At 41.0% G+C, this 115,343-nt stretch carries 112 protein-coding genes and 2 pseudogenes (1 of these 114 running past the window's edge); 59 read left to right on the top strand and 55 right to left on the bottom strand.

Translation table 11 applies throughout. The features are described 5' to 3' along the window. Together Xinn_RS01345 and Xinn_RS01340 are read left to right on the top strand one after the other, a co-directional pair. Positions 1-1,073, top strand: the 3' portion of a protein-coding gene (locus Xinn_RS01345; protein WP_086954936.1) for a terminase large subunit domain-containing protein. The gene continues 643 nt to the left of window position 1, outside the view; the window shows 1,073 of its 1,716 coding nt (coding positions 644-1,716); the start codon falls outside the window, past its left edge; it ends in the stop codon at positions 1,071-1,073. Positions 1,074-1,114: 41 nt separating this feature from the next. After that, positions 1,115-2,134 (top strand): phage portal protein, encoded by a 1,020-nt coding sequence (locus Xinn_RS01340; protein ID WP_244590111.1) that lies wholly within the window; start codon positions 1,115-1,117, stop codon positions 2,132-2,134. A 211-nt stretch (positions 2,135-2,345) separates the two neighbouring features. On the opposite strand, the gene Xinn_RS01335 is transcribed toward Xinn_RS01340, so the two are convergent. Both Xinn_RS01335 and tnpA (Xinn_RS01330) read right to left on the bottom strand, forming a co-directional pair. Beyond that, positions 2,346-3,449: a DUF4917 family protein gene (locus Xinn_RS01335; RefSeq protein WP_086954935.1), complete on the bottom strand. Its 1,104-nt coding sequence runs from the start codon at positions 3,447-3,449 to the stop codon at positions 2,346-2,348. A gap of 445 nt (positions 3,450-3,894) precedes the next feature. Next, a complete protein-coding gene (gene tnpA / locus Xinn_RS01330) occupies positions 3,895-4,323 on the bottom strand; it encodes an IS200/IS605 family transposase (RefSeq protein WP_086956872.1) in 429 nt (142 codons plus the stop codon). Positions 4,324-5,253: 930 nt separating this feature from the next. On the opposite strand from tnpA (Xinn_RS01330), the gene Xinn_RS01325 reads away from it, so the two are divergent. Beyond that, complete coding sequence (locus tag Xinn_RS01325; RefSeq protein WP_086954934.1) at positions 5,254-6,090, top strand: phage antirepressor N-terminal domain-containing protein; 837 nt, start codon at positions 5,254-5,256, stop codon at positions 6,088-6,090. 38 nt (positions 6,091-6,128) lie between these two features. On the opposite strand, the gene Xinn_RS01320 is transcribed toward Xinn_RS01325, so the two are convergent. The 9 genes from Xinn_RS01320 to Xinn_RS01280 form a co-directional block, all read right to left on the bottom strand. Beyond that, on the bottom strand, positions 6,129-8,822 hold the full coding sequence (locus Xinn_RS01320; RefSeq protein WP_086954933.1) for a toprim domain-containing protein: 2,694 nt from the start codon (positions 8,820-8,822) through the stop codon (positions 6,129-6,131). A gap of 80 nt (positions 8,823-8,902) precedes the next feature. Further along, positions 8,903-9,718, bottom strand: coding sequence for a DNA adenine methylase (locus Xinn_RS01315; RefSeq protein ID WP_086954932.1), 816 nt, complete (start codon positions 9,716-9,718; stop codon positions 8,903-8,905). A 104-nt stretch (positions 9,719-9,822) separates the two neighbouring features. Continuing rightward, a complete protein-coding gene (locus Xinn_RS01310; RefSeq protein WP_099137592.1) occupies positions 9,823-10,101 on the bottom strand; it encodes a DUF3850 domain-containing protein in 279 nt (92 codons plus the stop codon). A 7-nt stretch (positions 10,102-10,108) separates the two neighbouring features. Next, positions 10,109-10,330, bottom strand: coding sequence for a TraR/DksA family transcriptional regulator (locus Xinn_RS01305; protein ID WP_086954930.1), 222 nt, complete (start codon positions 10,328-10,330; stop codon positions 10,109-10,111). Continuing rightward, the gene (locus tag Xinn_RS01300; protein WP_086954929.1) at positions 10,323-10,517 is read right to left on the bottom strand and encodes a DUF2732 family protein; all 195 of its coding nucleotides are present in this window, start codon (positions 10,515-10,517) and stop codon (positions 10,323-10,325) included. Before Xinn_RS01300 ends, Xinn_RS01305 begins: the two co-directional genes overlap by 8 nt. Positions 10,518-10,589: 72 nt before the next feature. Next, the gene (locus Xinn_RS01295; RefSeq protein WP_086954928.1) at positions 10,590-10,931 is read right to left on the bottom strand and encodes a DUF5347 family protein; all 342 of its coding nucleotides are present in this window, start codon (positions 10,929-10,931) and stop codon (positions 10,590-10,592) included. Positions 10,932-11,074: 143 nt separating this feature from the next. Continuing rightward, positions 11,075-11,311, bottom strand: a complete 237-nt coding sequence (locus tag Xinn_RS01290) for a hypothetical protein (RefSeq protein WP_086954927.1) — start codon at positions 11,309-11,311, stop codon at positions 11,075-11,077. Between the two features lie 87 nt (positions 11,312-11,398). After that, complete coding sequence (locus tag Xinn_RS01285; protein ID WP_086954926.1) at positions 11,399-11,722, bottom strand: hypothetical protein; 324 nt, start codon at positions 11,720-11,722, stop codon at positions 11,399-11,401. A 27-nt stretch (positions 11,723-11,749) separates the two neighbouring features. After that, the gene (locus Xinn_RS01280) at positions 11,750-12,052 is read right to left on the bottom strand and encodes a Cox family DNA-binding protein (RefSeq protein ID WP_086954925.1); all 303 of its coding nucleotides are present in this window, start codon (positions 12,050-12,052) and stop codon (positions 11,750-11,752) included. Between the two features lie 192 nt (positions 12,053-12,244). Here Xinn_RS01280 and Xinn_RS01275 point away from each other — a divergent pair, with 192 nt between their 5' ends. Continuing rightward, the gene (locus tag Xinn_RS01275) at positions 12,245-12,538 is read left to right on the top strand and encodes a helix-turn-helix domain-containing protein (protein ID WP_086954924.1); all 294 of its coding nucleotides are present in this window, start codon (positions 12,245-12,247) and stop codon (positions 12,536-12,538) included. 66 nt (positions 12,539-12,604) lie between these two features. Continuing rightward, the gene (locus tag Xinn_RS01270; protein ID WP_086954923.1) at positions 12,605-13,573 is read left to right on the top strand and encodes a phage integrase; all 969 of its coding nucleotides are present in this window, start codon (positions 12,605-12,607) and stop codon (positions 13,571-13,573) included. 229 nt (positions 13,574-13,802) lie between these two features. On the opposite strand, the gene Xinn_RS01265 is transcribed toward Xinn_RS01270, so the two are convergent. Next, the gene (locus Xinn_RS01265; RefSeq protein WP_086954922.1) at positions 13,803-14,288 is read right to left on the bottom strand and encodes a Spy/CpxP family protein refolding chaperone; all 486 of its coding nucleotides are present in this window, start codon (positions 14,286-14,288) and stop codon (positions 13,803-13,805) included. 155 nt (positions 14,289-14,443) lie between these two features. On the opposite strand from Xinn_RS01265, the gene cpxR reads away from it, so the two are divergent. The 14 genes and pseudogenes from cpxR (at position 14,444) to trmL (ending at position 27,916) form a co-directional block, all read left to right on the top strand. Continuing rightward, the gene (gene cpxR, locus Xinn_RS01260; RefSeq protein WP_086954921.1) at positions 14,444-15,136 is read left to right on the top strand and encodes an envelope stress response regulator transcription factor CpxR; all 693 of its coding nucleotides are present in this window, start codon (positions 14,444-14,446) and stop codon (positions 15,134-15,136) included. Continuing rightward, positions 15,133-16,503 carry an envelope stress sensor histidine kinase CpxA gene (gene cpxA, locus Xinn_RS01255; RefSeq protein ID WP_086954920.1) on the top strand — a complete coding sequence of 457 codons (1,371 nt, stop codon included), beginning with the start codon at positions 15,133-15,135 and terminating at the stop codon, positions 16,501-16,503. Before cpxR ends, cpxA begins: the two co-directional genes overlap by 4 nt. Positions 16,504-16,813: 310 nt before the next feature. Beyond that, positions 16,814-16,943, top strand: a pseudogene (locus tag Xinn_RS01250) (NAD-dependent epimerase/dehydratase family protein); the annotation flags it as partial. Positions 16,944-17,195: 252 nt separating this feature from the next. Continuing rightward, positions 17,196-17,675 carry an FAD synthase family protein gene (locus Xinn_RS01245; RefSeq protein WP_211285993.1) on the top strand — a complete coding sequence of 160 codons (480 nt, stop codon included), beginning with the start codon at positions 17,196-17,198 and terminating at the stop codon, positions 17,673-17,675. After that, on the top strand, positions 17,675-18,280 hold the full coding sequence (locus Xinn_RS01240) for an SDR family oxidoreductase (RefSeq protein ID WP_211285992.1): 606 nt from the start codon (positions 17,675-17,677) through the stop codon (positions 18,278-18,280). The genes Xinn_RS01245 and Xinn_RS01240 overlap by 1 nt, the downstream gene beginning before the upstream one ends. Before the next feature lie 23 nt (positions 18,281-18,303). Further along, positions 18,304-19,539 carry an oligosaccharide flippase family protein gene (locus tag Xinn_RS01235; protein ID WP_086954917.1) on the top strand — a complete coding sequence of 412 codons (1,236 nt, stop codon included), beginning with the start codon at positions 18,304-18,306 and terminating at the stop codon, positions 19,537-19,539. Then, complete coding sequence (locus Xinn_RS01230; RefSeq protein ID WP_169923508.1) at positions 19,526-20,671, top strand: CDP-glycerol glycerophosphotransferase family protein; 1,146 nt, start codon at positions 19,526-19,528, stop codon at positions 20,669-20,671. Before Xinn_RS01235 ends, Xinn_RS01230 begins: the two co-directional genes overlap by 14 nt. Before the next feature lie 113 nt (positions 20,672-20,784). Next, positions 20,785-21,735, top strand: a complete 951-nt coding sequence (locus Xinn_RS01225) for a hypothetical protein (RefSeq protein ID WP_153043400.1) — start codon at positions 20,785-20,787, stop codon at positions 21,733-21,735. A gap of 230 nt (positions 21,736-21,965) precedes the next feature. Beyond that, the gene (locus Xinn_RS01220; protein ID WP_086954914.1) at positions 21,966-22,925 is read left to right on the top strand and encodes a hypothetical protein; all 960 of its coding nucleotides are present in this window, start codon (positions 21,966-21,968) and stop codon (positions 22,923-22,925) included. Beyond that, entirely contained in the window at positions 22,891-23,700 is an 810-nt protein-coding gene (locus Xinn_RS01215; protein WP_086954913.1) for a glycosyltransferase, read from the top strand. The genes Xinn_RS01220 and Xinn_RS01215 overlap by 35 nt, the downstream gene beginning before the upstream one ends. 17 nt (positions 23,701-23,717) lie before the next feature. Then, positions 23,718-24,875 carry a DegT/DnrJ/EryC1/StrS family aminotransferase gene (locus Xinn_RS01210; RefSeq protein WP_086954912.1) on the top strand — a complete coding sequence of 386 codons (1,158 nt, stop codon included), beginning with the start codon at positions 23,718-23,720 and terminating at the stop codon, positions 24,873-24,875. Then, positions 24,876-25,487 (top strand): sugar transferase, encoded by a 612-nt coding sequence (locus Xinn_RS01205; protein WP_280176124.1) that lies wholly within the window; start codon positions 24,876-24,878, stop codon positions 25,485-25,487. Between the two features lie 5 nt (positions 25,488-25,492). After that, complete coding sequence (locus Xinn_RS01200; protein ID WP_086954911.1) at positions 25,493-27,367, top strand: polysaccharide biosynthesis protein; 1,875 nt, start codon at positions 25,493-25,495, stop codon at positions 27,365-27,367. A 45-nt stretch (positions 27,368-27,412) separates the two neighbouring features. Beyond that, positions 27,413-27,916, top strand: coding sequence for a tRNA (uridine(34)/cytosine(34)/5-carboxymethylaminomethyluridine(34)-2'-O)-methyltransferase TrmL (gene trmL, locus Xinn_RS01195; protein WP_086954910.1), 504 nt, complete (start codon positions 27,413-27,415; stop codon positions 27,914-27,916). A gap of 69 nt (positions 27,917-27,985) precedes the next feature. Here the strand turns inward: trmL and cysE are convergent, their stop codons facing one another. The 4 genes from cysE to Xinn_RS01175 form a co-directional block, all read right to left on the bottom strand. Further along, on the bottom strand, positions 27,986-28,807 hold the full coding sequence (gene cysE, locus Xinn_RS01190; RefSeq protein WP_086954909.1) for a serine O-acetyltransferase: 822 nt from the start codon (positions 28,805-28,807) through the stop codon (positions 27,986-27,988). Between the two features lie 124 nt (positions 28,808-28,931). Beyond that, positions 28,932-29,951 (bottom strand): NAD(P)H-dependent glycerol-3-phosphate dehydrogenase, encoded by a 1,020-nt coding sequence (gene gpsA, locus Xinn_RS01185; RefSeq protein WP_086954908.1) that lies wholly within the window; start codon positions 29,949-29,951, stop codon positions 28,932-28,934. Then, positions 29,951-30,421: a protein-export chaperone SecB gene (gene secB / locus Xinn_RS01180; RefSeq protein ID WP_086954907.1), complete on the bottom strand. Its 471-nt coding sequence runs from the start codon at positions 30,419-30,421 to the stop codon at positions 29,951-29,953. Before secB ends, gpsA begins: the two co-directional genes overlap by 1 nt. A 70-nt stretch (positions 30,422-30,491) precedes the next feature. Continuing rightward, positions 30,492-30,929, bottom strand: coding sequence for a rhodanese-like domain-containing protein (locus Xinn_RS01175; RefSeq protein ID WP_086954906.1), 438 nt, complete (start codon positions 30,927-30,929; stop codon positions 30,492-30,494). A gap of 371 nt (positions 30,930-31,300) precedes the next feature. On the opposite strand from Xinn_RS01175, the gene envC reads away from it, so the two are divergent. Together envC and Xinn_RS01165 are read left to right on the top strand one after the other, a co-directional pair. After that, positions 31,301-32,608: a murein hydrolase activator EnvC gene (envC, locus tag Xinn_RS01170; protein ID WP_086954905.1), complete on the top strand. Its 1,308-nt coding sequence runs from the start codon at positions 31,301-31,303 to the stop codon at positions 32,606-32,608. Between the two features lie 13 nt (positions 32,609-32,621). After that, entirely contained in the window at positions 32,622-33,722 is a 1,101-nt protein-coding gene (locus tag Xinn_RS01165) for a divergent polysaccharide deacetylase family protein (protein WP_099137590.1), read from the top strand. Positions 33,723-33,758: 36 nt separating this feature from the next. On the opposite strand, the gene tdh is transcribed toward Xinn_RS01165, so the two are convergent. Further along, positions 33,759-34,784, bottom strand: coding sequence for an L-threonine 3-dehydrogenase (tdh, locus tag Xinn_RS01160; protein WP_086954904.1), 1,026 nt, complete (start codon positions 34,782-34,784; stop codon positions 33,759-33,761). Positions 34,785-34,793: 9 nt separating this feature from the next. Beyond that, complete coding sequence (gene kbl, locus Xinn_RS01155) at positions 34,794-35,990, bottom strand: glycine C-acetyltransferase (protein WP_086954903.1); 1,197 nt, start codon at positions 35,988-35,990, stop codon at positions 34,794-34,796. A 243-nt stretch (positions 35,991-36,233) separates the two neighbouring features. On the opposite strand from kbl, the gene rfaD reads away from it, so the two are divergent. The 5 genes from rfaD (at position 36,234) to Xinn_RS01130 (ending at position 41,215) form a co-directional block, all read left to right on the top strand. Continuing rightward, positions 36,234-37,172, top strand: a complete 939-nt coding sequence (gene rfaD, locus Xinn_RS01150) for an ADP-glyceromanno-heptose 6-epimerase (RefSeq protein ID WP_086954902.1) — start codon at positions 36,234-36,236, stop codon at positions 37,170-37,172. 9 nt (positions 37,173-37,181) lie between these two features. After that, a complete protein-coding gene (gene rfaF, locus Xinn_RS01145; RefSeq protein WP_086954901.1) occupies positions 37,182-38,234 on the top strand; it encodes an ADP-heptose--LPS heptosyltransferase RfaF in 1,053 nt (350 codons plus the stop codon). Then, a complete protein-coding gene (gene rfaC, locus Xinn_RS01140; protein WP_086954900.1) occupies positions 38,234-39,199 on the top strand; it encodes a lipopolysaccharide heptosyltransferase RfaC in 966 nt (321 codons plus the stop codon). The genes rfaF and rfaC overlap by 1 nt, the downstream gene beginning before the upstream one ends. 174 nt (positions 39,200-39,373) lie before the next feature. Then, on the top strand, positions 39,374-40,159 hold the full coding sequence (locus Xinn_RS01135; protein WP_086954899.1) for a glycosyltransferase family 2 protein: 786 nt from the start codon (positions 39,374-39,376) through the stop codon (positions 40,157-40,159). A gap of 102 nt (positions 40,160-40,261) precedes the next feature. Further along, the gene (locus tag Xinn_RS01130; protein WP_099137589.1) at positions 40,262-41,215 is read left to right on the top strand and encodes a glycosyltransferase family 2 protein; all 954 of its coding nucleotides are present in this window, start codon (positions 40,262-40,264) and stop codon (positions 41,213-41,215) included. 46 nt (positions 41,216-41,261) lie between these two features. Here the strand turns inward: Xinn_RS01130 and tnpA (Xinn_RS01125) are convergent, their stop codons facing one another. After that, on the bottom strand, positions 41,262-41,690 hold the full coding sequence (gene tnpA, locus Xinn_RS01125; RefSeq protein ID WP_086956872.1) for an IS200/IS605 family transposase: 429 nt from the start codon (positions 41,688-41,690) through the stop codon (positions 41,262-41,264). Between the two features lie 211 nt (positions 41,691-41,901). On the opposite strand from tnpA (Xinn_RS01125), the gene Xinn_RS01120 reads away from it, so the two are divergent. Then, the gene (locus Xinn_RS01120; protein WP_099137588.1) at positions 41,902-42,642 is read left to right on the top strand and encodes a glycosyltransferase family 25 protein; all 741 of its coding nucleotides are present in this window, start codon (positions 41,902-41,904) and stop codon (positions 42,640-42,642) included. Between the two features lie 135 nt (positions 42,643-42,777). Here the strand turns inward: Xinn_RS01120 and Xinn_RS01115 are convergent, their stop codons facing one another. The 4 genes from Xinn_RS01115 to rfaQ all read right to left on the bottom strand — a co-directional run bounded on the left by Xinn_RS01115 (position 42,778) and on the right by rfaQ (position 47,137). Beyond that, on the bottom strand, positions 42,778-43,743 hold the full coding sequence (locus tag Xinn_RS01115) for a polysaccharide deacetylase family protein (protein ID WP_086954896.1): 966 nt from the start codon (positions 43,741-43,743) through the stop codon (positions 42,778-42,780). Positions 43,744-43,845: 102 nt separating this feature from the next. Next, positions 43,846-44,949, bottom strand: a complete 1,104-nt coding sequence (locus tag Xinn_RS01110; RefSeq protein ID WP_086954895.1) for a glycosyltransferase — start codon at positions 44,947-44,949, stop codon at positions 43,846-43,848. Continuing rightward, positions 44,946-46,076: a glycosyltransferase family 4 protein gene (locus Xinn_RS01105; protein ID WP_086954894.1), complete on the bottom strand. Its 1,131-nt coding sequence runs from the start codon at positions 46,074-46,076 to the stop codon at positions 44,946-44,948. The genes Xinn_RS01110 and Xinn_RS01105 overlap by 4 nt, the downstream gene beginning before the upstream one ends. Then, entirely contained in the window at positions 46,073-47,137 is a 1,065-nt protein-coding gene (gene rfaQ, locus Xinn_RS01100) for a putative lipopolysaccharide heptosyltransferase III (RefSeq protein WP_086954893.1), read from the bottom strand. Before rfaQ ends, Xinn_RS01105 begins: the two co-directional genes overlap by 4 nt. 237 nt (positions 47,138-47,374) lie before the next feature. Here rfaQ and waaA point away from each other — a divergent pair, with 237 nt between their 5' ends. The 3 genes from waaA to coaD are packed head-to-tail and all read left to right on the top strand — an operon-like array spanning position 47,375 to position 49,907. Beyond that, complete coding sequence (waaA, locus tag Xinn_RS01095; RefSeq protein WP_086956548.1) at positions 47,375-48,652, top strand: lipid IV(A) 3-deoxy-D-manno-octulosonic acid transferase; 1,278 nt, start codon at positions 47,375-47,377, stop codon at positions 48,650-48,652. Continuing rightward, the gene (locus Xinn_RS01090; RefSeq protein ID WP_086954892.1) at positions 48,652-49,428 is read left to right on the top strand and encodes a glycosyltransferase family 2 protein; all 777 of its coding nucleotides are present in this window, start codon (positions 48,652-48,654) and stop codon (positions 49,426-49,428) included. The genes waaA and Xinn_RS01090 overlap by 1 nt, the downstream gene beginning before the upstream one ends. Beyond that, complete coding sequence (gene coaD / locus Xinn_RS01085; RefSeq protein WP_086954891.1) at positions 49,425-49,907, top strand: pantetheine-phosphate adenylyltransferase; 483 nt, start codon at positions 49,425-49,427, stop codon at positions 49,905-49,907. The genes Xinn_RS01090 and coaD overlap by 4 nt, the downstream gene beginning before the upstream one ends. Positions 49,908-49,956: 49 nt before the next feature. On the opposite strand, the gene mutM is transcribed toward coaD, so the two are convergent. The 7 genes from mutM to radC all read right to left on the bottom strand — a co-directional run bounded on the left by mutM (position 49,957) and on the right by radC (position 56,053). Continuing rightward, complete coding sequence (gene mutM / locus Xinn_RS01080; RefSeq protein WP_086954890.1) at positions 49,957-50,766, bottom strand: bifunctional DNA-formamidopyrimidine glycosylase/DNA-(apurinic or apyrimidinic site) lyase; 810 nt, start codon at positions 50,764-50,766, stop codon at positions 49,957-49,959. A gap of 110 nt (positions 50,767-50,876) precedes the next feature. Beyond that, positions 50,877-52,052, bottom strand: a complete 1,176-nt coding sequence (locus Xinn_RS01075; protein ID WP_086954889.1) for a glycosyltransferase — start codon at positions 52,050-52,052, stop codon at positions 50,877-50,879. After that, positions 52,052-53,155, bottom strand: a complete 1,104-nt coding sequence (locus Xinn_RS01070) for a glycosyltransferase family 4 protein (protein ID WP_086954888.1) — start codon at positions 53,153-53,155, stop codon at positions 52,052-52,054. Before Xinn_RS01070 ends, Xinn_RS01075 begins: the two co-directional genes overlap by 1 nt. Before the next feature lie 253 nt (positions 53,156-53,408). Then, the gene (locus tag Xinn_RS01065; protein ID WP_086954887.1) at positions 53,409-54,521 is read right to left on the bottom strand and encodes a glycosyltransferase family 4 protein; all 1,113 of its coding nucleotides are present in this window, start codon (positions 54,519-54,521) and stop codon (positions 53,409-53,411) included. A 161-nt stretch (positions 54,522-54,682) separates the two neighbouring features. Beyond that, a complete protein-coding gene (rpmG, locus tag Xinn_RS01060; protein ID WP_086954886.1) occupies positions 54,683-54,850 on the bottom strand; it encodes a 50S ribosomal protein L33 in 168 nt (55 codons plus the stop codon). Between the two features lie 11 nt (positions 54,851-54,861). Continuing rightward, positions 54,862-55,098: a 50S ribosomal protein L28 gene (gene rpmB, locus Xinn_RS01055; protein ID WP_038239873.1), complete on the bottom strand. Its 237-nt coding sequence runs from the start codon at positions 55,096-55,098 to the stop codon at positions 54,862-54,864. A 262-nt stretch (positions 55,099-55,360) separates the two neighbouring features. Further along, positions 55,361-56,053: a RadC family protein gene (radC, locus tag Xinn_RS01045; protein WP_086954885.1), complete on the bottom strand. Its 693-nt coding sequence runs from the start codon at positions 56,051-56,053 to the stop codon at positions 55,361-55,363. 256 nt (positions 56,054-56,309) lie between these two features. On the opposite strand from radC, the gene coaBC reads away from it, so the two are divergent. The 3 genes from coaBC to slmA all read left to right on the top strand — a co-directional run bounded on the left by coaBC (position 56,310) and on the right by slmA (position 58,705). Further along, on the top strand, positions 56,310-57,539 hold the full coding sequence (gene coaBC, locus Xinn_RS01040) for a bifunctional phosphopantothenoylcysteine decarboxylase/phosphopantothenate--cysteine ligase CoaBC (RefSeq protein WP_086954884.1): 1,230 nt from the start codon (positions 56,310-56,312) through the stop codon (positions 57,537-57,539). After that, the gene (gene dut, locus Xinn_RS01035) at positions 57,517-57,975 is read left to right on the top strand and encodes a dUTP diphosphatase (protein ID WP_086954883.1); all 459 of its coding nucleotides are present in this window, start codon (positions 57,517-57,519) and stop codon (positions 57,973-57,975) included. Before coaBC ends, dut begins: the two co-directional genes overlap by 23 nt. 130 nt (positions 57,976-58,105) lie before the next feature. Next, positions 58,106-58,705, top strand: coding sequence for a nucleoid occlusion factor SlmA (slmA, locus tag Xinn_RS01030; RefSeq protein ID WP_086954882.1), 600 nt, complete (start codon positions 58,106-58,108; stop codon positions 58,703-58,705). Between the two features lie 178 nt (positions 58,706-58,883). Here slmA and pyrE read toward each other — a convergent pair whose 3' ends face one another. Together pyrE and rph are read right to left on the bottom strand one after the other, a co-directional pair. Further along, positions 58,884-59,525, bottom strand: a complete 642-nt coding sequence (gene pyrE / locus Xinn_RS01025; protein WP_086954881.1) for an orotate phosphoribosyltransferase — start codon at positions 59,523-59,525, stop codon at positions 58,884-58,886. 117 nt (positions 59,526-59,642) lie between these two features. After that, positions 59,643-60,359: a ribonuclease PH gene (gene rph, locus Xinn_RS01020; RefSeq protein WP_086956547.1), complete on the bottom strand. Its 717-nt coding sequence runs from the start codon at positions 60,357-60,359 to the stop codon at positions 59,643-59,645. Between the two features lie 139 nt (positions 60,360-60,498). Here rph and Xinn_RS01015 point away from each other — a divergent pair, with 139 nt between their 5' ends. Further along, on the top strand, positions 60,499-61,362 hold the full coding sequence (locus Xinn_RS01015) for a YicC/YloC family endoribonuclease (protein ID WP_086954880.1): 864 nt from the start codon (positions 60,499-60,501) through the stop codon (positions 61,360-61,362). Between the two features lie 298 nt (positions 61,363-61,660). Beyond that, positions 61,661-62,020 carry a hypothetical protein gene (locus Xinn_RS01010; RefSeq protein ID WP_086954879.1) on the top strand — a complete coding sequence of 120 codons (360 nt, stop codon included), beginning with the start codon at positions 61,661-61,663 and terminating at the stop codon, positions 62,018-62,020. Between the two features lie 327 nt (positions 62,021-62,347). On the opposite strand, the gene Xinn_RS01005 is transcribed toward Xinn_RS01010, so the two are convergent. Further along, positions 62,348-62,791, bottom strand: coding sequence for a PACE efflux transporter (locus Xinn_RS01005; protein ID WP_086954878.1), 444 nt, complete (start codon positions 62,789-62,791; stop codon positions 62,348-62,350). A 107-nt stretch (positions 62,792-62,898) separates the two neighbouring features. Here Xinn_RS01005 and Xinn_RS01000 point away from each other — a divergent pair, with 107 nt between their 5' ends. From Xinn_RS01000 to Xinn_RS00990, 3 genes and pseudogenes are all read left to right on the top strand, one after another. Then, positions 62,899-63,777: a LysR family transcriptional regulator gene (locus tag Xinn_RS01000; protein ID WP_086954877.1), complete on the top strand. Its 879-nt coding sequence runs from the start codon at positions 62,899-62,901 to the stop codon at positions 63,775-63,777. A 422-nt stretch (positions 63,778-64,199) separates the two neighbouring features. Further along, positions 64,200-65,384: pseudogene (cml, locus tag Xinn_RS00995) on the top strand (CmlA/FloR family chloramphenicol efflux MFS transporter); the annotation flags it as partial. A gap of 111 nt (positions 65,385-65,495) precedes the next feature. Then, complete coding sequence (locus Xinn_RS00990) at positions 65,496-65,888, top strand: hypothetical protein (protein WP_086954875.1); 393 nt, start codon at positions 65,496-65,498, stop codon at positions 65,886-65,888. Positions 65,889-65,991: 103 nt separating this feature from the next. Here the strand turns inward: Xinn_RS00990 and Xinn_RS00985 are convergent, their stop codons facing one another. The 3 genes from Xinn_RS00985 to Xinn_RS00975 form a co-directional block, all read right to left on the bottom strand. Beyond that, on the bottom strand, positions 65,992-66,549 hold the full coding sequence (locus Xinn_RS00985; protein WP_143706531.1) for an Ail/Lom family outer membrane beta-barrel protein: 558 nt from the start codon (positions 66,547-66,549) through the stop codon (positions 65,992-65,994). 229 nt (positions 66,550-66,778) lie between these two features. Continuing rightward, a complete protein-coding gene (locus tag Xinn_RS00980) occupies positions 66,779-67,705 on the bottom strand; it encodes a TPM domain-containing protein (protein WP_186435654.1) in 927 nt (308 codons plus the stop codon). 331 nt (positions 67,706-68,036) lie between these two features. Continuing rightward, complete coding sequence (locus Xinn_RS00975) at positions 68,037-69,452, bottom strand: MFS transporter (RefSeq protein ID WP_086954872.1); 1,416 nt, start codon at positions 69,450-69,452, stop codon at positions 68,037-68,039. Between the two features lie 94 nt (positions 69,453-69,546). Here Xinn_RS00975 and Xinn_RS00970 point away from each other — a divergent pair, with 94 nt between their 5' ends. Beyond that, positions 69,547-70,203: a helix-turn-helix transcriptional regulator gene (locus Xinn_RS00970; RefSeq protein WP_086954871.1), complete on the top strand. Its 657-nt coding sequence runs from the start codon at positions 69,547-69,549 to the stop codon at positions 70,201-70,203. Between the two features lie 296 nt (positions 70,204-70,499). Here Xinn_RS00970 and Xinn_RS00965 read toward each other — a convergent pair whose 3' ends face one another. Next, the gene (locus Xinn_RS00965) at positions 70,500-72,149 is read right to left on the bottom strand and encodes an LTA synthase family protein (RefSeq protein ID WP_086954870.1); all 1,650 of its coding nucleotides are present in this window, start codon (positions 72,147-72,149) and stop codon (positions 70,500-70,502) included. A gap of 400 nt (positions 72,150-72,549) precedes the next feature. On the opposite strand from Xinn_RS00965, the gene Xinn_RS00960 reads away from it, so the two are divergent. Beyond that, a complete protein-coding gene (locus tag Xinn_RS00960) occupies positions 72,550-74,643 on the top strand; it encodes a plasmid pRiA4b ORF-3 family protein (RefSeq protein ID WP_244590109.1) in 2,094 nt (697 codons plus the stop codon). 54 nt (positions 74,644-74,697) lie between these two features. Here Xinn_RS00960 and Xinn_RS00955 read toward each other — a convergent pair whose 3' ends face one another. The 4 genes from Xinn_RS00955 to Xinn_RS00940 form a co-directional block, all read right to left on the bottom strand. Beyond that, on the bottom strand, positions 74,698-75,597 hold the full coding sequence (locus tag Xinn_RS00955) for an ATP-grasp domain-containing protein (protein WP_086954868.1): 900 nt from the start codon (positions 75,595-75,597) through the stop codon (positions 74,698-74,700). Positions 75,598-75,614: 17 nt separating this feature from the next. After that, the gene (gene cysK / locus Xinn_RS00950) at positions 75,615-76,592 is read right to left on the bottom strand and encodes a cysteine synthase A (protein ID WP_086954867.1); all 978 of its coding nucleotides are present in this window, start codon (positions 76,590-76,592) and stop codon (positions 75,615-75,617) included. A gap of 15 nt (positions 76,593-76,607) precedes the next feature. Beyond that, positions 76,608-77,429 (bottom strand): arginase family protein, encoded by an 822-nt coding sequence (locus Xinn_RS00945; RefSeq protein ID WP_086954866.1) that lies wholly within the window; start codon positions 77,427-77,429, stop codon positions 76,608-76,610. An 81-nt stretch (positions 77,430-77,510) separates the two neighbouring features. After that, the gene (locus Xinn_RS00940) at positions 77,511-78,269 is read right to left on the bottom strand and encodes a YqcI/YcgG family protein (RefSeq protein ID WP_211285991.1); all 759 of its coding nucleotides are present in this window, start codon (positions 78,267-78,269) and stop codon (positions 77,511-77,513) included. Between the two features lie 650 nt (positions 78,270-78,919). Here Xinn_RS00940 and fdhD point away from each other — a divergent pair. The 6 genes from fdhD to Xinn_RS00910 all read left to right on the top strand — a co-directional run bounded on the left by fdhD (position 78,920) and on the right by Xinn_RS00910 (position 87,212). Continuing rightward, the gene (gene fdhD / locus Xinn_RS00935) at positions 78,920-79,741 is read left to right on the top strand and encodes a formate dehydrogenase accessory sulfurtransferase FdhD (protein ID WP_086954865.1); all 822 of its coding nucleotides are present in this window, start codon (positions 78,920-78,922) and stop codon (positions 79,739-79,741) included. Positions 79,742-80,140: 399 nt separating this feature from the next. Beyond that, the gene (locus tag Xinn_RS00930) at positions 80,141-80,872 is read left to right on the top strand and encodes a Slam-dependent surface lipoprotein (RefSeq protein ID WP_086954864.1); all 732 of its coding nucleotides are present in this window, start codon (positions 80,141-80,143) and stop codon (positions 80,870-80,872) included. 91 nt (positions 80,873-80,963) lie between these two features. After that, positions 80,964-82,439, top strand: coding sequence for a surface lipoprotein assembly modifier (locus Xinn_RS00925; protein ID WP_086954863.1), 1,476 nt, complete (start codon positions 80,964-80,966; stop codon positions 82,437-82,439). A gap of 54 nt (positions 82,440-82,493) precedes the next feature. Beyond that, positions 82,494-85,472: a TonB-dependent receptor domain-containing protein gene (locus tag Xinn_RS00920; RefSeq protein WP_086954862.1), complete on the top strand. Its 2,979-nt coding sequence runs from the start codon at positions 82,494-82,496 to the stop codon at positions 85,470-85,472. Between the two features lie 8 nt (positions 85,473-85,480). Then, a complete protein-coding gene (locus tag Xinn_RS00915; protein ID WP_086954861.1) occupies positions 85,481-86,302 on the top strand; it encodes an energy transducer TonB in 822 nt (273 codons plus the stop codon). Between the two features lie 124 nt (positions 86,303-86,426). Further along, positions 86,427-87,212 carry an acetoin reductase gene (locus tag Xinn_RS00910; RefSeq protein WP_086954860.1) on the top strand — a complete coding sequence of 262 codons (786 nt, stop codon included), beginning with the start codon at positions 86,427-86,429 and terminating at the stop codon, positions 87,210-87,212. Between the two features lie 261 nt (positions 87,213-87,473). Here the strand turns inward: Xinn_RS00910 and mnmE are convergent, their stop codons facing one another. From mnmE to rpmH, 5 genes are all read right to left on the bottom strand, one after another. Beyond that, the gene (gene mnmE / locus Xinn_RS00905; protein ID WP_086954859.1) at positions 87,474-88,838 is read right to left on the bottom strand and encodes a tRNA uridine-5-carboxymethylaminomethyl(34) synthesis GTPase MnmE; all 1,365 of its coding nucleotides are present in this window, start codon (positions 88,836-88,838) and stop codon (positions 87,474-87,476) included. Between the two features lie 235 nt (positions 88,839-89,073). Continuing rightward, on the bottom strand, positions 89,074-90,714 hold the full coding sequence (yidC, locus tag Xinn_RS00900; protein WP_086954858.1) for a membrane protein insertase YidC: 1,641 nt from the start codon (positions 90,712-90,714) through the stop codon (positions 89,074-89,076). Positions 90,715-90,716: 2 nt separating this feature from the next. Further along, on the bottom strand, positions 90,717-90,977 hold the full coding sequence (gene yidD, locus Xinn_RS00895; RefSeq protein ID WP_086954857.1) for a membrane protein insertion efficiency factor YidD: 261 nt from the start codon (positions 90,975-90,977) through the stop codon (positions 90,717-90,719). Next, positions 90,941-91,300: a ribonuclease P protein component gene (gene rnpA, locus Xinn_RS00890; protein WP_086954856.1), complete on the bottom strand. Its 360-nt coding sequence runs from the start codon at positions 91,298-91,300 to the stop codon at positions 90,941-90,943. The genes yidD and rnpA overlap by 37 nt, the downstream gene beginning before the upstream one ends. An 18-nt stretch (positions 91,301-91,318) precedes the next feature. Beyond that, complete coding sequence (gene rpmH / locus Xinn_RS00885; protein WP_038267117.1) at positions 91,319-91,459, bottom strand: 50S ribosomal protein L34; 141 nt, start codon at positions 91,457-91,459, stop codon at positions 91,319-91,321. Between the two features lie 746 nt (positions 91,460-92,205). On the opposite strand from rpmH, the gene dnaA reads away from it, so the two are divergent. From dnaA to Xinn_RS00860, 5 genes are all read left to right on the top strand, one after another. Next, a complete protein-coding gene (gene dnaA, locus Xinn_RS00880) occupies positions 92,206-93,594 on the top strand; it encodes a chromosomal replication initiator protein DnaA (protein WP_086954855.1) in 1,389 nt (462 codons plus the stop codon). A 4-nt stretch (positions 93,595-93,598) separates the two neighbouring features. Further along, on the top strand, positions 93,599-94,699 hold the full coding sequence (gene dnaN, locus Xinn_RS00875) for a DNA polymerase III subunit beta (RefSeq protein ID WP_086954854.1): 1,101 nt from the start codon (positions 93,599-93,601) through the stop codon (positions 94,697-94,699). A 29-nt stretch (positions 94,700-94,728) separates the two neighbouring features. Beyond that, positions 94,729-95,844 (top strand): DNA replication/repair protein RecF, encoded by a 1,116-nt coding sequence (recF, locus tag Xinn_RS00870; protein ID WP_086954853.1) that lies wholly within the window; start codon positions 94,729-94,731, stop codon positions 95,842-95,844. Between the two features lie 39 nt (positions 95,845-95,883). Further along, entirely contained in the window at positions 95,884-98,298 is a 2,415-nt protein-coding gene (gene gyrB, locus Xinn_RS00865) for a DNA topoisomerase (ATP-hydrolyzing) subunit B (protein ID WP_086954852.1), read from the top strand. A 499-nt stretch (positions 98,299-98,797) separates the two neighbouring features. Then, a complete protein-coding gene (locus Xinn_RS00860; RefSeq protein WP_086954851.1) occupies positions 98,798-99,439 on the top strand; it encodes a hypothetical protein in 642 nt (213 codons plus the stop codon). 128 nt (positions 99,440-99,567) lie between these two features. Here Xinn_RS00860 and asd read toward each other — a convergent pair whose 3' ends face one another. After that, a complete protein-coding gene (gene asd, locus Xinn_RS00855) occupies positions 99,568-100,674 on the bottom strand; it encodes an aspartate-semialdehyde dehydrogenase (protein WP_086954850.1) in 1,107 nt (368 codons plus the stop codon). Between the two features lie 591 nt (positions 100,675-101,265). Here asd and Xinn_RS00850 point away from each other — a divergent pair. Genes Xinn_RS00850 through Xinn_RS00835 form a run of 4 tightly spaced genes read left to right on the top strand, consistent with a single transcriptional unit; the run spans position 101,266 to position 103,881 of the window. Then, a complete protein-coding gene (locus Xinn_RS00850; RefSeq protein ID WP_186435653.1) occupies positions 101,266-101,829 on the top strand; it encodes a LemA family protein in 564 nt (187 codons plus the stop codon). A 23-nt stretch (positions 101,830-101,852) separates the two neighbouring features. Beyond that, positions 101,853-102,938: a hypothetical protein gene (locus Xinn_RS00845; RefSeq protein ID WP_143706530.1), complete on the top strand. Its 1,086-nt coding sequence runs from the start codon at positions 101,853-101,855 to the stop codon at positions 102,936-102,938. 1 nt (position 102,939) lies between these two features. Beyond that, a complete protein-coding gene (locus Xinn_RS00840) occupies positions 102,940-103,479 on the top strand; it encodes a LemA family protein (RefSeq protein WP_086954848.1) in 540 nt (179 codons plus the stop codon). A gap of 9 nt (positions 103,480-103,488) precedes the next feature. Continuing rightward, positions 103,489-103,881 (top strand): hypothetical protein, encoded by a 393-nt coding sequence (locus tag Xinn_RS00835; protein ID WP_086954847.1) that lies wholly within the window; start codon positions 103,489-103,491, stop codon positions 103,879-103,881. 220 nt (positions 103,882-104,101) lie between these two features. On the opposite strand, the gene Xinn_RS00830 is transcribed toward Xinn_RS00835, so the two are convergent. From Xinn_RS00830 to Xinn_RS00810, 5 genes are all read right to left on the bottom strand, one after another. After that, on the bottom strand, positions 104,102-105,550 hold the full coding sequence (locus tag Xinn_RS00830; protein ID WP_086954846.1) for a flavin-containing monooxygenase: 1,449 nt from the start codon (positions 105,548-105,550) through the stop codon (positions 104,102-104,104). Between the two features lie 240 nt (positions 105,551-105,790). Continuing rightward, positions 105,791-106,756 carry a PDR/VanB family oxidoreductase gene (locus tag Xinn_RS00825; RefSeq protein ID WP_086954845.1) on the bottom strand — a complete coding sequence of 322 codons (966 nt, stop codon included), beginning with the start codon at positions 106,754-106,756 and terminating at the stop codon, positions 105,791-105,793. Between the two features lie 10 nt (positions 106,757-106,766). Next, positions 106,767-107,888, bottom strand: a complete 1,122-nt coding sequence (locus Xinn_RS00820; RefSeq protein WP_086954844.1) for an aromatic ring-hydroxylating oxygenase subunit alpha — start codon at positions 107,886-107,888, stop codon at positions 106,767-106,769. Between the two features lie 42 nt (positions 107,889-107,930). After that, complete coding sequence (locus Xinn_RS00815; RefSeq protein ID WP_086954843.1) at positions 107,931-109,544, bottom strand: BCCT family transporter; 1,614 nt, start codon at positions 109,542-109,544, stop codon at positions 107,931-107,933. A 351-nt stretch (positions 109,545-109,895) separates the two neighbouring features. Continuing rightward, on the bottom strand, positions 109,896-110,981 hold the full coding sequence (locus tag Xinn_RS00810) for a tartrate dehydrogenase (protein ID WP_099137587.1): 1,086 nt from the start codon (positions 110,979-110,981) through the stop codon (positions 109,896-109,898). Between the two features lie 104 nt (positions 110,982-111,085). Here Xinn_RS00810 and Xinn_RS00805 point away from each other — a divergent pair, with 104 nt between their 5' ends. The 4 genes from Xinn_RS00805 to Xinn_RS00795 all read left to right on the top strand — a co-directional run bounded on the left by Xinn_RS00805 (position 111,086) and on the right by Xinn_RS00795 (position 113,708). After that, positions 111,086-111,991 carry a LysR substrate-binding domain-containing protein gene (locus Xinn_RS00805; RefSeq protein ID WP_086954841.1) on the top strand — a complete coding sequence of 302 codons (906 nt, stop codon included), beginning with the start codon at positions 111,086-111,088 and terminating at the stop codon, positions 111,989-111,991. 76 nt (positions 111,992-112,067) lie between these two features. Next, positions 112,068-112,760 (top strand): LysR family transcriptional regulator, encoded by a 693-nt coding sequence (locus Xinn_RS00800; protein WP_211285990.1) that lies wholly within the window; start codon positions 112,068-112,070, stop codon positions 112,758-112,760. A 20-nt stretch (positions 112,761-112,780) separates the two neighbouring features. Then, positions 112,781-113,002: a type 2 periplasmic-binding domain-containing protein gene (locus Xinn_RS22380; protein WP_211285989.1), complete on the top strand. Its 222-nt coding sequence runs from the start codon at positions 112,781-112,783 to the stop codon at positions 113,000-113,002. Between the two features lie 73 nt (positions 113,003-113,075). Continuing rightward, entirely contained in the window at positions 113,076-113,708 is a 633-nt protein-coding gene (locus Xinn_RS00795) for a LysE family translocator (RefSeq protein WP_086954840.1), read from the top strand. 42 nt (positions 113,709-113,750) lie between these two features. On the opposite strand, the gene Xinn_RS00790 is transcribed toward Xinn_RS00795, so the two are convergent. The 3 genes from Xinn_RS00790 to Xinn_RS00780 form a co-directional block, all read right to left on the bottom strand. Further along, positions 113,751-113,960, bottom strand: coding sequence for a hypothetical protein (locus Xinn_RS00790; protein WP_086954839.1), 210 nt, complete (start codon positions 113,958-113,960; stop codon positions 113,751-113,753). 82 nt (positions 113,961-114,042) lie between these two features. After that, complete coding sequence (locus Xinn_RS00785) at positions 114,043-114,684, bottom strand: CPBP family intramembrane glutamic endopeptidase (protein WP_086954838.1); 642 nt, start codon at positions 114,682-114,684, stop codon at positions 114,043-114,045. Between the two features lie 146 nt (positions 114,685-114,830). Further along, the gene (locus Xinn_RS00780) at positions 114,831-115,181 is read right to left on the bottom strand and encodes an HTH domain-containing protein (RefSeq protein ID WP_244590108.1); all 351 of its coding nucleotides are present in this window, start codon (positions 115,179-115,181) and stop codon (positions 114,831-114,833) included. Positions 115,182-115,343 lie beyond the last annotated feature (162 nt).

Here is a 115,343-nt window from a genome sequence, read left to right as displayed (position 1 = left end):
TCGGCACATCAGCGGCATCCGCGCAATCCTATACCGGCGATCTCTATTTCGATGAGTTCTTCCATGTCATCAATTTTGTGAATCTACGTAGCGTGGCCGCCGGTATGGCAACCCATATGGGACTCAGACGAACGTATTTTTCCACCCCGTCCAGTGAAGAGCACGCTGCCTACCCCTTCTGGACCGGCGACTTCTTCAATAAATCCCGACCCCATAAGCAACAAATAACGATTGATACCCGTCATACCACTTTACAGCCCGGTGTGCTGTGCGGGGATAACATCTGGCGGCAGGTGGTCACCATCCATGATGCCATTGCACTGGGGCTGAACCGGGTTGACCTGGATGATATCGTGAGTGAAAACAGCCCTGCCGATTTTGATAACCTGTACCGCTGTATCTTCGTCAAAGCAGGCGAACGGGCCTTTGACTATAACGAGGTCATTAAATGCGGGGTTGACGGTTACAACGAGGATGTCTGGCCGGACTGGAAACCTTATGCCCCGCGACCGCTGGGATACAAAGGCGTGTATATCGGTGCCGACCCGACCGGCACGGGCGGTAACGGGGACGGGCTGGGGCTGGTTGTTCTGTCACCCTCCGCCGTCAGTGGTGGTAAATGGCGGGTGATTGAAGCACTGCAATTTCGCGGCATGGCGTTTGAACGACAGGCCGATGAAATCCGCAAGCTGACCGACCGTTATCAGGTGCTGGGGATTGCCATTGATGGCACCGGCGGCACGGGGGAAGCCGTGCATGAACTGGTGTGTAAGTTCTTCCCGGCGGCGACCTTACTGAAATATTCCGCGCCCCTGAAGCGAATGCTGGTGATGAAAGCCCAGATGCTGATCCGCTCTGGCCGGTTTGAATATGATGCGGGCATGAAACAGGTGGCAACCTCGTTTATGTCCATCAAGAAAATTATTACCCAGGGCGGCGTGGTGACGTATGACGCGGATCGGACACGCGGCATTGATCACGGTGACATTGCCTGGGCTGTCATGAATGTTCTGCATGGAGAGCCGATATCCAGCGACTCCGGCGGGTATACCTCTTTTGTCACGGAGTTTTAACCATGTACACCTCGTTACCGGCTGACAATCAGCCAGACACAATGCACAACCCCAACGCTAACCTGCCTGACGGTGCCACCCAATGCGCCGCGTTTACTTTCGATACCCCCACCCCGATGGCCTCCGGGGCGGATTTGCTCGACTGTATGGAGTGCGCCAAAAATGGCCGCTGGTATGAAACCCCGATTGACTTCTACGGGCTGGCGCGGGCGTTCTCGTCCGCGGTCTACCATCAGTCACCATTGTATTTTAAACGTAATGTGATCATGAGTTGCTTTCTCCCGCACCCCTGCCTGTCCCGGCAGGATATGGCCGCGTATGTGCTGGATTATCTGGTATTCGGCAATGCCTATCTGGAAAAGCGCACACACCGGCTGGGGGGCCTGTTAACGCTGAAACACGCCCCGGCCAAATACACGCGCCGGGGTGAAAAGGCCGGACAATACTGGTTTGTGGAAAGCTGGAATAAAGAATTTGAGTTTCGCCAAGATTGCCTGTTTCACCTGATGAACCCCGATATCCATCAGGAAATTTACGGCCTGCCGGAATATCTGGCCGGGCTGCTTTCCGCCAGCCTGAACCGCTCTGCCACCACGTTTCGTATGAACTATTACGAGAACGGCAGTCATGCCGGGGTGATTGTTTACCTGACCGATCCGTTGACCGACCCGAAAGGCGTCGATAATTTGCAGAACGCCCTGCAAAAATCCCGGCGGGACGGGGCTTTCAAGAACCTGTTTGTCTATGCGGCCAACGGCAAGAAAGACGGTTTGCAAATCCTGCCGTTCAGTCAGATTAGTGCCAAAGATGAGTTTACCAATATCAAGGAAGCGACCCGTGACGATTTGCTGGCCATGCACCGTGTTCCACCGCAACTGATGGGCTTCTCCCCCTCGAACGGCGGTAACTTTGGTGATGTGGAGAAAGCGGCGAAGGTGTTTGCCATCAATGAACTGACACCCATCATGGAGAGCCTGAAATCCATTAATGACTGGGCAGGACAAGAGGTGGTGCGCTTTGCGCCTTATGCGCTATTGGATGCCCTGAACAACCCGGTATAAGCCTGCCCTCAAAGAAAGTAGCCTCTCCGCCCCCGTTGCGCGCGCTTGCTCCCCCGCCTCGCCCGCACACAAAAGGGGCGTGTTTTTGTGCAATTGTGCATTGGCGGGGAGACCTTGCCCATACTGGCCTTGTTCGCGGTAGCCATGCCGGGGGAAATTGTGCAATTTTGTGAGAAATTGTGATGTTCTTTTCCCAATTGACTACACACCTTTAATTTTTCCAGCAACCTTGACTTTCGCAATCAAAAAATCTAACGGTTACAAGTTTCTTATTATGTCTTGTTCTATTATTCCTTCTAGGATGATTGATATATTTTTCAACGAAGTGTATTACATGGTTTCGATAGATAGCATTATCATCCTTTCCAAATACAGATACTGCCAGTTCTTCTATTTGTGATTCGCCAATTTGTTTTAATATGTGTATATCATGCTCTCCGAACGCCCAACCATAAATCGTCATGCATTTCCACAGGCTAGGGATAACATTTTGATAGACGGTATTTAAATAGTAACTATTTTCAATAGATTCTATTTTTTGCCTTGAGTTTCCTTCACTTACAAAAAGCGGTGAGTATTTACCTTCCTCCCAAGTATCTAATATTGTATCCAATAAATTATTTGAGTCCTCTCTGTTGCTTATCTTATATTCCTTCCCTGCTATATTTTTGATTAACATCAAATTACCATGTGGATAAAATACCAGCGTGCTTTTTTGTTGACTACCCCATGGATATGGGTTTCTGAATGTTTGCCAATCACGCCTAAACTCATGAAACTGATCAAAGCAATCTTTAAATTGGTGCTTAGACCTATCTATTTTATTTGAGTACATAGTTACCCAATACAAAATCAAGTCATAATTCAATGAAAAAATTGTCTGAAATGAGCATAGAAAAGTTGCTATTTTTTTAAAATGCCATTCTATGTTGGAGTGCTCTGAGTGAATCCCTTGAACAGCTTTAATCAAGCTAATACGTACCCCTTTATACGCTCTTATAAGTTTTCTGTTTTTACCCTTCACATCCAATATATAATTTACTTGAGCAGCCTGCCATACCAACCTAAGAATAAGCTCAAAATCATCGGTATTAAATTTTTCAAACAGAGATAAGAAATACTTTTTAAGTAATTCCCTTTCACCAATTATGTTATCAACAACATAATCCTTTAACGTCTCGTAATTAAAATTTTTATCTAAACTTATTGATGCCCCATTCCCAATCAAAAGATGCTCTACTTTAAAATAGTTCGGAATCTCTGACCATGAATATATATTATAATCATGCTCACTACTTTCTCTATGATTTACCATTAAAATAATTCCATTTTTTAATATTCACGGTTGTGTATAATAAGTACATTAATTTAATTTCACACAATTGTACATTGACCAGCACTATATGCTTTAGTTAAAAATATCAAAACGTGATTAAAGACACGTTGTTGCGGTTTTTCTCCACTCAGCCACTGTCAGCCGAAAACATGGCAGCCGAACGCGGTAAAAAATGATTGTCTCCTTCCTGTTCGATACAACTTAAGTGTCACAGAAGCTATAAAGAGTCCGCCTCAATACATAAATTTTCATTGCCCTTGCTTTATCTGAATCTGAACCAAATTATTAATCTGCGATCATCACCTATCGTGGCACGCCCCTTGCCGTTGTTCCGATTCCACCGGACTCAACAACCACCGACTAAAGTCGGTGGGTTAGTGATTAACGGACTGAAAGTCCGGATACGCATCGGCTGAACGATGCGTCAATTATCCAGCCTGAAGTTATCATTCGGGTTGGGTTCAAAATGATGTTCCAGATAGGCCTTTATCATCTCTTCCGTTAACTGGCCTACCGTTGCACAAAAATAGCCTCTACCCCAAAAATGCTGACCCCAGTAGCGCTTTTTCAGGTGAGCAAACTCTTCAAACAACTTGCTCGCTGTCCTTCCCTTTATTCGCCTCATGATTTCTGACGGCGCTAAGCTCGGAGGACAACTGACCAGTATGTGTACATGGTCTTTGCTCACGACACCTTCGACTATCCTGATTTCAAAAGCTTCACAGGTCTGACGAACTAGCTCTCGCACCCGTAGGCCAACTTCACCTATCAGTACTGGGTACCTGTATTTCGTTACCCACACGAAATGATACTCAATCTGAAATACCGTGTGGCTGCCATATCTGTAATCCATATTGCACCTCTCGTGCAACAGAGTATCGCAGCTAAAGCTGACCGACTAAAGTCGGTGGTTTTAACCTTTCACATGGAAAAATAAAACTGCCATTTGCCCAAATAATTTATTGCATCACCTACGTTATACCTGAGTTTTATTTCCAATTTATCTGCTCCCTTCGTAAAACGGTTACATGTAACCTCAAAGTAACCCATTTGTAACCTTTTTAGATTCCCTAATTAATATTAATAATCAATAAGATATAAGACTATTTTAATTTTGTAACCGTTTTCCGAACCCCTCCCATAAATTCTCAATATTTATAAAAGAGATCAAATAACAGTCAACTCAGGCTCTGTTATTGACAGGTTTACTGACTCTGCACTTATTTAGAATATTGGTGATGAGTTGATGAAAGATTATCAACAGGCAAAAGAAAGGTTGAATAAGGCAGCCGATTTCCCCCACCCCTTCGGAAAAGCGTTACAACCGTTACACCCCCCAAAAACACCCTATAACATGTTGATAATAAACAATTCTCATGTAACGTTTTAACCGTTACAAAGCATTACAAAACAGGGATCAAAACGTTACACCCTTATAAATCAATTGGTTATATTTTTGATTTGTAACCTTTCAGAAGCGTTACACGTAACGGCAAAGTAATGCTTTTGTAACGTTTTTGGGTTTCTATATTTTTATTAATAATCAATAAGATATAAGAATATTTTGATTTTGTAACGTTTGTAACGCTTTTCCGAACCCCCCCCATAAATTCTCATCATTTATAAAAGAGATTAAATAACACTCAATTCTTGCACTGTTATTTCTGTATATCTGTCTTCTCTGTCATCTTTTATGCCTGTGTTGCTATACGATGGCTGACGACGATATAGTCACAAATTAATGCTGTTTTTATCCCTGTCCCCATAGGCCGGAGCCTTAATAATGAATAAATGCAATATATTTCCTTTTGATTTTCATGAAGATAAGCTGTATCTCATTGAACATAAATGCGAACCCTATGTGGCTATGAAGTATATTGTTGAAGGCATGGGGCTGGACTGGAAAGCGCAATACAGAAGACTTAAACAGCGTTTTAATATCTGTATGGTCGAAATGACCATGCAGATCCCCGGAGATGATCAGCACCGCCTTGTTTCCTGTCTTGCCCTCCGAAAACTACCCGGCTGGCTCATGACCATCAACGCCAACAAAGTAAAACCGGAAGTCCGCGATAAGGTTATTCAGTACCAGCAGGAATGCGACGACGCACTGTACGACTACTGGACAAAAGGTGTGGCCATAAATATCAGGCTGAAGGGAAAAGACTGGCTGATGATTTTTGAGCAGTTTCACAAAGTGCTGACTGAAATCAGCCGTCAGCGTGAGTATGGTATTCGTAAGGTTCTCTATGAAGATCTCAAAAGCCTGGCGGATATTCTCGGGCGGGATGTTCCGGAGTTGGAAGATATCAGCGGCAAAGAACCGAAAATCGGCGATCCGTGTCTGGATAGTGATGCATTATTCGAGTTCTGGGATTTATTCGACATGCTTGAAACCTCCGGTACTCCGCGGTTAAATCACAGCCCCGATCCTGACATCATCGCTATTGAACCATTTGAGTTTCGCCAGTTCTGCAAAAACAAGGATCTGGAATTTCCCTGTATTAATGTTGTGCGCAGAGAGATGCATACCCGCTCACGTTACCCGTTTGAAGGGCATCGTGAGGTAAAAAGCGTTATAAACGGAAAATTGATTAAATGTTGGACATTCCGCAGGTAAGAAAAAACCGCCGGTATCGGCGGTTCTGATATTGTGTTTTATGGTTTCTTTGGCGGCGGGTTTGGCTGACTGACACTTTCACTGTTTTCCTGAAACACCCAGCACCTAACCACTTCCGGTTTCTTCAGGATACTCCCGGTCGCAATCGTACTATTATACTGAGCGTTCACAATACTTCGCACCGCCTTGATCCCCAAAAACTTACGCATTCTGCCTGTTTTAAGCAGGTTTTTAGTTTCAGTATTCAGCAATATTGACTGACGGTGTTCACTGGCAACCTGCGCAATATGGTTAAAACTCACGGCATAAACGCCCGGTTCGCTGCTGTGGTTCACGCCATACGGCTCATTATCCTGCAAGTAATCAAACATCTCCCAGAACTCCATAACGGGGGGCTGATCCAATTGGATTGCCTGAACACGTTGTCTGGCTAATTCAATAATAAAGTCCCTGCTCTGGCGTATATGCGTCGCTTTCACGGGTAAGACTAACGGCAGGGTTTCTAATAAAGCGATTAACTGTGCATGGTTTTTGGCAATACGTTCATGGTTAATGGTTTTATCCGCAAATAACTGCGCCTGTAAGGTATCCACTCTCTCCATGTATTGTTTGAGTATGGCTTCCTCTTTCATCAAGACCGTCGGTAAAAAACCTGACAGGCTTTCAATCGGGTAGCGTTCTAACGCAATGGCCGCATGGCGTGTTTCGACGCTTTGTTCAGCTTTGTCGGTGTAAAGGTGAATAATCCGTTCTAAAACCGCACGGGATGCGTTAATTTCCGCATTCTGCGCAATCACAATACTGCCTTTAAATAAGGGTTCATAAGTTTCGTTACCGCTGTTTTTCACCCCTAACGAACGTGTGGCCCGTCCGTTGTACAGTGATTTGAGTTCTTCCCAGTCAAACGCCTTCAGTTTGGCATTATCCTGAATGCGATCACTCTCAATTAAACACACCGGCAAATTACTTATCTGAGAAAAGTTTCGACCACGGGCAGCCGCACTGGATTTTGACGCATCAAATCCTTCATAGTCAGCACGGCCACACAAACGCCATAGAAACTCAATCAGGGTACTTTTACCGGAACCCGGCTCACCGCAAATTTCTAAGAAGGGGTAGCTTTTATGGGTCTTGCGGATCTGTTCAGCAAAAAATGACCCAATCCAGAAGGCCAGCACAACATACCCTTTCGCGCCGAACGCAGACCAGAGCGATTCCAGCCAACCCGTATCAAACTGGCTGAGATCGGTATTAATGGCTAATGAAGGGCTTAAACTCAACGTCTTGATATCTAACTTATTCAGTGAAAAGTAGTCTTCCTCATTCAGGGTAAAACATTTACCGCCCTGAACGGCCACATCATTAAACACATACACGCCGTATTCTTTGTTATAACCCACATAATTCTGGGTGATCACTTCCTTGATATCCGGCAAAGCCTGCTTACAAATCCGGTCTAATTGCAACGTTGTACCGGTATAAACCGCCCCTTTCGCCACATGCAATAACCTTTTCTTAAACTCACTGGCACTGGTTAACTGTGAGGCGGTAAAGGTCGCTTTAACCTGCGGCTGACGAGGAAAATCAACGCGCATGTAATACCATGATTCATCCGTTTCAACCGACTTCTGGAAATAGAGCGGAGTCGGATAACAGTTGGCGATTTCAACCACCGTTCCTGACTCTTTCACCGCTTTGTGTCGGGCATCATTTTCACTTAAATGGGGGTCAGATTCATTAATGCGCTCAATAGCTTTCATCATTTTATCGATATCCAACTTGAACCAGTACAACCGGTTATCATGCTGAAAATCGAACTCTGAACGTTCTGTCCAGTTAAACATTAAACTCGCTTTTTCAAACGCGGCGGAGGCTAACAATAACTTGCCATAATACCGATACCGCTGAATATCCCGCTCAGTTAACCGGCCTTTCATATGCAGGTCATTCCAGTCATTGCCGGTATCCGTTTCTGCCGGTCTGGCTGCCGTGGCTTTCCATCCATCCTGCTGACTACGGTCAACCCACTTTTTCATGGCCCTTTCACCAGCGGCACCATTATCCAGCGCCCAGACCAGTAGCGGCTTTTGATGATTGCCGAGGGTAGTTTTAAGCGCATTCAGGGCAATATCCGGGTAGTTATGGCAGGTCATCAGAGAAACCGCAGGAATGCCATTCTGAATAAGGCTTAAAGCATCGAATATACCTTCCGTCAGCCAGATTTCTTTGGCCTGCGTTAAATCCTGTTGCGGCAGTGACCACCAATGCCCTTTATAGGAGCCGAAAAAGTTGGCTTTGCGATCAAACCGTGACGGCCTGTCAATAATGCGTTCCCAATAAGCCCCTTCCGGTAACGCAAATTTAACGGTGGCGGCGCCCAGCCCGTTGGCATGATAACTGGACTCGGTATAAAGTCCTTTTAATGGTGCAATATCTAACCCTCTGGCATGTTGTAAATACGCATCCGCTGCCGCATGAGGGGTTTGGGGTGTTTTCGGGTAGTGAACTGACCAGTCATCAAAAATATCGGGGTAGAGTTCCTTGACAATCACCTCCGCCCCACATTTATTTTCACGGCCACAGCGCAGGACAAACGGCATTTCAATCGAGGTAAATAACTCTTTTTTCTTGCAGTCAGGACAGACGCCCTGACGCAAATAACCGTTTTTCTCTTTGAAGTGAAAATCATGGATAAGGCGCGGCAATACAGCCTGAATATGGTATGATTTCATGCGATAACCTTAGCGCACACAATAAGCCCATCGTCGCCTGTTGTGTGCTTTTTTATTTTGGATAAATGACAAACTGTCAGTCAGTTAAGAACTGCAATAATTTCACGCGCTTTTTTACGGCTGCCATTAGCGGCAATCGAGCGGTGCGCGTCGATTTCATGAATGGTGAAGCCCAGATCGGCATACAGTTCTTTGGCTTCAATCGAATTAGAAACAGTGACGGGTACACCGTTCTCATCACTGATGAGTTTCAGGGCGACGGCTAACAACTCATGATCAGCAGGGGTAAAATTCACCTCATGATATCGGGTGAAGCCTTTACCTTGGGTGAGATACGGCGGATCGCAATAAATTACATCACCGTGTTCAACCTGTATCAAGGTATCCTGCCAGTCAGCGTGGCGGATCGCCGCCTTCTGGGATTTATCCGCAAATGCCCAGATCTCGGATGCCGGAAAATACGGTTTTTTATAGTGACCAAACGCCACGTTAAATTCGCCTTTGGTGTTATAGCGGCACAGGCCATTAAAACAGTGGCGATTGAGGAATAAAAAGAGCGCAGGACGGCATAAATAATCATTAAACTGTCCGTGTTCATACCCTGAATTAAACGCATCCCTCAGTTCATAAAAATCACTTCTCTCATTACAGTAAGAGAACCAATTGATGGCTGATTGTGTAAACCGATCACAGTGAGTTTTGACGGTCTGATACAGGTCAATTAAATCTGCATTCACATCCGCCACCAAATACGCGGGGTAATCCGTATTCATCATCACCGCACAGGAACCCGCAAACGGCTCAACCAGTCGCTTACCCGCAGGTAGATGGGGCAGTAATTGATCCATAATGCGGACTTTCGAACCGGCCCATTTCAGGATGGTTTTATTTGCCATGTCACACACTCCGTTACTTTTTTTGTTTTAGTTCAAACGCTAATTAAAATTTGCTGTGTGGGCGGCGCAGTTTGGATTACGCGCCGCTACTTTTCCGACAAAACTCACGCAAAGACGCAATCCAAAGAAGACAATTCAAACGAAAGCAGGACAAATTCCCCGGCAATATTCGGATATAAATCGCAATTAATAGTGGTGACATCCGTCACTTTGACGATAATAGATTCAGACGTAAACAGTCCGTTATCATCAATTTCATATAAACCAATAAAATCTCCTTTTTTATATTCATGGTCATTCATTCTGAATTCAGCTTTTTTCTCACCGTTTCTTACCGCTGCAAAATAAATGCTTTTTATGTTTAGGTTATGTATTGTTTTCATCTTCAATTTACACACTCCGATAATGTTTTTGTTTCAGTTCGAACACTTCCTGACAGGGTGCACAACGGGTCACACCGACAATTATCTTGCGGCGCTGTTCAGGAATAGGCTGCTCACATTCTTCACAATAAAAAGCCGATACCCCGACCGGGCGGTTAACGTGTGCGGATATCTGGAATTCCAGCATTTCGTCAGCGTGTTGGCTGGCGCGGTCGATAACATCAAACATAATTCCACTCCTGCGCCTGACGCTCGATGTTGTCCGCTTCACCGGCTAACAGTTCACAAACCGCAACATAATCCAGTTGCTTTGCCCGTACATGAGATGAAAGTGAGCGAAGGCGTGAAGCGGAACGTTCGGCTAATGCCTTACGCTCATCTTCCCTGTTTATTTTTATCAGTTGTTCTATTTCCATTATGCTTTTCCTTTTTTTAGATAATAAGAAACCCTGCGCGTTGGCACATAAAAAATAATCTGGTTATTTTAATTATCTCGCTAATAACCCCGGCATAGCATCTGCCACAGTCTTATATTGAACCATCGCTTCAATAAGCGAGTTTTTTTCTTCCTTTGTGAGATCCTCATATTGCGCGTGATATTTTGATTCAGGAAATCCCGCCAAATTAAAAATAACATGCAATAACCTTTCATTATTACGCTTTTGATTATTGTCAGGATCGCGCATGTTTTTAATAAATTTCGCAATTCTTCTATCCGAGGAAGACTCGAAATGATGGGAACTACGCATCCGCCTGACATAATTAAACCGGAAATCAATTCGCCGATCCAGTGTATATACCAATGAACGATAAGACTCTGTATTCGCCATAACTTCACCTTTATAACAGGGATAATAATGGGGTTAATATTGTTGTTGCTAAACCGATTGAGACAAACGTCATCATCAATGGATTTTCTTTTTTATAACTTGCTTTTGTGACTTTGTTATTTAAAAAGTCTTCACTTCTGACTTTATATTTGTGCTGCACCCTCTTTAATTCGTTCATGAAGTTTTATCCTGTATAATTGCAGGCAATATCTTAAAGCCTGATCACGGGAATCAAATTTACCGTAGCAATATATTCCGTCTTCAACCTGATAACGTGAGAACTGAGAAACAACACTTTTACGTAACGGACGAACTAATAATGCACCGAATTTGATCCTGCCCTTATTTAATTCCACTGGTGTTGGAATAGTACTGCACATATTAATTACCTTTAATAGTTATTATATTACCGGCGCTTATCCATATCCGGATCATGGTATTGCAGTAATCTAAAATTAAAGAAAACGCTAATTACTACTGGTGCGATGAAAGTCGCACCATTCACAGGATAAATCTTCATTCACTGTTAACTTAAATATAAAAGCCTGCGGGTTTAGCTTTTCAATTGCATTAATCACATCAGTGAAAAATTGAACAAATATTTTATATGAAATAGAAGGTGATTGTTCACTCATGCCATCAATCATCAGTACCACAGTTTCCCCACTATTGCAGGCGTTATAAATTGCCCGTAAATCAGAAAGTGGAAAAATAATATTTTGCGCATAAGTATATTTATTTTCTATTTGAATAAATAAACCTGTACTGAGTGATCGACTATATTGCTTCATTTTATTACCCTCTGCTTACTGGTTAACTTACAGACCAACCCACAATAGCCAAGCATCACGCTGTTCTTTTGGGCGGTTCAGAAACGCGTCACGCATTCCTCTGTTAAATTCAGGTATATAAACCCAATTCTCACCACGTACTTTCGCAGGCATACCACCAATTTCTTTTACATCAGGATTCTGCCAAAAAACCGTTGGTAACTTACCTTTATCAACCATTCCTTTAACAGCACCATGAGTTTTACCAATTAAGTCAGCAAACTTCTGATAAGGAACTGCATCAACCGGATAGTAAACTTGCATGTAACCATCAGGATTCTTTTCTAACATTTTTCGGTTTCCTTTCTATACTTTAAACAGCGGTCGAACTTAGGAATCTCGCCTTTTTAAGGTTCGTTTGTTACTCTGCCTTACTCAAACGCTTAGAGTTGCTTATAGTGCCAGCTCTAGGCATTTTTGCGTCTCGCAAGGTTCTTATGTTGGAACTTGCGGTAATGTTAGTTCGTACATTGGAACTCGTCAATGAATATTTCTGAGAAATTGAAAGCTATTCGCATAACGGAGGGATTAACACAAATGCAACTGTGTGAAATTATGGATATATCAATAAGTACGTTTAAAAAAATTGAGGCGGGTTACAATGACCCCGCATTAGCAACCTTAATGAAAATCACAAACCATCCTAAGTTTGAAAAATATACCTTATGGCTATTAACGGACAAAATTGCACCAGAATCTGGTCAAATTAGCCCGACTCTCTCCCCTGATGGAGTAGAGACCAAAATGTCACGCCACTTAGGCCGGAAAACTGGCTAACACTACATAGGAATTTTCTTGACTGGTTAGAAACACAATCACTTTGCTACATCGGAGAGCTTAAATATGCCAATTAAGAAGCTCGATGATGGTCGATATATGGTGGACATCCGTCCTGTTGGTCGAACTGGAAATCGGATCAGGCGGAAATTTGATAAGAAAGCAGAAGCTGTTGCTTTTGAACGTTACACACTGGCTCATGCTCCAAAGCCGGGAAAATCATCTAACAGACAGAGTTTAAGCGATTTACTTAAATTATGGTGGCTGTATCACGGACAAACCGCAGAGAACGGTGCAATAGAAAATCGGCAACTGGCAAAAACAATCAAGTTGCTCAATGACCCATCTATAAACCGTCTCAACAAACATGTTTTATTGGAACACCGAAGTAATCGCCTCTCTGATGGTATCAAAGCATCAACGATAAACCGGGACATGTACCGTCTATCAGGAATGATCACAACATTGCAAAAGCTCGAAGTTTTTAGCGGTGATAATCCACTGAGTGGGTTACCGCCGCTAAAAGAGCAACAGCCTGAAATGACCTTCTTAACAAAAGAAGAGATAAGCAATCTGTTATCTGTACTTTCGGGAGATGAACGAAAAATTGCATTGTTATGTCTCAGTACCGGTGCCAGATGGGGTGAAGCCGAAACCCTGAAAAGTACTCAAGTAAAAAATGGACGGGTGACATTTTTGAAAACCAAAAATGGTAAACAAAGGACAATCCCGATCTCCAAAAAACTGGAAAAGGAAATCAAACAGAAATCAGGGGAGCTATTTGACGTTGATTACGCAAGTTTTCGCGTGAAATTGAGGTCAATAAAACCTGATTTACCAGATGGGCAAGCGACTCACGTTCTGCGTCATACATTCGCGAGTCACTTTGTGATGAAAGGTGGAAACATTGTCGCACTACAACAAATACTGGGACATGCCAACATACAACAGACGATGGCATATGCACATTTAGCACCCGATTATTTGCAGTTAGCCATTACATTGAATCCATTGAGTGAAGGTATAGAAATCTAGTAATCAGAGGCAACTGTAGATAACCAAAGTGTCCACGCGAGTGTCCACACTTGGAAAATTTCAGCTCATCTACAGTTGCTTAATGAAAAATTATCTCACTGATTTTAAAGGGGATGTAACTTTAGGCAGGGATAAAAAAAAGCCCCGAAACGGGGCTGAAAGACAGGGATGGTGTCTATGGCAAGGAAAATCGTTATTGATGCTGTTTCATATCATATTCATCACAACATCAGTTCAAACACCGGGTAGTTCGCGCCTGATAGCATCTCTGGAGCTGTTTTTCCTGTTCAGGTGTCAGCAATTGATACATCTGGTTGCGAATACGTGCGACTTCTACACCGGCATCAACATCATATTTGGCTATTTTCTCAAGCTGCGCTCTAATCGCAGCTTCATCAAAATTCTTTGCTATTAAAAGGCTGTACATCTTCTGGTGTTCTGCCTGCATATCCGCTATTGGTTGCTCATGCAAAGGCTGTTTTTTCACCAGATCCCACATCTGCTGCCTCTGCTCTTCAGTTAATGTGATTCCCCCAAAGACACAACTATAGTTATAGTTACGTTGATAATAGTCAGAATCACTGTTGTCATATGGCAGACAAAGCTGTAAAGAATCAGGCTTAGAGGCATTATACGTATCAGCAGTTTCAGCTAGCACCATTACCGTCCCAAGAACGGATATCGACACTAAAGCTAATATTGCGATTTTACGCATTTTTGGTAATTCCTCGCTTTATCGAATAGCACTATTCGATTCAGTGCGGGTAATATAGCCCCACGGCTGCAAACTAGCGTCAGAGCATGTAAAAGAACGTAAAGTCATGGAATAGCAAAATTTGTTATCGTATTTTGCTCTCGGAGGAAGAATGAATGCATAAGATATTATTAGTTGATGATGACCGCGAACTGACAGCTTTATTGAAAGAACTACTGGAGATGGAAGGGTTCAATGTGGTTATCGCCCATGATGGTGAACAGGCATTACAATTTATTGACTCTTCAATTGACCTTCTTCTACTGGATATCATGATGCCACGCAAAAACGGCATTGAGACCCTGAAAGAACTGCGTCAATATCATCAGACCCCCGTTATTATGCTAACAGCAAGAGGAAGCGACTTAGATCGCGTTCTGGGGCTGGAACTGGGTGCAGATGATTACTTACCCAAACCATTTAATGATCGTGAACTGGTGGCCCGCATACGCGCGATTTTGCGTCGTTCTAACTGGAGTGAACAACAAGCTGACAACAGCACACCTGTACTTGAAATCGATAAACTACAACTCAACCCAGGGCGTCAGGAGGCCAGTTTTGACGGTAATATTCTGGATTTAACCGGTACAGAGTTCACGCTTCTCTATTTGTTGGCTCAACATCTTGGACAAGTTGTTTCTCGTGAGCATTTAAGTCAAGAAGTATTAGGAAAACGGCTCACACCTTTTGACCGAGCTATTGATATGCATATTTCTAACCTTCGACGCAAGTTACCTAATCGGACTGATGAATTACCTTGGTTCAAAACATTACGTGGACGCGGATATTTAATGGTCTCAGAGAAATGATTAACAGCTTAACAGCTCGCATATTTGCAATTTTCTGGCTAACACTGGCACTTGTTCTGATGGTGGCACTTATGGTGCCAAAACTGGACTCCCGGCAATTAACCCCGCTGTTGGATAGTGAGTATCATCAGGGAAATCAGTTAGCCAGACATATTCAAGCTGAATTGACCCGCCATCCGCCCAGTGATCTGTTCTGGTGGCTAAGACTGGATCGAGCCATTGTCAAATGGGTTCCCCCAGATCAACGTTTATTTCTCGCTACCGGAGAAGGGCGGGTTATCAGCACAGAAAAACGCGATGCGCAGCTTGTACGTAATTTTATGGGGCAATCAGATAACTCCGACCACCCTAAAAAGAAAAAATATGGTCGTGTAGAAATCATGGGGCCATTCTCAATACGTGATGGTGAAGATTACTATCATCTTTACCTTCTCCGCCCCGCCAATAGCCCACAATCAGATTTTATCAATCTGATGTTTGATCGCCCGCTTCTGTTACCTGCCGCAACTATGCTAATCAGTGCTCCACTACTCTTATGGCTGGCATGGAGTCTGGCAAGACCCGCCCGTAAACTGAAAAATGCAGCAGATCAGGTAGCAAAGGGGAATTTAAAACAACATCCAGAACTGGAATCAGGCCCGCAGGAATTTCTGGCAGCCGGTAGCAGCTTTAACCAGATGATTAGTGCGTTAGAAAGAATGGTGACGGCCCAGCAACGTCTCATTTCCGACATTTCACATGAATTACGCACTCCCCTTACCCGTTTACAACTCGCCACAGCGCTATTACGTCGCCGTCATGGAGAAAGCAAAGAACTGGAGCGTATAGAAACAGAAGCACAGTTACTGGACAGCATGATTAACGACCTGCTGGTACTTTCCCGTAATCAGCATAAAAACGAGCTCCTGCGCGAAAACATCAAGGCTAACAAGATATGGAATGACATATTGGAGAATGCCAAATTTGAAGTCGAGCAGATGAACAAAACGCTGGATATCGTTTCACCTCCCGGCCCTTGGGTTATCTACTGTAATCCAGCAGTACTCGGCAGTGCACTGGAAAACATCGTCCGCAACGCTCTTCGCTATTCCAGAAGCCATATCGCTGTTGCGTTCAAAGCAGATAATCACGGAGTAACAATTACCGTTGATGACGATGGCCCCGGAGTCAGCCCTGAAGACCGTGAGCATATCTTCCGCCCGTTTTATAGAACAGACGAAGCACGGGATAGGGAATCAGGAGGGACAGGGTTAGGATTGGCAATAGTTGAAACGGCTGTAGAACAGCATCGGGGCTGGGTTAAGGCAGAGGATAGCCCTTTAGGTGGGCTGAGATTAGTGATTTGGTTACCATTGCATGGGAGGTGAATAGATCGTGCCCTGACTGAAATTTAATTAATAACAGACTGTAATAATTAAAGAAAAAAGGCTATTATACTTGACCTTGAAGGATTGAGGGTCTAATCTCGTCGCGGCTTAACACAAATTGTTTGTGTAATTATTTTTATTAAGAGATAAAATCATTTTATATCAATAACATATCAATATAACAATTCACACAGGCATTCTGGGAGCCGTAACCTAGTGCGGTAGCTTTAATCAAGTACAGGCGTGTATTTTCATAAAACTTCTTTCCTAATTCTAAACCAACCTAAAAAAATCAACTGAAAACTCAAAAATGAAAATTCTGGTTACTGGTGGAGCAGGTTTCATTGGCTCTGCATTAATTCGATATATTATCAACCACCAGTGATAATGCTGTTAACGTTGATAAACTCACTTATGCAGGCAATTTAGAATCACTCAAATAAATTGATAATAATCCGCGTTACTCTTTTGAAAAGACAGGTAGTTGCGATCGCAATGTTCTACATAATTAGACTAGCTTTTGATAGAGAACGTAAATAATACTGATAATTATATTTACGTTATTTACACAAACTAATAAAAATCAGTTCGTTACGAAAAATCATAACTCTTACTAATATAATTTATCAATAAAGTTAGTAAAATAAACTCGTAATAATGTGCACTGAGAGCCGTAATCTAGTGCGATATCTATGGTTGATATTTTTGGAGCCACAATGTCACGAATAATATATGTATCAGGTACTTTTGATTTATTCCATAGTAATCATTTAAAAGTTATTAATTATGGTCGAGGACTTGGTGATATACTTATTGTCGGTGTAAGTACCGATGAACTAGTTTGTTCATATAAAAAGAAACCATCAGTTCCTTTTGAAGAACGCATTGCTATTATTGAAGGATTAAAAGCACCGGATGTGGTAATACCACAACACACTCTAGATCATAGAGAAACCGTAAAGAAGCTAAATATTGATGCTTTTATTATTGGTGATGATTGGTATCCAAAATATGATTATCTGAAAGAATTTGGTGTTGAAGTATTTTATTTCCCTTATGGAAAAGGTGTCAGCTCAACTAATTTAAAACAAAAAATTTATGAGCAATATAAAAAGATGCTAGAAACTAGTGATAATCACCCAATTCCAGACCCAGTAGGTGATAAAAAATAATGAAAATATTAATAACGGCAAAGAATAGTGATCTGGCAAGATATTTGACTAATAATATAAACACAGAAGCTAATAATATAGAAACACCATCAAAAGAAGAGTTGAATGTTTCTGACATAGAAAGTGTCAAACACTACTTTTCAAAAAAAACATTTGATATTGTTATTAATTTTGCTGGATCTTTATATTCAAGCACAATAGTTGAGTCTGAGCCAGAAAAATGGATTAATGATATTAACACAAATCTTATAGGTACATATTTGGTAAATAAATTTGCATTAATTAAAAATGAAAATTGCCAAATAATTAATATATCCTCTACTGCAGCTTTCAATGCATACAGTGACTGGAGTTCATACTGTGCATCTAAAGCTGGTGTCCTTAAAGTTTCTCAAGCATTATATAAAGATGGCTATAATATAATAACACTTTGCCCCGGGGCTATACAAACGAAGCTACGAGATTCACTGTCTATAAAAAACCCGAATATAATGACTATTGAAGAAGGTTGCCAACCAATAATTAATGCGTTCAATGGCCATTATACCAATGGTTCGATTATTTTTTATCGGAAAAATGAATTTAAATTCATAGAAAAATATTAAATAGATCATGAATATTAATAGATATGTCTAGATTATCCATTAACATACTATCGCTAATAGCGGTTCAGCTAATTACTTACTTGTCACCAATTATAGCACTTCCTTATTTAAGCCGGATATTAAATATTGAATCGTTTGGATTAGTTATGTTACTGATGTCAGTAATAGTGATATCAAGTTTACTAACTGATTTTGGATTTAACTTATACTCTCCTGCATGGATAGCTAATAACAAAAATAATACCAATAAGATAAATATACATGTCAGTTCAATTTTCATCTTAAAAATAATTTTATTTTTATTAACATCAATTGGTCTAATCACATACTTTACTGTAACAAATACAATACATGAAAATAAAGTCATACTATGTAGTGTGACTTTATTAGCAATATTATCTCAAAATTTCCAGATAATGTGGTTCTTTCAAGGTATAGAAAAAATGTCAAATATTACATATTTGACACTACTTTCTAAATTAAGTTATGTAATATTTGTCATATTTTTTGTAAAAGATAGTAATGATGTATTACAAGCAATCTTAAGTTATGTTTTTAGTAACTTCATAGCAACTACCATAGGGCTATTACTGTATATTAAATTAGGTTATAGAATATTAACTCCTAAATTAATTGATATAATTAATATTATTAGATATTCTTTCCAATTTTTCTTGTCACGGGCAGCAGCATCAATTTATACTTCTGCCAGCACACTAATCATAGGTAGCCATGCTGGGCTAACTCAAGCAGCATTATATTCAAGTGCTGAAAAATTATATCAAGCAGGTCAAAGTATTTCATTTCCGATTAGCCAAGCACTATATCCTTATTTAGCCAGAACTAAAAACATATCAACATTTTACCGTTTTATACTAGTCCTCATACCCCCTTTAATAATTTCAATCAGCATTATTTATTATTTCTCATATGAAATTATCATTGTATTCTATGGACAAGATTATAGTTTAGCTATAGATATTTTCCGTATATTTTTGCTAACAACAATAATTAATTTTATTGCGGTAAACTTCGGCTATCCTGCATTCTCTATTATAGATCGGTTAGATATTGCTAATAACTCAGTTATTATTGCAGCAACTATCCAATTAGCAATGTTATTTATTTTATACTTCATGGATCATATAACTGCTATTAATATAGCTATATCTGTTTTGATAACTGAGGGTATAGTTATGGTAATCCGTGTTGTGACTTTTATATATATGTCAAAGAAGGTATTCCGTGAATTTAAATAAATTAAAAAAAGGATTGATTTTGCTAATATCATATCCAATTTATCCAATTAGTTTTTTATTTCCTTCTAGCAAAAAAAAATGGTTATTTGGTAGTTTTGGAGAATTTAATGATAATAGTCGTTATTTATTTGAATATTGTGTTAAAAATGAAAAAAAATTAAATTGCTATTGGCTTGCAAAAAATAGATCTGAATTTTCTCTTGTAAAAGAAATGGGGTATCCCGTTATATATAAATATAGCTTACTCGGATTATTTCATCTATTAACATCTAAGGTCTATATATACTCATCATATGTAAATAATTTAAGTTACTTCACATCAGGTAAGAAAACATTAGTAAATCTCTGGCATGGCATTCCTTTAAAAAAAATTGAATTTGATATTGCAACACCACCATTAAATAGTTATTTTAAAGATGCAAATCTATGTATGAAAATACTTTATCCTCATTATCATAAAAGAGAAAATTTATTACTATGCCCAGGAGAGTATCTATATAAAAATATTTTTTATTCTGCATTTAGGAAATCTAAAAATAAAATAATAGATGCAAACTATCCTCGTGTTTCCTTTTTAAAGGATAAAAAAAACAACTCAAAAAACAAAGTATTTACCATTACCTATACACCAACTTGGCGCGATGATAATCCTCACTTTATAAATGATAAAATAGATCTACTACATGAAATTGATAAATTAGCTGAATTAAAGAAATTTCAGTTCAATTTAAAATTGCATTCTAACTCTAAATTTAATCCTAAAACATTTAAGAATTTTAAAAATATCACTATTATCGATAACAAGATAGATCCAATGGACCTTTTATTAAGTACTGATTGTTTAATTACAGATTATTCTTCAATTTACTTAGATTTTTTAGTCTTAGATAGACCTATTGTATTCTTCCAATATGATAAAAATCATTATTTAAAAAATAGAGAGTTATATGAATATAAAATTAATGTATTACCTGGGTATGTATGTTTAAGTGATATAGATTTAATTAATGTATTATCTTCAAAAATATGTAAAACTACACATAAAAAAGAGAGAGCTGATTTACTTGAATTAATTAGCTCTAAAAATGACAATAGTTATATTATAAACAAAATAAAAGATAGTATCTCATGAGAATATATATTTTTAGTGAAGTATGCTATGACGACAACAAGCATATAAACCAATATCTTTTTGATTTTTTATCAAAAAAAAATATTGATTGCTATTTTGTTGAACGAGTTACAATGAATATTCCAACTGGAGGATATTTAACTAGAATTAAAAATAAATTAAAAAATATTATTTACACTAAAAAAGACAAAAACATTACTTATTGCAACACCAATACTAAAATTATAAAAACCTTTATTTTTCCACCTTTATTTATATTTGGTTTTATTAATAGAATTATTTTAAAAAAAAACAACCTAATACTAAATAAAGATGACGTAATAATTACATTTGTTCCACATAAACATATATTAAATATAAGTGGTAAGAGATCAAAATCAGTATATTACTGTGTTCATGATACCACTCAACAAAAATATCCAAATAAGAATAAAATAATAAGCTTTGAAAAAAATATCTTAGCAAAAAAATCTTTAGTATTTTGTGATAATAAAACTGTTACTGAAAAACTAGGTCTGAACACTATAGATTATATAAATAATAATGATATATACAAAAAAGGATGCAACGCATACTTAATGCCACCTCCAGTCCCCGATGAATTTTTCATAAAAAATAATAAGAAAAATATTATAAGCTATGATTTTGTTTATTATGGAAGCTTTCATAAAGATATTGATTTAGATGTTATCATTTCTATTTTAGACAATCAAAAAGTATTAATTATAAGCAATAATTGCCCTTCAGAGTTATATAGATATAATAATATTACTATAAAATCATCAATTTATTCGATGAAAGAGTTAGCTAATACTATACACTCAGCTCAATGTATTTTACTCCCTTATAAAAACAGTAAATTTATGGAAACTATTACCCCAGCGAAAATATTACAAGTAAAAGCATTTTCAATGCCTGTAGTGTGCACAAACCACTATTTAGCCGATAAATACTTATTGTCAAATAATATTAACAATCCTACAATACCTACGCCAATTAGTCCTATTTTCTCTGTAACGAATATTTGTACCTTTATTCTAAATAAAATAGATATATTACCATGATAATATCATTTCTTTTGTTTTTATCTATTTTTTTTGCATTTTTATACTCCTCAAAATCAGTTGGTATTAGTTATTTAATATCATCATATTTTTTATCTTTAACTCCTATCGGTGAGACTAACATTCATATTATAATCATATTAGTCTCTATTCTATTTTGCTTATATAAAAGAATATTTATTCTTAGTAAGAAGAGTTTTTTTATCTTATTTGCTATATTAATTACTAATATGGCACCTATATTCTTATCATTTGATTATAATATCTATAACACCATTGGCAAATTATTAAAAATATTTGTTTTTTTACTTCCATTTTCACTTATATATAATAAGTCATTTACCATTAATTTATATAAGCTGATGAGTACGTTTGCTATTATATCTATTTTATTCTCCCTTTTATGGCTATCTGTCCGTATATATGATGGCGGCTTTCTTTTTGATATCCGTATTTCAGGATTAGTATTAGATCCAAATTATTCTGTAATAGTAATCTGCTCTGTATTTTTATTAACCTATACTCTCAAAAAACCTTTAAGTAAAATAAAATTAACTACGATTTCTTTAGTTAGTATATTAATATTAACACAATCAATATCATCATTAGTCATATTCTTATTTATTATGCTATCTGTAGTAACTTTTAAAAGGCTACGACGTAATAATTTACTATACTTAACATTAACTTTTTTGGTTATAATATATATTATTGTTATTTTTTATATTGCTAATAATGTCCATTTAACCATGCTATCTGATTGGAATACAAACTATATATCTTTAAAAATAAATTCACTATTAGTACGACTATATTCTCAGATAGAAGGTATAAAAATAATTCTTCATGACCCAATTCATATTTTATATGGTTTTGGTTCACATGCTAGTGTTGAATTATTTGGAAAAGTTATGCATAGCGCCTATTTACAAACACTCTTTGATCACGGGATTTTTTTGCTTATATCAATATATTTATATATAAATATAATTAGTAAAAAACATATCTTTTATTTAGTTATTTTCTACTTACAAATTATGAATTTTTTATTTGATAATTACTTTATGGGGGTTGTTTCTATATTTTTTATTTTAGGCTTGATTTCAGAGAAAAAACCAGAAAAAAGAGTAATCTTAAATGAGATAACTAAAAACCATGAAAAACGTATCTGTCCTAATATCACTATATGATAAAGAGTCTGCTAACTATTTTAACTTATCCCTTCAAAGTTTATATGAACAAGAGTATAAACCTAAGGAAATAATATTAGTTTTAGACGGCCCTATAAATAATGAACTCAATAGCATTATAACTAAATGGTTAACACTTCTGCCAATAATTTTAGTTCCCTTAAAAGAAAATGTTGGGCTAGCAAAAGCTTTAAATGAAGGGCTGAAATATTGTCATTTTGATTATATTGCCAGAATGGATACAGATGATATATGTACTCCAGAGCGTTTTTTGGTACAAACTAATTTTTTAGAAAACAACCCTGATATTGACGTTGTCGGGACATGGATTTCTGAAATAAATGAAGATAGTATTGAAATAAAAAGTGTCGTTAAATATCCATTAACACATTGTGAATTATTTCAGTTCTTTAGCAAAAGAGATCCTTTAGCTCATCCCACAGTAATGTTTAGAAAGTGTTTCTTTGAAAAAGCAGGTAATTATCCAACTGACGTTCTATTAGGTGAAGATACTGCATTATGGTTTTCAGGCTTTAAAAATAATTGTAAATTTGCAAACGCCCCTCATGTTGGATTAAAATTCAGGCGTACATCTAATTTTTATTTACGCCGTTCAAATAAGAAAAAAACCATTTCTTTGTTAAAATATAGAATATTTAAAATAAATAAAGAATTAAGGTATGGTTTATCTGCAAATATATATGCAATCCTTTATACCTTTTTAGCTCTTTCTCCTACATTTATAAAAAAAGTAATGTATAAGTACTTACGATAAACAAATAAGGATTAAAAATGTCTTCTAAATTCCTCCCATTCTCTTTTCCTGAAATCGGTCAAGAAGAAATTCATGAAGTAGTAGATTCTCTGAAAAGTGGTTGGGTTACTACAGGACCTAAAGCAAAAAAATTTGAACAAGATTTTGCTAGTTATTTAGGTGGTGATGTTGAAGCTATTGCAGTCAATTCAGCTACTGCAGGCCTACATTTAGCTCTAGAGGCAATAGGCATTAAGCCTGAAGACGAAGTTATCGTTCCAACCTATACTTTTACAGCCACTGCGGAAGTGGTTCGCTATTTAGGAGCAAACCCTGTTTTTGTTGACTCCCTTCCTGATTCACTTAATATTGATCCTGAAGCAATTAGGAAAGCAATCACACCTAAAACTAAAGCAATTATCCCAGTACATTTTGCAGGTTTATCTTGTGATATGGATGAAATAATTTCTATCGCTAAAGAATTTAATCTTAAAATTGTTGAAGATGCCGCTCATGCATTTCCAACTATCTACAACGGAAAAAAAATAGGTACATTAGATACAGATGTTACTGTTTTTAGTTTCTATGCTAATAAAACAATGACTACCGCTGAGGGGGGGATGCTGGTTTCCCGTAATCCGGATATTATAAAAAGAGCAAAAATCATGCGCCTTCATGGAATTAGCAAAGATGCATTTGATCGATATCAATCAAAAACTCCTGCTTGGTATTATGAAGTTATAGAACCGGGTTTTAAATACAATATGCCAGATATTTGTGCGGCGATTGGAATTCATCAGTTAAAAAAAATAGATGCCTTCCAGAAAAAAAGAGCACAAATGGCAAAGCTCTATAATGAGGAACTAAAAGATTTGCCATTAATATTACCAGCGCTCCCTTCCAATCCTGATAATCAGCATGCATGGCATTTATACACCATTCGCTTGAAGAGTAATGTAAAAATCTCTAGAGATGATTTTATCATTAAAATGGCTGAAAAAAATATTGGTTGCTCTGTGCATTTTATCCCTCTTCATAAACATCCGATCTGGAGAGATACATATTCATTATGTTCTAATCAATTTCCTATCTCTGAAGAAAATTTCAATAAAATTATATCGATACCATTGTATACTAAAATGACTCATGATGACCAAATAAGAGTAATAAATGCGATAAGAGAGATTTTAGTATAAATGAAATCCATATATAAAATAACTAAAAAACTTTTTGATTTTGTTGCATCACTATTAGGATTGCTTTTTTTGTCTCCTATACTCGTTTTTATTGCTATATGGATTAAAATGGACTCGAAAGGGCCCATTTTTTTTCGTCAGCAACGAGTTGGACTATATGGAAAGCATTTCTATATTCATAAGTTTAGAAGTATGAAATTAAATTCCGAGCGATCAGGGCAACTCACGATAGGAGATGATTCACGTATTACTAATTCAGGAAAATTTATCCGAAAGTATAAATTGGATGAGTTAGCCCAACTTATTGACGTTTTCCTAGGTAAAATGAGCTTAGTTGGCCCCCGCCCTGAAGTACCTAAGTTTATAGATAAGTACCCACTAGATATAAGAAAGGAGATACTATCAGTAAAACCAGGAATAACAGATCTAGCATCTATAGAAATGATCGATGAGAATGACATTCTCTCCCAATATTCAGATCCTCATCAAGCTTATATTGATATAATCATGCCTATTAAAGCTAAATATTATTTAGACTATGTTAAAAACAAATCCTTTTTTCTTGACATTAAGATAATTTTCAAAACTATATATAAAATAATCTTCAGGTAACATTCATGAGAAAGAACTTTATTTTAAAAAGAGAAAGGTTACTAAAAACATTATTATTAATCACTGTTGATATTATCATGATAGCATCTTCATATTGGATCAGCATGTGGTTACGTTTAGATAGAGATGCACCTATTTATAGTTTGTTACATTGGTCTGTAATAAGCCTAACAATGCCTTGCACACTTTTCATATTTATTAGGTTAGGGTTTTATCGTGCTATATTAAGATATGTTAATATGGGCATTTTAAAATGGGCTATTATTGGTTCATTTTTATCAACTTTGATTTTGATCGCATTCTCTTTATATCAGCAAGCTTTCTTACCAAGGACAGTTCCAATTATATATTTTTCTTTTCTCGTTATTCTCTTATGCGGCACTAGATTTTTTTACAGAACTCTCCGTAATTATACTATGAGTAAAGGAATTCCTGTTATTATATATGGTGCAGGAGAATCAGGGCGCCAACTGTTACCTATTCTTCGGGAACATAAGGAATTTAATCCAATAGCGTTTATTGATGATAATACCAAACTACAAAATTTAGACATACATGGGGTTACAGTTTATCCATCTAGCCAAATTTCCAATTTAGTTCAAAAAAATGAGATAAAGAAAATATTACTTGCTATGCCAAGTGTGTCTGCCTATACAAGAAGAAGGATAATAGAAAATTTACAAGATACTCATTGTGAAATATTAACCATACCAAATTTCAACGAATTAGTGGATGGAACTTCCCAGATTAATACACTGAAAAGAGTATCAGTTGATGATCTTTTAGGAAGAGACCAAGTTACTCCATTATCAGACTTATTATCCAATAATATCTTGGGAAAAAATGTTCTTGTATCCGGTGCAGGTGGTTCTATTGGCTCTGAATTATGTCGCCAGATAATAAAACAAAAACCAAAAACATTAGTATTAGTGGAATTGACCGAATTTGCTCTTTATTCAATAGAAAAAGAACTTCAAATAGTTGATAAAGAGACATTTTTACATGTTAATATCGTTCCTATTCTTGGGGATATAAAAAACAAGAATAAAATGGAAAAAATATTAAACAAGTTTAATATTAATACTATTTATCATGCGGCTGCATATAAACATGTACCACTTGTAGAATTGAATATTATAGAAGGCATTCAAAATAATATATTTGGTACGTTATCTATCGCAGAAGCGGCTATATCTCAAAAAGTTGATAGGTTTGTTTTAATATCTACAGATAAAGCTGTTAGACCAACAAACATAATGGGAGCAACAAAAAGATTTGCAGAGTTAATATTGCAAGCATTAGCAACACAGAGCTATCATACTCAATTTTCGATGGTAAGGTTTGGAAATGTTCTTGGTTCTTCAGGCTCCGTTGTACCTTTGTTCGAAAAACAAATAGCTCATGGAGGCCCCATTACTCTGACTCATAAAGACATTACTCGTTATTTTATGACCATTCCAGAAGCAGCCCAATTAGTAATTCAAGCTGGTGCTATGGGAAAAAATGGTGATGTCTTTGTATTAGATATGGGTGAATCTGTCAAGATATACGACCTTGCAGTCAAAATGATAAACCTTTCAGGTCTAACAATAAAAAATGAAAAAAACCCAAATGGAGATATAGAAATAAAAGTAACAGGGCTTCGTCCTGGAGAAAAATTGTACGAAGAATTACTGGTAGGAAAAAATGTTTCTGGAACAAATCATCCTAGGATTATGACAGCGAATGAAACTTATTTAGAATGGGAAAAGCTCCATAAAGTAATTGAGCGTCTTCAATTCTCTTGTTATGAACGTGATGTAGCAACTATTCGTGAAATTTTAATGAGCTCTCCATTAGAATTTAAACCAAAAGATGAAATATGTGATTTATTAAATTAATATCAAATTTTTTCTATTGTATCCCTTAAACTGGGAAACACACCCATGCTAAATATCGTCCTATTCGAACCAGAAATTCCTCCTAACACGGGTAATATTATCCGCCTGTGTGCCAACACTGGCTGCCAGCTTCATCTCATTCAACCCTTAGGTTTCACATGGGATGATAAACGTCTGCGCCGTGCAGGGCTGGATTACCATGAGTTCGCAAATATCAAGCAACATCATGACTACCACGCATTTCTGGAAAGTGAGGGGTTAAGCCCAGTAAACTCACAATCCTCTTCTGGAGCGCGGCTGTTTGCTTTAACCACAAAAGGTACTCCTACACACAGTAATGTAAGCTACCGTGATGGTGATTATCTGATGTTTGGTCCTGAAACTCGTGGTCTGCCATCTTATGTGCTGGATAATATGCCCCCCGAACAAAAGATAAGAATCCCAATGCTACCGGAGAACCGGAGTATGAATCTTTCTAATACTGTCGCGGTGGTAGTGTTTGAAGCATGGAGGCAACTAGGTTATCAGGGCGCTTTATTGCGGGATTAATACTTAAACCTTCAGCGCCTAATCGCGCTGAAGGTTTTTAATTCTGTATGACCAAAAGGGAAAGGAATCTCAAATTCCATCTCCATTTTTAAAGCCATTATTCATTCCATTAAAGTGCTGATCCATATCCAGAGATGGTTTATCACTTTCCGGTTTACCAACAACCCGCGCGGGTACTCCTGCCACTGTTGTATGTGGTGGAACTGGTCTTAATACTACCGATCCTGCTCCAATTTTCGCCCCACGACCAATTTCGATATTGCCGAGGATCTTAGCACCGGCACCAATCATTACGCCTTCACGCACTTTAGGATGTCGATCTCCGCATGCTTTCCCTGTCCCTCCGAGCGTCACCGATTGCAGGATAGAAACATCATTCTCAACAATTGCTGTTTCACCAATGACAATACCTGTTGCATGGTCAAGCATAATGCCACAGCCAATTTTGGCGGCCGGATGAATATCTACACCAAAAGAAACGGATATCTGGTTTTGCATGTAAACAGCCAACGCCTTGCGGTCTTGCTTCCATAGCCAGTGTGCAATGCGAAACGCCTGTAACGCATGGAAACCTTTCAGGTAAAGTAATGGGGTGGAGTATTTATCTACAGCGGGGTCACGCAAGCGCACGGCTTTGATATCACGGGCTGCCGATTCGATCATTGTTGGCTCACTGCGATAAGCGTCTTCAACCACTTCTCTGACTGCAATCGCGGGCATGATTGGTGTCGCCAGTTTGTTTGCCAGCATGTAGCTTAAGGCACTACCAAGGTTTTCATGTTTAAGTAATGTTGCATGGAAAAAACTGGCTAGCATAGGTTCACAATCGGCCAGCTCTCTCGCTTCATTTTTTATATTTGCCCAAACTTCTCTCAGTTCTTCTCGAGACATGTCAATCATTCTCATGTGATTGTTTTATATCCGTCGTCTTTCAAGCCACCTCGTTGTTGGCTATACTCATTCACCACAATGCAACTAGAAATCTATTGGATATATTATGTGATTTTTGGGTAACTTAAATGTGGGAGTTTTCTCCTTCATCCCTTGTAGCTCTTCCTAATAAAGCCTGAGCTGCTTCAAGTACATTTTTATTGCGATATAAAATCTGATAAATTTGCTCTGTTATCGGCATTTCAACACCGACTCGTCTGGCTAATGCCCGAACTTCTTTGGTATTACGATAACCCTCAACAACCTGCCCTATTTCACTCTGTGCGGCGTCAACACTAACTCCCTGCCCCAGCATCATACCGAAACGGCGGTTACGGGATTGATTGTCAGTGCAGGTCAGTACTAAATCGCCCAATCCAGCCATGCCCATAAATGTGGATGGATCAGCACCTAATGCAACACCAAGGCGACTCATTTCCGCCAGGCCACGCGTTATCAACGCAGTACGGGCATTAGCGCCAAATCCCATACCATCAGAGATCCCGGCACCAATAGCGATCACGTTCTTGACTGCACCGCCAAGTTGCACACCGATAAAATCGGGATTTTTGTACACTCGGAAACTTTTGCCACAATGGAAAAGCTGCTGGAGTTCTTCGCCAAATTCAGGTGTCGTCGCAGATACTGCAATCGCGGTTGGTAAGCCCGCCGCCAGTTCTTTCGCAAATGTTGGACCAGACACCACAGCCAACGGGATTTCGTTGCCTAATATCTCACGCGCCACATCCTGTAATAAACGACCAGTTTCTGCTTCAAGGCCCTTCGTGGCCCAAACAATACGGGAATCTGGCTTTAGATGAGGTTTTATCTGCTGTAAAACATCGCCGAATACATGGCTGGGCACCACGATCAGGATATTCCGGCTGGCTGAAATAGCATTCTTCAGTTCAGCTTCAAGCTGTAAACTATCAGGGAAAGAAACATCCGGTAAAAATACCTGATTACAACGGGCTTGTTGCAAGGCATGAACATGTTCAGGGTTATGCCCCCAAAGCACAACCTCATGCCCGTTACGGGCCAGTGTAATGGCTAAAGCGGTGCCGTATGAACCGGCACCGATAACTGTCATAGAAGCAGTATTCATCAGGCTTCCTGTGTTGCCTCATCAGTCTGGGAATCAGACTGTTGCTGCAAATAGTTCATGAACAGAGCATCAAAGTTAACTGGCGCCAAGTTCAATTGTGGGAAAGTACCACGGCCTACCAGACTGGTGATGCATTCACGGGCATACGGGAACAAAATGTTCGGGCAATATGCACCTAAGCAATGCGCCAGTTGAGTTCCTTCAATGCCATCAACAGAGAAAATACCAGCCTGTTGAACTTCACACAAGAACGCAGTTTCTTCTCCCAATGTCGCCGTAACGGTGACACGCAGAACAACTTCATAAACTCCCTGAACCAGTTCACTGGAAGCAGTATCCAGATCCAGTTTAACTTCCGGTTGCCACTCTTCTTGGAAGATTTGAGGTGCTTTAGGGGCTTCGAAAGAAATGTCTTTCGTGTATACGCGTTGGATCTGGAAAGCCATTTCTGTGTTGTTTTGTTCTGACATAATAATTTTACCTTTTGTATGTCCTTATTAAGCTTTGATGATATAAGCATAGTGCTTACATTGACGTTCGTTACTTTTTGCCACGGGCTAATGGTAGGTTCTCACCTGTCCACCCGGCAATTCCCTCTTTCAGGGTATAAACTTGCTCAAAGCCTGCTTTCACCAAATTCTCTGCCGGTGTTTTGGATTCAAGCCCATTGGCTGAAACAATAATAACAGGCTGTTTTTTATGTTTTTCCAGCTCACCCAGATTGTGATCTTTAATCTCAGATGGCGTCAGGTTAACAGAACCAATGATATGCCCTCTGCGGAAATCGTCACGGGAACGTAAATCCACAACGATACCATCTTCCTTATTGATTAAATGGATAACCTGTGCACGAGTGATATCTTTACTCTTGGAGAACACACTTTTTACTGTCAGGACAATAACCGCCACTAACAGGGCAATCCAGGCAAGGCTTAGGATCGTGTTCCGGCTAATAAATTGCATGATTTCTTGCAGCATGGAGGGCAACAACTCCCATTAGTTAATAACAAAAATCTCAAGGTAACAGAGTATACCTGTGTGTTGTGTCAATTACAGCCAATTACCATCAACCGAGTGCAGTTTTTGCGGAGAGTTTCGAGAAAAAATAAAAAATTGCCATGAAATACTTGATTACCATATTCCCTTAAAATATTTCATGCCAAACTGGGCAGATAGAGGATTTTCGATAATAAATGAACTAAATTCACTAAAATTTAGATTATGATTCGGAAAGATAAAAATCGGCAGCTCTCTGGTCAGAGGCCATTTCGCATGAAATAATCGGGCACCACAGATATCTATAAGCATGTACTATAAATAATGTAACGCGTGGCAAGGTACTGAATCAAATGGCTGATAGTAAGGGTTTCAAGAGTTGTAGACTTCAAGAGAAGAAAAAACAGTGGCAACTGAGAAGCAGATCTTTATTGTTCTGTGCCCTACTGTTTGCTTTTTTCTGTTCAGGAACCTTTGCCAATCAAATTGCAGAAAATAAAAATCAGCTTAAAGATATTCAGCAGGATATTGCTGAGAAAGAAAAAAGTGTTAAGCAACAGCAAAAGCAACGCACAGAGCTCCTCAGCCAGCTCAAGGAACAAGAAAGTACGATTTCAGAAGTCGCTCGCTCGCTTCATGGCACACAGCGTCAACTGAACAAGCTGGGAAATGAAATCATATCTCTGACAAAAAGCATTAAGGATCTGCAAAGACAGCAAAAAGAACAGCGTAAACGGCTGGCCAGACAATTGGATGCAGCATTCCGGCAAGGAAATCATCAGGGGTTAGAATTGCTGCTGAATGGCCCGGAAACACAGCGAAAAGAACGCATACTGGCTTATTACAGTTATCTGAATCAGGCTCGTCAAGAGACTATCGTTGAGCTGCAAAAGACAACGGATAAACTGAATCAGCAAAAAAAGCTGCAACAAAGCAAACAAAATGAGCAGCAAACGCTACTAAGCAGTCAGAAGCAGCAAAAGCAAAAAATGGAAGTTGCTCGTACAGCCCGGCAAAAAACGCTCACAACCCTTGAATCTGCACTGAAAAAAGATCAACAGAGTCTGGCTGAACTCAAACAAAACGAAACCCGTCTGCGCAATAAAATTGCTAAAGCAGAACGGGAAGCTAAGGCCCGCGCTGAACGTGAAGCACGTGAAGCGGCTCGGGTTCGTGCGCAAGTTGCAGCTAAACAAAAGCAAGCCCAACAAAAAGGCTCCAGCTATAAGCCAACGGAAGATGAACGTGCATTAATGGCACGAACAGGTGGGCTTGGTCGTCCTGCCGGGCAGGCAATCTGGCCTGTTCGTGGTCGGGTTATCCATAGTTTCGGGGAAACCATACAGGGAGAGTTGCGCTGGAAAGGTATCGTTATATCCGCAGCGGAAGGAACTGAAGTCAAAGCAATTTCAGATGGACGGGTATTACTGGCAGACTGGCTACAGGGGTACGGTTTGGTTGTCGTAGTTGAACACGGCAAGGGAGATATGAGCATTTATGGCTACAATCAGAGTGCTCTGGTCAGTGTTGGTCAACAAGTCCGCGCCGGTCAGCCGATTGCTCTGGTAGGTAGCAGTGGTGGTCAACAACAACCCTCACTGTACTTTGAGATTCGCCGTCAGGGACGCGCTGTTAATCCATTACCGTGGTTAGGAAGATAAGAGGGAGATTATCATGCAGTATCTGTTAATAAAGTGTCTTCGTTCATTCACTCTATTATTGGGGATACTGCACTTTCGGGTAGCCGGGATTTGTTGGCTATTATTGGCCTGTATATTGCCGTTGAGCCTGAATGCCCATGCTGCACGTTTAGCGATTGTCATTGATGACGTTGGCTACCGTGTTCACAATGAAAAAAAAATATTACAAATGCCATCTGCAATTTCGATTGCAATACTGCCTAATTCTCCCTATGGCAGAGAAATGGCGCAAAAAGCTCACAAACAAGGCAGGGAAATTTTAATTCATCTGCCAATGGCACCTCTTAGCAAGCAACCGTTGGAAAAAAATACCCTGCATCCTGCTATGAATAAAGAGGAAATTGCAGCCATTATTTACGATGCCATACAGAAAGTGCCTTATGCGACAGGCATGAATAACCATATGGGCAGTGCAATGACATCCAGCCTTAATGGTATGGAAAAAGTAATGAGTATCCTCTCTCAATATCATCTCTATTTTCTGGATAGTGTCACCATCGGTAATACTCAGGTTGCGAAAGCATCAGCGGGAACAGCTGTACAGATACTCCGCCGGAATATCTTTCTGGATAATGTCCAGACAGAAGCAGAAACACTGAATCAGCTCAATCGTGCTATTGCTCTGGCTCGCAAGCAAGGCTCCGCTATCGCTATCGGACATCCTTACCCTACGACTATCCGAGCATTGCAGCAAGGATTAGCTACATTACCAGATGATATTGAACTGGTCGCTCCCAGCAGGCTGCTTAATCACACTCAGCCAGGTAAGCAAAGTAACCAACAGACTGAACAACAATGCAGAAATACTCAGAAGTCCAAAACTGAACCCGGAACAACATCAGAGCCGAAAATGGATTATCTCAAAATGGTAGGAGAAACATTAGTTCCCGGTGTCATCATCAATACCCTGAAACAGAGTTTTGAAAAATTACGGAATTCCTCACCAAAGACAGAAAAGTTACATAGTGCAGCTCAAATAAAGTCAAAAAAGGATAATGCTGAACGAGATAAAGCAAAGACCAAACAAAATAAAACAGGCGCCCATAAAGCAGTCAGCACCTGTTCTGATTCTTAACAGCTTATTTTACGAAGCTGTATGCAATTTAATCTGCTAATTCCAATTCAGAATAATCTTGCCAGATTGCCCTGAACACATGATATCAAAGCCTTTCTGGTAATCATCTATTGAGAACTGATGAGTGATAATCGGAGTCAGATCTAAGCCAGACTGAATCAATGCCGCCATTTTGTACCATGTTTCGAACATTTCCCGTCCGTAGATACCTTTAATGAACAGCCCCTTGAAAATAACCTGATTCCAGTCGATTGCCATATCTGAAGGAGGAATACCTAATAAGGCAATACGCCCACCATGATTCATAGCACTCAACAAAGTTCGAAAAGCCGGTGGTGCTCCCGACATTTCCAGACCGATATCAAAGCCTTCTGTCATGCCCAGTTCTGACATAACATCTGTTAGGTTTTCCTGACTGACATTTACAGCGCGAGTAACGCCCATTTTTCTCGCCAGATCAAGGCGATAATCATTCACATCCGTAATAACAACATGACGCGCACCAACATGTTTACACACAGCTGCTGCCATAATACCAATAGGGCCAGCACCTGATACCAGTACATCCTCTCCCACCAAATCAAAGGAAAGAGCAGTATGAACAGCGTTGCCAAAGGGATCAAAAATTGCAGCCAGTTCGTCAGAAATATTGTCGGGAATTTTGAAGGCATTGAATGCCGGAATAACCAAGTATTCCGCAAATGAACCGGGACGGTTTACCCCGACTCCCGTGGTATTGCGACAGAGATGAGTACGCCCGCCACGGCAGTTACGACAATAACCACACGTAATATGGCCTTCTCCTGATACGCGGTCACCGATCCTGAAGCCTTTGACTTCCTGACCAATCGCGACTACCTCACCGACATATTCGTGCCCGACGACCATTGGCACCGGAATAGTTTTCTGGGACCACTCGTCCCAATTATAGATATGCACATCCGTTCCACAAATCGCAGTCTTACGGATTTTAATCATCACATCATTGTGGCCCAATTCCGGTGTGGGCACTTCCGTCATCCAAATTCCTTCTTCTGGCTTTAATTTTGACAACGCTTTCATAGTGATACCTTATGCAATAATATTCAATTGCTTACCGATACGTGTAAATGCATCCACTACATGTTCAATTTGTTCTTCAGTATGAGCTGCGGAGATCTGAGTACGAATACGCGCCTGACCTTTCGGAACCACCGGATAGAAGAAGCCAATCACATAGATACCTTCTTTCAACAGTTCAGCAGCAAACTCCTGTGCCAGTTTTGCATCCCCCAACATAACAGGAATAATGGCGTGATCAGCGCCTGCCAGTGTAAAGCCAGCCGCAGTCATTTTTTCACGGAACAGATTAGCGTTTCTCCAGAGGCGCTCGCGTAGCTCGTCTCCATCTTTCAGCATATCCAGAACTTTGATAGATGCAGCAACAATCGAAGGAGCAAGGGAATTGGAGAACAAATAAGGGCGTGAACGCTGGCGCAACCACTCTACAACCTCTTTACGAGCTGCGGTATAACCACCGGATGCACCACCCAAAGCTTTACCCAGTGTACCGGTGATGATGTCAACGCGTCCCATGACATCACAGTATTCATGAGTACCACGGCCATGTTTGCCAACAAACCCTACTGCATGGGAATCATCAACCATGACCAGTGCACCAAATTCATCCGCCAAGTCACAGATGGATTTCAGATCAGCGATAACACCATCCATTGAGAACACACCGTCCGTTGCAATCAGGATATTCTCAGCACCTTCAGTTTTCGCTTTCTCAAGCTGCGCTCTCAGTTCCTGCATATCATTATTGGCATAGCGATAGCGTTTTGCTTTACACAAACGAATGCCATCAATGATGGAAGCATGGTTCAAAGCATCTGAAATAATCGCATCTTCTGGCCCGAATAATGTTTCGAACAGGCCACCGTTAGCATCAAAACATGAAGAGTAGAGAATGGCGTCTTCCATGCCTAAAAATTCGGCGATTTTGCTTTCTAACTCTTTATGCGAGTCCTGCGTACCACAAATAAAACGGACGGATGCCATACCAAAACCATGGCTGTCCATTCCTGCTTTTGCAGCCGCGATCAGGTCAGGGTGATTAGCCAACCCTAGGTAGTTATTGGCACAGAAATTAATGACATTATTACCATCAGCAACGGCAATATCTGCATCTTGGGCAGAAGTAATAATACGTTCACTTTTGAACAACCCTTCCGCATGGGCCTGTTCCAATTGCTCATTAATTTTCTGATAAAACGAAGCTGACATCTTTCTCTCCTGATTACCTGAATAAGTGAAGTAATAAAGCATGATGTATTCTACTTATAGATATCGCCAGTGACGACAGAGAGAAAAGAGATAATATCAAGTTTGTAAAGCGGATCACGGCCTGAAAACTGAGATGCTACAGGATTTCAGGATATTCCCCTATATCAGCAGCTGTCGTCAGTAGGGTTAAGTGATATGATACGCTCCAAAGTAAAGCGAACTGACTATTTAGAGGTGGGCCAAATGATTATTGTCACTGGCGGCGCAGGGTTTATTGGCAGCAATATTGTCAAAGCACTGAATGACGAGGGCTACAAGGATATTCTGGTTGTTGATAATCTGAAAGATGGCACAAAATTCGCCAATCTGGTTGATCTGGATATCGCCGACTATATGGATAAAGAAGATTTCATTGCCAGCATCGTGGCAGGTGATGATTTGGGCGATATTGATGCTGTTTTCCATGAAGGTGCCTGTTCTTCCACTACAGAGTGGGATGGAAAATATATGATGGACAATAATTATCAGTACTCTAAAGATGTACTGCATTACTGTCTTGATCGGCAGATCCCATTCCTGTATGCCTCTTCCGCCGCGACTTACGGTGGTCGCAGTGATAATTTCATTGAAGAGCGTCAGTACGAAAAGCCTCTCAATGTCTACGGTTACTCAAAATTTCTGTTTGATCAGTATGTCCGCGATATTCTGCCACATGCAGATTCTCAAATTTGTGGTTTCCGTTATTTCAATGTTTATGGACCACGGGAAGGGCATAAGGGCAGTATGGCCAGTGTCGCTTATCATCTAAATACTCAGATTAATCAGGGCCAGAATCCGAAATTATTTGCAGGCAGCGAGCATTTCCGCCGCGATTTTATTTACGTTGGTGATGTTGCTGCGGTAAATCTATGGTTCTGGAAGAACAGCGTTTCCGGCATTTTTAACTGTGGAACCGGACGTGCCGAGTCTTTCCAGGCTGTTGCTGACGCAGTTACCGAATTCCATAAAGAAAAATCTCCAGCCGTAGAATACATTGAATTTCCAGAAAAATTAAAAGGTCGTTATCAGAGTTTCACTCAGGCTGATCTGACAAAACTTCGGGCTGCGGGTTATGAAGCATCATTCAAAACCGTTGCTGAAGGTGTTACCGAATACATGCAATGGCTTAATCAGGATAATTAATCGACCTTTATGAAGATATTGGTGATAGGCCCATCCTGGGTCGGTGATATGATGATGTCACAAAGCCTCTACCGTACCTTGAAGGCTTTGTACCCCGATGCAGAAATTGATGTGATGGCACCGGAATGGTGTCGCCCATTATTGGCAAAAATGCCGGAAGTTAATCAGGCGCTGGCAATGCCGCTGGGGCATGGAGCACTTGCCCTTAGTGAGCGCCGCCGTCTTGGGCTGGCACTGCGTGAACGTCAATATGATCGCGCTTATGTCCTTCCCAATTCGTTTAAATCTGCTTTGGTGCCTTTCTTCGCCAATATCCCTCTGCGTACAGGCTGGCGTGGTGAAATGCGCTATGGTTTGCTGAATGATATCCGTACCTTGAATAAGAGCGCCTTTCCGCTCATGGTTCAGCGTTATGTGGCTCTTGCATATGACAAAAAAACTATACGCAGTGCTGAAGATCTTTCTTCTCCCCTGCTATGGCCTCAATTATCTGTTAGTGAGCAAGATATTGCAGAATCAACCGCCGCGTTTAATATCAACGATCATCGGCCGGTTATCGGTTTTTGTCCCGGCGCAGAATTTGGTCCGGCTAAACGCTGGCCGCATTATCATTACGCCGCACTTGCTGAGCAGTTGATCACGCAAAAAGGCTATCAGATATTGTTGTTTGGCTCTGCCAAGGATCATGAAGCCGGTGAAGATATTCGCACACTTCTGAGTGAAGTAGCCCGCAAACATTGCCTCAACCTTGCAGGGCAGACTTCTCTTGAACAAGCAGTAAATATTATCGCGGCCTGTGATGCTATTGTTACCAATGATTCAGGTTTAATGCATGTCGCAGCAGCACTGAACCGTCCACTAGTGGCCTTATATGGCCCGAGTAGCCCTGATTTCACCCCGCCTCTGTCAGATAAAGCTGAAGTGATCCGCCTGATTACGGGCTACCATAAAGTCAGAAAAGGCGACAGTGATGGTGGCTACCATCAGAGTCTTATTGATATTCAGCCAGAGCTGGTTTTAACCTCACTGGAGAAACTTTTACAGGCGGAGAACCAGCGTTAATGCGTGTTTTACTGGTAAAAACCTCTTCGATGGGCGATGTGTTGCATACCCTACCCGCATTAACAGATGCCGTACAGCACATACCGGATATTAAATTTGACTGGGTCGTTGAGGAGGGTTTCGCCCAAATACCCACTTGGCACAGTGCAGTTGAAAATGTCATTCCGGTTGCCATTCGTCGTTGGAGAAAAAACTGGTTCAAAAAAGATATCTGTGAAGAACGGGCACATTTCAGGAAACGATTACAACAACAGCAATATGATGTCATTATTGATGCTCAGGGTCTGTTAAAAAGTGCTTTTTGCGTGACACGATTGGCATACGGCCCAAAACATGGCTATGACAGAAAAAGCATTCGTGAGCCACTTGCCAGTTTTTTCTACGATCAGCGCCATTCAGTAAGCAAACAGCAACATGCGGTTGAACGCATCCGTGAATTATTTGCAGATAGTCTGGGGTATCAAAAACCAGTAAATTCGGGCGACTACGCTATTGCCTGTCACTTTTTGCAGCAGCAAACTGAAATCAAAGATGATTACCTTGTCTTTCTGCATGCTACCACCCGTGATGAGAAACACTGGCCGGAAGAACACTGGCGGCAACTTATTGCAGAAATTCAGCCTACGGGTATGAAAATCAAACTGCCTTGGGGAGCTGAACATGAACACCAGCGAGCACTGCGACTGGCAGATGGTTTTTCCCATGTTGAAGTGTTGCCAAAACTAACACTGGCAGAAGTCGCACAAGTTCTTGCTGATGCAAAAGCGGTGGTATCTGTTGACACCGGATTGAGCCATCTTACAGCTGCGCTTGACCGTCCGAATATCACACTGTTTGGCCCGACAGATCCCGGATTGATTGGTGGATACGGAAAAGAACAGCATTCTCTGAAGTCAGTGGATAATACGATGAAAAGTATTAAACCATCAGAGGTTATGCTGTTCTTGCAGGATGTGTTAAAATAACGAAAATGTCTCATACCAACAGTTTTTGTATTCAAATGTAAAATTCAATATTATGTCGAAATTTTAAATTGAGACGCTTTTATAAAAAAAATTAATTACTTTCTTATTCAAAATAATATGACAGTAAGTTTAATACACTAAAATCAATTTCTAAAAATAAAGTTAGGTATATATATGATTTTTTCAGATAAAAGTGATGTTACTATAGTAATCACAAGTTGTGGAAGATTTTCTCTCCTAACAAGAACTCTTCAATCATTAGATAAGCATAATACTTATCCAATTAGAAAAGTCATAATTACAGAAGATTCAGGAAATAAAAAAATTTTAGAGGTGATACCAAAACATTGGCAACCCTACTGTGAGATAATAATAAACAACCCAAAACTTGGGCAAATCAAATCTATAGATTTAGCTTATGAAAAAGTAGATACAAAATATATCTTTCACTGTGAAGACGATTGGGTTTTTTATAGAGATAACTTTATCGACGATTCACACATACTCCTTGAAAAAAGACATGATATTTTGCAAGTATGGTTACGTGATTTTGATAAAGATATAAAGATTAATTATCCTTTTCATTATCCTTCTAATCCTCAATCCATCTCTGGAGTCGATTTTTCTGTGTTAGAAAGCAATGATGAAATCTGGAAGGGATTTAGCTTTAATCCGGGATTACGCAGAAAAAGTGATTACTTAAGAATAGCTCCTTACTATGTTGGGAAAGACTTTGACGAAGCGGAAGCACATATTTCAAGACTATATTATGAAAAAGGAATGTATGCCGTTATATTAACGAATAGTGCTACAAAACATATTGGTTGGGATCAACATGTTATTAATAAAAACGATATTCTCCGTAATAGAAATAAAAAAATAAAGAAAATTAAATACTTTTCACTAGGCTTTATTTCAGGTTGCATATTAACTTTTATTACCATAACTCTTATGAAATAACCCCTCATTATAATAACCCAATCTCCTTTCAAAGGAGCTTGAGTTATTATATTATCCAAATTATAATATTATGTATATTTATCAATTGGACATTATAAATGCATGAAAAATAATATTTTGTCAATTATTATTACCGCACACAATATAGAGAAATTAATACCAAAATGCTTAGATAGCATTGAAGTACTTATTAATAATAATTATATAAAAAATATGGAAATATTATTGATTGATGATAAATCATCAGATCAAACAGGGGAATTAATGTCAGAATTTTCCAAAAAAAGCAATCACATAAATTATATACGGACTGAATTTAAAAATATAGGAAAAGTTAGAAATTACGCTATTAGTCTATGTACTGGTAAATATGTTACTTTCATAGATGGCGATGACACCATACCAAATTTTAATTTTAACTGTCTGATTAGTTTACTAAAAAATAATTCACCTGATATATTGTTGTCAAAAATACATGAAGTCCATAATAAAAATAATTTATTAGAGTCATCCAATTTTAATCCTCCGGTAAAATTAACAAAAAACAATGCAATTAAGCAATTTTTAATCCATAAGAAATTTCAAGCTCACTTATGGGGAAAGGTATTTAAAAAAAGTCTATTCAATGAGATAAAAATACCTGAAATATCATGTTATGAAGATTCTTATGTATTCCCTAAATTATTAGAGAGCAGTAATAACATATATTATACAAATTCCATCATATATAATTACATAAAAAGAGAAAACAGTTTATCTATGGTGATTGATTCAAAAAAATCTAATATAATGGCTGATGTAATCATAGAAATGGATAGTGTTTTTGGCAAAAAATATAGACATTTAGTTGCTACTCATGCTATAGACCATATATTAAAAAATGGAAATTTTATTTCTAATAAGAAAAAATTAACTTTATTTAATCTCATTAAAAAGGTAAACAAAATATCTTATTTATTAGATATAAATATCAGACTAAGCTACAAAAGAAAACTATTTAAACTTTTATTTTCAAGATCAAAACTCAACAACCACCGACTAAAGTCGGTGGGTTAGTGATTAACGGACTGAAAGTCCGGATACGCATCGGCTGAACGATGCGTCAATTATCCAGCCTGAAGTTATCATTCGGGTTGGGTTCAAAATGATGTTCCAGATAGGCCTTTATCATCTCTTCCGTTAACTGGCCTACCGTTGCACAAAAATAGCCTCTACCCCAAAAATGCTGACCCCAGTAGCGCTTTTTCAGGTGAGCAAACTCTTCAAACAACTTGCTCGCTGTCCTTCCCTTTATTCGCCTCATGATTTCTGACGGCGCTAAGCTCGGAGGACAACTGACCAGTATGTGTACATGGTCTTTGCTCACGACACCTTCGACTATCCTGATTTCAAAAGCTTCACAGGTCTGACGAACTAGCTCTCGCACCCGTAGGCCAACTTCACCTATCAGTACTGGGTACCTGTATTTCGTTACCCACACGAAATGATACTCAATCTGAAATACCGTGTGGCTGCCATATCTGTAATCCATATTGCACCTCTCGTGCAACAGAGTATCGCAGCTAAAGCTGACCGACTAAAGTCGGTGGTTTTAACCTTTCACATGGAAAAATAAAAATTACATAATGTAGCCAACAAGTTTTTTATTATTTTGAAAATTAGTTATACTAATATTTATTCTGGTGTAAAACCTAAATCATGATAATATATTTATCGTTAAAATTCACTTTATTAAGTTATTTATGAAAATATTCGTTATTAATTTAGCACAAGATGTAGAACGAAAAAAATCAATGCAAGAACAACTAAAAAAGTTAGAGCTAGATTTTGAGTTTATAAGTGCTGTTTATGGGAAAGACTTAACTGAAGAGCAAATTCAAGAAAATTGTCCCAATTTTTATGAAATGACACTGACTCTTGGTGAACTTGGATGCTCACTAAGTCATTTAAATACATACAAAAAAATAATAAAACATAAAATACCTATATCTCTCATTTTAGAAGACGATGCAAGCCTTGATGACAATTTAACAAATGTATTATCATGTCTAGAAAATCACCCTATGGCTATAAGTTCAAAGCCTTATGTGTTTTTATTAAGCCAAACCAATGAATATTTTGACTCATTTAAAAAAAATTTGGATAATACTCATCATATTGTTAGTGTAATTGATGCTGCATGCACTCATGGTTATGCCCTGAATCTAGCGGCAGCAAAAGTACTATATAACCACTTATTTCCTGTTAAATTCGTCGCTGATGAGTGGAAAATGTTACGAGAGCAAGGAATTGTTAAATTAAAAGGAATAGTTCCTCCTGTAATTACTATTTCATCTCATGGAGAATACTCCTCAATTGGGAAAAGAACATGTTTATTAACAAATCTAGATAAAATGAACAGAAAAAAAAATATACTAACTCAAATAAAATTATCTTTATGGCGAATTTTCATTCGAACTTGGTTAAAGAAAATTAGGCCTTAGTTTACTTACCAGCATTAAATGTAGGCGTTTGTAGTGTTAAAGCTAATTTAATCATGAATAAGTACTCCATCTACCAAACGCCTTCAGTAGAAAAATCCTTAATCACATACAAATATCCTAAAATTTTATTTGTATTTAAAATATAATCTCTGATTTTAATTCATAATATTCTGCCAATGTCATCCCTTGAACCAACGGTTTCAAAAAATCAAACAATACTTCTAAATCCTGATAAAGCATTTCAATTTGCTCTTCATTTTTAAAAGTCGGGCTTCCTCCGGGCATAAACTCTGATGAATGCAACATAAACTCAACATAATCATTACCAGATGCCAATGTTTGCTGGACTACTGTTTTCATCTGCTCCAAGTTACCACCTTTAGGACGCAACCAATGAACGGATGGTGAACGCTGTTTTCCTCTCAAATGATCATATTTTTGTTTAAAAAAATTCATGATCGGAGAGTGTTTATACTGAATACTCATTGGTACTTGCAGTAATGAAGAGTCACCTTCTTTGGAAATATCCTGCGAATCCATAAAATAAGCATGAGATGGAAAATGACTATAATCTGTTCCACCATTTCCATTAGGATCACCTTTAGTAAAACACCAGTTAACTTTTGGTGTAACAGAACAGTCTACCTGATAACCATATTCGACCAGCAATTGAGCATAATATTCATTAAATGCCCAACGACCTGCGCGATGACTCAGCATCTTAGTCTGAAGTTTTCCTTCAAGAAGATTTGTCATTAAATCAATTTTTGCTTTTATCTGATCTTTAGGATATTCAATCAGATAAGGTTTATAATGCATATCATCATCTGTCAAAGGCACGATGGGTGGATTATTCCAGGCGTGCAAATGCATTCCTATTTCGCCTGTGTTTCTGGCAATCACATCCTTAGCAAATTCGATATAGCTATCATCCATTGCCATTTCATAGTTAGTTAACCAGACAGGTTTGAATCCAAAGCGCTCGCAAAGGCTTTGAAATCTGGGCAGATACTGAGTGTTTTGAGTCGAAATTTTATCACTGTTTTGCCAAAGGTTATCACCTTCAGTATCAATTGTTATGATGAATGCGGGCTGAGTCATTAAATATGTACCAAAATATGAGTAAATAAAGAACAAAGAAATACTTCTTAATGAATTAAAACCTATCTACTATCTATTCAAGTTTTAATACTCTGAATCTTGCTATTGTTCAAGCAAAGATAAATATTGTTTAACAACGACTTTCTGATCAAATTTCTTATACATTTCTTTTGTAATAACAGGTGGATTAAAATAAACCAAACGCATTTTATCAGCCAATGACTCCGAAGTAAGTTCAGACTTATATTGCTCCAATTCCCCAACCAGAATCTCACTGACGCCCCCCGGGCAATTTGTACTGACGACCGGAGTATCGCAGATCAAAGCTTCGATCAAAACATTTCCCAGCCCTTCGCTGTCTGAACTCAGTACAACAGCTTTAGCTTCACGTATCACAGGCAACGGATTTTCTAAAAAACCAATTAACTGCACTCTGAGCTGTAAGCCAAGTTCCTCTATTTTTTGTTTAATTACATTTGTCGCGTTCTCATCACCCTGACCTGCAATTAGCAATTTACAGGGAAGATCTGCTTTGGCAAATGCCTCCAGCAAACGGTCATGACGCTTTACACTGTGAAAGCGACCAAGGTGGATAATATAATCCTGACCTGAATAGGGATTATTTTCTAATGAATTCAACTTAATTTCAGCAATATTGAATGGGTTATAAATCGTGACCATTCTTCGTGCTATAATTGATAGATTTTCTTTCAAATCAGAAGCAACTGCATCAGAAACACAAATCAGATTACGATCCTTATAGACACGTTTAATTTTATGTTGCTTAAACCAACGCGCCAAGCCCGTTTTACCCTCAAGATAAGATTTAGAAAATACGCCATGAATACAAAACCATACATTCATATTAGCTAATATTTTTGATCTGGCTACTATGCGATCGGTTTTATGTAAATTAGAGATTACTAACTTAGGCAGTCCTTTTTGTAGAAAGATTTTTTCCAAAACTCTATCCATAGATTTCACTCTACGGAAGATCTCAGTCTGTCTTCTAAAAGGACCGGTATATTTGTCAGCATCAATAACTAAATCAACATGGTCAGGAATAGGATATTCACATTGTTCAGATAACGATAACAAGGTGATAGTAAAACCTTTTCGTTGTAATTCTCGGCACAAGCGTACAACGACATTTTCGGCCCCTCCTCCCGGCAATCCATCAATGATGAACAGGATGTGTCCACTCATAGGGAAAGTACCTTGTTATACAGATCAGTAAGCTGTTGAGATAAATAAGCAGGTGTATAGGCCATTATCTTTTCTTTTGCCGACATAGAGATTTTACTGGTTAAATGATCTGAAGGTACTAAAAAAATAGCTTCAGACAACGCCTTAATATCCAGAGCATCACATACAAAACCATTTAATCCTGAATCAATGAACTCAGCCCCACCACAGGTTTTGCTGGTTATAACAGGTAGACCACAAGCCATAGCTTCTAAAATAACATTTGGGAAAGGATCATATAATGTTGGTAATAATAGACCATCTGCCATCTGATAAAAAGGTAATGTCTTTTTTTGAAGGCCTAGAAACAGGATGCGAGCATGACAGCCAAGAGAGTGAGCTAACTGTTTGTATTTATCCCCTTCCTTATCCTGTCCAATTACAATCAGGTAGGCATCTGTCATACTGATTGCTTCAATTGCCGCCTTCAAACCTTTTCGCTCAAAACCTGAACCAACATACACAAAACATTTAGCCTGTGCCGGGACAGCATATTGTTGCCGTAGTACAGCTCTTTCATTTTCTCCGGCAGGAAAAAATTGCGTCTGATCAATAGCATTATAAATGACAGAAATTTTCTCTTCCGGCAGATCAAAGTCTGCCATAATTTCCTGTTTGACCATCTCAGAATTACAAATAACTTTCTTCAATTCTGGTGACGAATACATGCTTTTTTCAGCATCCATCACATAGCGGTGATAACGACTGGCAAAAAGCAATTTACTCTTCCAGATTGGCAGAATTCTTGATCTTTGTTGTAACCAACGTTGATGTACACCATCACCAGCTCGGTAAATATCACAACCTGCTATTCGTTCATGGCTCTGGACAATATCAAATTGTTCCTTATGCCAAATAGCTCTCGCTGCATCAGCAAACCCCTTCTCACGACTAATACGCCCCCATTTAAAAGGGTCAGCTAAATGCACATTCCAGTTCGGATTGGTATCTCCCTGCCAGGAACGCGTAATAACATTTAGTTCCAGATTTTCATTATCCAATGCGTCTAATGCTCTGGAAATAAAACGTTCAGCACCACCATCAGGGCGATATTTTTGTCGGACAATAGCCAAGCGCACAGGTTTCATGATAAATATCTCCGAGCCGTTTCAATCACCACATTTGCCGGAATCGCGCTTAGATACCGAGCATCAGTTTTGGTATCAATATCATCAGGCTCCGGTAAGTTCCCGTAGTCTCCGGCCCAAATCACTTCCCCATTAACTTGCCATGGGCGCCAAAAGACTAACTTAGATGGGCCAAATAACGCAATACAAGGTGTTTTCAATGCAGCAGCCATATGCATAGGAACAGAGTCAACACCAATAAACAATGCCGCATGATCAATCAGGGCTCCCAATTGTGGCAATGTTATCTTGCCAGCTAAAGAAACGATATTATCCTGAGGACAGGCCGATAATACTCGTTCAACCATCTCTTTTTCCTGTGTATCAGTCCCTGACGTTACTACAATGGCATGCCCATCAGCCTGTAATGTATTAATGGTCTCACTGATTTTATCTTCATCCCAGCATTTGAAAAACCAACGGGAGGCCGGATGAATAACAACATACTTCTGATGAATCCCGCCAATATGGAGAAGGTTAAAGATTTTCTTTTTATCCTCATCACTATAACTCATAGTGACATCAAAATTAGTAACAGGAAGATTAAGTGGTTTTAATACCGATAAATTCTGCTCAACAACATGCAGAGATTCTTCCCCTTCAGTAGAAGCTAAATCCGTAAAACAAGCCTTCCACAACAGGTTCTGTCGCTTAGGAAAATCAAACCCTATACGTCGTGCCGAACCGGTAAACGAAGAGATCAAAGCGCTACTCCACTGATCTGCCAAATTGATAACGAGATCATACCTTCGATTTTTAAGTTGACTTAATAAACTCCAATAATGGGAGATTAGGGCTCTTGTACCTTCTTTTTTCCACTGCCGATCTATGGTAAAAATATTGGATACATAATTAAAATTCAATAACATAGGTTCTGTTTCTTTGTAAATCAGAACATCAATTTCCACGTCAGGATAATTATCTTTCAGAGAATTAATAACGGGAGTGATAAGTAACGTATCACCATGATGTCTGAGTTTAATGATCAGAATCTTTTCGTATTGAGTATTTTTTTTTCTCATTACATTTCCAATGATTATCATAAAGCAGATAGGCAATTAAATTATATTCCAAGGGCAACAGGCTCTGACCTTATACTCTTACATCTTAGATGTTGAAAGCTGGATATAACTCATAAATACAACAAACTGATCCCTTTATCTTTTTAAGGGAATATGGACAACATATCCGCATTTTGCACACTTTCTTCAAACCAATGTGATACTATACCCACAGTCTATTTCAGTGAATTTGATAGAATGTTGCTTCGCTTATATCAGGTACTTCTTTACCTCATCCAACCTATTATCTGGTTGCGCCTGTTACTGCGCAGCCGTAAATCTCCGGCATACCGTAAGCGCTGGAGTGAACGCTATGGTTTCTGTGCTCAGAAAGTTACCCCGGGAGGCATATTACTCCATTCTGTTTCAGTCGGAGAAACATTAGCTGCAATTCCTCTCGTCAGGATATTACGACACCATTACCCTTTTCTGCCAATCACTGTGACAACCATGACACCAACCGGTTCAGAAAGAGTGCTTTCTGCACTGGGGGCAGATGTTAATCACGTTTACCTGCCGTATGATTTGCCGGGCTCTATGGGGCGCTTCCTCGATAATATCAATCCCAAGCTGGTGATTATTATGGAAACTGAGCTATGGCCTAACCTAATCACTCAACTGCATCAGCGTGGAATACCACTGGTCATTGCTAATGCCCGTCTTTCAGCCCGTTCCGCCACCGGGTATCAGAAAATCAGCAGTTTTATCAAAACTATTCTGAATAAAATAACACTTATCGCAGCACAAAATCAGGAAGATGGTGAACGTTTTATTGAATTAGGGTTGAAACGTACCCAACTGGCAGTCACTGGCAGCCTTAAATTCGATATTTCTGTCACACCAGAATTGGCAGCCAAAGCTGTTACACTTCGCCGCCAGTGGGCTGCACACCGACCAGTCTGGATCGCAACCAGTACCCATGAGGGTGAAGAGTCGATTATACTGGATGCTCATCGCGATTTATTAAAACAACATTCTGATTTACTGTTAATTTTAGTTCCACGCCACCCTGAGCGCTTTGCCAAGGCAGAAGAGTTAACACGACAAGCAGGCCTAACGTCAGTACTAAGAAGTTCCGGTACCATACCAGATGCTAATATTCAGGTTGTTATCGGCGATACGATGGGCGAGCTGATGCTTTTATACGGTATTGCTGATTTGGCTTTTGTCGGAGGCAGTTTAATTGAACGCGGTGGCCACAATCCTCTGGAAGCAGCCGCTCATGCTATTCCTGTCATAATGGGACCACATACATTCAATTTTAAGGATATCTGTGCCAAGCTGAATAAAGCTGATGGGCTTATCACTGTTACAGATAGCCAATCCTTAAGTAGTGCAGTTAACAGCCTGCTGACAGATGAAGATTACCGCCTTTATTACGGTCGTCACGCAGCCGAAGTTTTACATGAAAATCAGGGTGCGCTGCAACGCTTGTTAAAATTACTGGAACCCTACCTTCCTCCACGGAGCCATTAATGAGCGCGAGAAAACGCCTGTCCGTTGTGATGATTGCCAAAAATGCCGCTGACTTGATTGGTGATTGCCTGCTATCTGTGGATTGGGCGGATGAGATTGTCGTTCTGGATTCTGGTAGTACCGATGCAACTTGCCAGATAGCCAGAGAAATGGGTGCGGAAGTTTACACCAATACACAATGGCCGGGCTTCGGCCGCCAAAGGCAACTGGCTCAATCCTATGCCAGCGGTGATTACATTTTCATGATTGATACAGATGAAAGGGTCACTCCTGAGTTAAGGGCTTCAATTGAGCGGGTTCTAGCCGCACCTGACGATAACAAAGTCTATGCTTGTGCGCGCCTCAATCTCTTCATGAACCGATTTATGAAACACAGTGGCTGGTATCCTGATAAGGTCTCCCGCCTTTATTGCCGTGAACGTTATCAATATAACGATAATCAGGTTCATGAATCACTTGATGCTCAGGGTGCGCCTGTCGTGACATTAAAAGGCGACTTACGCCATTTAACCTGTCGTAATCTGATGGAATTCCAGCAAAAACAACTGAATTATGCAAAATACTGGGCCAAACAGCGCTACGAACAGGGTAAAACTACACGATATTCTTCTATTATCGGCCATACTCTGGGTGCATTTTTTAAAACATGGCTACTAAGAGCGGGTTTCCTTGATGGTAAGCAGGGATTAATATTAGCTGTTGTCAATGCTCAATATACATTCAATAAATATGCAGCACTCTGGGAACTCACCCAAGCAGAGAATCAAAGGCAATGAAAAGAAAAGCAATTTATCCCGGTACTTTTGATCCTATTACCTACGGTCATATTGATATTGTGACTCGTGCAGCTAATATGTTTGACCATGTTTTGCTCGCTATCGCCAACAGTGACAGAAAAAACCCGATGTTCACTCTTGAAGAACGCGTCGCACTGGCGACAGAAGTTACTTCGCATTTAGATAATGTTGAGGTCGTCGGATTCAGTGAATTGATGGCAAATTTTGCTAAAAAACAGCAGGCGACGATTTTAATTCGTGGTGTTCGTTCAATTTCTGATTTTGAATATGAATGGCAACTTGCCAATATGAACCGGCATTTTATGTCGGAGTTGGAAAGTGTTTTCTTATTACCTTCTCAAAATTTATCCTTTGTCTCATCATCCCTGATTAAAGATGTTGCCCGTCATGATGGTGATGTTTCATCATTCCTGCCAGAGCCGGTTACACAGGCAATGTTGAAGAAGCTAGGGAATTAATCTTCTCAGGGGACTTCTGAGTCCCCCACCATTCAGCCTGAAAACACAATTAATGCTGGCACTGTCGGCAAAAAAATGTACTTCTTTGCCCCAATTTTATGCTTTCAATTTTTTCTCCGCACATTGGGCAAGGCTCACTTTTCTTACCATAAACAAATAACTCCTGCGCAAAATATCCCGGCTTTCCATCCGATTGCAGAAAATCTTTCAGTGTTGTTCCTCCCTGCTCAATGGAACGAGCTAATATCTGCTTTATTGTATCAGCCAGCAGATATGCTTCTTCCAGAGTCAGTGAATGCGCAGGACGCTCAGGTAAAATGTGCGCAACATACAAAGCTTCATTAGCATAAATATTACCGACACCAACGACCACTTTGTTATCCATGATCCAAGGCTTAATCGCCGTTCTCTTGTTGCGGGAAAGGGAATAAAGATATTCACCATCAAACACATCTGACAAAGGTTCAGGGCCTAAATGCGCCAATACAGAACATTCTTCCAGATTCTTACTCCACAACCAAGCTCCGAATCGCCGTGGGTCGGTATAGCGAAGAATTTTGCCATCTGCCATCACTAAGTCGATATGGTCATGTTTTGCAGGAGGAGAGTCATGTAGCAGAATACGTAAACTGCCGGACATCCCCAGATGAACAATAATCCACCCATCAGATAATTCGATCAGCAGGTATTTTGCCCGACGCTGCACACTGATTACACGGCTATCCGATAATTTCATAATCTGTTCAGAAACAGGCCAGCGCAAACGTGAATTTCTCACTTCAACATAATGAATCACATTTCCGGCCAGATGTGGCTCAATTCCCCTGCGACTGGTTTCAACCTCTGGTAGCTCCGGCATATTTACTCCTTGAATAAACTTTCTACAGTACCTATTTCAACAGATTATAATGGCGTTTTCATGTACTATTTGCGGTCAGATTCAGTTGAGAAAATAAACATCATTTATTCTCAAGAAAGTTTTTTCTCTATCTCCCGCATAATTAATTTTGCACGCTGATCCCAATTAAAATGCTCCTCGACTAATCTCTGGGAATTTTCTGTTTTGAGTACTATTTCATGAGGATTATCAATTAATAATTGAATCTGTTGAGCAAAACTTTCTGCATTTTCACTGTGGGCAAAACTCACTGACTGTTCGTCGACAGCGTCGCGAATGGAAGGAAAATCAGAAATAACAACCGGTTTTCCCATCGCCATATATTCAAAAAGTTTAAGAGGGGAAGTATAACGGCTACCTATGCTGGTTTTTGTCAGCGGCAGGATGCAGATATCATTGTCTGCAATAACCTGAAAACGATCTTTAGGGTGGATAAAACCCATAAAATTGACTCTGTCACTAACACCAATCTGTTGCGCTACAGATTTTAAATTTTCAATCTGCTCACTATTCCCACCAGCGACATTCAATACCGCATTATTCAGGTAGCACATTGATTTCATGGCCGTCGGTACACCTTTCCAACGGTGAAGGCTCCCCAAATACAATATCTGTGTTATTTCTCCTTGCTGATATTGTCTGCCAGAAGAGAACACTCTGGTTTCTTCCACTGCCAACATATCAACACCATCAGGTGCAATAATAATCGGCGTTTTTACACCATATTCGGTATAAATGTCATCACGCAGTAACGAAGTCAGCACAAAAACAGCTCTGGAATGTTGATAAACGTGCTGTTCAATTTTTCGCAGCTTAGAATACTTACGTTTATTAGAATATCCGTCCAAATCATGGGATTCTTTAAAAGACTGAGAAAAAATCTCATGACTCTCAAAGAAATGTGGAATATTTGGGTGCTTACGTAACAGGTAATTAGCCATCTTAATATTGCGAGTAAAAATGGCATCTACATGATTCTTTTTCAACCAACAGGAAACCTGAAGATAAAATAATTTTTGCGTATTGACAGGGAAATACCATTTACGACGGATATCATGTAAAACAATTAATTCAACGGAAGAAGGTAATTTTCTGCCGAGGATCTCCTCGACATTATTCTTGCCAGCAGGTGTAATCAGACAAACCTTATGTCCCTGACGAGCAAAGGCATCCACATTCTGCAAAATTTGCAGTGAAGCAACCCGAAAATCAGGTACAGGGTAAGGATCAATATAAGCTATCTTCATTATTTTTTTATAGTATTTAATAAGCGGTTTGCAGAATGCTCCCAGGTATACAAACTTTCTATTCTCTGACGAGCACATTTCCCCATGTCTTTTCCTTTGTCCGGTAGCGACATCAGATGATTAACTGCCTCGGCAATAGCCGCTTCATTACCCGGCGCGACCAGAATGCCAGACTGGTTCTCATTTCCCACTACTTCAGGTATGCCACCGATATAACTGGCAATAACAGGGCGTCCACATGCCATTGCCTCTGCGATAGTAATACCGAATGCTTCATCACCAATACTCGGAAATATTCCGGCATCCCCTGCAGCATAAAACTCAGGCAATTGATCATGACTCACAGGAGGATGAAAAATAACGGATTGTTCTAAACTTAACTCTGCAACTTTTCTTTCCAGCCGCTTTAGCTCTTCACCAGCACCGATAATTAATAGCTTAACATCCTTATCACGTAACAAAGCCATTGCCTTGATAGCAATTTGCATACCTTTCCAACCGACTAAACGACCGGCAAAAGTCAGCAAAAACGTATTTTCATCGATCCCCAGCCTGCCCCTGACATCAGAATGAGCGGGCTTAAATTTATCAATATCTACTCCATTGTAGATAATATCTGGAAACTGTTTGAAATGATGCTGGATCTGCCAGCCGTTAAAATGGCTACAGGCAACCCAGGCTGATATCTTTTTCCCTAATAGCCGATCGCCTTTAAAAAAGCTGGTTCCCCCACTCATATAGCAAAACTTAGTACGGGAATGAGTCGGCATCATTCTGGGCCAGAAAAAATCAAACGGCTTTGTAAGTATGACCCAATCAAAGTTTTCAGCAATCACCGTCTCACGGGCATGGCGGGCAAACGAGTAACGCTCAACAATACGCTGAAAACGGCGACCGATATTAATTACACGTTCTCTGGGGATAAAGGGAAAAGTGTGGACACGAATATTCCGATCGCCTAACTCAGGCTTAATGTTGCCTGTTCCTCCGAAAATATGGATCTCATGCCCTGCATCAGTCAAAGCCTTCGCCAGCTCCCAAACTGCAGTCTGAATACCCCCATAGGACATCGTCACAGTGACATCAATAAACCCTATTTTCATCGTTTTCATTATCCTTTTATTGGGTTTCCAATATGCTTTTCACTGATTGCCAGACCTGTTCCACTGATATATCTGACATATGATCTTCGTGAGTTTCATAATGATGAATTATAAAATTACCCATTCAATAAACTGGCTTAAAAGAGCTTTCGTCAAAGCTATTTAATTTGTATCGTTCAAATCAACTATCAGTTTTGCTTTAATATAATAATTTGTTCTGTATTTGATAAAGCAAAGATAAAAGCATAACTCCCTATTCTCTGCCACTTGCAATAAATATAGATGTCATTTTATCCAGCATATTATCCATACCAAATGCATACGTTGCCCGTTTCAGAGAAGCTTCTCCCATCTGTAAACGTTGATCAGCATTTTTCATCAGAAAATCTAATTTATCCGTTAGCTGTTCAACACTCTTAGGTTCGATAATATAACCTGTTTCATCATCAATCACAGCCTCAGAAATAGCGCCAACCGATGTAGAGATGACCGGTAAACCACACGCCATTGCCTGCATAATACCTTGTGGAACACCTTCGTTACCAAAGGAAGGCAATGCAAAAATATCCATTGAGTTTAAGCAGTCCGGTACATCCTGCCGATTACCAAGAAAAATAACACTATCTGCCAGACCTTCCTGCTTCACTCTGGGTTCCAGATTTTTTCGCTGTGGTCCGTCACCGACAAACAGTAATTGCCAGTCCGGATAGCGTTGATGAAGTATTTTCCAGCTATCCAACAGATAACGATGCCCCTTCCAGGTTCGCATTGTTGCCACAATCCCAATTGTCGGTTTATCTGCAATTCCAATACGTTGGCGGCATGTCTGTTTATTTTCTGGATGAAAACGGGCCAGATCAATGCCTGTTGGTACAGATGTCATATGGGATAACGGGTAACGGTTATTGATGTGCAGGGATTGGCGTAACTTTTCCCCGGTCGTTACGATATGCCGACAGGATTTTAAATAAAGCCAGCGGGTCGCAATAGAAGTTGAAACAGTGGTTGAAACATGTCGGGTTCGGACGATAGGCCGCATTCCCTTTAATGTGGCACTCGCCGCAGCAACCAGCCAGGAATCCGTCGAACTGTGGGTGTTAATAACATCAAATTGGCGGCCTTCAGCCTTTAACCAACGGCGCATTGCTGTAAAACATGAGAAACGTTTTTTTTCAATCGGCAACGCTACCACAGGCACACCATAATGGTGAGCCTCACGATAAAGTGTAGAGGTAGGACAACAAACGATAACAACATGATGCCCGCGACGCATCATACCTTGAGATTCCGTCAGAATACGAATCTCCTGCCCTCCCCAGCCACACGATGATTCTGTGTGTAAGATATTTAAGGTTTTTTCATTCATTTTCAGAGCGATACCTGACGGTTCATATATCAAAAAACGTTAGTATAACTGAACAGCAGCTTACGTTCACGGGTAACCGTATCTGTCTAATATATGAAGATTCCAAATACATCAGGCATAAAAAAACCCAGCAATAGCTGGGTTTTTTCAATCCACTAAAATTATTTGATTTTAGCTTCTTTGTACACTACATGCTGACGAACAACTGGATCAAATTTTTTCAGTTCCAGTTTTTCAGGCATAGTGCGCTTGTTCTTCGTAGTGGTATAGAAGTGACCAGTACCAGCAGAAGAAACCAGCTTAATTTTATCGCGAATACCTTTAGCCATTTTTCAGCTCCTTAGTATTTCTCACCGCGGGCACGCAGTTCAGCAAGAACTGTATCGATACCCTTTTTGTCGATCACACGCATACCTTTAGCAGATACACGCAGAGTTACAAAACGCTTCTCAGACTCAACCCAGAAACGGTGAGAGTGCAGGTTAGGCAGAAAACGACGCTTGGTCGCGTTTAGTGCGTGAGAGCGGTTGTTGCCACTCACAGGACGCTTGCCAGTAACTTGGCAGACTCGGGACATGTCTATTCTCCAAAAATCAATTCAGCTCGAGCTTTGTATTGGGTATGACCGCCTCGTCAGGCTTAGGAGCCCATCTCAGCAAATTTTCTTTACTGATGAAAAACGTTGCTGAAAAGACTCACATTCTCTCAGCAAAAAATGCACTGAGATAGGCTCTTCTCGCCAAACCCAAGATCCTCAAAGGTGGCGTAGTATACGCCCTCATTCGCTGATGCTCAAGTCCCGAACAGCTAAGATCTGATCGGTTCGTATAAAAACCGTATTAAATCCAACCTCTTTCTGCAAATGAAACACAATTTTGTTTGCCAATAACAATATGATCCAAAACTTTAACTCCGATTAAATCACAGGCTTCAATGATTTTTTCTGTTACCAATTTATCTGCCAGACTGGGTTCCGGATTACCGGAGGGGTGATTGTGAGCCAAGATAATTGATGCTGCATTCACTTTAACTGCCTGTTTCACAATTTCACGCGGATGGACTTCAACTTTGTTTATCGTTCCTTTAAACATTTCATCATGACAAATAACTTTATTCTGATTTGTCAAAAACAGTACGACAAAAATTTCCCGATCCTGCCAGGATAATAAATCCTGCAAATAATTTTGCGTCGCAACCGGGCTGCTCATCACATCTTCATGGATAAATTGACTGGAGAAGAAACGCTTTGCCAGTTCAGACACCGCCTGTAACTGCACGTATTTGCATAATCCCATACCTTTATGTGAACAGAAATCAGCATAATCAGCTGAAAGCAGATGATACAGGGAACCGAATGATTGCAATAAATTCTCTGCCATTTGCACAACAGGTACTCCTCTGGCGCCTGTGCGCAAAAATATCGCTAACAACTCTGCATCTGTCAGGGCAACTGCACCATATGCCAGCAGTTTCTCCCGGGGAGCAAGATCTGAATTCACTTCATCGTTTTTTTCCACCATCGTGATATCCATTCACTCCCCCTTATCTATCCATTGTCAGGCCATTGTTTGATGAACAACTATCGTGACGCATACTGCCGATACTCACATCGCCAATATCTCATGATGAAAAAACAACCGCCAGCGCCATGCTTATGCTTTGCGTAACGCTTCGCAAACTTGCCATTTGGCCATAGCAAAACAGAGCGGTTCTCAACTCCGTATTCTCAGTACCTTATTTTCTTATGATAGAATCTTGGTAATCGTAACTTACAGGTGGACAATCAGAATGGCAGGACTTTCCGGCAACGAACTTTCTGGTAAGCATATTGTGCTTGGTATCAGTGGAGGTATTGCTGCTTATAAAACAGCTGAACTGGTGCGTCGTTTACGTGATCGCGGTGCACTGGTGCGCGTAGTGATGACACCGGCAGCAGAAGCTTTTATTACCCCTCTTACATTACAGGCCGTCTCAGGCCACCCAGTTTCTGATGATCTTTTAGACCCGGCAGCAGAAGCCGCAATGGGGCATATTGAACTGGCAAAATGGGCTGACTTGATTATTCTTGCTCCTGCTACAGCCGATTTACTGGCGCGCCTGAGTGCAGGCATGGCAAACGATTTAGTAACAACTATCTGTCTGGCCTCCGCAGCACCTCTGGCGGTTGTTCCTGCCATGAACCAGCAAATGTATCGTGCACAAGCCACCCAGCATAATCTCAGCATATTAAGAGAACGTAATGTGCTGATTTGGGGCCCGGATGAAGGAAGTCAGGCCTGTGGCGATGTGGGGCCGGGAAGAATGATTGAACCGATGGAGATTGTCGAACGGGCAACACAGCACCTCAACCCTGTCAGAGATTTGATGGATCTTCAGATCACAATTACGGCTGGCCCGACGCGTGAGGCATTAGACCCTGTCCGTTTTATGACTAATCATAGCTCTGGAAAAATGGGGTTTTCTATCGCACAGGCAGCAGCCGAGCGCGGGGCGGAAGTCACATTAATTACGGGACCTGTTAATTTACCTACCCCTCTGAATGTCAAACGTATTAACGTCACCAGCGCACTGGAAATGTACGAACAAGTACAGGAAACCGCAGCATCACAGCATATTTTCATCGGTTGTGCCGCCGTTTCTGATTACCGTTTCAAACATACTGCAACTGAAAAAATCAAGAAACAGGGTGACGAGATCACCTATACATTAGTCAAAAACCCTGACATCGTAGCGAGTGTTGCAGCAATGGAAAAACATCGTCCCTTTGTCGTTGGATTTGCAGCCGAAACCCAGAATGTGGAAGAATACGCCCGCGGAAAACTCAGCCAGAAGAATCTGGATCTGATTTGCGCGAATGATGTATCGCTGGCTGAACACGGCTTTAACAGTGATACCAATGCATTACAGCTATTCTGGCATGATGGCAGCATTAATTTACCGCACAGTAGTAAATTACAACTCAGTCACCGCTTATTAGACGAGATATTCAAACGCTATGATGAAAAAAATCGACGTTAAAATCCTTGATCCCCGCATCGGGCAAGAATTTCCTTTACCGACTTACGCTACTCCTGGCTCTGCGGGTTTAGATTTACGTGCTTGTCTGGATAATGCTGTGGAACTGGCTCCCGGCCAGACCGAACTTCTGCCTACAGGAATAGCTATCCATATCGCGGATGAGCAGTTGGCAGCTATCATTCTTCCCCGCTCTGGTCTGGGCCATAAACATGGCGTAGTGCTGGGTAATCTGGTCGGGTTGATTGACTCTGATTATCAGGGGCAACTGATGGTTTCTGTCTGGAACCGTGGAGATAAAACCTTCATAATTGAACCCGGTGAGCGCATCGCACAGATGGTGATTGTTCCTGTTGTTCAGGCCGAGTTTAACTTAGTAGAAGATTTTGAAGACAGTGAGCGTGGTAGTGGTGGTTTTGGTCATTCCGGTCGTCAATAATTTTCCCAACACCTGATACCATCAACCAACTTTTATATTTTTGCCCATCTTTGTATGGGCAAAATGTATATCCCGTCAATTTCGAGTTGCGATTTAGATATTTGCTGTCTTAGCAGGGGTATTACCAGAAATGGCAGAAAAAGAACGTACAAAAAAGAAAAACAGACGTGAAGAAATCTTGCAGGCACTGGCGCATATGCTTGAATCCAGCGATGGCAGCCAGCGTATCACAACAGCAAAACTTGCTGCCAATGTCGGCGTTTCTGAAGCAGCACTTTATCGTCATTTTCCAAGCAAAACCCGGATGTTTGACAGTCTGATCGAGTTCATTGAAGACTCTTTGATTTCACGTATCAATCTCATCTTACAGGATGAAAAAGAAACGATCCCCCGACTCCGGTTAATTCTGATGCTTATTCTGGGCTTTGCCGAAAAAAACCCGGGGCTGACCCGCATAATGACAGGCCACGCCCTGATGTTCGAACAGGACAAGTTACAAAATCGCATCAACCAGTTGTTTGAACGCATTGAAGTACAGCTTCGCCAGATCTTAAAAGAGAAGAAAATGCGGGATGGTCAGGGTTTCAGTTATGATGAAACCGTGCTGGCATCACAATTACTGGCTTTTTGTGAAGGAATGCTCTCTCGCTTCGTTCGCTCCGAGTTTCGCTATCGGCCAACGAAAGAATTTGAAGTGCGCTGGCCCTTAATATTAACGCAATTACAATAAATCACGCTTACCACTTTTCATGATAGAAATATGATAACAGGCGTTTTTTTACATTAATTTGTGTTAACATGTTTCGGCTAACTGAGTTGACTACTCAATCACTCAGTAACTACTCACCCCGCCCACAATTGGGCGAGGGATTTTTTTTAGGCTGTTATTAATCGACAGAACCTATCAATCAGATGCCATACTCACTACGATAAGCTTCTACTGCTTCCAAATGAGGCTGCATTGCTGGATTTTCCCGCAGGTACGTAATCAAATCATTTAAGGTAATGATAGAGAAGACCTGACAATGGTAATCACGTTCAACTTCCTGAATTGCTGAAAGTGTTTCCCGTCCTCGCTCCTGACGATCCAGACACAAAAGAACCCCTGATAGTGTTGCACCATGTTGTTTGATGATCTCCATCGATTCACGAATCGCAGTGCCGGCTGTTATTACATCATCTACGACCACGACTCTGCCTTGCAGTGGACTACCGACCAGCGTTCCGCCTTCCCCATGATCTTTCGCTTCTTTACGGTTAAAACAATAAGGCATATCAATATCGTGATGTTCCGCCAATGCCACAGCGGTTGTCGTTGCGATTGGGATGCCTTTATAAGCTGGCCCGAACAGCAGATCACACGAGATGCCACTATCCTGCAATGCCGCAGCATAAAAACGACCAATCAATGCCAAATCGCGCCCGGTATTAAACAGACCCGCATTGAAAAAATACGGACTCTTACGACCGGATTTCAGCGTAAACTCGCCAAATTTCAGCACTTGTTTTTTCAGTGCCAGTTCAATAAATTCGCGCTGATAGGCTTTCATGGGTTTCTCCTTTTGTGCATCATTATCATTCTTATTGCCATTGTTACTGACATAAACTTTTACTGAAATAAAAAACTACAGGCATAAAAAAGGCGACTCTTCAGCCGCCTGATTTATTTACTTTTCCAGCGCTTCTCGCTGCGCTGCAAAAATAGTTTCCAATCCCCCTTTCGCGAGGGAGAGCAATGAAAGCAGTTCATCATGGCTGAATGGTTCACCTTCTGCCGTGCCCTGAACTTCAATCATCCGGCCATCATCCATCATGACGACGTTCATATCAGTTTCAGCCGCAGAGTCTTCTACATACTCTAAATCACAGCGACCTTCACCCTCAACAATACCAACAGAAACTGCTGCTACCATTGACTTCAACGGACTTTCTTTCAGCTTGCCATCAGCAACCAGTTTATTCAGTGCATCTACCAGAGCTACACATGCGCCGGAAATCGCGGCAGTTCGAGTACCTCCGTCCGCCTGAATAACATCACAATCCAACGTGATGGTGTGCTCGCCCAGCTTTTTCAAATCTACTGCCGCACGCAATGAACGGGCAATCAGCCGCTGAATTTCCATTGTGCGACCAGTCTGCTTGCCTCTTGCTGCTTCACGGGCATTACGGGTATTTGTCGCCCGCGGCAACATGCCATATTCTGCTGTGATCCAGCCCTGTCCCTGACCTTTCAGGAAACGGGGGATTCCTTCTTCAACGGAGGCATTACATAACACCTTGGTATCCCCAAACTCAACCAGAACTGAGCCTTCCGCATGTTTAGTGTAATTACGGGTAATTTTAATAGGACGAACCTGCTCTACTGCTCTTCCTGCCGGACGCATTCCTATCTGGCTCATAGTGTTCTCTCCGCTGTTAATACTTTATTGGGGGCGCATTATACGGCCTAACGTGGCGAATGCCTATCCTGCATCTGCATGGGGCGTTATAATCCTTCATTATTTTATAAATTGGGAATGAGTTATGATCCGTAGCATGACCGCTTTTGCGCGACGAGATATCAAGGGAGACTGGGGAAATGCGGCTTGGGAACTGCGTTCGGTCAATCAACGTTATCTGGAAACTTACATTCGTCTGCCGGAGCAATTCAGAGGTTTGGAACCCGTCATCCGTGAGCGTATTCGTTCCCGCCTGACTCGCGGCAAGGTGGAGTGTAACTTGCGCTTTGAACTGGATACCCGCACTCAGGGCACACTGATTCTTAATGAAAATCTGGCAAAACAGCTCGTTGAAGCTGCTGGCTGGATTAAACAGCAGAGCAACGAAGGTGAAATCAATCCTGTGGATATCCTGCGCTGGCCGGGCGTCATGTCTGCCGAAGAACAGGATCTGGATGCCATCAGCGTGAAACTGCTCGCAGAACTCGATCTGACACTGGATGCCTTTATCCAAAGCCGTGAAACTGAAGGGCAAGCACTTAAGGCGCTGATTGAGAAACGATTAGATGCAGTCACAGTAGAAGTGGTTAAAGTCCGTGAACAAATGCCAGCCATCCTACAATGGCAAAGAGAACGGTTACAAACCAAGTTGGAAGAAGCACAAATCCAGTTAGAAAACAACCGTCTTGAGCAGGAACTTATCTTGCTGGCTCAGCGTATTGACGTAGCGGAAGAGTTGGATCGTTTAGATGCACATATCAAAGAAACACGTAATATTCTGAAAAAGAAAGAAGCTGTCGGTCGTCGTCTGGATTTCATGATGCAGGAATTTAACCGCGAGTCGAATACTCTGGCATCAAAATCAATTAACTCTGATGTGACAAATTCTGCAATCGAACTAAAAGTGCTGATTGAACAGATGCGTGAGCAGATACAAAATATTGAATAACGTTTCATAGCGAATCACAACATTTCATAAAGCCAGATATACATTGTTATAGCTGGCTTTTTTACTATCAGAGCATTGCAGAGGTAATCACAGTAGCGCATGATTAGGGTGTACCCAAAGCACATTTAGAAAACCATTTCAGTACACCCCCTACTTTTTCAGTCCCTTTAAGATGGTATAGGTAAAGAAAAATTGTTTTTAATTTCACCAAGTAACAGATGGTTAAGAATTATTCGTTTGTTGTTGGGTGGAGTTGGGATTATTGGTTATAGAAAGTACACTTTTTGTGGAGATGATTATGCCGATAAACCCACCAGATCTATTTAGAGAGTATCCACCAGTGAAAAGCAGACTGAGAGTGGTTATTCCTAATAATGACATCGGTATATACCTCAATTATCTGATTAATTGCGGTTATTTAAAACAAAATAATCTTACAGCCCCCACAACACTAATCATTGAAGCTAACAACATGGAAGAATTATGTTATCGCCCCACTGTTACTTTCGCGAATGTACGAAATATACTGAGCGACCTTGGATTCACTCCAATATCTTCAATGAATAATAAAATAATGTTTATATTGAATGGATATCCAAGGGTCAGAACATTAGAAGATTATAAACGACAAGTGTTAGGTCGTTGGGCTGAATATTAGACATTGAAGCAAACTGAAAAAGCCGTCACAACGGGGCTCATGAAGGCTGGAGACTTGAAGACGTTTTACCTGAACTTAGCTCACCGCAAAGATCATATCAAATATCAAAACTGGTAGAACAGAAACTGTTAAGGCCAATATCAGACAACGCCAGAAGTTATACGATTGATATTTCTCATTCACATCTGATAAGAGGCGTAATTCAATCATTGAGAAGTGAAGGATTCGTTCCTAGCTTATAGCTGCCAATACCCATCAATCCAGTGGTACATCTCTATTTCACATATATCCAAGGGTGTACCACCGAGTAAATTTTAATCCGTGATTTTAACGCAGCACCGTTTCTTCCTGTGGAAGGGCTGATTTGGGTAACCCGAAAATTTTGTCAAATGCCCAGTTAAAAAAGAACGTATAGATAGGGATGAAGATAATCAGTGCAAAGTCCAGCAATAATGCCTGAAGCAGACTGATTGAAAGCCACCATGCAATGAGCGGAATTAAGAAGATAACCAAAGTTAGCTGAAATAAAACAGCATGTACCATTCGACGCCGGAATGTCCTGATGCGGGACTTCTGACGCGACTCCCAATATTCAAATAAAGTATTAAAGATAAAATTCCAGCTAACCGCAATGGTTGTAATAACCAAAGCCAATGGGCCTGTAACACCCGCCGAATTTCCGGATAAGAAAGCGAGTGCCAGCGATGAAATCATCCAACCGATCACTTCATAAGCAGTAATGAAAACCACTTTACGTTTAATTCCCTGCATATTTTATTCACAACCTGTTTTTGTGCTGTTATTTTGAAACTGGCAAATTAAATCAATAAACATGATAATAAAAGTTAACTCCTATCAGATTTATTGAAAGATGAGATATGCCATTCAACAGTGACAACTTAACCGTGTTCCTGACGGTATTAGATAAAGGATCATTTTCAGCCGCAGCCAGAGCACTGCATCGGGTTCCTTCTGCGATCAGCATGGCAATCGCTAATCTTGAAGCGGAGTTGGGATTTGTATTGTTTGATCGAAAGAGCCGGGAACCAGTACCGACTGAGAAAGCAAAAACATTGGCTCCTTACGCAAGGGAAATCGTCGATAATTTACGGCAGCTTAATGTTTTTTCATATGAATTGACTCAGGGCGTTGAGAGTACGCTAACTATTGGGGTCGCAACGGGGGTTAATCCGCAACAACTTTTCCGTGCCTTACACACAATTAATCAGCGTTATCCATTAATGAATGTTGAAGTTATTACCGCCCCTCAGGACGATATACTGCCATTATTGCATCAGGATCATATTCAATTGGCATTAGTTTTTGGCGGATTACATGTTAATCCACAAGAGCAAATTTATTGCATTGGTCATGAGTCGTTTATTGCAACAATCTCGTCATCCCATCCTTCTCTACCTCATCGGACTTCCCTTTATATCGAGGATTTAGTGCAAACCCGGCAGATTATTATTGCCAGTCACCAGCGAGAACCCAGTGATCTGCGTACACAGGTAGCCACTAAGTATTGGCGCACAAATAGTTTTACAACGGCACTCGGTCTGGTTGAAGCGGGTATGGGATGGGGTAATCTTCCTTATTCACTTATTAGAGAAAAATTAATTGACGGATCACTGAAACAACTGGAATTCCGTAATACAAAAAATGGATTAGTATTACCTATACATGTTGTTAGCCTAAAAGGGAATCCTCTTAAGCGTGGGGCGCAGGAATGCGTTGAATTATTACAGCAGGATTAACATCAATGGCAAAACTGACAGATATACACTTCGTCTTTCAAGCTTGCTCTTTGTTAGCTACACTCGCTCACCCCGGTCACACAGTTATCTATGCTCACGGGGATTCACTCCCTTGCCGCCGCGATGCAACTTGAAATCCATTGTGTACAAACCAATAAGTGCTGATGCTGTCACAATTAAATAAAAATAGTTAGAAAAAATGAATTATCGCCTATAAAGTACCCAACGTAATTTCACACTATTTGTACCTTCACACTATTTGTACCACAGATTAACAGGATAACTCGATGAGAATGGTTAAAGAATACACAACAGATAGATAAGCCGCAGCAACCCTCGTTTTTTCGGTTGTTGCGGCGTCCTCAAGAACCTATCAATTCTATGAGCACGTCGCCAGATCCTTCACTTTAGGAGACGGACTCGTGCACTCAAAAGATTTTTTCTGGCAATACTCTCTTACTGCCACAATATTATTTTTATCTCCGTTCAATTTACTGGCATCGATGGCTATGGATATGTATCTGCCTGTAATGCCTTTCATCACTGATGCGCTTGGTGCCGGAGCAGGCACAATCCAACTGACTCTGACGGTATACATGATCCTGCTAGGAATCGGGCAACTTCTATTTGGCCCGCTGTCAGATCGGTTTGGCCGCCGTCCTGTTTTACTCGGTGGTGGAATTATTTACACGGTGGCTTCATTTGGTCTTGCCATCACGTCATCATCAGAAGTTTTTTTAGGTCTCAGAATCATTCAGGCCTGCGGAGCTTCAGCCTGTATCGTAGCGATGTTTGCAGCTGTACGTGATATCTATTCTGGCCGCCAAGAAATCAACTTCATCTATGGCTTGCTCGGTTCTATGCTTGCCATGGTTCCGGCTATAGCGCCTTTGCTCGGAACACTGATTGATGTCTGGCTGGGTTGGCGGGCGATTTTTGTTTTATTAGGAATTTCAATGGCTGTGACGGTTATTGTGTTCTGGATATTTTGTCCGGAATCCCGGCAAAAAAGGATGGCAGATTTTCAATGGTCGCAACTGCTTCTTCCTGTAAAAAGTCTGAATTTCTGGCTGTACACATTCTGCTACAGTGCAGGTCTCGGAAGCTTCTTCGTCTTCTTTTCAACAGCTCCGTGGGTCATGATGAACCGACAAGGATTATCACAAATTACTTTCAGCTTACTGTTTGCAACTGTGGCTATCGCAATGATGGTAGCAGCACGAAGTGTAGGTAATTTGATCGCCCAATGGGGGCTTCTGAAGACGTTACGGATAGGTATGTTGTGCCTGATAGCTGGAGCATTTCTGCTGTCTGCCGGAGAAATTTTCATGCCTGACTCAGTATCCGGTTTCATTATCCCAATGTGGCTTGTCGGTATTGGGATCGCAATGGCAGTAGCAATAGCACCTAATGGTGCACTACAGGGTTTTGATCATATGGCCGGAACGGTAACAGCATTCTACTCCTGTTTGGGAGGGTTGTTATTGGGAATTGGCGGAACATTCACGATTACAATTTTATCCAATACCACAACTTGGCCGATTATCGTTTATTGTCTGGTTTTGGCAATCGTCGTACTTTGCCTTTCCTGTTTTATTAATAATCGACAATCTTAAGCAAAGTTATTAGGCTTCTTGGCCTGAACATATCACGGCACGAATGATTTCTTTCTGAAAGTTCGTGCCATATTTTCTGCTAAACTAACGAATAAATAAAATATGCCCTCTACTCCATTTGCAACAGCATTTGCTGCTGAAGATCATTTAACACTTATAGGAACAGATATTGATGCTAATGACCATAAACATACTTTCCTGCAATTACTGATTTCCTTAGATGATGCACCATTAACGATTACTGTTTCCGGCCAAACTCTACAAGCCAAGTCTATTTTAATTAATAGCAATGTCACTCATAAGGTTACGTTGAAGAATAGGTTTTATTGGCTTACTTTGATTAATCACACATCTCCTGTAGGATTGTGTTTAAAACATCAGTTAATGAATGAAAAAATCAATTATGTAGTATTGGACTACAAAAAATTAATACCCTCCTATAAAGCAATATCATCTCAATATACTTCATGGCAGGGAAAAAGAAGTATTTGCTAATAGCATACGCCATGAAATAAACCAGAACATTAAAAACATTCGTGATAACTAAGGTATCCTAAAATTAATAGTTCCCCGCCAAATGGCGGGGAAAAAATCATGATTAAAACCTGTAACCTACCCCAATATTAAATCCGTTAATAGAGCGAGTAGCTCTCTCTAATTTGAATGAAGAACCTTCATAACCCAAGTTGATCACGAAGTCATCAATGGGGTTAATTTCAACGCCAGCACCATATGCAAATGCGTTTTTCTTTCTATATGTATTGCCTTTACCGTCTTTCTGCTCGTAATCAACTTTAGCATCAGTATAAGCCAAGCCAATCAGACCATATAGGCTGACCTGAGGATGTACTCGATAAGCTGGCCCAACAAGGAATGAAGTATATTTCACATCTCCTTTATGCTTTGTCAGACTATTTGCTTTTGCGGCCTTATCAGATAAATTACCATCTCCCTTCATATAAGTAACAGACCCAATAACACCGACAGGATATTCATCCCATTCGTATCGATATTTAAGGTTCACCCCTTTAATATCTTTGAAATCTTCTACCTTACTTTGCGCATAACCAATGGAAGCGTTTTGTGAATCAGCATAAGCAAAGGAACCCACCACTAATCCTGATGTAAGCAAAGACAACAAAAAAACGTTTTTCATATCCATGCCCTTTTGTGAAAAATAAAGTGTAAAAAATTTATTTAGTCAGCCATAAAATATGACTGACTAAAAAGAACTCTTTATATTTTTTGACAGCATCGCCAAAAAAGCAAAAAAAAAGTGATTTTATCTGTTTATTTTGGCTAAGATCACAAAAAATAAAAATTTCACATCAGGCAGTAGATAAATTACAGTTATTCATCAATGATGCATACCGAACTACATGGAATCACCAACTATCTGAAGCACCATTATTATCACTCTTTCCACCACCACCGGAAAAAACTTTTTTATTATCAGTAAGTTCTATATTTTCAGAGAATATATCGGAACCAACAGTAGGTGTGCCGGAGCCTGAACCACCAAAGAGACGTTTAAATAAACCACCTACCAATGAAGCTCCTAAAAAAATCACCACTAACACCAGAATAACCGGCGAAAAGAAAATCAGCAGATAATATACGAACGGCAGAGAAGGAAAAACACCTACCAGACTGAGAACAAAAGTACAGACAGCAACGGTTGAAGCGCATTTGAGAAAACGTTTAAACCAGCCACCGGTACGGAAAACAGCCAATGGCAGAACGATCATACCAAGCAGCCAGAAGATTAACGGAGCAGAATAATCTTCAATAGAGGATATGTTATCTGAAATATCACCGCTATCATCAGTAAAGGCCGGTGTAGACTTCGATGCTTCCTGTGGTGCGTTTTTTACTAAGAACCCAATAGAATCAATGCTGGTACGAAGCCCTTCGTAATAATCATCTTCTTTGAAGGCAGGTTTTGCATCCTTACTCAGGATAGTTGCCAGCTTTGAATCCGGCAGCTGCTTTTTAAGGCCAGTGCCTACCGCAATCCGCATCTTATGGTCATCGTATGCCACCAGAAACAGAATGCCATCGTTGTGCTGTTGACTACCTAACTTCCATTCAGCAAATACGCGGGAAGCAAAGGTTTCAACGCTATCGCTTCCTATCGTTGGTATAATCAAAACAGCCATTTGCACTTTATGTTCCGAACGCAGTTTTTCCAACTGACGAGTCAGGCGCTGATGTTCATTCTTGGTCAGGATATTAGGTATATCCGTGACACTTTGGCTAAGAGCCGGAACTTCAACGAACTTCGTTCCCTGCCGAACTTCTTTTGCTGACACATTACCTATGCTTAAGAACAGCATAACGAACATCAAAATATGTTTTATTACTGAGTGATTGTATCTTTGAGGCGAGCTTTTACCGGTACTAAAACCATCCACTGGTAAGCTGGAAATCATGAACATCAAATATCCTTAGGTTTATTTTCTAAAATATCGCGGCGATATATTATATTTATCTTTCCTTTGACGTCTAATACCGTAATTATCTAAACAATTTACCGAATAATACAGAACTTAATATGGCGCTAATTTGAAATATGTTCCTCTCTTCTTGCATACATTGGCTTTCTAAAGAAAACCAATGTAACAAGCATTCAATTATCTGCTTCTATCGATTATCTGCTGTAATCTTTGCTGATTTCCATGCCGTAAATAACGCCAGCAGGGGCGCAACAGCGAAAAGTAAAAAGAGCCAATGCGAGGCTGCTGCGGCTCCCTCGATGCCACCCGGCTGATAAAATCCAAATATATTGGTAACCATTCCGGCCAGTGCTGAGCCGAATGCGGTGGCAAATAACTGAACCGTTGTTATGGATGAACCCGCGAGGTTCTTATCCGCGTCACAGGAAACCTGCAAAATTCGGGTCAGCAGATGAGGCCAACCAAAACCTATACCAAAACCAAATAGCCCCAAACCTAAAATTATCGGTAATACTATTTGCCATTCACCTGCTGATCGATAAGGCAAGATAACGAGCAGCAGCAACATACCAATAAACATGAAAACAGGGCCGCTGATAATCGCAAAGCGCATTTTCGCTCCTTGCCAACTGGCGCTCATCACTTCCCCGACCGTCCAGCCAATTGCTGCCATCGCAACCATATAACCCGAAGCCAAAGGTGACTGTTCATGCAGGATTTGTAAAAAATAGGGAACAAAAACATCCCCCGATAACCCAATCACCAACAGCATCATCGTTACGAATAACGTCAAATGAGGAGAGCCAAGACTCAGCGTATTTTGGGGCAGTAACTTCACGGAAGTTCGACGTTCATAGAGAACGAGTAAGGATACCAGCACTATTGCCGTCACAACGCCGATAATATTAATACTCACATCTTGTGACAAACTCCCGGAGGAAACGGCAAGTACAGCAACAGATAACAGAATCAGCTGTACAATGGGTAAAGCCATTTTGGTTGTACTCTGTGCCTGTTTTGGCGGCAAGATCCGATAGCTAAATAAGGCATACAACAAAATAACAGGTAACATCATGCCAAATGCATAACGCCATGCGTTCATTTCGGCAAAAATCCCGCCAATCGCCGGCCCGATTAAGGTTGCCACTCCCCAAGTACCGGAAATCAGCGCCATCGCTTTAGGCCAGAGGGCTTGTTCAAAAACCAGATTAATCATCGAATAGGAAAGGGCAAATAAAAACCCGCCCCCCAACCCCTGAACGGTTCTTCCAATCAGCATGACTTCCATTGTCGGAGCAAAAGTACAGATTAAACTGCCGATAAAAAAAACCAGTGCTGCGACCAGATAAGCATTTCTCGCACCTGATGTATTCAGTAATCTCGCTGAGAGTATCGAGCCGATAATGGATGCCACAACAAACAGCGTTGTATTCCATGCATAGAGATTTAACCCTCCGATATCCTTTACAGCAGAAGGCAGAATAGTAATCGCAATTAAGGTATTGGCAGCCATTAGCCCGACGCCAATTGAAAGAACTATTGCACTGGGTGCATTTTTACTGGAAAACAGATCTCTCCAGCGATTTTCCTCAGTTATTATCATGCTTATTATCCTGAACTCAGGTTGAGTTGTGAAATATCTTACGTTAAATTAAACAAGGTAAATCTTGGAATAAATTACTGTCAGGTTCAACGATATGTCAAGTATTGACTTGGAAAATAGTATCATTACCGTACAGTCCGTAAGTGAACGGTTACTGATGCTGTTAAAAACACAGGGTGCTATGCAAGCCTCAGATGCCGGTAAAATCTTAGGCACAACCGGGGAAGCAGCCCGTCAACAGTTTGTGAAACTGGCTAAAGAAGGGCTGGTCGAAGGGCGCTCTGAAACAAGAGGAGTCGGCCGTCCTATCCAGCTTTGGCATTTAACTGACAAAGGAAACGCCAAATTTCCTGATACACACTCAGAGCTAACTGTACAGATGATTAATATTATCCGCGAGCAATTGGGGGAATCTGCTCTGGATTTAGTGATCAATTCCCGCGAACGGGAGATTTCTGAAAATTATAAAACAATTCTGGAAGGGGCTGCCGGGCTACAGGAAAAGATTGAGCGTCTGGTTAAAATACGCTGTCAGGAAGGTTATATGGCGCAATATTTTATTCAGGAAGATGGCTCTATTTTATTTGTCGAAAACCATTGTCCTATCTGTGCTGCCGCCAGTATATGCCAGAATTTTTGTCGTACCGAACTCAAAATGTTCCGGGAAATTCTTCAGGCACAGGTTGAACGAACTGAATATATTCTGAATGACGATCGACGCTGTGCTTACCGTATTACGCCTCTGAAATAACTAAATCAGATCAAACCTATACCCTATGGATTTCAAGATGCGTCGCGGCGGCAAGGGAATGAATCCCCGGGAGCATAGGTGACTATGTGACCGGGGTGAATGAGCGCAGCCAACAAAGAGGCAGTTTGAAAGACGACGGGTATATACCTGCCTGCTTCCTGTTGCGGCGTTATTGTCTACTGACACTGTTTTATAAACAGACAGTTATCCAGAGTAAACACCAATAAGCGGGTGTAGGTTTGATCTGCTCTTTTATCTGCAAGAAAATCGTCGGGTTATTTTAGTCAGAACAACGATTACTCCTGACCGGCCACGGATAACTGCTGGTAAATATAATGCTTATAGCTTTCCACCAGCGCTTTATCCTGACAGTCGTTCAGCTCTCCCCCACACAAATGACGCATCGTCATATTTGCCTGATAGAAATCGGGAACGTTCAACCGCGCTCTTTCCAGAATCATACCGCCAAGAAAAGAGATATCTGTCAGTTTACCGGTAGTGATCGGCGCACCCTGTTTCAGGTTATCTCTCATCGTAAATTGAGTCAGATGTGCCGGATCAGAAAGCGTAGTAGAGTAATCGTTAAAATGGATATTTGGCTGATGATCACCGAATGAAAGGAAGATTGTCGGCTTGTCGCGTTTAGCCACAAACTCACTGAAATCCCTGATCGATGGGTCTGATGCCACGATCTTTTCCATATAATGACTGAACTTGCCTACAGCCGATGAATTCTCAAGTTTACCCGCCAGCCCGTAATCATCACTATGACCCTCTTCATAAGGCCCGTGTTCATACATGGTCAGGGAATAAATAAAGAGTGGTTTATCCGTCTCCTCAGCCAGAATAGTTTTCACATAAGACAACATATCCTGTGTTCTGATTTTCCACAAATTCTCATCCATACTGGCCGGATACCCCAGCTCCTGTGGCTGAATAATACGGTCAACACCCAGTGTCCGGTATGCATGCCCGGCATGATAAGCCGATTTATTGAATGGAGTCAGTACAACAGTGTAATAGCCATTCTCTTTCATCGTACGAAACAGGCTGTTTTGCAGATGATCAACCACAAAGTAAAACACCCCATTTTTACGCGATCCGAAATCATCCGTATCCAATCCTGTCAGAACAGAGAATTCAGATAACCATGTTCCACCACCAAAAGTTTGCACCCGCAGCAGGCTTTGCGCACTGACATCCGCATCATGCCGGAACATAAAGAGATCAGGTAACCGGATATCTGCCGGTAATTGATAAAGATGTGGATTGACTGTCGATTCCTGCAATAACACAACCACATCGGGTTTTAGCTCTGACTGTGGTTCAGGCAGAGAGATATTTTTTGCCTGCTGTAAAAAGTAATCGGCTGACCCGCCAAATTTGGGAGGCTGATATTGTGCATCCCAGGCTGACATCACCATATTAGTCATGGTTCCGCGCCCTTTCGGCAACTCGGCCTGCCATTCTTGATGGTAAGCACTGACCGTCATATTGATATCCCAGATACCGACAGCAACCAGTACCATGCTTAATGCACGCCATTTGATACCCTGCACCGGGTTTGCATTTTTCCAGCTCAGGAACATATTAAATATCAACCAGACCAGCATGGCTACAACCGCCAGCCCTGCCAGCCAATAATGATGCAATGTTTCCTGATTTGAGGGATCAAGCATGACATTCAAATCAGAAAACATAAGTTGGTCTTTGTAGTAATGAACTTTTATCTGATTGAGGAATTTGGTGATAATAAAGAGGGTTCCGGTAAACACCACGGAAAATAGCCAGCGTGCTGAAAGCAGAAATGTCAGGCCAAAAAAGGCACTGAATACTCCAACAGAAATCAGCGCAGGATAGATATCACTGCTTTTTTCAAACACTAACAGCAAGGATGCGATCAACAATACCCCAAAATAGCATCCTGAAATTATTTTTTTATTCATACTCTTTTTATTCCATGTATGAGTGTATAAGACCGATTTTCGGTTTGACATCAGCGGATAAAAATAGCACAAATCTCTCCGCATACCGCACACAAAGGAAAGCCACTTATTCTTTGGTTAATTTATTGCTCAGATTATAAGACTGCGCTTTGATGACAATTCACTCTGATGATTGAATCTTTAATTCTGGGATCAATAAGTTAATAATGATCAACTACCAGCTTATAAATTAGCTGAATAAATCCACGATCAATACGACAATAACGGGTATTATCAGAATGAAATTCCGCTTATTCTGAGTTCACAAACTAGATTATTAATGTTCACAAAAACGGAAGGGTGGATTTAACAGTAATCATGTTCCCTCTTTCAGTTTGTCTATCGATAGTTAAAGAGATTGATGATGAAAATAACACCTGAAAAATTATTCTCAGCAATAGAAGAATACGCCAATAAACCGGAGAAGAAACGAAAGCTAACCCCACAGCAGACAAGCTTGTTCTCTGATCCGGAGAACGTCTTTATGATGATCACTCTGGTACTGTCTATTCCTGAGGATACGATGGATGATATTGGAGAAAGTGTTAAAGACTGGCTCGAAGTAGCCATTTCAGAACTCGCTCTAATCGCTGTCCATTCTCCGAAAGAAGACAAGGAACTGTTTGAACAGGCTATTGGATTTGTTTTAGATTACGCCAAGGAAAATTTCGAGTTTAATCATAAAAATGCTCTGTTATGTATCTCTGTTCTGAAGCGATACCAGTTTCATATCAGAACTGACGTTACACAGCTGATACAACGCCCTGAATCTGAATATGATGATACTAATATCGCCTCTTTCCCTGAGAAGCCTCAGAAACTCAAGCAACTGATTAATCAGTTTAATATACAATCCAGCCTTGAATTTATTGAGCTTTTCGAGAGCGGTTTTTCTGTCGCTCCGCCTGAAATACTGCCTTATATCCTGACGGAAGTGACTCAATATCCCTGGGGTATTGATGCATTACTTCTGCTGACTCAATATTTTGAAGAGCCTATCGCGCTTGCCTGTGCTGAAGTATTGGATGCATGCCCCTCTTCGGCCTGGAAAAATTTATCCTATTTACAGCTTGTAAACCTGTGCGCCCGTTTCAACCGGCATCCTTCCGTCAAATCCTATATGAAACGATGGAAAAAACGCGCTATGGCACATCATAAAGCACGGGAAACAGCAGAAATATATGAGGTCTACGCTTCTGAGGTGGATGGTAATGACTGTGCCAGTATGCTGATGAAAATTAATCTGAATCATCAGGAGTATCAGGCCAGTATGATGATCGATTTTAAATCTGGCATCAGAGAGAGCATGCTGGATATGGCTACTGACCAGACTCTTCCTGGGTTGATAGACCAACTGAGCAGCGACATTATCTTCGCTCCGGTTTCCCCTGACTGGCTGAAACAGATATTGCCATGGATTTTTTCCGTTCAGCAAAATAAGAATACACCTATCGAACTCTATTCACTTTATTGGTTATCTCAGCTTCCTATTGACTGGACACAGCCAGAAGAGTTTGATCTTGAACAATGGAGCCGGAAACTGGGCTATGAAGCAGATCCGAAACGGCAGGAACAAACCCGTCTCGGTTACGCCAACCTCGGCCACAATATTCAATCATCACTCATGATGAGCTGGCTGCCGCCTGAAGAGTGTATCGTAAAGGCTAAAAAGCCCAGAGATTTATTGAAATCTTACTATTATGCGAACAAGGACGTATTTGCAGTACGTCTGACCTACTCTGCCGCCATCGAAAAATACAAATTGTCAGCAGAAAAACGTCTGACGAATGAATATCTGGATATGGCTCATACTCTTTACGATCCAACAATCAATCGCAAAAGATTTGGTTTATTCGACAAACTGTCTGATATGAGTTTTGAGCTATTTACCTCCGGTCTGGGTAGTCTTTCAGAGCCGCCTCTGCCGCAGGGATTGGTTGTTAAAATCAACTTAGTAGAGGCAAGCCCTGCGGTCTGGCGACGGGTTCATATCAGCAATCAGATGACGCTGAATGAAGTGCATGATGTGATACAGGCAGCCATGGGTTGGGAAAGCGCTCACATGTTCTCTTTTGAATTTGGCGGAGTACCCATCCCGGAAGAAAACTATGATCAGGTATGCATTGGTGTATTTCTGCGTGATACCGGAGATGAGATTGAATACCAATATGACTTTGGTGACAGCTGGTTCCATCAGATAACAGTGGAAAAGGTGCTTGAAAAAGACATCGCTCAACCTAAAGTCACCGCCGGAAACGGCATCTGCCCGGTTGAAGATTCCGGTGGTGTTTGGCAGTGGAATCAAATACTCAAGTTGAGAAAAAGGAAACTGCTTACAGAAGAAGAAGCAGAATACTTAGACATGATGGAGTTAGCTCCGCATCAACCACTTGAACCTTTTGATAAACAAGAAGCTAACCATAGGCTTGAAGCCTTGTTCGGTTATCTGGGTTAAGTCTGTATGCCTGAGAGGCAAATAACAGCTTCTCAGGCATTTATTAACCCGCAGTTATTTCATGACTCTTCCTGCCAGTGCCTGTGCAAACCGCATGGCACTTCCCTCAGCAAAAGGCAGATTCAGCGAAGGTTCACAGATTTCTATTTCCAGTACAATCGGATTACCATCTTTACTGCGAACAAGATCAACGCGCCCGTAGAGCAAAGCCCCCTCCAGCCCCATATGCCGGACGGCTGTATCAAGAGCAAATGAAGCAACTGCCCGTTCATCTTCACCCGCCTCGCGCGCCCTGCGAAACTCCTGTAATGGGAAATTCACTGTGCCATCTGACATCAGTAAAGCCCCTTTGCGGATAGCATGGCTATAAACACCATCGAAGTAAGTCAGATTGGTCTCTCCGTCGCTATCAACTGATTCCAGATAAGGCTGCAAGATAACGTGACACCCTTTTTCTGTCAGGTAAGTGATATGCTCAACAGACTTATTCTCTTCCTGCCGTTTGTAACGTTGAACATCCTTCGAATAAGCCCCCACTGTAGGCTTAATGACAATCTCTTCAGCTTCAGGATGTTCAGCAAGAAACTCCCGCAGACTCAGTAAAATGTTCATACCGGGGCTAATAAACCGGCTCGGTACAACCGGAACACCATACGCAGCAAGATCAGCCAGATAAAACTTATCAAGATTCCAACGTACTGCTGACAAGGGATTAAACAACTCTGTTAATGCACTAATACGTTCACACCAGGCGAGAAATTCAGGTAAATGACTGACGTAGCTCCAGGGTGAACGCAGGAGCACCGCATCAAAATGTGACCAGTCAATCGTCGGGTCCTTCCAGGAACATACCTCAGCCCCCAGCCCGATTGTTCGACAGGCCTCGAGCAACAACGGCATATCATAATCTTCTGACAAACTGGCTTCATCGGTAATCAATGCGACTGTATTCATAGCGCAACTCCCATTTATCAGCGGTCATCAGAAGCTGATGACAAAGATGCTAACCAGTCATCATCTGAACCTTCATTCATCCCTTCGAACAAGAACGTAGAAAGATAGCGTTCTCCCGTATCAGGCAACATTGCAAGTAATACCGAGTTTTCTGGTGCACTCTCAGCAACACGCAGTGCGGTTGCCAACGTTGCCCCTGCTGAAATACCGACAAATATGCCTTCTTCCGTCGCCAGACGTCGGGCCGTATCACGCGCCGACAGGTCATCCACAGTCAGAAGTTCATCAATAATGCTTTTATCCAGTATGTCAGGGACAAAATCAGGCGCCCAACCCTGAATTTGATGCACATTCCACTGTTGACCTGACAGCACAGCCGCATTTTCAGGCTCGACTGCAATAATATTTACCCCAGGTCGTGCCCGTTTTAACATCTGACCGACTCCGGTCAGAGTACCGCTGGTACCGAAACCGGTGACAAAATAATCCAGCCGCTTTCCGGCAAAATCACTGAGGATTTCTGCTGCGGTAGTTTCACGATGATATGCCGGATTAGCCGGATTTGTGAATTGATTGGCACGGAACCAGCCATATTTTTCCGCAAGCTCATCGGCGATATGATTCCCGCCGCTGCTCCCTTCATGGCTGGGGTAAAGAATCACTTTCCCGCCATACATACGTATTAATTTACGGCGTTCTACCGAATAGCTATCGGACATCACAGCCACGAATTTGTAGCCACGGGCGGCAGCTACCATTGCTAACGCAATGCCAACATTGCCGGAAGTACATTCGCAGATTGTATCGCCGGGTTTCAGTTGCCCTTTTATTTCTGCATCAAGGATAACGGAAAAAGCCAGTCTGTCCTTGACCGAACCTCCGGGATTGAAAGACTCCACCTTCACATATACCGTGGCGTGGTCAGGAGACATCCGGTTCAATTTAACGATAGGTGTGCGACCAATTGTCTCAAGAATACTGTTGTAGAGAGTCATAAAAATTGTTTCCTGTTATTTAGCTTCTGCTGCTGTTCTAAATACAGGAGCAACAATATCGAGAATAATTGAAAGCGCCTTTTCGTTCTTTTCCTCATCAGTGGAAGCATTAAATTCTGCCAGTTCGATACCCAGAATCTGCTCCAAAGGCATTGCTTCAAATATTGCCTGAATTTGTGATGGCAACATACCATCCGGTACTGAGTAATCCGCCGGTAAAAAACCGGGTTCAAGTACATCCCAGTCAATATGGAGCCAGACCGGAGAACCATTCACTGCTTTCAGAATATTTTCAGGTGTTGCCTCTGCGGGTGGAATAATCCGGACACCGTATTTCTGCAAAAGCTCATGTTCAGGTTGATCTATATCGCGGGCACCGACCAGAATAATTTGTTCAGGACGTAAACCGGAACCATGCCCGCTATCCCAGAGACCGCAGGCGGCAGCAAGCACCATACCACCAAGGTAGCCTGACTCTGTTGTCTCCGGTGTATTGAAATCACCATGTGCATCAATCCAAAGCACGACCGCTTCCGGGTGTTCCCGTGCAACAACCGGCAATGAAGCAAGACTCGCAGAACAGGTATTGGCGAGCATGAGCGTCCGTTTTTCCCCTTTAATACTTGCTTCAATTGCCTGACGCAATTCAACAAGTGTTTCATGGGCTTGAGGAAGGCTGATACTCCAGTCATCGTTCGCAGGAGGGGAGCTATTTCCAATAAAATTCCCCCGGATGCCATAGTGTTTTTTTAACGCCTCAGCGGTACGAGCAGCACCTTCAATCATTCGTGCTGCCCTGTCAGCTATGCGACCCTGAGAAACGATAAGATCAATCATGGAACAATTTCCTTTTCATTATTATCAATAAAAAACTTCAGGTTAACCTTCGGTCATAACACATAAAAAAATATGCTGGCTTCATTTTTTCTTGAACATAAACGGACACTTATCCTCTCTCTTCACATTTTCATCCAGCAGGCCGTACTGCTGCCATTCAAGAGCTTCTGTACCATAAGTACCAAGCTGCAAAGAGCGGGGAATCTCATCATATTTATCAATACGATTACGGATATTTGTGCGGATCTTACGACCATCAGGTGTATTACCGGCAACAATATCAAAGCGCTCGCGTGGATTGATGACCATAATAAAATGCTTACCAAGATTTCGGCTCCGGCGAAATTTATTCGCAGGACTACTCATATTGCAGAATAATTGCATACCATCAAAACACATACACCATGCAGGAGAATTAGGATCTGTGCTGACACCTTCCGACCAGGGTTCAGGATCTATTTCGTGTAATTTTTGAAGGACTTCCCAGCCAAAAGAGTGATAATCACTGACAGATTGAGCATTTATAGCTTCTAGTGAGAATGCAACAATCAGTGGATATGCTGTATTTAGATCGCCATTCCAGTTCTTCGAGAGTTCAACATAATCCTTAAGCCCTTCAGCTAAATGCTGAATGCCACTTGCCTCTACGTTCTCCACGAAGATAAATTTTATTAACTTTTTTTTAAAGGCTCTCTTTGAGAAGACACAGGGAAAATCAATATGATCAAGCCTAAACCCTACATCACTCAAGACTGTATGATGCCAGTCTTTTTCACTTTCATTAACTTGTGATTGTGAGATTAATTTTGTAATACCTGATTCTTTATCTAATATATTCACTTAAATCACCTTTCATTAATAGAAAGAAGAAGTGTTTGATACCGCTAAAACTATCCTTTTAAACGGACATCCAATATTATTTTCTCAATATGAATTCATTTTTATTTAAGTAGGGGTAATTTAAATTCAATTAATTACTTAAAACTATTAAATTTAAACAAAAAAACATTAAAAATCATATCATCACAACCAACAAGTATATATAATAATTATTAAAAACAATAAAATAATTATTATAAGAATAATTAAAAACAATGCATTAAAAAATATAAAAGAGAAACATAAATTATTTAATTCATAATTTACAATTTAAGTAAAATATAATTTATGTTAATCGGGATTATTTTATGACATATAAAAACACATAAAATAAAACCCCGGCATTTAATTTAATACCTGAGCTATATTTTTTATAAATGGAATTTACTTATGTATCGGCTCCATTATCAGAATGGAGTCATTCACAGAGAAATAATGTAAACTTGGCAATGGTATTATACACAATGGATTTCAAGATGCATCGCGGCGGCAAGGGAGTAAATCCTCGGGAACATAGATAACTATGTGACCGGGGTGAGCGAGCGTAGCCAACAAAGAAGCCGCTTGAAAGACGAAGTGTATAGCAGTGAAACCGATAGAGAATCAGACAAATGGATAACAAAAGGTCAGAAAATCAGCAAGCAACCAATGGTACTACCCGCATCGATGTACGACAAAAACATCATCTGCACACTCTTAAGGTGGATTGGGTCGCTGAAGAAGTACCAGTGGCTTTAGTCTATAACGGTATTTCTCATGTTGTCATGATGGCCAGCCCAAAGGATCTGGAGAATTTCGCAATCGGGTTTTCTCTCTCTGAAGGGATTATCACTTCTCCTCAGGAAATTCGTGATATTGACACAGCAACCAGTTGTCACGGTGGAATTGAACTCCATATCGAACTCTCCAGCCGCCGTTTTACTGAACTGAAAGCACGCCGACGCAGTATGGCAGGCAGAACTGGTTGTGGTATTTGCGGCACTGAACAGATATCAGAAATCTTCCGTCCAATCACTCCTCTGCCTTTTACACACACTTTTTCATTAACGTGTCTGGATCAGGCACTCTCACAATTATCCCGTTTGCAAGACATCGGCTCATTAACAGGCTGTACGCATGCCGCAGGCTGGATTGATACGGATGGGAATTTACTTGGTGGATGTGAAGACGTAGGTCGCCATGTCGCGCTGGATAAGTTGCTGGGAATGCGCTCAAAAACAGACTGGCAACAGGGTGCTGTTTTGGTTTCCAGCCGCGCCAGTTATGAAATGGTGCAAAAATCGGCTAATTGTGGCGTGGAAATATTATTTGCCGTTTCTGCCGCGACTTCATTGGCAATCGAAGTAGCAGAAAAATGTAATCTGACACTGGTGGGTTTTTGTAAACCCGGACGAGCAACAGTATATACGCATCCTCAGCGCTTAACGGATTAATCAAAATCATTTGCTCCCGTGCAGATATTTTCCATAAAAATAATTATTGAAATAAAAACAATACATATAAAAAACTAATGAATTGACTAAGTGAAATAAATACTTTTTCTTAGTCAAAAAGACACCATTAACAACACAACCAGAGTAAGTTATTAAGTTTAATCCCATCACATTTTCAAAAAAAACACAGAATTAAACCTCTCCTCATCAAAAATTAAAATCATTTTAATACAGTTAATTGAGATAATTTCGGATTAAAAACACAACAAAATAAATCACAAACAAAAATAATTATCATTTACATTATCATTTGAAGAATGTACATTCCTTTCGCGCAATAAATCAGGTCATTTTTATGATTGAGTGATGAGGGATTACTCACTCCAAATGAGGATAACAATGAAAAAAATTAATGTACTAGTCGCCGTTTTGGGCGCTTTAGGATTTATGGCACAGGCTCAGGCAGAAGTAGGATTTGGTCAGAGTCAAGTAAGCTCACCATCATACGTTCAGGTTGGCCCAACCCAAGTTGGTTCAGGCCCTCATGGTGGTGCTGGCGGTGAACCGGGTATCGGTGTTAGTTCCGTTTATAACGGACTAATCACCGGATTTTCTGGCCTGACCCGTATGGCTCCTGCTGATGGTAATGGTATTCATAATATCCCAATGGTAAGAGCTCACGGCGGCATGGGATCATTCCATTTCAGTAAAGTCGCTAATGAAGAAGTTTACTTTGGGGAGTGGTCTCAGACTGGTCAGGCAAATGACCCAACTCATACGGTTTATTACGCAGGTAAAGATATTACCACCAATATTCCAACCGATGGCACAGCCACCTATACCGTGACCGGAGTTAACCAATACAGCGGCAGTAATGCGCTATCCGGTACATTTACCGCAGACTTTGGTGAGAAAACGCTTATTGGTTCCATGGCAAATGCTGCTATGACAGTAAATATCGACGCCGACATTTATGCTGATGCAAGTTTTGAGGGTGATGCCAGTATTGGCAATCTTATCGGTACAACAGAAGGCCACTTCTTTGGTGATAATGCATCAAGTCTGGCTGGCTATGCCAGATTTGATGATGATAGCTCCAAAGACACCGCTTTCGGTGGCTCTAAACAGTAATTGCTAATTTTTCAGAGAACAGTGCTCACTTTTTTAGCACTGTTCTCTGTTTTTATTTCTAATAACGTAGGCCTTGTGGGCTGGTTTTGCGATGTCTGACAATAGAAAAACACACATATTATTAACAGCATTGATAGCCTTATGCTTTTCTCTATCCACTTACGCAAATGACGAAGATACTTCACGCAAAATCTGGCGGGAAGCACAACATAACCAACAAGAAAATGAAAACAACCTGATTACGCCTGAACCTGTTTTTCCCAACAATGAGGCTTCACTGATTATCATTAACGGGCAAAAACTTCAGGTGGATAATAATCTGGACGATATCGGTTTTGCGCTCTTTCTTGCAATCAATCATCAGCAATGGCCGGATGTCAGACGTTTTCTGGCGGCCTATCAAAAGTTGCCCGAGCATGATGGGATGCTGGTCAATTTCGCACAGGGTGGGCTGGCTCGCTTAGATGGAGAGCTTGATCTCGCAGCTTACCATTATCAACAAGTTCTGAACCAACAGCCGGATTTTCCCCGCATCAAGCTGGAGCTAGCCCGGGTCTATTTTGAAGATCATAAAAACCGGGAAGCCGAACACCTGTTTTCAGAGTTGAGTGAAAAAAAACAATTACCTGAAGCAATTTTGAAGAACAGTAACAGCTACCTGAAAGCAGTAGAGCTGAGAAATAGCTGGCGTGGTTCATTCTCTGCGGGTTACTCCTATAACGACAATGTAAATATGTCTTCTGATCAGGAAATTACCCTTCTGGGCTTTACTCCTGACGGAAGAATAGTTAAACGCCAAATACCAAAAGCCGCCAAAGCGTGGGGCATGTCTTATGACGCTACATTAAGCCGACATTATCAACTTTCCGGTCATCACGGAATTTCTGTCCGTGGACTGATTTATGGTGAAAACTACCGTAATTATCAGGATGGCAATGAAAATACTCTCCAACTAACCAGTGGTTACCGTTATAAAAGCAAGAGCCACGATATCTCCTTCAGCCCGTTGTTTGAATATAAACAGCTTGCCGGTGATCGCTTGTACCATGCAACCGGGATCAAAACAGAATGGCGATGGGATATGACGGCTCAAACTTCCCTCAATACTGAGCTTGAACATAAGCAACTACGCCATCAGCACAATGACCGCAGAAAAGACGGTGAATTGACCTCTGCATTCCTTAGTTTATCTCACGCTATCAACAAAGATTTTGCTCTGTTTGGTGGAGGTGACTGGACTTATCGGGGCAACGACCAGTACTCCGTAGATCGTTATCAACAATGGGGAGTCAAGGCTGGTTTTGGTGGACAAATCTATCACGGTGTTAACGGTTTTCTGTCTGCCACCCTGCGTGATCGGCATTTTGGTGCTTACAGCCCAATGCTTAATGCCAGACGGCAGGATCGGGAGCAAATCTACACAGCAACGATCAAAATCCCTGCCGCTGAAATATTGGGCATGACTCCTTCAATGACTTTCCGCCATCGGCGCAATCATAGCAATGTGAATTGGATGTACAGCTATAACAAAAATGAAGTGCTGCTCAGGCTAGAAACGTTTTTTTAATCAAAATCAGATGATTTTTTATTTGTGTGATGATAACTGAGGCAAGGAATATCCATGGCATCTCAAATTAAGACCGGGCTAACTCCCATCACAATAGCACTGTCACTGGCATTTGCACTGGCAGCGCCGCCTTTGTTTGCTGAACCTAAACCTACCGCTACAACACCTGACGGCAAGGCTGATTTAGGTAAAATCCGGGTGACAGATAACCGAGACAAAGATGAAGCCGGTTACGATGCGGTTTATGACAAAGATATCTCCACTATTTATATTGGTAAAAAAGAGATAGAACGCTACAAAGGTGCATCCCCTGCTGATGTACTCAAAGGTGCTGTTGGCGTATATAGTGGTGATGCTCGCAATAGTGGTGCTCTGGATGTCAATATCCGTGGTATTCAGGGGCAGGGACGAGTTCCCGTCACTATTGACGGTACAGAACAGGCCATTACCGTTGGGCGGGGTTACAATGGTGCCAATAACCGCAACTATCTTGATCCTAACTTAATCAGCAGTATTGAAATTGAGAAAGGCCCTTCCCTGAATCGCAGGATTAAAGGCTCAGTTGGTGGTGCCGTCTCCATCAAAACCTTAAATATTAATGATGTGGTGCCAGAAGGTGAAACGTTTGGCATCAATACTAAACTGGAAACCAGCAGTAATTCAGTCAAGGAACGTACCCCTTCTCTGGAGCTGGGAAAAGATTACCGCGATATCCCCAACTTTACCCATAATGGGATTGAAACTGATCCAGCGCTAACAATCACCCCACATTCTTCAAAAGATAATAAACTGTTTGGTTTCAAAGATAATGCCTTCCGCATTGCTGTAGGTACACGGCAGGAATATTTTGACCTGATGCTGGCCTATGCATACCGCCACAAAGGTAATTATTTTGCCGGCAAAGGCGGATCACACCGTTATGATGAAGCAATTACAGGAAATGATGTAAGCCTGATGACTAAGCCTAAAACGAGCTTAGATCCTTACCTGCCTTTTGCTGCCCGTATCTACCGCCCCGGTAATGAAGTTCCCAATACTTCCAGTGAAATGCAATCAATACTAATTAAAAATACCTGGCACTTCAGTGAAGATCAGGCACTACAATTTGGCTTTCGCAATACCCGTATGCAGTTCGGCGATATTATGCCTTCAAGACTGGCAATGGTGACCGTCGGTGATAACGTGGTTCCCCAATGGCCTCTGGCGAACTCCCGTCAACAGGCTGCCAATATAACTTATAAATGGCATCCCACTGAAAATCGCTATATCGATTTTGATATGAACTTATGGACGACCCGTACAACCAGCAATACCAATACAGCAGGTGGATATCCCCGCAGCCCGATTACCAGAGACTATTATTGGGAAGAGGGTAAAAGCAGAAACACTAGTATAGATGGCACTTTGATCAATACCGCCGCTACCCATTCCCAAAACAATCGCTGGGGCATAGATATCTCCAATAAATTTGAATTGACCCGCAATTTGGATCTGACCTTAATGGGAAATTTCCAACGTGAATATTTAGGTTCCAATGATGACATCAACAATATTGATAATTTGTATTTCTTTCTGTCCCCAGCCAGAAAAGGACAACGTCAAGAAGTCAACCTCGCCTTTAATTTTGACTGGCGCCCTGTTTCATGGCTGGCATTAGGTGCAGGTGCTAAACGAGTTTCCTATTGGTCACAAGATAATTTTCTCAATGAACGCCGTGCAGCAAAAGATGAGAGTTATAAAAAAACAGGAGATATAACCGGGCATGAAATGAGTTACTGGCGGACGCTGACCGAAACAGAGGCGGATATGATTCGGAAAAGAAAGGATTATATAAAGCAGCAAAAAAAACGCTCAGAAATGACCATAGCAGAGAGGAAAGAATTAATTAAGGCACTAAGAGGTTACCCTACACCAAATTCAACAAAAAGAACTTCACGTGATGGACAAAGAGTCGACATGATCGAGGAAAAGTTCACTTGGGATTATAATTCCAGCAATGGTCAGCTCAATAAAAACACAAACCCTTATTTCAATGGCCAAGTGGATATGAATGAGCGGGTTATCGACCCAGTCAGTGGTAAAGAAACTTATAAATATGAATATGGAATGGATATTAATGCGAATAGCATTCGGTCTCCTTATGACGGAGACCCTTGGGTTCCAGCTTCCAAACGCAAAGATCATGCATGGGCACCAACATTCTCTGCAACGGCCTATATCACTGATAACTTCCGTATCTATACCCGTTATGCCGAAGCGGTAAGAATGCCGAGCATTTTTGAAAATACTGTCGGTTTTTCAGGCGTTAAAGAAAATTATATCGGGTTAAAATTTAAACCCGAACGAGCCAAAACCATAGAAACAGGTTTCGTTTATGATGCCAGCCAGCTAGTGAATGCGGAACGCAATGCTGATATCAAACTTTCCTATTACAACACTGTGGTTGAAAATGTGTTCGACCGGGACAATACCTATAATTTCTCCCAACTGGATAAACAAAAACTGTCCGGTCTGGAATTACAGGCACGTTATGACAACGGTGCTTTCTTTACCGATATGGGTTTTGTCTACAATCTGAAGAACAAAGTCTGTGACAATAACTCAGTCGCACGGATGGACTCCCAAAATCGTTATGATATCCCTCAATGTATTGATGGTGGTTTTCCGGGCGGTTATTTGCGTACCTCTATCCAGCCGAAATATTCAGCTAACCTGAAGATCGGCGGACGCCTGTTTGATGAAAAACTGGAGCTGGGTAGCCGGATGCTATACCACAGCAGAGCAGAAAACAAAGATGAAAAATGGCTGATGGATGTTTTGCCGGATGCTTATAAAGGCATCTCCAACAACCCGATGCGCTGGAATTCCGTTTTCACCGTTGATGCTTATATCAGTTACCAGATCACCCCAGCCATTTCGATGGAGCTGACCGGCACTAACTTAACTGATCGCTATTACCTTGATCCGCTGACACGCTCAATGATGCCTGCTCCGGGCAGAACCTTTAAGCTCAGCCTTACCAGTCAATTTTAGAGAATAGTATGATCAACACAGCCATAACAGACAGTTCAGTGAACAGTTCTCAGAAAACACTAAATAAGCGATTTCCGGTTGGTATTCTTATCGCTGTTTTATTGCATATCAGTCTGATATGGCTGTTAAACCGACATACAGAACCTAATGATAACAGTGCCCATCATATTAACCAGAACTCTCCGCTGACCGGGCTTTCTGTCACTATGGTAGCCGCCTCATCATTGGCAGAAGAGCCAGAACCGGTTGAATTATCACAGCCAATTATCACTGTGCCTGAATCACCAACAACTCCGGCAATTGCACTGGATAAAACCGTTCAAACGGAAAAAAAGCGCGATACTCCCGTTGAACCGGTCAAAACTCAACAAACTAAAAAGCAGCCGAAAGAAAAACCCAAAGAACATGCAGAAAAGAAACTCGTCGAATCATCTCAGTCTTCCCAGGCCAGCCCAGAGGAATTCGATACAAATGGTATCGATCAGGTCAACTCACAAGGTGGAATGAGTAAAGCGACAACCCCTCAGCCTTTAGTTGGTCAGGGGAACAGTGAATCAGATAACTATCATGCGAGACTCAGGCAGGAAATTGAACGTCATAAACGTTATCCCCGCAAAGCGCGACGGATGAAGCAGGAAGGAACTGTTACCGTCAATTTTATGCTTCAGGATGATGGCTCAATTACTGCGGCCAGAATTATTCAATCCTCGGGCTACAGCATTATGGATAATGAAGCATTAAAAGCACTCAGCCTTGCTAAGTCTGTCGGGCCAAAACCAGAAAATCTGGCAGCAGATACCACACTGCAAATTAGTTTTGAACTGGATTGACTATAGGATGAGTAAACAGACCCCACAAAACCTACCTTGATTGCACAATAACCAGACAAATATCACTGAATGCAAAAATCAACATGCTAAATTCCTTTTACTCAAAAAAACACGGGAGTTTACCATGTCCAGAGAATTAAAAGGAAAAGTTGCATTAGTCACTGGAGCCGCTCAGGGGATCGGACGAAGCATTGCCCTCAAATTAGCGCAGGCGGGGGCTAATCTTGCTCTTGTCGATCTGAAAGCGGAAAAACTGGAATTAGTAAAAAGTGAGATTGAAAGTTTTGACGTGAAATCGACGATTTTCGTTGCAGATATTGCGAAAAGAGAAAACATCTATAGTGCTGTAGAACATGCAGCATCTGAATTGGGTGGTTTCGATATCATGATTAATAATGCAGGTATTGTGCAGGTAAAACCCATTGCTGACCTGCAACCAGAAGACCTGAATAAGATTATCGATATCAATATTGGTGGTGTTCTTTGGGGAATTCAGGCCGCAGCCGCTCAATTTCAGAAGTCGGGTCAAAAAGGTAAGATAATCAACGCCTCTTCTATTGCTGGTCATAATGGTTTTGCCATGCTCAGTCTTTATTCTGCAACTAAATTTGCCGTCCGGGCTCTGACTCAGGTTGCCGCTCAGGAATATGCCAGTGCTGGTATTACTGTAAATTCATATTGTCCGGGTATTGTCGGGACTGATATGTGGGTCGAAATTGATGAGCGCTTCTCGGAGCTGACGGGAGCTGCAAAAGGTGCAACTTATCAAAGATATGTCGAGCGTATCGCTTTAGGCAGATCAGAAACACCCGATGATGTTGCGAATCTAGTCTCTTTTCTGGCAAGTGATGATGCTGACTATATTACCGGACAATCAATCATTACCGACGGAGGGATGGTTTATCGGTGATATATATTATTTTCTTGTAAATCCTCAGGAATCACTCTGGGGATTTTCGCGAATATCACGATCCAGAAAAGGTTAAATTGCTTTGTCTAAATCAAAACGTTCAGGAAAAATCTGGATATAAATATTCAATATGAGGTAAACCAGCGGGTCACATATATCAATTTATTCATACCCAGAGTATGAAAATATCGTATTTTTTAAACGTTACAGTGGTTTTTTATTTGTTCTGTATCGAGTGATTGGTCACCTGATTTGACAACCTTACTTCCCAATACAGAAACTCGAAAAAATCCGTCCCAGCAAATCATCGGAAGTGAATTCTCCCGTAATTTCACTCAATACCTGTTGCGCCAGCCGAAGTTCTTCTGCTAATAACTCCCCGGAACGGGCAAATACTAACTGTTGATGGCCTTCCTGCAAATGTTCTGCGGCAGTATTCAGTGCCTGCAAATGACGGCGGCGGGCGAGGAATCCACCTTCAGTATTACTGTTGAACCCCATCGCTTCTTTGAGATGATCACGCAGTAAATTAATACCTTCACCTTCAAGAGCAGAAAGGCGGATTAACGAATAACCACCGATTTCTGACAGGCCGCTTGCTTCGCCTGTCATATCTGTTTTATTACGGATAATAGTTACAGGTAGGGATTCCGGCAGTTTCGCCATAAATTCCGGCCAGATTTGATCAGGTTCGATGGCATCGGTCGTCGTGCTATCCACCATGAATAACACACGATCTGCCTGTTCGATTTCCTGCCATGCCCGTTCAATACCAATGCGTTCCACTTCATCACTGGCTTCACGAAGCCCAGCAGTGTCAATCACATGCAAAGGCATTCCATCAATATGAATATGCTCGCGTAAAACATCACGCGTTGTACCCGCAATATCAGTCACAATCGCGGCTTCACGGCCAGCCAGTGCATTCAGTAAGCTGGATTTTCCCGCATTAGGACGACCGGCAATAACGACTTTCATGCCTTCACGCAGAAGGCTACCCTGACGAGCCTGCGAACGTACCTGTTCAAGTTCCGCAATCACTTCATCCAGTTTGGCTTCAATCTTGCCATCGGAAAGAAAATCAATCTCTTCGTCAGGGAAATCAATCGCTGCTTCAACGTAGATACGCAGGTTCGTCAGCGCTTCAACCATTTTATGAACCTGATTGGAGAATGTTCCCTGTAGGGAATTCATGGCAGAGCGCGCAGCTTGTTCAGAACTGGCATCAATCAGATCCGCAATAGCCTCTGCCTGAGCCAAATCCAGTTTATCGTTGAGGAAAGCCCGCTCAGAGAATTCACCCGGATTAGCGATTCGCACACTGGAAATAGCCAGAATACGCTTCAGCAGTAAATCAAGAATAACCGGGCCGCCGTGCCCCTGAAGTTCCAGTACGTCTTCCCCCGTAAAGGAGTTAGGGCCGGGGAAATAAAGGGCGATGCCCTGATCCAGAACGGAGCCATCGGCATCACGGAATGGCAGATAGTCGGCATAACGCGGCTTCGGGAGCTTCCCTAATACCACCTCAGCGACTGCCGCAGCTTTGGGACCAGAAATACGCAGGATACCTACACCACCTCGTCCCGGAGGGGTGGCCTGAGCAACTATCGTATCAGTGGTATTCATAGGATTCTCTCTTTTACCAATTTGCCAATGAATGGAAATAATAAAGGCGGCCAATGACCGCCTTATATCCGTCGTCTCTCAAGTTGCCTCTTTGTTGGCTGCGCTCATTCACCCCAGTCACATAGTTACCTATGCTCCCGGGGATTCATTCCCTTGCCGCCGCGACGCATCTTGAAATCCATAGGGTATACTTATTTTTTATGATCCGTTTTTAAAAGATCACTCTTTCAAAAAATTATTTCTTTGTCAGATCAATTTTCTTTTCTTTCTTTTCGCGGGTATGCAGACCGCGTTTTTCCAGACTACGGAAAATAACCTGTTGCTGGATAATGGTTACCAAGTTACTGACGATGTAGTACAGCACCAGACCAGACGGGAACCACAGGAAGAAAACAGTGAACACAACCGGCATGTAGGTCATGATCTTCTGCTGCATCGGATCAGTTACAGTCGTTGGTGACAGTTTCTGAATCACAAACATGGTCACACCCATCAGCAATGGCAGAATATAATATGGGTCCTGTGCAGACAGGTCATTAATCCAGCCGATAAATGGTGCATGACGCAGTTCAACAGAGCCCATCAGCATGTAATACAGAGCAAGGAAGATCGGCATCTGAATGACCAGAGGTAAACAACCGCCCAGCGGGTTCACTTTCTCTGTTTTATACAACGCCATCATTTCCTGACTCATGCGCTGGCGATCATCGCCATAACGCTCACGCATTGCAGTGATTTTTGGCTGCAACAGGCGCATCTTCGCCATAGAGGTGTATTGCGCTTTAGTCAGCGGGTACATGATACCGCGCACGATAAAGGTAATCGCAATGATGGAGAAGCCCCAGTTACCAATGAACTCATGCAGGAATTTCAGCAATTTGAACAGAGGCTGGGAAATAAACCACAACCAGCCGTAGTCAACGGTCAGATCCAGATGTGGTGCAACAGCAGCCATTTTGTCCTGAATTTCAGGGCCTACCCACAGGGTAGAAGCGATATTCTGTTTGCTGCTCGGTGCAATATTAATCGTTTCACCTTTGTACCCGATAATTGCCATTTTCTGGTCTTTCAGGTCAATGGTGTAGAAATTGCTGGTTTTTCCTTCTCCCGGAACCCAAGCCGTGGCGAAATATTGCTGAAGCATCGCTACCCAGCCGCCTTTTGTGGTTACGGAAAGAGGTTTACTTTCAATTTCATCAAACTTGTATTTTTCGTACTTTTCTTCATCAGATGAATAAGCAGCACCACGATAAGTATGCAGGGCAAAATTGCTGCTGCCGGTATCACGATGTTTCGGCAGTTCAACGCTCTGCTTCAACTGACCAAAAAATGCCATCTGCAATGGCTTGTCAGTCACGTTATCAATGCTGTAATCCACAGAAACAGCATAGTTACCGCGTTTTAATACGAAAGTTTTGACATACACAACACCATCCGGCGCAGTATAAGTCATAGGAATACGCAACTCATCCTGACCATCAGCCAGAACGTAACTATTCTGATCGGCAGTATAAAGAGGACGTTCAGCCTGATTATCCGGGCCATTCGTGCCTGTTAAGCCACTCTGAGCCTGATAAGTAAATTCTGGAGTCGTTTCCAGCAGTTTGAACGGCTGCTTGGAACCGAGGGTATCAGGATAGGCCAACAGGTCAGCCTCTTCGATATCACCACCACGGGTATTAATGTGCAACGAAAGCACATCCGTTTTCACGGTGATCAGTTTACCTTGCCCACTGACTACTTCATTACTCAGCGTATTGGTTTGCTGCGAGACCTGTACTGTTGGTTGTGGGTTCTGATCTTTCTCCCACTCCTGCCAGATCAGGAACGAAACAAACAGCAGAGCGATGAGAAGAAGATTGCGTTGCGAATCCATCGTTAATGTTCTCTGTTATCTTCGTTTTTTTTAGGTGGGACAGGATCATCACCACCTTCGTGTAAAGGGTGGCATTTTAATATGCGTTTCACCGTTAACCAACTGCCTTTCATCATGCCAAACCTACGCAGTGCCTCAATGCCATATTGAGAACAGGTGGGATTGAAACGACAACGAGGCCCCAGAAGTGGACTAATCACTAACTGGTAGCCTCTGATCAAAGCAATCAAGAGGCGCGAGCCAAGCGACAGTGACGACGCCATAATTTGCCCAACATTTCCGTTAGCTCACGGTTATCAAGCTCAGCGACCCCTTTCCTCACCAAAATCACAAAATCCATTGACGGTAATTTATGCTGGTTTAAACGAAAACTTTCACGGGCTAACCGCTTAATGCGATTTCGCTCATGAGCGCGTTTAACATTTTTTTTGGCGACGGTCAGACCGATGCGGGGATGCCCCAGCTGATTAAGGCGTCCAAGAATGGTTATCTCTGCGGAACTTGCCCGTTGTGGCTGCTGGAAAACATAAGTGAAATGCTCGGGAGTTAACAAACGTAACTCCCTCGGAAAAGCGAGCTTAACCACTTGGAATGGTTAGCTTTATTACTTAGAAACAGTCAGACGAGCACGGCCTTTCGCACGACGGCGAGCCAGAACCTGACGACCATTTTTAGTGGCCATACGTGCGCGGAAGCCGTGTGTACGGTTACGCTTCAGTACGGATGGTTGAAAAGTGCGTTTCATAGCGATTTCTACCTAACTTAAAATTTGTAACTGATTCAGCAAATGCGTTGGCGACCAGTGGAAATAAGTAGACACCGATGCCTCAATCGCAACATCAATATATAGAAAGAGGCAGGATTGTAATAAAATGTACTACCCTTAGTCAATTCCAAGATGACGCGAGTCTGACCGCGTTTCAGTCGGTGTCAGACTTGTTGCTACCCAAAGTTTTTGCTATCTAAGGTGTTAACCCTGACTTCCACCAGCCACAGCCGGAAAAAATCGTTTGGTAACACACACAGGGTGCAAGATTATACGGACTGTGCAATAAAGCGCAAGGATACTACACGTATCCTGCTATTTGGGCAGTAATTATACTCTTGCTTTCCCTTTGAATTTTAAACGATAGCTAAACAGAATTTGCTATATACCATGATTACACTACAGTATCTTCTATGGGCTTTCTCTATCTCCGCGTACCAAAGCGTGGTGATCTCCCTGTGGATAAAAAGCATCAAAGCTGTGTAAAAGAATGAGGATTTATGTCGTCTTTTGCGTTATGATCACCGGTCACGATTCCGATCTCGCTGTACGGATCGTTGGGAGAGCGATGAAACTAAAAATCGCCACAAGGTACTGCGAGCCTTCTCATCGAGAAATGTTCTTATCGATAATACTTTTATCGATAAAGAGTAACGCCTTGTGCCCAGAATAACGTATCTATTATTCCAGTTTCTTTTATTGGTCTTGTTTTAGGGGAGTTCGCCGTGTCACTTTCGCTTTGGCAGCAATGTCTTGCCCGATTGCAGGATGAGTTACCTGCCACAGAATTCAGTATGTGGATACGACCCCTTCAGGCAGAACTAAGTGATAACACTTTGGCTCTTTATGCACCCAACCGCTTTGTGCTGGATTGGGTCAGAGAGAAATATATAAATAATATCAATTTGTTATTAAATGATTTCTGTGGTCCTGAAGTACCGTTACTGCGTTTTGAAGTAGGTAATAAGCCTGTTTCACCGAGCCAGTCTACATCTCAGAAAATCATTGCTGATATGCCGGTGGCTGCTGCTCCATCCAGTTTATCTGTACGCCCTAGCTGGGATAATGCAAAAGCGCAGCCAGAGCTGTCTTATCGTTCGAATGTTAATCCAAAACATACATTTGATAACTTTGTCGAAGGTAAATCCAACCAACTCGCCAGAGCAGCAGCCAGACAAGTTGCCGATAATCCGGGAGGGGCTTATAACCCGCTGTTCCTGTATGGCGGCACCGGTTTAGGTAAAACCCACCTTTTACATGCTGTCGGCAACAGCATTATGGCACGCAAAGCCAATGCAAAAGTGGTATACATGCATTCTGAACGTTTTGTTCAGGATATGGTTAAAGCATTACAAAACAATGCGATAGAAGAATTTAAACGCTATTATCGTTCAGTAGATGCCCTGCTTATCGATGATATTCAATTTTTCGCCAATAAAGAGCGATCTCAGGAAGAGTTCTTTCATACGTTCAATGCCCTGCTGGAAGGTAATCAACAGATTATTCTGACATCAGACCGCTATCCCAAAGAGATAAATGGCGTTGAAGATCGGTTAAAATCCCGTTTTGGCTGGGGCTTAACCGTTGCCATAGAACCACCGGAGCTGGAAACCCGTGTTGCCATTCTGATGAAGAAAGCAGACGAAAATCAGATTCAGTTGCCGGGAGAAGTCGCTTTCTTTATCGCTAAACGCCTGCGATCTAACGTTCGTGAACTCGAAGGCGCTTTGAATCGGGTTATCGCCAATGCTAATTTTACCGGACGGGCGATTACTATTGATTTTGTACGCGAAGCATTACGTGACTTATTGGCTCTACAGGAAAAACTGGTAACGATTGATAACATTCAGAAAACTGTTGCTGAATATTACAAAATCAAGGTTGCCGATCTGCTTTCCAAGCGCCGTTCACGCTCCGTTGCCCGTCCAAGACAGATGGCAATGGCGCTGGCAAAAGAGCTGACAAACCACAGCCTGCCTGAAATCGGGGATGCCTTTGGTGGTCGTGACCATACCACAGTACTTCACGCATGTCGTAAAATCGAACAACTGCGTGAGGAGAGTCATGATATCAAAGAAGATTTTTCTAACTTAATCAGAACATTGTCGTCCTAGCGCTATGAAATTTATCATTGAACGTGAGCAATTATTAAAACCTCTGCAACAGGTCAGCAGCCCCTTAGGTGGTCGCCCTACTCTGCCTATTTTAGGTAATTTATTGTTGCAGGTGACAGAAGGCGCCCTGCTACTGACAGGCACAGATTTAGAGATGGAAATGAAGGCTAGAGTGACACTCACTCAGCCACATGAGCAGGGTGCAACGACCATTCCCGCGCGTAAATTCTTTGATATCTGGCGCGGGTTGCCTGACGGAGCAGAAATCAGTGTTGAGCTGGATGGTGACCGCATTCTGGTTCGTTCCGGCCGCAGCCGCTTTTCACTCTCCACCCTGCCAGCTTCTGATTTTCCTAATCTGGATGACTGGCAAAGTGAAGTTGAATTCTCACTGCCACAGGCAACACTGAAACGTCTGATTGAGTCTACTCAGTTTTCAATGGCTCATCAGGATGTCCGCTATTATCTGAACGGGATGTTGTTCGAAACCGAAGGGGAAGAACTGCGTACTGTTTCCACCGATGGTCACCGTCTGGCGGTCTGTTCCATGAATATCGGCCAGAGTCTGCCTTCACACTCAGTGATTGTTCCACGCAAAGGCGTTATTGAATTGATGCGATTACTGGATGGCGGAGATAACCCACTTCAATTGCAGATAGGCAGCAACAATATCCGCGCCCACGTCGGTGACTTCATATTTACATCAAAATTAGTTGATGGACGTTTTCCTGACTACCGCCGTGTCCTGCCTAAAAATCCGGATAAAATACTGGAAGCAAATTGTGACACGCTTAAGCAGGCATTTTCACGGGCAGCGATTTTATCCAACGAAAAATTTCGTGGTGTCCGCATCTACCTGAGCGAAAATCAGCTCAGAATTACTGCCAATAATCCAGAACAGGAAGAAGCTGAAGAAATTGTCGATGTCAGCTATCAGGGTACGGAAATGGAAATCGGCTTTAATGTGAGTTACGTACTGGATGTTCTCAACGCATTGAAATGCGAGCAGGTGAGTTTACTGCTGACGGATGCCACATCCAGTGTCAAAATAGAGAATTCAGCCAGTCAGGCAGCGACGTACGTCGTGATGCCGATGCGCCTGTAAATAATACGCCTGTTATTAATTCATTGAATATGATTCTCTCGCGTTTATTGATCCGCGATTTTCGTAATATCGCCAATGCCGACCTGCCATTGGCGACGGGTTTTAATTTTCTGGTCGGCCCGAATGGCAGCGGCAAAACCAGTGTACTGGAGTCTATTTACACATTGGGACACGGGCGCGCTTTTCGCAGTATTCAGGCGGGAAGGGTCATCCGCCATGAGAGTGAGGAATTCATCCTTCATGGCAGGCTGGAGCCACAATCCCACGAGCGAACGTTGTCAGTCGGGCTGAGCAAAAATCGTCAGGGTGACAGCAAAGTCAGAATAGATGGCAGCGATGGGCATAAGATTGCAGAGCTGGCAAAAATGCTGCCGATGCAGCTTATCACGCCAGAAGGTTTTACGCTGTTGAATGGTGGCCCCAAATACCGCCGTGCGTTTATCGACTGGGGCTGTTTTCATAATGAACCGCGTTTTTTTGCCGGCTGGGCCAACCTGAAAAGGCTGCTCAAACAACGAAATGCGGCCTTACGGCAAGTCACCCGCTATAGCCAGATCCAACACTGGGATCATGAGCTGGCACCACTTGCAACGCAGATAAGCCAGTGGCGGGCTGAATATATTGCAGGTATTGCAGAAGATATTGAGAAAACCTGCAAACAGTTTTTACCTGAATTCACTCTTAATATCTCTTTTCAGCAGGGCTGGGACAAAGAGAGTGAATATGCAGAACTACTTGCGCGGCAGTTTGAGCGCGATAAAGCATTAACCTATACCGCATCCGGCCCCCACAAAGCCGATCTGCGGATCAGGGCAGACGGCACATCTGTAGAAGATATGCTCTCACGTGGTCAGCTGAAATTGCTGATGTGTGCTCTGAGGTTAGCGCAGGGTGAATATTTCACCCGACAGAGCGGGCAAAAATGCCTGTATCTGCTTGATGATTTTGCCTCTGAATTAGATGCCGGCCGTCGTAAATTGTTAGCCGAGCGTCTGAAATCTACGCAGGCTCAGGTGTTTGTCAGTGCTATTACACCAGAGCAGGTTGCAGACATGATTGACGTAAATAGCAGGATGTTTAGCGTAGAACATGGCAAAATATGCCCAATGGATTTCGAGTACAGCAACTTGAAAGACGAAGGGTAAGAGGTTCAACCACAGGATTAAGATAAGCGAGAAACGTTGATGTCGAATACATATGATTCCTCAAGTATCAAGGTATTAAAAGGGCTGGATGCTGTTCGTAAACGTCCGGGCATGTATATCGGCGATACCGATGATGGTACTGGCCTGCACCACATGGTCTTCGAGGTTGTTGACAACGCTATCGACGAAGCCCTCGCAGGTCATTGTGACAAAATAGTTGTTACTATCCATGCAGATAACTCAGTTTCTGTACAGGACGATGGCCGCGGTATTCCTACCGGTATACACGAAGAAGAAGGTGTTTCAGCAGCGGAAGTCATTATGACCGTGCTGCATGCGGGGGGAAAATTCGATGATAACTCCTATAAAGTCTCCGGCGGCCTGCATGGCGTAGGGGTTTCTGTTGTTAACGCCTTATCTGAAAAACTGGAACTGACTATCCGTCGTGACGGTAAAGTGCATGAACAGACTTACCAGCATGGGGTTCCCCAGTCACCACTGAAAATAGTTGGTGATACAGAGCAAACGGGAACAACCGTGCGTTTCTGGCCAAGTATGGATACGTTCAAAATTACTACCGAATTCGAATATGACATTCTGGCAAAACGTCTGCGCGAATTGTCATTCCTGAATTCCGGTGTTTCCATCCGATTAGTCGACAAACGCACCAGTGCCGAAGACCTCTTCCATTACGAAGGTGGGATCAAAGCATTTGTTGAATACCTGAGCCGCAATAAAAACCCGATTCACCAGAATGTCTTCTATTTCTCCACGGAGAAAGACGGCATCGGTGTTGAAATTTCCATGCAATGGAATGACGGTTTTCAGGAAAATATTTACTGCTTTACCAACAACATTCCTCAGCGCGATGGAGGAACTCACTTAGTGGGCTTTCGTACCGCGATGACCCGTACCCTCAACAGTTACATGGATAAAGAGGGTTACAACAAAAAATCCAAAGTCAGCGCGACCGGTGACGATGCCCGTGAAGGTCTGATTGCGGTTATCTCCGTTAAAGTTCCTGATCCTAAGTTCTCTTCTCAGACGAAAGACAAACTGGTTTCTTCAGAGGTGAAAACCGCCGTCGAAACGCTGATGAATGAGAAGCTGGTAGAATACCTGCTGGAAAACCCGAACGATGCCAAAACAGTTGTCGGCAAAATCATCGATGCAGCCCGTGCCCGTGAAGCAGCACGTAAAGCGCGTGAAATGACCCGTCGTAAAGGTGCATTGGATCTGGCCGGTCTGCCGGGCAAGCTGGCTGACTGTCAGGAGCGTGATCCTGCCCAGTCTGAACTCTACTTAGTGGAGGGTGATTCTGCGGGTGGTTCTGCAAAACAGGGGCGTAACCGTAAGAATCAGGCCATTCTGCCACTGAAAGGTAAGATCCTGAACGTTGAAAAAGCGCGTTTTGATAAAATGCTCTCTTCACAGGAAGTTGCGACACTGATTACCGCACTGGGTTGTGGTATCGGCCGCGATGAGTACAACCCGGATAAACTGCGTTACCACAGCATTATCATCATGACCGATGCCGACGTTGATGGTTCCCACATCCGTACTCTGCTGCTGACATTCTTCTACCGCCAGATGCCTGAAATCATCGAACGTGGTTATGTCTATATTGCCCAGCCACCACTGTACAAAGTGAAGAAAGGCAAACAAGAACAATACATCAAAGATGATGATGCAATGGAAGCGTATCAGATGTCTATCGCACTGGATGGGGCATCCCTGTACACCAATCCACATGCGCCTGCGCTCAAAGGTGAAGCACTGGAACAACTGGTAACTGAATTCAATGCGGCGCAAAAAACAATCAAACGTATGGAACGTTTGTATCCTCAGGCGTTACTGAACAACCTGATCTATCATCCGAAACTGACAGAAGATACCTTAACCGATCAGATCAAAGTGGAAGAGTGGGTCAGTGCCCTGACTATCCGTCTGAATGACAAAGAGCAGCATGGCAGCACTTACAGCTACCAAATCCATGAAAACCGCGAACGTCAGGTTTATGAGCCGATTCTGTGTATCCGCACACACGGTGTTGATACCAACTACAATCTGGATTTCGACTTCATCCACGGTGGCGAATACCGTCGTATCAGCAAACTGGGTGAACTGATCGGCAATCTGATTGAAGAAGGAGCCTATATTGAACGTGGTGAACGCCGTCAGCCAGTGAGTAACTTTGAGCAGGCACTGGAATGGTTGGCTAAAGAGTCCCGCCGTGGTCTTTCCATCCAGCGTTATAAAGGGCTGGGAGAAATGAATCCGGAACAATTGTGGGAAACCACCATGAATCCGGAAACCCGCCGTATGATGCGCGTGACAGTGAAAGATGCCATTGCAACAGATCAACTGTTCACCACCCTGATGGGCGATGCTGTTGAACCTCGTCGCGCATTTATCGAAGAGAATGCCCTGAAAGCGGCGAATATTGATATCTGATATTATTGACTTTATTCAGGTATTCTATATCTTATTTCAAGTTGCAGATAATTAATCTGCAACTTGAAAACACCATTTTATATCCAACAAAAAATATTAATCATAAATATGCGGATAAATACTTACTAAAACTTACATGAGAAATTTCATTAAATTAACCCGATTTTTATAAAAAAAATTCAGAAATGATCCCGCTAAAATATATTAAAACCCAACCAAAAAACAATAAATAAAATATCAAAAAAACCCAATAAGTTATTGATAAAAAGATATATATAAATCGCTAAAAATCGCATAAAATAAAAAACAAAAGAAAAAAATACATATAAATTAATTGAAAATAATTTTATACCATCATACATTAGTAATATCACTCAGATAAAACATGGTGTGATATAAAATTTAAAATAATATTTTAGGATAATACATTCTGTAAAAATAGTAATTATGCTCAGTGAAAGACATCTACATATATAACAATACCACTTAGGAAAATATCATGCAGAAATTTACTGACCAAACATCTACTTTACCTCATATCATGACTGCCGCTATGGTGAAACAAAGTGATCTCCGACGCATCTCAGACAATGCCGATGCGCTTCGGGCTAAAGCGATGGAACTGACTGATTCATGGGAAGGTGTCATGTTCGCTTTACCTCCCGAATATATTGAAAAGATTGCCCTGACTCTTGGTTTCATTCCGGAAGTCGCAAGTCAGATTCACCATGAAATTAAATCGCTTAACTATGCGACCATCCAATCCCAAGCAGGTTCAGAGTCACTGGCTACCGAACATAATATGGATGCCAGTTTTCTCGCGCTTCGGGGTGTAACAGATTTTGATCATGCACTATCCCACGTTAATGACGCTAATGTGGAAAAAATTCTGGATGAAAACCAAGATATATTTCAGAAAATCCGCCATGCGCTTCCTGATTATAAGGCGCTGATGAATTTCAGACCTGAAACAGCTTCTGCCATACTTAAATCTTTGGGAGCAGATATATCCCCTGAACTACTTTATAAAATTTGTCCAAAATATCAAACGACATCGGTAGTCGATCTTGAAAATCGCAAAGGGGTCAGTACCGCATTTATTCGTTGTGTTACATTAACATTAGGAACAACGGTTTCTTAAAGCACTAATATATTTCCAGCCCCTTATTTTTAATATATTTATTCATTAATTACCGCCAATATTATTACTTATCGATTCTACTGGCGGTTTTCTCGAACTATCTCATTATTTCTATAGCTGAATGTTTTCTATAATAATATACGCAACATCCTGCGCAATGGCTCTGCCGCCCCCCACAGCAACTGATCACCCACCGTAAAGGCAGACAGATATTCCGGCCCCATATTCAGCTTACGCAGGCGTCCAACAGGTGTATTCAACGTTCCAGTCACCGCAGCCGGAGTTAATTCACGCATCGTCAGTTCGCGGTCATTCGGAATAACGCGAACCCACTCATTGTGGGATGCCAGCAGAGTTTCAATTTCATGAATCGGGATATTTTTTTTCAATTTCAGGGTAAATGCCTGACTGTGGCAGCGCAATGCCCCAACACGAACACACAGACCATCAATAGGAATAATATTATTGCCAGTATTCAGAATTTTGTTGGTTTCGGCCTGACCTTTCCACTCTTCACGGCTCTGACCATTTTCCAACTGCTTATCAATCCACGGGATCAGACTGCCCGCCAGAGGAACACCGAATTGGTCAGTCGGCAAAGTACCGCTGCGGGTAAAATCGGTTACACGCTTTTCGATATCTAAAATAGCAGACGCCGGATTTTGTAGTTCGCCTGCAACTTGATTATGTAACATCCCCATCTGCACCAACAATTCACGCATATGGCGAGCACCACCACCAGAAGCGGCCTGATAGGTTGAGACTGATGCCCACTCGATCAAATCATTGGCAAACAATCCTCCCAGCGACATCAGCATCAGACTGACGGTACAGTTACCGCCAACAAACGTCTTAATACCGTTATTCAGGCTGTTCTGAATATGTTGATTATTAACAGGATCGAGAATAATGACAGCATCATCATTCATACGCAGTGAAGAAGCCGCATCAATCCAATAGCCCTGCCAGCCCGCGGCTTTCAGTTTGGGGTAAATTTCGTTGGTATAATCCCCTCCCTGACAGCTTATAATAATATCCAGTGCGCTGAGTGCTTCAATATCAAAAGCATCCTGCAATACGCCTGATTTACCTGTAAATTCCGGAGCTGATTGCCCGTGTTGGGAAGTCGTAAAGAAAACGGGATTGATCTCACTAAAATCCTGCTCTTCCACCATCCGCTGCATCAATACTGAGCCGACCATACCACGCCAGCCGATAAAACCTACACTTTTCATCATGTTTACCCTGCCTTAAAAAAAGTCGTGTCAGCACCCCTGACACTCCTAAAGCTGACAAAATATGTGAAAAGGTGCAAGTAAATTTATACTCTACAGAGTTAACGGCTTTGTGGCTCTCACATGCCATTTTACCCTGAATTATGGTCTTCTCTTAGCAAAGAGAATCAATCATAGGTAATAGTTAATTAATTTATTATACCATCCATAAATTATATCATTTAATTTTTATCAATGAATTTATATCTTAAATACTCTTATATACACATATATTTCAATATATAATAACAACCAATCAAGAAAATAAATCATTTTATTTCACCAGCAAGAAATAAAGGAACAACTATTTTTAATAGTTGGATTAAGATTTGAAAAAAACATTTCCTCCTCTATTCAGTTATTTTTAAAACTGTTTTAATTAAGTATTATTAAAAATTATTCTCATCCTGAGACAACACGCTGATGGAGCTTTTCCTGTTGTCATATTCAGCGGGCTATTGTGCGCTGTTTTGTTTTATTGGATTTGCGCCTGCTTTGGTTGAGAGTGTTAAAACACTAGACTAATTACAAAGAAGTTATAAAGGAAATAAAATGGAAATAGTGATTGTTGTTATGGTGATTTTCTTCCTGATTATTGGGATTACAGGCTTAGGGACCTCACTATATAACCGACTGATTTTACTGCGTAACAATGTAGACAATGCTTTTGCCAATATAGACGTGATTCTGAAACAACGGGCTGATCAGATCCCTGCGTTAGTTTCTATCGTTAACAAAGTAATGGCGCATGAAACCGAAGTTTTCACCGCTCTAAGTAATGCCCGCCAAAATTATATAACTGCGGGTTCATTGCCAGAAAAAATCGCTTCCTCCAATCAAATGTCCCAAGCGTTAAAAACCGTATTCGCTCTTTCGGAAAATTATCCTACGTTGATTTCAGGTAACAACTTTCTAGAACTCCAAAAAGAGGTCAGCAATATTGAAGACAAAATTGCCCGTCGCCGTGAATCCTTCAATGATGCTGTAACAACATACAATATTGGTATTCAAGTTTTTCCTGCTGTTATTCTGGCAAATATTCTGAAATACCAACATCTCCCTTTGCTGGAAATTTCAGCAGGAGAAATAAAGTACAACGGTATTAAATTCGAATAAATAGACTAAAAAGCAGGTAATAAATGTCTTCTATAATAATAATGTTAATTTTTAGTGCTGTATTTATTGGCATTACCGTATTCATATTATCACTGATTTTTAACTTTCAGATTAAGCTAAAATGGATGACTATAACAATAGCAATCAGCAGCTTATTAGCAGGTATTTTTACGTATTTTAATCAGGATGACTTCACATATATACTTGTTTTTTTCTTCACCTTACCTATTTTTACCATATTTTTTGCCAAAATATGGGAATTTCTCTGTATTATTGTTAGCTTGAGGAATGATATAAAGCTAGGTAAGAAAACGGTCTTAACAGTCATTATTCAGTTAATATTAACTATTTTAATTTCTATTATTGGGTATTTTTTAAACTCATTAGATTCTATCGTCTCTTTCGGGTTCTTTGCCGTATTTTTTGCTACTGCCTTAATTTTGCTATGGCGAGAAAAAACACCTAAAAAAAATTTTTTCAAGCTCCAAAAAATACTCCCTACTTCCAAGATAGGCTCAATGGCAATGGGATTAGTTGAAGTACAAGGGAAAGCAATTGCAGAAAAACAGCGATTAGGAACTGCACCACTCAGTAAAAAGAAATGTATTGCTTATCTCTATACAGAACATAAAAAAACTAAAGATAGAGAAGGGAAAACGTATTATAAAATAATTGCTGATAAAACTTACTGTGCACCGTTTAAAATTCAGGATGAAACAGGTTCAGTAGCTGTAATGACTAAGGATTTATCATTAGTTTCCCTACCCCCAACTCACAAGTATGAAAAAAATAATATTCGCTATGAAGAACGGGCGATATTCAACCATGATACTATCATGCTGATTGGTGCTGCCGCAGAGAAAAATATTTCCGGAAAAGGTAACCAGATAGTTATTCAAAAAGATATCGAGAATAACATTCTGGCCGCCTCACCAGTAGAGTCTGTTGCAGACTGGAATAAACGGCACCCACTGGTTAAATCTGCTCTGACGTTCGCTTTTTCGGCTGTATTTTTAATAGCAATTATTTTAACAATCCCTTATGAATACCACGATAGAACTCTGACTATTATGTTTAATAAATCACCTTTATTCAGTTGGTTATTTTAAAATGAATTATTTAATTTTCGCTTTTATCATTATTATTCTGACAGTTATTCTATTTTACTGTCTCATGGATATTTACAATAAAGTTGTCACATTAAAAAACTATACTGAAAAAGCATTTGCCAATATTGATGTACTATTAAAACAACGGGCAGACGAAATTCCGGAGTTAGTGAATATTGCCGAAAAAGCCATGTTACATCAGAATTCACTACTGCTGAAACTCGTTCAATCTCGTGAACTCTACTTCAACTATCACCAAACCAATCAGAAAGTTGAGGCTAATAATCAGATTACTGATTACTTACAACAAACTATGTCAGTGATAGAAAATTATCCTGAGTTACAGGCATTAAATAGCCTGAGTAAACTGCAAAAACGTATTACTTTACTGGAAGAAAAAATCGCTGATCGCCGTGAGTTTTTCAATGAAAGTGTAGCCTTGTACAATACGGGAATACAGACATTTCCCAATCTGATTTTTGCTAAAATCCTGGGCTACAAACCACGCATAATGCTGGGTTCCGGTATAATCAGTGAATAAGGAAATATTATGCTAACTATACCCTTCAATCTGTTTGGATTTGCCGATAGTATTGTTAAAGAACCGGGATATGTCATTTTCCTTTCTACTTTTGGTATGATTGTTCCTTTAATTATATTAGGTATCCTGAAAAGAATTCCTTTCTTAAGCGTTTTATCCAATATTACTGCGGGTACAATCGGATTGGCATTTTTTCCAAACTTTACTATATTGATTATCCTTTTCTTCCTTAATATCAGTGGAGTACATTTATTTTTCGTCAGCACAATTATCTTTCTGAGCTGTTTTTTATTCATTGTTTTCAATTATCAAAAGTTGGCAGATTATATAAATAGACTTTCTCCTGCCGATAATCCAAAAATAACAGATAGAAACCCCAGAAAGAAACGGCGAAAAAAATAGCATAATCCTTCCTAAAACGGGACAAAGACTTATTCTTCACCATTATTGTACTTATCTATCATGGTGATATCGCAAGTAATCTATTTCCCTGGCATGTCTATATTTCAACAGAAGGTCATATTTGGGGAGCCATTTCTGGGTTGACCTTCTCTTGATTGACTAACTCACTGAATCAGTGTCGAGCAGATTAAAGTCCATTTTCATAACAGGATACGCATGGTTATGTCCATTTTAGTGCTGAATCGTCCACTGGCTGGCTTAATACCTGTTTATCAACTTTATAATCATGGGGCACATGCCAGTTCTGGCTACGTCCCTGACGAAGAAGAGCATGATCTCCACGTTTTAAATAGCCTGAATTCAACTCGCCAAACACATTGCTGTGTTTTAACATTTCATTTGACTGAGCCTGTGGAAATACAGATTTAGCGCCGCGACGATCCATCTCTTTCAATAAGCGGCAAATATAATCCGCAGACAGATCAACTTTCAATGTCCAAGAACTGTTGTTATACCCAAACAAATAGGCAAAATTAGGAATATCCTGCATCAGTGTGCCTTTATAGAGCATACGCTCATTACCTTCTATTTTTTTCTCATCAATCGACAGAGTTATTCCTCCCAGAGCCAATAATTTCAATCCGGTCGCTGAAACGATAATATCCGCAGGTAATTCCTCACCAGATTCCAGCAAAATACCTTTCTCAGTAAAACGCTCGATCTGATTAGTCACAATAGATGCTTTACCTTGTTCCAGTGCCCGTAAAAAATTGCCTCTCGGGATTACACATAACCGTTCGTCCCAAGGCATGTATCTGGGCATCAGATGATCCATATTAAAATTCACTCCGACTCTTTTACGAGCGGATGACAGCAAAAATGATTTTAATACAGTCGGTAAATGACGACTGGTTTTATAAAGCAGGCGGTGGACAAAAATATTACGATTTCTGCTGATATTATATACCCATCGCTTTGGCATGAATTTACTCAGATATATTGATATTTTATCTATCTCTGGAACTGAAAGGTAATAACTGGGAGAGCGTTGTAGCATAGTAATATGTTCAACATCATTTGCCATTGCCGGAACGATAGTCGCTGCTGTAGCCCCACTGCCAATAACGACAACTTTTTTCCCTTTATAATCCAATTCTTCAGGCCAATACTGAGGGTGAATAACTGGGCCTTTGAAATCATTTACCCCTTTAAAATCAGGTAAATATGCTTCATCGTAATTAAAATATCCCGTTGCAGCGATCAGATAATTGCAAGTGAAGGTTTGAGTTTCCCCACTCGTTTCCTCAACAACAGTGATAACCCATTGGCTGGCCGCACTAGACCAGTTTGCATTCATAATTTTTAACCCAAACCGGATTTTTTTATCAACGCCATATTCCTTTGCTGTTTCATTAACATAATTTTTAATTGAAGGCCCATCAGCAAAAATGCTGGTTTCAGTCCAGGGCCTGAATTTGTATCCAAAAGTCATCATATCTGAATCAGAACGAATACCCGGATAACGATATAAATCCCAAGTACCGCCAATAGACTGGCGACGTTCTAAAATAATCACTTTTTTAGCCGGGCATTCTCTTGTTAAATGGCATGCCATACCAATACCAGAAACGCCTGCCCCCATAATCAAAACATCGCAATGGTTATCCATTATTACCTCCGATAAAACACTCTTTTTGACACGAACAATTTTCCACCATCACAACATGTTATTTTTTATTCAATAAAACAACCATTTGTATTTATGAGGGGGGACTATCATTAATCGAGACAGAGGAATGGATATTATTTGGATAGCAACAAAGGTAAGCGAGTACAGCCAGCAGAAATAACCTGAAAGGCGAAGAGTACAGAGCTACTGAATACTTCACGTAGCTCCAAAATTTTTTCACTATAAATCAATCACCAGCCGTTTACCTTTCGCTCTGGAACAACAAAGCAGCAGGGATGCCTGGCTTTCCCTTTCTTCATCACTAAAATATTGGTCACGATGATCTGCTTCACCTTCTAAAATCACAGTTTCGCAAGTTCCGCAGATACCTTCACGACATAAACTTTCAACACATGCTGCATTATTTCTTTCAATAACTTGCAGAATTGTTGATTCGCTATCGACCTCCAGTTCAATACCCGATCTGGCAAGCACAAGAGTAAACGCATCGCCGGTTTTATCTTCAACAGCAAACTGCTCAAAGTGTAACTGATGTTGAGGAACCCCGGTTTTTTGTGCTGCTTGTTTTACTCCTTCACTTAATGAAGTTGAGCCACATGTATAAATGTGACTTCCTTCAGGCAATTGAGCAATGAAAGTATCCAGATCAATACGGGAGCCTTCGGATGAAACATGGCAAACGACTTTGTCTTTAAAGGGGGATGCCATTAATTCCTGCCTGAATGCATTTTCACCAGCATTCCGGTAGCAATAATGAAGTTCATAATCGGCACTCTGCTGTTCCAGCTGATGTAAATGGGACATAAATGGTGTGATCCCGATACCACCCGCAATTAATATATGTTTTTTCGCGTCAGGTACTATTGAGAATAAGTTATTGGGTTGAGAAATAAGCAGTTTATCGCCAATAGTGACTTTTTCATGCATAAATGCCGAGCCACCGCGTGAATTCGCCTCCCGCTTAATCGCAATTTGATAACGTTGTTCATCAAAAGGAGAGTTAAGCAACGAATAGGCATTACTGTAATGGCTGCTACCATCCTGCATTTGCACAAAAATATGACTGCCAGCAGTAAAAGAAGGCAAATACGTATTTTGATCAGGTATTAACGTAAATCGTTTAATTGTTGGCGTTATAATTTCAATATCACTGACAATAACGCCAAGCATTTGATAAGTAGCCATAAATTACGCCTCATAATTCATGGTAGATTTGAGCGATAAGATTATGAAAATAAGCTATGCCATGCTCACTCATACCACTTCCTGTGCTATCAGCCATGATTCTCCCCTGACCACGATAACCACGGGATTTCAGCCCTTTTTGTACGCTTTCAACCAAACGCAGATCTTCCGGGCGAAAAACATCGCGATACCATTCGATCAACTCTTTTTGCTCCTGAGTCAGATCCTCATTAGTAAAGTAAATATCGTAATGTTGTAGTGTTGTTTCCGCATCAACCGGGAATTCATAAATCACCGTCATCATGCCTTTAATGGGCGTGACGTTATACATGGTACAAGGCCATAACCAAAAACCGTGGAATGAGGATTCGCCTTCAAATCGGAAAGATTGCTCAGAAGGAATTGCATAGCCAAATTGCAGTGACCAATTATCATGCATCGTATGCCAGTAGCGATCAACCTGAACAGACGTAGAAAAACCCGGATGTGCGGGAGCACAGTGATAACATTCCAGATAGTTATCAACAATACTTTTCCAGTTAGCCGGAGTTACTGTCGTAAAACGAGCCGCCAGTTTTAAATCGTACACGTCAGGGCAGGCTTCCAGCACTTTCTCACCTAACCCCGGTAGCTGTTGCTCAACAGTACCGGCATTCATGTCCATATTAATAAAGATAAATCCGGCATATTCTTCCAGCTTAACCGGTGTCAGAGTCGCTAAACTTTTATCAAAATTAGCGACATTTTCACAATTACGCGCATGCGCTAAGGTGCCATCAAGTTTAAAGGCCCACGCATGATAAGGGCAGGTAATCACATTTTTTGCTTTACCTTCCCCTTTTAATAACTGGTGCCCACGGTGAGGACAAACATTGAAAAATGCACGTAATACTTTGTCACGCCCACGAACAATAACAATATTCTCACCAATAATTTCACGCGTGACATAATCATTCGGATTAGCCAACTCGCTGATGTGTGCAACACAAATCCAGCTCTTAGCGAAAATCGTTTCTTTCTCATAATCAAATACATTCTGAGAAGTATAGAAACGGGCTGGCATGGTATAGGCTTCTAGCGGATTTGCACAAAAGTCTCTTGGCAATGTGAAATCAGGATGTTGGATACTCATATCAATTCCTTAATCTTTTTATGACGTTTATATACTGTGTTGTTAATTATTGCTGTCGTGGATGAAGGTAGTGTGAGTGTTTTCTGCTTTTATAGGCACCGGAATAACAATATTTTCCTGCTGATTGGAAGTATCAATAAGGTGGGCTGGAACATGAGCATAATCCTGTTTTATCCAGCGAATAAAACCATAGACCTTAAACAACAGAATCACCAGAAACGGCAATGCGGTAAGCACGACGGTTGTTTTCATTGTCTCCAGAGAAGCTTGTGTAAACAGAATCGAAAGAGGAATAAGTGTAATCACCACACACCAGAAAAGACGCAAATTCCGGCTGGGGTCCTGACCTTCTCTTAAATTTCGGGTACTGGTTGCAGCCATCGTATAGGCAACAGCATCCATGTGTGAGGCCAGAAAAATAATCATAATGAAGAGATAGGCAACAAGGAAAAACTGACCGAATGGTAATGCATTCAAGAGTTGATGAACCGCAGTTTCACCACCTAATGTATTTAATATTTCAGGAACATTAATCGTTCCGGTAATAAATTGGTGCATCGCATAACTTTCCAGAACACCAAAGAAAAACCAGCAGCCAAAAGTGCTGCCTAATAACAACGCCCAAATAACTTCTTTGATTTTACGCCCGTGAGAAACTCTCGTCACAAACATAGCCACACCGGGAGTGTATGAAATCCACCACAACCAATAGAAAACTGTCCAGCTACGGGTAAATTGCCCATCCCCCATTGGATCAGTAAACAGGCTCATTTGCAGGAAATTCTGCATCGTCAGACCAATGGTATGAATAATATTATTAGTGATAAATTCTGTCGGCCCTGCTATCAGAACCAGAGCAGCAAACCCCAGTGCTCCCCAGCCCACCATCTGGCTTAAACGCCGCATACCATTATCGATACCAATATAAGAGCTTAAGCTGAAAATTAATGCCGCTAATAATATTATTCCGGCCTGAACCATAAAATTATTCGGTATACCTGTTAACACCGAAAGGCCGCCACTTAATGTCGATGCAGTAACAACTAACGAAATCGTTAATGCACCTACCGTGGCAATTAAGAATGTCATATCAACAAGCCGTCCCCAGAAACCCTGAGGGTTGATTTTAATAATGGCAGAAATGATCCCGGACAGGCTCAGACCTTGATTTTTTCTGACATGAAAATGGTAAGCCATCACCAGCGAAGCCAAAGCATAAGTCGCCCATGCACTGACTCCCCAATGGAAAAAAGAGTAACTGATACTGTATTCCAGTGCCTTCGGAGTATGGGGAGTAATATTCAGCCCGGGAGTTTGATAATAATATGCCCACTCCATCACCCCCCAATATAATGTCGATGAACCAAGCCCCGCGCAGATAAACATACATAGCCACGGCGCTGTGGCATATTCTGGCTTTCCTGTTCCAAGACGAATATTACCGTATTTACTGAGAGCCAGATAAAGCACAAACATCAAAGCAACAAGGACTAAAACCTGAATGGTTGATCCGAGTAAACGAGTCAGACCATTAAAAATTGTATTAGCAATAACACTTGTTTTTTCAGGGAACGTACCGAGTGTTATTGCTATCACAATAATACAGGCCAGACTGATGACAATTAGCGGGATATCTTTTTTGGGGTTGCTCAGCATAAAACCTCCGTTGCCACCTTGGGTATATCCCTGCTCTTCAATAGATATATACAAAGTGCCTGTTATCGTTTTGAAATCCGTTGGGTATATGTTGATATCGATACGACAAAAGGAAAACGTGTAACTAAGCCAGCACAACACTTACCGTTTCTTTTTGTTAACAACAAAAATATAGTATCGCTACACTATTTAAACAATTAGCCAAACAGTAAATAGATAAAACACATATCGTAATTAATGTTTTGTGATGCGCATTAAGAATCAGAAGACAATATTTGCCACTGGCAATAAAAAAAATCACACTCAAAATTCAAAGTGTGATTTTTATAAAAACAAAAGATAGTTAGGCTCTTAATAGTGTAAACAACTAATAATAGCCGCACCAACCTGTTGTGTTGATGCATTACCATTCATATCAGGAGTCACAACGCCTTTCATTATTACGGCTTCAATAGCCGCTAAAATATCATTATGAGCGTCCTGATAGCGCTGCTCACCTTCCCCCAGAAACTGTAACATCATGGCTCCGGCCCAGATCATAGCAATTGGGTTAGCAATATTTTTGCCATAAATATCCGGTGCAGAGCCATGAACAGGCTCAAATAAAGAAGGGAAATTCCTTTCTGGATTCAGATTGGCAGAAGGCGAAAGCCCGATAGTTCCGGTACATGCAGGCCCAAGATCTGAGAGAATATCGCCGAACAGGTTGGAAGCGACAACAACATCAAACCGCTCTGGATTCAACACAAAACGGGCGCAAAGAATATCAATATGCTGCTTATCCCATTTAATATCGGGGTACTGTTTTGCCATCTCTTCAACACGTTCATCCCAATAAGGCATACTTATCGATAACCCATTGGATTTCGTGGCAGAAGTTAATAACTTACGGGGACGGCTCTGCGCTAATTCAAACGCATATTTCAGAATGCGATCAACCCCACGGCGGGTAAAAACCGACTCCTGAATCACTACTTCATGCTCAGTACCTTCATTAAACCGACCACCAATAGAAGAATATTCCCCTTCCGTATTCTCCCTGACCACATAAAAATCGATATCTTCCGGTTTTTTGTTCGCTAACGGACAAGGTACTCCCGGCAACAAACGCACAGGACGCAAATTAACATACTGCTGAAAATCACGGCGAAACTTCAGTAATGAACCCCAAAGTGAGATATGATCAGGCACGGTTTCCGGCCAGCCAACCGCACCAAAATAAATAGCATCAAACTGCATTAATTGATTAAACCAATCATCCGGCATCATTTTGCCGTGCTTGAGATAATAATCGCAACTGGCCCATTCAATATGTTCAAACGATAAATGAAGATCCCATTTTTCAGCGACAGCCTGCAAAACCCGAATACCTTCAGGAAGCACTTCATGACCAATTCCATCTCCCGGAATTGCTGCAATTTTAAACGTTTTTTTCATCAAGTATATCTCATTTATCTGGGTACAGAATTGACTTTTCAGATATCTTATAATTGACTGATTTGTATTCAATACTAAAAATGTAGAAACATAATTTACAATCTATGAATAATCTTCCCTTTTTACAGGATCTGCGTGTTTTTCTTTTGGTAGCAAAAAGAGCCAGTTTTGCCGCTGCTGCGGAAGAAATAGGTGCCTCTCCAGCTTTTATCAGTAAGCGCATTGCAGTATTAGAGAATGTATTGAATGTCAGTCTGTTGCACAGAACCACACGTCGGGTATCCATTACGGAAGATGGTGAGCGCATTTATGAGTGGGCTCAACATATCCTGAATGATGTTAACCAGATGATGGATGAACTTTCCGAACTTCGGCAGGAACCACAGGGAAAGATCAGAATTACCAGCAGCTTTGGCTTTGGCCGGAAATTCGTTGCACCAGCTTTATCAGCATTGATCCAGACTTATCCACAGCTCGATCTTCGCTTTGACGTAGAAGATCGTCTTGTTGATCTGGCGACTGAAGGGATTGATCTGGATATCCGCATTGGTGACGAGATTGATGACAATCTTATTGCCCGCAAGCTGGCATCCAACCACCGGATCCTGTGTGCATCTCCCGATTACCTTGCCCGTAATTCAGTACCAAAATCAATTAATGAACTCCCTTCTCACGCCTGTCTGGTGATCAAAGAGCGGGATCATCCTTTCGGGATCTGGAAACTACAAAACAGCTCAGGAACCCAATCGGTAAAAGTCACAGGGCCGATGTCATCCAATCATGGAGAGATCATTCATCAGTGGTGTCTGGATGGGCACGGTATTATCCTGCGATCATATTGGGATGTCAGAGAGAGTATTCAGTCTGGTACCTTAGTGCACATTCTGCCGGACTATTACCAGCCAGCAAATATCTGGGCGGTTTATGTTACACGTTTGGCTATGTCCGCCCGTATCAGAGTAACCGTTGAATTTTTAGAACAGTATTTTAAGAAGCATTATTTGGAGTAAATGAAACCAAATTCATAGATAAACATTCCCTCATCACTTAAAATGAGTCTCCATTTAATATTATGGAAATCACATCTTGAATAATTACAAATTACTCCCGGCTCTGGTCTCAATCTTGCAAACACTTAACCTGACAGAGTCTGCAAAGCAATTGAATGTTACCCAGTCTGCAATAAGTAAAACGCTAAATCAGTTACGTGATGATTTTCATGACAAGATTATTGTGCGGGAAGCTAATCAGTTCATTCTGACAAAAAAAGGTGAAAAACTGAAAGAACAGCTTCCGGCCTTACTCCAACAGTTAAATAACCTGTATGCGCCAGAATTAATGGAACCAACCCTTTGCACCAGAAAATTTACCTTAGCCTCCAGCGATTATGTTGCTCAGGCTATTTTACCCTCTATATTTAGTTGTATTACAAAAGAAGCGCCTAACGTAAGTATTGAATACCAACTATGGCATAAAGATAATCTGTATAAATTAGCTGATCAGGAAGTGGATTTGGTCGCAACGATTGCTGATTCAGTGCCCGATAATTTATACGGAAATTTAATGGCGGAAGATCCTCTCGTAGTGATATTCAGGAATACTCATCCTTATTCTGAACACGCTATAACACTCAACGACTATATTAGTGGCCGACACATTCTTATCAGTGGCGGTGGAGATAAAAACAGCCCAGTTGATCAACAATTATCGATGATGAACCTGAGACGCCATATTTCTGCAACAGTTCCTTTTTTTCAGCCAGCTATTGGCTGTTATTAAAAACGGACACCATACTGACCATGCCACTGCATATTGCGGCTGATTTTTCTCAAAAATATGATTTAAAAATAAAAACTTTACCTATAGATATCAAACCACAGCCATACTATTTACTCTGGCATGCTAAACACCATGAAGACCCAGAACACAAATGGTTCAGAGAACTTTGCTTACCTTTCATCAAAAACCATCTTGAAAGAACGATAAAAGACGGTATGAAATTAATTCATACCCATCAGTAGATTTATCATATTTACACTCAGCTAAAGGGAATTAATATAACACTGATAAATTCAACATCAGGGATATAAAAAAATGCCATCCATAGAAACACTCATTACATTTATCGGGATATCTACCTTTTTATGTTTCTTGCCGGGGCCGGATAATATTTTGGTTTTAAGCCAATCAGCTCTGAATGGATGTAAGACAGGAATGTCTATTACTATAGGATTATGTATCGGTTTAATAATACATACTTCTTTAATCTCACTCGGTGTTTCCGCAATAATACGGGAAAATACTATCGCGTTTGAAGTCATCCGGGGGCTAGGTGTACTTTACTTAACCTATCTGGCATGGAGAGCTTTCAACGCCAAGCCTGTGAAGCTTGAAGATAATTCAAAGATTTTAAATGAAAGCAGCAAGCTGATTAAAAAAGGAATAATAATGAATTTATCAAACCCGAAAATTATTATTTTCTTTTTAGCTTTTCTCCCTCAGTTTATCAGTAATCATAAAGAAGCAATGCCTGTTTCACTGCAATTATTATACTTAGGGTTTATCTTTGTTGGCATTGCATTTGTTTCATTTACTCTTATCTCTTATTTATCTGGATTTTTACATAAAATTATAGTGAATAACTTAACAGTACAAACCATTTTAAATAAAATAACAGGTTTAATATTTATCGCTTTAGCCATTAACTTAGTAATGAGTCAGATTTAAATTCATATGACTCATTGAACATAACCAAGATAAATTGTTTATTTATGTAAATAAAAACAGAAAGATAAAAATCATGACCACAAAAATTGCCAATATGGCAAAACCACCAACAATAGGCATTAACAAATACGTAATACCAGAAATAATTATCAAAAAAATTATAATCTCGATAATGTTATTAATAACAAACTCAATTAAAAAATCCGAGATGAACTCTTTAAACCATCCTTTACCCGATTTTTTATCGCTCATTCTTAAATTTCCTTTTTCATAAAAACAAATAAATTTAATTATTGTAGCTAAAGGGTATGTATTTACCATACTCTTTAGCTAATTAATAGTTATATGATACCGCCAATATATTATTAAGCGCATGCAGTACCATCGGCACAATAAGAGAACGGGTATGAATCCTGACGTGGCACAGGATAACAGAAAACACGAATAATACGACAAAAGTAGTGGGTGATGAATACTGCATATGCCCGGCAGAGAATAACAACGATGTCATTATAATGGCTATCTGTTTTCCCTTTTCCCCATATCCCATTCCTGCATTGAGTAAAAAACCACGAAATATAATCTCTTCAACTATCGGAGCCACAATACAAATAACAATTATGTGTAGAAAAACAGTAAAGGCGGGTAGATAAACAAGATTTGAAGTCCAGGATTCTTCTATCCCAAGAACTCCATCTATCCAAATCAAAGCACTTATTGCCAATACCGGCAATATAAGATCTGCCAGTCGTAATTTACCCAGAGGCATTAAATTAAATTTTTTCTGGTAACTACGCCAGCAAAGTAATGAATAAGGCAACCAGAAAAGGAGACCTAATACAGGCCCAGCTAAGTCAGAACGATAAAGCTCTACCGTATTAGGAAAGAAAATCAGCACAAAAGGTAAGGCAAACCAGCCAATGTAGACTGCTATACAAATTAATGAGTGGGTAACTCGGTCTGTGTATTGCGTCATGCTTTAGGATAACTTCCATTTAAATAATGATGTTATACCACAAAGATAGCTAAATTATAGTCATAAAATCCCATTAGTATTTGGTCTAATTATTCGGATTCACAGGAAATTAAAATTAGCCTGACAGAAATTTAAATCCATCGATTTTATCTGATCCGCCAATATCCGCCTTTTTTCGCACCAACCCGAATTAAATACCCACATTCCTGCAATATTTTGATATTTCGTTCTATTGTTCGAGGAGTAACTCTCAAATTATCAGCTAATTGAGCTATTGTTATCGCTGGGTCGCTGGCAATCATAGACAGGATTTTTTTCGCAGTCGCATTCAGTACAGGGGAATTTTCTTCCGATATTTCTTCCGATATTTCTTCCGACATTGCAGTCATATCTGGATTTACGGTATCAATACTTTCCTGAAAGACTTCGACTAATTTGTCCAGCATAAAATCAATAAATGCCGTGCAGTCACTGACCTGATCGCATTCCCTCAGCACCTGATAATAGTTCAGCTAAAAAAGTAAGCAGCCACCATAGATAGGCTCTTAAGAATTAAGCCGTTCAAAACACGCATCCAATGTTTTGTTTTTACATGATTTTCTTTGTGGTGTTTTGAACGCGTTCTGGCATAAATATGCTTGTGCTTTTTCCAGCCAAAA

Source organism: Xenorhabdus innexi (genome assembly GCF_002632485.1).
GTDB lineage: Bacteria > Pseudomonadota > Gammaproteobacteria > Enterobacterales > Enterobacteriaceae > Xenorhabdus > Xenorhabdus innexi.
The sequence above is the reverse complement of the archived record's forward strand: the minus strand, read 5'-3'. Positions and strand labels throughout refer to the sequence as shown.

Excerpts from the sequence above, each read along its gene's own strand:
- Xinn_RS01340 (WP_244590111.1), top strand. The coding sequence starts at position 1,115 with ATGCACAACCCCAACGCTAACCTGCCTGACGGTGCCACCCAATGCGCC.
- Xinn_RS01335 (WP_086954935.1), bottom strand. The coding sequence starts at position 3,449 with ATGGTAAATCATAGAGAAAGTAGTGAGCATGATTATAATATATATTCA.
- tnpA (WP_086956872.1), bottom strand. The coding sequence starts at position 4,323 with ATGGATTACAGATATGGCAGCCACACGGTATTTCAGATTGAGTATCAT.
- Xinn_RS01325 (WP_086954934.1), top strand. The coding sequence starts at position 5,254 with ATGAATAAATGCAATATATTTCCTTTTGATTTTCATGAAGATAAGCTG.
- Xinn_RS01320 (WP_086954933.1), bottom strand. The coding sequence starts at position 8,822 with ATGAAATCATACCATATTCAGGCTGTATTGCCGCGCCTTATCCATGAT.
- Xinn_RS01315 (WP_086954932.1), bottom strand. The coding sequence starts at position 9,718 with ATGGCAAATAAAACCATCCTGAAATGGGCCGGTTCGAAAGTCCGCATT.
- Xinn_RS01310 (WP_099137592.1), bottom strand. The coding sequence starts at position 10,101 with ATGAAAACAATACATAACCTAAACATAAAAAGCATTTATTTTGCAGCG.
- Xinn_RS01305 (WP_086954930.1), bottom strand. The coding sequence starts at position 10,330 with ATGTTTGATGTTATCGACCGCGCCAGCCAACACGCTGACGAAATGCTG.
- Xinn_RS01300 (WP_086954929.1), bottom strand. The coding sequence starts at position 10,517 with ATGGAAATAGAACAACTGATAAAAATAAACAGGGAAGATGAGCGTAAG.
- Xinn_RS01295 (WP_086954928.1), bottom strand. The coding sequence starts at position 10,931 with ATGGCGAATACAGAGTCTTATCGTTCATTGGTATATACACTGGATCGG.
- Xinn_RS01290 (WP_086954927.1), bottom strand. The coding sequence starts at position 11,311 with ATGTGCAGTACTATTCCAACACCAGTGGAATTAAATAAGGGCAGGATC.
- Xinn_RS01285 (WP_086954926.1), bottom strand. The coding sequence starts at position 11,722 with ATGAAGCAATATAGTCGATCACTCAGTACAGGTTTATTTATTCAAATA.
- Xinn_RS01280 (WP_086954925.1), bottom strand. The coding sequence starts at position 12,052 with ATGTTAGAAAAGAATCCTGATGGTTACATGCAAGTTTACTATCCGGTT.
- Xinn_RS01275 (WP_086954924.1), top strand. The coding sequence starts at position 12,245 with ATGAATATTTCTGAGAAATTGAAAGCTATTCGCATAACGGAGGGATTA.
- Xinn_RS01270 (WP_086954923.1), top strand. The coding sequence starts at position 12,605 with ATGCCAATTAAGAAGCTCGATGATGGTCGATATATGGTGGACATCCGT.
- Xinn_RS01265 (WP_086954922.1), bottom strand. The coding sequence starts at position 14,288 with ATGCGTAAAATCGCAATATTAGCTTTAGTGTCGATATCCGTTCTTGGG.
- cpxR (WP_086954921.1), top strand. The coding sequence starts at position 14,444 with ATGCATAAGATATTATTAGTTGATGATGACCGCGAACTGACAGCTTTA.
- cpxA (WP_086954920.1), top strand. The coding sequence starts at position 15,133 with ATGATTAACAGCTTAACAGCTCGCATATTTGCAATTTTCTGGCTAACA.
- Xinn_RS01245 (WP_211285993.1), top strand. The coding sequence starts at position 17,196 with ATGGTTGATATTTTTGGAGCCACAATGTCACGAATAATATATGTATCA.
- Xinn_RS01240 (WP_211285992.1), top strand. The coding sequence starts at position 17,675 with ATGAAAATATTAATAACGGCAAAGAATAGTGATCTGGCAAGATATTTG.
- Xinn_RS01235 (WP_086954917.1), top strand. The coding sequence starts at position 18,304 with ATGTCTAGATTATCCATTAACATACTATCGCTAATAGCGGTTCAGCTA.
- Xinn_RS01225 (WP_153043400.1), top strand. The coding sequence starts at position 20,785 with ATGAATATTCCAACTGGAGGATATTTAACTAGAATTAAAAATAAATTA.
- Xinn_RS01220 (WP_086954914.1), top strand. The coding sequence starts at position 21,966 with ATGGCACCTATATTCTTATCATTTGATTATAATATCTATAACACCATT.
- Xinn_RS01215 (WP_086954913.1), top strand. The coding sequence starts at position 22,891 with ATGAAAAACGTATCTGTCCTAATATCACTATATGATAAAGAGTCTGCT.
- Xinn_RS01210 (WP_086954912.1), top strand. The coding sequence starts at position 23,718 with ATGTCTTCTAAATTCCTCCCATTCTCTTTTCCTGAAATCGGTCAAGAA.
- Xinn_RS01205 (WP_280176124.1), top strand. The coding sequence starts at position 24,876 with ATGAAATCCATATATAAAATAACTAAAAAACTTTTTGATTTTGTTGCA.
- Xinn_RS01200 (WP_086954911.1), top strand. The coding sequence starts at position 25,493 with ATGAGAAAGAACTTTATTTTAAAAAGAGAAAGGTTACTAAAAACATTA.
- trmL (WP_086954910.1), top strand. The coding sequence starts at position 27,413 with ATGCTAAATATCGTCCTATTCGAACCAGAAATTCCTCCTAACACGGGT.
- cysE (WP_086954909.1), bottom strand. The coding sequence starts at position 28,807 with ATGTCTCGAGAAGAACTGAGAGAAGTTTGGGCAAATATAAAAAATGAA.
- gpsA (WP_086954908.1), bottom strand. The coding sequence starts at position 29,951 with ATGAATACTGCTTCTATGACAGTTATCGGTGCCGGTTCATACGGCACC.
- secB (WP_086954907.1), bottom strand. The coding sequence starts at position 30,421 with ATGTCAGAACAAAACAACACAGAAATGGCTTTCCAGATCCAACGCGTA.
- Xinn_RS01175 (WP_086954906.1), bottom strand. The coding sequence starts at position 30,929 with ATGCTGCAAGAAATCATGCAATTTATTAGCCGGAACACGATCCTAAGC.
- envC (WP_086954905.1), top strand. The coding sequence starts at position 31,301 with ATGGCTGATAGTAAGGGTTTCAAGAGTTGTAGACTTCAAGAGAAGAAA.
- Xinn_RS01165 (WP_099137590.1), top strand. The coding sequence starts at position 32,622 with ATGCAGTATCTGTTAATAAAGTGTCTTCGTTCATTCACTCTATTATTG.
- tdh (WP_086954904.1), bottom strand. The coding sequence starts at position 34,784 with ATGAAAGCGTTGTCAAAATTAAAGCCAGAAGAAGGAATTTGGATGACG.
- kbl (WP_086954903.1), bottom strand. The coding sequence starts at position 35,990 with ATGTCAGCTTCGTTTTATCAGAAAATTAATGAGCAATTGGAACAGGCC.
- rfaD (WP_086954902.1), top strand. The coding sequence starts at position 36,234 with ATGATTATTGTCACTGGCGGCGCAGGGTTTATTGGCAGCAATATTGTC.
- rfaF (WP_086954901.1), top strand. The coding sequence starts at position 37,182 with ATGAAGATATTGGTGATAGGCCCATCCTGGGTCGGTGATATGATGATG.
- rfaC (WP_086954900.1), top strand. The coding sequence starts at position 38,234 with ATGCGTGTTTTACTGGTAAAAACCTCTTCGATGGGCGATGTGTTGCAT.
- Xinn_RS01135 (WP_086954899.1), top strand. The coding sequence starts at position 39,374 with ATGATTTTTTCAGATAAAAGTGATGTTACTATAGTAATCACAAGTTGT.
- Xinn_RS01130 (WP_099137589.1), top strand. The coding sequence starts at position 40,262 with ATGAAAAATAATATTTTGTCAATTATTATTACCGCACACAATATAGAG.
- tnpA (WP_086956872.1), bottom strand. The coding sequence starts at position 41,690 with ATGGATTACAGATATGGCAGCCACACGGTATTTCAGATTGAGTATCAT.
- Xinn_RS01120 (WP_099137588.1), top strand. The coding sequence starts at position 41,902 with ATGAAAATATTCGTTATTAATTTAGCACAAGATGTAGAACGAAAAAAA.
- Xinn_RS01115 (WP_086954896.1), bottom strand. The coding sequence starts at position 43,743 with ATGACTCAGCCCGCATTCATCATAACAATTGATACTGAAGGTGATAAC.
- Xinn_RS01110 (WP_086954895.1), bottom strand. The coding sequence starts at position 44,949 with ATGAGTGGACACATCCTGTTCATCATTGATGGATTGCCGGGAGGAGGG.
- Xinn_RS01105 (WP_086954894.1), bottom strand. The coding sequence starts at position 46,076 with ATGAAACCTGTGCGCTTGGCTATTGTCCGACAAAAATATCGCCCTGAT.
- rfaQ (WP_086954893.1), bottom strand. The coding sequence starts at position 47,137 with ATGAGAAAAAAAAATACTCAATACGAAAAGATTCTGATCATTAAACTC.
- waaA (WP_086956548.1), top strand. The coding sequence starts at position 47,375 with ATGTTGCTTCGCTTATATCAGGTACTTCTTTACCTCATCCAACCTATT.
- Xinn_RS01090 (WP_086954892.1), top strand. The coding sequence starts at position 48,652 with ATGAGCGCGAGAAAACGCCTGTCCGTTGTGATGATTGCCAAAAATGCC.
- coaD (WP_086954891.1), top strand. The coding sequence starts at position 49,425 with ATGAAAAGAAAAGCAATTTATCCCGGTACTTTTGATCCTATTACCTAC.
- mutM (WP_086954890.1), bottom strand. The coding sequence starts at position 50,766 with ATGCCGGAGCTACCAGAGGTTGAAACCAGTCGCAGGGGAATTGAGCCA.
- Xinn_RS01075 (WP_086954889.1), bottom strand. The coding sequence starts at position 52,052 with ATGAAGATAGCTTATATTGATCCTTACCCTGTACCTGATTTTCGGGTT.
- Xinn_RS01070 (WP_086954888.1), bottom strand. The coding sequence starts at position 53,155 with ATGAAAATAGGGTTTATTGATGTCACTGTGACGATGTCCTATGGGGGT.
- Xinn_RS01065 (WP_086954887.1), bottom strand. The coding sequence starts at position 54,521 with ATGAATGAAAAAACCTTAAATATCTTACACACAGAATCATCGTGTGGC.
- rpmG (WP_086954886.1), bottom strand. The coding sequence starts at position 54,850 with ATGGCTAAAGGTATTCGCGATAAAATTAAGCTGGTTTCTTCTGCTGGT.
- rpmB (WP_038239873.1), bottom strand. The coding sequence starts at position 55,098 with ATGTCCCGAGTCTGCCAAGTTACTGGCAAGCGTCCTGTGAGTGGCAAC.
- radC (WP_086954885.1), bottom strand. The coding sequence starts at position 56,053 with ATGGATATCACGATGGTGGAAAAAAACGATGAAGTGAATTCAGATCTT.
- coaBC (WP_086954884.1), top strand. The coding sequence starts at position 56,310 with ATGGCAGGACTTTCCGGCAACGAACTTTCTGGTAAGCATATTGTGCTT.
- dut (WP_086954883.1), top strand. The coding sequence starts at position 57,517 with ATGATGAAAAAAATCGACGTTAAAATCCTTGATCCCCGCATCGGGCAA.
- slmA (WP_086954882.1), top strand. The coding sequence starts at position 58,106 with ATGGCAGAAAAAGAACGTACAAAAAAGAAAAACAGACGTGAAGAAATC.
- pyrE (WP_086954881.1), bottom strand. The coding sequence starts at position 59,525 with ATGAAAGCCTATCAGCGCGAATTTATTGAACTGGCACTGAAAAAACAA.
- rph (WP_086956547.1), bottom strand. The coding sequence starts at position 60,359 with ATGCGTCCGGCAGGAAGAGCAGTAGAGCAGGTTCGTCCTATTAAAATT.
- Xinn_RS01015 (WP_086954880.1), top strand. The coding sequence starts at position 60,499 with ATGATCCGTAGCATGACCGCTTTTGCGCGACGAGATATCAAGGGAGAC.
- Xinn_RS01010 (WP_086954879.1), top strand. The coding sequence starts at position 61,661 with ATGCCGATAAACCCACCAGATCTATTTAGAGAGTATCCACCAGTGAAA.
- Xinn_RS01005 (WP_086954878.1), bottom strand. The coding sequence starts at position 62,791 with ATGCAGGGAATTAAACGTAAAGTGGTTTTCATTACTGCTTATGAAGTG.
- Xinn_RS01000 (WP_086954877.1), top strand. The coding sequence starts at position 62,899 with ATGCCATTCAACAGTGACAACTTAACCGTGTTCCTGACGGTATTAGAT.
- Xinn_RS00990 (WP_086954875.1), top strand. The coding sequence starts at position 65,496 with ATGCCCTCTACTCCATTTGCAACAGCATTTGCTGCTGAAGATCATTTA.
- Xinn_RS00985 (WP_143706531.1), bottom strand. The coding sequence starts at position 66,549 with ATGAAAAACGTTTTTTTGTTGTCTTTGCTTACATCAGGATTAGTGGTG.
- Xinn_RS00975 (WP_086954872.1), bottom strand. The coding sequence starts at position 69,452 with ATGATAATAACTGAGGAAAATCGCTGGAGAGATCTGTTTTCCAGTAAA.
- Xinn_RS00970 (WP_086954871.1), top strand. The coding sequence starts at position 69,547 with ATGTCAAGTATTGACTTGGAAAATAGTATCATTACCGTACAGTCCGTA.
- Xinn_RS00965 (WP_086954870.1), bottom strand. The coding sequence starts at position 72,149 with ATGAATAAAAAAATAATTTCAGGATGCTATTTTGGGGTATTGTTGATC.
- Xinn_RS00960 (WP_244590109.1), top strand. The coding sequence starts at position 72,550 with ATGATGAAAATAACACCTGAAAAATTATTCTCAGCAATAGAAGAATAC.
- Xinn_RS00955 (WP_086954868.1), bottom strand. The coding sequence starts at position 75,597 with ATGAATACAGTCGCATTGATTACCGATGAAGCCAGTTTGTCAGAAGAT.
- cysK (WP_086954867.1), bottom strand. The coding sequence starts at position 76,592 with ATGACTCTCTACAACAGTATTCTTGAGACAATTGGTCGCACACCTATC.
- Xinn_RS00945 (WP_086954866.1), bottom strand. The coding sequence starts at position 77,429 with ATGATTGATCTTATCGTTTCTCAGGGTCGCATAGCTGACAGGGCAGCA.
- fdhD (WP_086954865.1), top strand. The coding sequence starts at position 78,920 with ATGGATAACAAAAGGTCAGAAAATCAGCAAGCAACCAATGGTACTACC.
- Xinn_RS00930 (WP_086954864.1), top strand. The coding sequence starts at position 80,141 with ATGAAAAAAATTAATGTACTAGTCGCCGTTTTGGGCGCTTTAGGATTT.
- Xinn_RS00925 (WP_086954863.1), top strand. The coding sequence starts at position 80,964 with ATGTCTGACAATAGAAAAACACACATATTATTAACAGCATTGATAGCC.
- Xinn_RS00920 (WP_086954862.1), top strand. The coding sequence starts at position 82,494 with ATGGCATCTCAAATTAAGACCGGGCTAACTCCCATCACAATAGCACTG.
- Xinn_RS00915 (WP_086954861.1), top strand. The coding sequence starts at position 85,481 with ATGATCAACACAGCCATAACAGACAGTTCAGTGAACAGTTCTCAGAAA.
- Xinn_RS00910 (WP_086954860.1), top strand. The coding sequence starts at position 86,427 with ATGTCCAGAGAATTAAAAGGAAAAGTTGCATTAGTCACTGGAGCCGCT.
- mnmE (WP_086954859.1), bottom strand. The coding sequence starts at position 88,838 with ATGAATACCACTGATACGATAGTTGCTCAGGCCACCCCTCCGGGACGA.
- yidC (WP_086954858.1), bottom strand. The coding sequence starts at position 90,714 with ATGGATTCGCAACGCAATCTTCTTCTCATCGCTCTGCTGTTTGTTTCG.
- yidD (WP_086954857.1), bottom strand. The coding sequence starts at position 90,977 with ATGGCGTCGTCACTGTCGCTTGGCTCGCGCCTCTTGATTGCTTTGATC.
- rpmH (WP_038267117.1), bottom strand. The coding sequence starts at position 91,459 with ATGAAACGCACTTTTCAACCATCCGTACTGAAGCGTAACCGTACACAC.
- dnaN (WP_086954854.1), top strand. The coding sequence starts at position 93,599 with ATGAAATTTATCATTGAACGTGAGCAATTATTAAAACCTCTGCAACAG.
- recF (WP_086954853.1), top strand. The coding sequence starts at position 94,729 with ATGATTCTCTCGCGTTTATTGATCCGCGATTTTCGTAATATCGCCAAT.
- gyrB (WP_086954852.1), top strand. The coding sequence starts at position 95,884 with ATGTCGAATACATATGATTCCTCAAGTATCAAGGTATTAAAAGGGCTG.
- Xinn_RS00860 (WP_086954851.1), top strand. The coding sequence starts at position 98,798 with ATGCAGAAATTTACTGACCAAACATCTACTTTACCTCATATCATGACT.
- asd (WP_086954850.1), bottom strand. The coding sequence starts at position 100,674 with ATGAAAAGTGTAGGTTTTATCGGCTGGCGTGGTATGGTCGGCTCAGTA.
- Xinn_RS00850 (WP_186435653.1), top strand. The coding sequence starts at position 101,266 with ATGGAAATAGTGATTGTTGTTATGGTGATTTTCTTCCTGATTATTGGG.
- Xinn_RS00845 (WP_143706530.1), top strand. The coding sequence starts at position 101,853 with ATGTCTTCTATAATAATAATGTTAATTTTTAGTGCTGTATTTATTGGC.
- Xinn_RS00840 (WP_086954848.1), top strand. The coding sequence starts at position 102,940 with ATGAATTATTTAATTTTCGCTTTTATCATTATTATTCTGACAGTTATT.
- Xinn_RS00835 (WP_086954847.1), top strand. The coding sequence starts at position 103,489 with ATGCTAACTATACCCTTCAATCTGTTTGGATTTGCCGATAGTATTGTT.
- Xinn_RS00830 (WP_086954846.1), bottom strand. The coding sequence starts at position 105,550 with ATGGATAACCATTGCGATGTTTTGATTATGGGGGCAGGCGTTTCTGGT.
- Xinn_RS00825 (WP_086954845.1), bottom strand. The coding sequence starts at position 106,756 with ATGGCTACTTATCAAATGCTTGGCGTTATTGTCAGTGATATTGAAATT.
- Xinn_RS00820 (WP_086954844.1), bottom strand. The coding sequence starts at position 107,888 with ATGAGTATCCAACATCCTGATTTCACATTGCCAAGAGACTTTTGTGCA.
- Xinn_RS00815 (WP_086954843.1), bottom strand. The coding sequence starts at position 109,544 with ATGCTGAGCAACCCCAAAAAAGATATCCCGCTAATTGTCATCAGTCTG.
- Xinn_RS00810 (WP_099137587.1), bottom strand. The coding sequence starts at position 110,981 with ATGAAAAAAACGTTTAAAATTGCAGCAATTCCGGGAGATGGAATTGGT.
- Xinn_RS00805 (WP_086954841.1), top strand. The coding sequence starts at position 111,086 with ATGAATAATCTTCCCTTTTTACAGGATCTGCGTGTTTTTCTTTTGGTA.
- Xinn_RS22380 (WP_211285989.1), top strand. The coding sequence starts at position 112,781 with ATGCCACTGCATATTGCGGCTGATTTTTCTCAAAAATATGATTTAAAA.
- Xinn_RS00795 (WP_086954840.1), top strand. The coding sequence starts at position 113,076 with ATGCCATCCATAGAAACACTCATTACATTTATCGGGATATCTACCTTT.
- Xinn_RS00790 (WP_086954839.1), bottom strand. The coding sequence starts at position 113,960 with ATGAGCGATAAAAAATCGGGTAAAGGATGGTTTAAAGAGTTCATCTCG.
- Xinn_RS00785 (WP_086954838.1), bottom strand. The coding sequence starts at position 114,684 with ATGACGCAATACACAGACCGAGTTACCCACTCATTAATTTGTATAGCA.